Source organism: Bacillus sp. DX3.1, assembly GCF_030292155.1.
In the GTDB taxonomy this organism is placed as follows: domain Bacteria; phylum Bacillota; class Bacilli; order Bacillales; family Bacillaceae_G; genus Bacillus_A.
Map to the genome: position 1 here is coordinate 2,787,452 of NZ_CP128153.1, position 115,343 is coordinate 2,902,794.

The following is a 115,343-nucleotide window of genomic DNA, read 5'->3' on the forward strand; positions in this document are numbered from 1 at the left end:
ACCACGTTTTAATAACACAGGTTTATTCACTTTACCAACCGCTCTTAATAAATCGAAGTTTTGCATATTACGAGCTCCAACTTGAATCACATCAACGTAATCAAGAGCCATTTCTACATCATTTGGATTTAAAATTTCACTGATAATTGCTAAATCGAACTCATCGGCTACTTGGCGTAAAATTTGTAATCCTTCTACACCTAAACCTTGGAAATCATAAGGTGATGTTCTCGGTTTGAAAGCACCGCCGCGCATTAATTTTAAGCCTTGCTTTTTCATCGCCTGAGCTACTTGGCGAACTTGGTCTAGACTTTCAACTGCACAAGGTCCCATGATGAATGTTTGTGTTCCATTTCCTAACAATTCACCTTTTACATCAACAATTGTATTTTCTTGTTTCTTTTTACGAGAAACAAGTAACGCTTTACGGTTATCATCTTCTTGCAGTTCCAAGCTCGCTTGGAAAATTGTTTTGAAGATATGCTGCACAGTTGATGTTTCGAATGGTCCTTCATTATGTTCTGCAATCATATTCAGTACTTCACGCTCACGCACAGGATCAAAACGTTTTGTACCTTGCATTTGCTTCTGTTCCCCAATTTTTTGAACAATTCTGCCTCGTTCGTTCAACAGTTGTAATAACTGTAAATTGATTTCATCCACCTGTTTACGTAATTGTTCTAATTCATGATTTGCCATTTTAAAAATCCTCCTTTTAATGTGTAAAAAATATGATAAGAGAATGAAAATTCCCTATTTTCTGAATTGACGTTTTACAAAAAATCAATATGAGAACGATACCGCTATTAAGTGTACAAAAAATCCCTACTGATGCACTCAGTAGGGACGATATTTATCGCGGTACCACCCTAATTGTAGACGAACTCATCTACCTCTCTTCACTGTTAACGATCATTCGACCGTCTTTCCCTTCATAAAGACCATAGTCTTTACTACGAAAAAGATGCTCCAGGACTGTAATTCACATTTGTCTATGTACTGATTCGCACCAACCATCAGTTCTCTGTTACAGGGAAACAAATACTACTTCTTTTCCTTTCATTGCATACCATATTTAATTTTCGAATTGGACCGCAAATATACAAAAAGTCCCTACTGATTCACTCAGTAGGGACGATATTTATCGCGGTACCACCCTAGTTGTAGACTGATTCGTCTACCTCTCTTCACTGTTAACGATCAATTGACCGTCTTTTTCCTCATAAAGAATTCATCATCTCTAATCCGAAAAAGATGCTCCAGGACTGTAATTCATGTTTATCCCTGTACTGATTCGCACCAACCATCAGCTCTCTGTTACAGTAAAATAAGCACTACTGTGATCCCTTCATCACTTTTAATTTATTCACATGTTTGTGTGATTTAAGTAAGTATGCTTCGTATTATAGAATGCTTCTTTAAAGACTGTCAATACCTTTTTATTTATTTTTCGATTTTTTCCACTCTTGTCCTGTTTTTTATACATGACAAATTCATTAATCAATCTTATAAATTCGTCATAATAATCCCAATACGAATCATTTCATTTTGAATGGCTACTAACAAGTTTTCATCTGCTTTATTCTCTGTTAACAATTGTTTTATCTCTACAATTTCATTTTCAAAAGAGCTTGCATCTTGAAGGTTTTGTAATACCATAAATAAAACTTTCGCATATGCTTCTACATCACGCTTCATATTCTCTCTCTTTGCAAGAATAGCCGAAAATAATTGTTTTGTTTCTTCCTGTTCGTAAAGTTTTGAAGCTTCCGGAAAACAAGTAAGAATCGCTTGCAGTCCTCTTTCTGCAACTTCATCCATACATAATACAAACCGTAAAAACATGACGTACTCTCTACCTGTTATGACGCTCATTTTTGGACGTTCCATTAAAAATCCAGCTAACCAAGCTTCCCAAAATTTTTGCTGTTCTCTCACACTTAATGTGTTCACGTAATAACATAGGTGCTCCATAAATTGGATTTTATCATTTTCTTTTTCCTGAATAAAAAGTGGATATAACCAGTCGGTACGCTGCTCCCAATACAATACACATTTAATAAAAACAAAGCTCAGCCACTTTAAAAACACTTCTTTTGTATGTGGATTTAACAAATACAAATGTTCAACTGCATACTTAATATATCGCTTCATCTCTGTAAATAAAGGTAAATTAATTTGTGTGTACCCAAGCCCTGCCCATGCATATTTCATTTCTTCCGTTTGTTGTTTCAAATCCAAGTAAGGAAGAAGGTGCTTACGACACCACTGCTTTTCAATATGATATAAAAAGGTTACATCCGCTGTTAATCTAGCAAACATTAAATTTGTACTTTGAGATGATGTTCGCATTTGTTCTTCGAATAAAAATAAATATTCATGAATATTCCGATCGTATAAGTGATCATACGCTAATAGTTTTAATAACACCGATGTCATTTTTCCAACTGGGTGCTGGATGGATTCATTATAAAAGTCCTGTTCTGCAATCTTTCTTTTCGCATCGCCTTTCATGACATGTGGAAAGAAAGAAAAAGAAAAACGTTTCACAGCGCGAATACTATCCTCTTGAAACTCTTCTAACCGATTGCTAATTTCATATAAAAAACCGCTAATTAACCAATGATACGATGTATTTCGCACAAATTGTTGCAGAATTGGCATGATTTTTTGTAACTGCTCATTCGTAAGCCTCCGATTATTTCGCCATTCTCGTATACATACAAACCATACTTCCTTACTTACATTACTCTCCGCTACAAGCTGATAGGCAAGCGAAATACTCCATTCCGTATTCAATTTACAGGCCTTTGATAACATTTCTAAAAAATGACGCTGTTCAAACATACCGTCATGAGAAAAGAGAAGGACTTGTTTCACAATTTCTTTCTCTTTCAATTGCAATAATCCATCCGCAGTTACATTGCATGTAATACTTTGCACTGCTGTCTCTTCTTGTTGATTGGCGTACCGATCAGAAGAATAATGAGGGTGAGTTTGTTTCATAACTTTATATGCTTGTTTTGTACAAACACTGTCTGGATCACAATGATATAGCCAATCCATTACATTACACGCATCAACAGCCCTTTTTTGAGTAAGTTGTTCCATAACCACTTTTACAATTTCTTGTTTTGTTATTTCTGAAGCAAGTGCATAATGCATCTTTAAAAACTGGAATACCTCATGCTTGTATGAAATATGAAAAAGCAATTTTTGTTGTAGCAACCATTTTATTTTTTCATTTACCGCTATAAAAGAATTTTTACTCATCGCATAAATAGCAAGTCGTTTTTGTAATATACTATCCACTTCCAACATTTGCGAGATATAATAACTTGCTTTCTGTTCATTCTGTTCACAAAAATATGTTAGACAATCTTTCACAATTCGAATTAAAAATGTAAAATCCTTCGGCTGCAAATCATGCTCTGAAAATTCTACCGTATTGTACAAAGCACCATCTTTCTTATGCAAAGCTCGCTGTCTTAACGCTAACATTTGTAGCTTTTCTAATCCCATTACCATAATAGGATCGGCAAAATAGGATATGTACGGCTTCATTTTTCCATCCCAAATCCGTTGGATATATGAAAAAACGGGGACAGGTAAACGGCTTGTTTCTTCTAATTCAATTGAATCCTGCATATCATTTTCCCATCTTCTCACCCGTTTTAATTTGATCTTCCCATCTAAAATAAACGTCAGTAATAAGACACTAATTTCTTTATGTTCAGGAAAAGAACATTTCTGTAACAAGTATGAAACCTGTTCAATAGAAATGCTATTTTTTTTTGCTGTCTCTAGCAAAAGTAATGTCCATTTTGCGAATAATAAAGGTTCAATCGGCTCTTTCGTTGCGGTCAAATATGTACAAATTGTCCTCCATAACAGAGAAGATATTTTCGATTGATTATTATAAATAAGCTGAAATAATTCTTTTTGATGACTAAAAAGAAATTGCCGTACAAGCCATTCTGCAAGTAATTCATCCTCTTCCTGATATGTAGATGAAGCCAAAAATAAATTTTGAAGTTCCCCTTCTTTTTCGAGCCATTCTACCCATTCATAATCTGCGGCAAATTCAATAAAATAGCGCAGTGTTTCAATTTTTTTAACCGATTGTTTGATATATGATAGTTGTTCTTGTTCAACAGAAGGTGGGACTGTTACAATATCACGAATCCGCATTCGTTTTGTAATATAATTATCTCCCATTAACTCAGCCCACCGTTTGACTGCTTTTACAAGCGATTGATGGTTATTCATTTTGTTCGGATAAACAATAGGTCTTACTCCTAAATGCTCCCAATGATATGTATTTTCCCCTTGTGCAACAAAAGCATAACGTCTCGTGCTTGGTGGTAAACCTGTCGCTAAATATTTCATTACTGGGTCATTATGACTGTATCCGATAAATAAAACGGTATAGTTTGAAAATAAATCAACTAAAAAACGTCTCGCCCAACCTTCTGTTAAGTAAGCCCTTCCAAAGTCACCATCCGTTAATATTAAGTTCTCCTTTTCTTGCTCTACATTGCCATGTATGTATGCCAAACCTTTAAATGCTCTCCCTGTAGGAAGTGCAGGTGCGTAATATATATTAATATCTCGATCCATTTCCCCAATAACAGTTGTAAAATGCTGATCGAAGTTTGTTGTAACGATACGAACATCTATATCATTTGAAAAAAGCCGAGGAATCGCATAGTGTAATGGATTCGGCTTAGAATTTTTCAAATCGACAAGGTCTTGTGCTACTTGGTGTACATCTTTTGTCTTGGCAACTTTTCCAAGATAATAATCATGCGGTTCTGTTATTTCACGTTTTTCCACATATACAGCTTCCGCAATTTCATCAACTAAATCATCAAAATTTGGTAAGTTTGATTTGCCTTTCATAGAAACCCCTGCTCCGACAAATAATACAAGCTTCCCTTGCTCAAGATTATCAAATAGTTCATCTGGAATTTCTACTTCTGAAGTAATCCACATCCGTATCCCTCCTTACCTAAAAATGTTAAACACTCTCATTTTACTATAACATTTTTTGCCTATTTTTTTAATATTTTGACAAGATGTGGAACATGAAAAAATTTTATCCCGTTATTCGCGGGCAGTAATACCCCATCTCAAAATTCAGCGAAAAGCAAAAACTGCCCGTAAAAGCCCCGATTGGTGAGGGCTAATAATCAGTGGGGGATGAAGAAAATCCCCATTGATTACAGTTTCATTTTATTTGAATGACCTCTTAATCATATACAAATTGATATGAAACGTATGAATTTCTTGTTTTTTACCAAAGCTATGTAGAAAAGAGAGGTGTACACGTTGAGAAACATTACAGTGTTACTTATTAAATTCATTTCTTGCATCATTGCTTTTGCTATCGGACTGGATTTATTTTTTGATGCGACGATTGTTGATGTTGTTTCCTTCAGTCTTTTCGTAACAATCGTTTCTTTCATGTTTGTTGATAAAATTATATTAGAGCGCATTGGAAACAATGGTGCCATAATGACCGATTTCTTACTTACGTATTTAAGTGTATGGATTTTCGGAAATATTTTATTAGACAATTATATGCAGATTGCATGGGGCAGTATCCTTTCTGCTAGCATCTTTACGCTTTCTGAAGTATTTGTTCATCGATTCTCTAAAACTCATGAACAAAATAGAAATGAAAGAATTAATATGAATGGCCGATTCGCATATGGAACAGAATTTGCTGAAGAACAAAATATTTTGGATAAAGACAAGAAAAAATAAGAAAAGAAGGACGTCCTCCTGTTACGAATGACGTCCTCCTTTTATTATTTTCTCGATAATTTTAAACCTTTTTTATAATATTCCATCATCATTTCTTTGGGTACCATGCTACCACCAGTAGCCCAAATAATATGTGTAGCATTGCTTAATTCCCCCTCTAAATTACAATTATATAAATAGTTAATTCCTTCTTTATATAATTTAGTTGGACCTATCATACCTGCTAATGCAGAAGGTTCTAAATATATGTCCTCCGTATCAGCTAGTTCCTTTAGTAACTTATACAACTCCTCATCGCTAACCGTATAAGATCCACTTAAGAAAGGTTCCATGATTTTACCAACAAATCCGGAAGGTCTTCCCACAGCAAGACCATCTGCGTCTGTTACATTATCAATACCGCAATCTTGTACAGAAATTTTATCATGAAGTTCCGTCATTAAACCAAGCAACATACATGGAGAGTGAGTAGGTTCTGCAAAGAAAATGTGTACATGATCTTGATATAATAATTTCAAACCAAATGCTACCCCACCTGGACCACCACCTACTCCACATGGAAGATAAACAAATAAAGGATGGTCTTCATCTATTGTTACTTGTAACTCTTCTAATTGTTTTTTCAATCGTGAAGCTACCACTGCATATCCTAAAAATAGATGGTGCGAATTCTCATCATCAATGAAATAGCACATAGGATCCCCTTCTGCTTGCCTTCTTCCTTCCTCTACTGCCTTACTATAATCCGCTTCATATTCAATAACTGTGACATTTTTACTTCGAAGTAACTCTTTTTTCCACTGTTTTGCGTCAGCAGACATATGAACAGTCACATTAAATCCTAACTTTGCACTCATGATGCCAATACTAAGCCCTAAATTCCCCGTTGAACCTACTGCAATTGAATATTGTGAAAAGAAAGTGCGAAACTCCTCACTATCTAAAATCGAATAATCATCTTGTTCAGTTAATAAATGCTGTTTAAGAGCTAAATCTTCTGCATGTTTAAGAACTTCATAAACTCCACCTCTTGCTTTAATAGACCCTGAAATCGGAAGGTGACTATCACATTTTAGCAATAATTCACCTAATATATGTTGTTCGTACTCTTGTTCTAAATGTTGTTTCATAGAAGGAATTGTTACTAAAGGAGATTCAATGATTCCATTCATGTCTTTTGTTTCAGAGAAAACATTCGCGATATATGGAGCAAAACGTTCTAATCTCTCCTCAGCGTCCTTTACATCCTCTTTAGTAAGCGGAGACTTTTTAATTCCTATTTCAAACCCTTCTTTATTAGGATTGATCCAAAACACCTCATCCATCACCATGAGTTTTTTTAGTAAAGGGTGTTTCTCTTTTAATATTTGTATAGCTTTGCTGTCAACCTTATTCATTTATATAGTCCCCCTTCTTCATTCTTACTAATGCATGTTATCATTTTAAAATTTAATTTTATTTATTATAATTAAATTGAGTTTAACACACGAAACACAATTATTAAATATATATTAATTTAATTTAATTAAATTAAACTCTATAATGATTCATTTAAAAGGAGAATAAACATGAACGATATAAATGTCGGCCAAAAAATAGCAGCATATCGAAAAGACCAAGGCTTGAGTAGTCGAGAACTAGCTACATTAGTCAATGTAACCCCTTCAATGTTAAGTCAAATTGAAAAAGGATCAGCAAACCCATCCCTGCAAACTCTTAAATTAATATCTGTAGCATTAAATATTCCTATGTTTAATTTCTTCTTGGAAGATACAAGTGCACAAAGTTTAGTTGTAAGGGCTGACCAACGAAAAAAAATCAACTTTCCTGAAAGTGAAAATTTATCATACGAATTATTATCTCCCGATTTAACTGGATCCCTTGAACTGGCCCTTATGACTTTATCGCCTCAGTCTTCTTCTTCCGAAAAATTAATGGCGCATAAAGGGGAGGAGATATCATTTGTTTTAGAGGGAACTGTTACTCTATATTTGAACCACGAGATATTAACTTTACATAAAGGTGATAGTGTGAAAATCCCTTCTTATATGAAGCATAAATGGGAAAATCCATACAAAAAGAAGGCAGTAGTCATCTTTGCAATAACCCCTCCTACTTTTTAATTCTTTATCAATTGAGTTTATTTTATTTCTAATTTAGTTGGCATATGAAAAGGTATTATGTTAATGCGTAAATTATTATAGATATAAGGGCCACTGTAAATTTTTATACAAAAAATTCTTTTATATGTAGAAATAAGCGATCTTTTCTAGGAGTTTCTCCTAGAAAAGATCGCTTACATTTCGTCAAAACATACTCAGAACTATTTATTACCACTAACTGCTGTAAAATTGAATATTCATCTATCCAAGAATTAATTACTTTCCCCTTCAGTACAGTCTTACATATGTAGCATTTCTAATTTAGCCTTAAATCTTTTAAATCTACTATATCCGCAAACGAACCTAATACTTTATTATGGTGTAGAACAATCTGTTCTGCACCTAATTGTTCGGAATCAAACGTACTATGCGCATCACGAATAAGCGTCGTTTTATAGCCTTCACTAAAAGCTCTACGTACAGTTGTATCTACACAATATTCTGTTTGTAACCCGCAAATAATAAGTTGTTCAATCTCTTCTTTTTGCAGCACTTCACGAAGATTTGTTTCATAAAAAGAATCCGGTGTTTCCTTTTCAACAATGACCTCGTTTGATACTGGAGCGATTTTAGAATGAATGTGCCATCCACTTTCTCCTTTTTCTAATGGATGTCCTTTTGGTCCATTATGTTGCACGTAAATAACTGGTATATTATGAGAACGACATTGATCAATTACATCACTCAACTTTTCTAGCAATTCTTTACCATGATGTACAGGAACCCCTACTGTATACATTCCTTCTTGCACATCTATTACTATAAGCGCTTTTTTCATCATATATAACTCCCTTCCCTTATATAAAAATATACACATTCATCATAGCATAGAACTTCAATATGGTTCTTCATCATTCACCGCTCCAGTTACCTCTTCTATAAGTGTTACTTTATAACCTTTTTCAAAAGCTGTAATGCTTGTAAATAAACAATAGCGCTCTGTGGTGAATTTCCAATACCTAGTTATCGAATACACCAAAAAAAAGAGAATCAATTTGATCCTCTTTTTTTAGCTATGGAGTGACTATTCAGTGATAAAAATAAAGATGTTATAGAGGGTGTGTGCAATGCATTATATAAATTGTATCAATTTTACTTTTATCACCTTTGTTTTCTTGGGATGATTTTATTGTACGGTCATTATCTGGAGCTACAATGGAGATTATGTAAAGTTTTTGTGGAGATTTTTATAATTATTTTACCATTAACAATTTTGCATCTAATAAAGTAAGAATTATGTTTGTATCCTATCTCTTAAATCTGGAGCTGGTATGAAATAAATATAGTTTTCCTATGAAGTCTCTTTATGGTTTCTATGTATTATATCGAATGCTTCTCCACATAAACTACAGATAACACGGTTATAATGCTACAAGAGGTGATACAATGAGGAACTATCATATTCTTGTAGTAGAAGATGACGAAGAAATTCAAGAATTAATTAAACAGTTTTTAATGACACAAAACTATATTGTTGAAATTGCATCAGATGGATTAGAAGGAATGAAACAATTTAATAAGCAATCCTTTGATTTAATTCTTTTGGATGTGATGATGCCAAACCTTAACGGATTTGAAGTTGCCAAAATGATTCGAAATCAGTCAAATATACCAATTATTATGCTAACTGCGTTAGAAGAAGAACAAGATCAAATGAAAGGCTTTGATCTTGGAATCGATGATTATATTACGAAACCTTTTTCTTTCCATGTTCTGATTAGACGAGTCGAAGCTGTCCTTAGAAGGAGTTATGACCAAAGTACAACGAATCACGTGATTTTCAAAGAATTGCATGTAGATTATGATGCATATAAAGTATATGTACATGACATTGAAATTCCGTTGACTACAAAAGAGTTTGAGATTCTACAACTATTACTTCAGAATGAGAAAAAAGTGCTCCCACGAGAAAGTATAGTGGAAAAAGCTTGGGGGTACGAATATTGTGGGGAAACACGAATTATAGATACACATATTAAAAATATACGCAAAAAATTAGGTATCCCCTACATTAAAACCGTAAAGGGCATTGGGTATAAACTCGATGAATAATATATTGGAAATCATGGGCATAAAGCGTATTACTTATAAACTTTTTCTTGTTACATCCGTTATTTTGCTAGCCTTTGCAGTCCTAATTTATTTAACGTTGTACTTCTTTCTCCCTACATTTTATGAACAGTATAAAACAGATCAGATTCAAACAGGAATAGAAGAAATAATTGATAAATCTAAGGATCTTACGTTTCAAAATGCAATACCCCTTTTTGATGAATACACACAAAAAAATAACGCAATGATCTATCTTCAAAATAATGAAGGAACAATTATTTATTCTCCTTCTTTCTCTTTTATTCAAGGAAATACCCAAGCAAAATTATTTGCTAAAACAACACCCTTAGGGAATTCAGATAACCTGCGCAAATCATATGATATTCAATTCCAAGATGTTACCCTAACGCTCGTAGTGTCCGCGACATTTCAACCTATTGATGAAGCCACGCAGGTCTTGGTGCGTTTCATTCCCTATATTAGTATCATTGTAATTGTTATTGGTGTAGGAAGTGCTTATTTATATTCGAGGTTCATTACAAAACCACTCATTTATATTAATGAGGGAGCACAAAAGATGGCAAACTTGGATTTTTCCGAAAAAATTGAGGTTCGTTCTATGGACGAATTAGGAGAACTATCCAATAGCTTGAATGATATGTCAATTAATTTACAACAAACTATGCTTGATTTACAAAAAGCGAATCAGCAATTAAAAAGCGATATCGAAAAAGAAAGAGAATTAGAAACAAAACGCAGGGAATTTTTTGCAATTGTAGCACATGAATTAAAGACTCCTCTCACTGTTATGAAAGGATACTTAGAAGGGATGATATATAATATTGGCCCGTATCAAAATCGCGATCAATACTTAAAGAAAAATCACCAAATTATTGAAAGTATGGAACAACTAGTTCGTGAGATTTTAAGCATGTCAAAATTAGAACAACATACCTTTAAACTGCAATTGGAAGAAGTAAATCTTTCGGAATTAATTAATACAATCACAAAAGATCTCGGATTTTTTGCTTCTCAAAAAGACATTCAAATGATAAAACAAATTGATTCTGACCTCTTTGTTTATACAGATCGTATTCTTTTAGAAAAAGCTTGTAAAAACATTATTCATAATGCGATTATGTATTCACCGCATGGCGAGGAAGTATATATAAAGCTAACTCAGAATTCAAAACAAAACCACATCCAAATGCAAGTCATCAATACAGGTGTAAAAATTAAAGAAGAAGATATACAACATATCTTCGAACCATTTTATCGAATCGAAAAATCACGAAATCGAAATACTGGCGGGAGTGGATTAGGGTTATATATTGTACAGCAAATTTTCGAAGCCCTTTTTATCATGTATTCTATGAAAAATACAGAACAAGGAGTGCAATTTTTAGTTACCATTCCATTATCCATAAAGTAAACAACAAAAGAGTCTCAATCTCATTTCATCCTATAGAAATGAGATTGAGACTTTTATTTGTTTTTCAATAAATTTACATATTCATAAACACTCAAAATTAAACATAAGTGATGTCATGCCTATTCTTGGCATAACTTCATTTATGTTTAACTCTCATCTTTGAATCTAATCCTAAATTGTTCATATACTCAGAAAGGAACAAAAAAGAGAAAGGGAATATTTATAAGGACCAAAGTAAACGATTAAGTAACAACAGTACATAACAAAAAAAGATTCTATATTTTAAAATATAGAATCTTCAAGCATGTATTATTTATAACTTATGCTCATTCATTGGGAACTTCATTACATTTACCTTCTTATTTTTTATTTAACAGTAGTACCGAAACAAGTTTTACGTTTTTAGTATTCATTTTCCTTATAACTCTTTGATTACTAAATTTCTTTTTTCGAGATACACCGCTTTATCTGATTGTTTCGCCACCTCTTGTGAATGAGTGACTACAATGATACATTTATTTTCTGTATGAGCAAGCTCTTTAAATAACTCGATAATTTCCATGGAAGTTTCTTGATCTAGATTCCCAGTTAGTTCATCCGCAATTAATAAATCTACATTACAAGATAATGCACGAGCAATCGCCACACGCTGTTGCTGACCACCACTAAGCTGTAATACCTTTCTTTTTGCTTCTACTTCTGTCAGCCCTACCTTACCTAATAACTCAAGCGCTCTTTCTTTTTTGTTTTTCACATTGACCCCTGTAATCTCCATTGCGGTGACTACATTTTGAAGAGCGGTCATATACGTAATGAGATTATATGATTGAAAGATAATCGAAACATGTTGGTTTCGATAAGTATCCAAGCCTATCTTCCGTATATCTCTTCCTTTGTATAATACATACCCACCTCTTGGGATATCTAATCCACTTGCTAAACTAAGTGCAGTTGTTTTTCCTGATCCCGATGGTCCTAAAATGGTATAAAAATGTCCTTTTTGAAATGAAAAGTTCACATTATCTAATATGGTAATTTTTTTATTATTACTTTGATAATGGTAATTCAGATTTTTGAACTGTAAAATAGTGTCCATATGTATCCCCCTATTCATCTTTTAATAAAATTTCTTTTGGATTCAATCGAAGAATCGATAATGCTGGAAGAATTGTTGATAAGATTGCGATTCCTAAACCTAATCCTCCTAAATTCAGCACATCTTGAGATGTTACGCTTACATCAATATTATCAATAGGATCCACATCTTGATCTTGATCATTATTCATCCCAAACATCGCAATTGATCCTCCTCGATTATTTGCTTCCTGCTGTTGTCGCTCTTCAGAAGAAGTAACTTCTTTCTGTAATAAACTGTCTCCCATTTTTTGAGATACTGTTCCACCTGTAAATATAGAAATGCCAAATGCTAAAACAGCTATACATAATACTTCTACTAAGAGTTGTCCTATTAATTTCCCTTTTTTCTCACCAATCGCCAGTAAGATTCCTAATTCCCTCCGTCGTTCTTTTATGGTCAACATAATGATCAGACCTAAGATAATGGATCCTGTAATTGAGACTAGGTATACAATCCATTTCGAAGTGGATGCTATATTCTCAATAGGACCTACCATTTTTTGATATAATGCATCATGCGCATCTAGTTTAAATAGATCAAAGTCAATACCTGTTTTCTTTCCCTCTGCTTTAAAAGCATCGATATGATCTGGATCCTTTAAGTAGTAAATGGCTTGATCAATTGGTGTGCCCTTCATATCTTCATTTTCTGAAAATCCTTTCAATGATTCGTACGAAACATATACTTTATTAGATAGATGCATCATCGGCGGTGCCGTTTCCTCAATGCTATTCACATCGGATCTTTTGTAAATCCCTATGATTTCCAATTCTATTACCGATATTTCATCTGATGTTTTGATCTTTAACTTATCACCAACTTGTAGATTGTTATGTTCGGCTAACTGTTCTTCAACTAGGGCCACTTTCTTATTTTTATCTTCTGCTGTTATTGGACGTCCCTTACTAACTTTATACGTTCCTTCTTTAAATTCTTTCAATAGATCAGAAGTTCTCACGCCTTCAATGGATGTATTTGGCATTTTCCTTTGACTTCCATCTACGGATCCAATCATCGCGTTTCCCTCTTTATCATTATTAATAGGTGTATAGCCATCTGCTAAACCCATATCATTTTTTATATAGTTGAAATCTTTTACATATGATGATTTAGCTAACTTATCTGCTTCTTCTGTAGAAATTTCTGGTCGTTGTATTCTTTCATTTGGACGTTCTTCCCTCTGTTTTAATGCGTATTGTTGAAATTTATCTCCATCTAATCCTAGGGTCACGTCAACTCCTAATTTTTTTCTAGCGAGATCATTCGCTGTTTTTGATACATTTTGTATTGCGAATCCTGCTAATACTAAATTAGTAACAACTACAAAAACAGTGAATAAGATAAGAGATTTTCCCTTTCTTGCTTGTACACTTAAAAATGCGCGTTTGATAAAATTCATTTTTATAACCTCCTTGATATCTCTAATTTATAGGACTCATCTGGAGTCTATATGGAGATATCGAGGAGTTTATCTAGAGATATAGAGGAGTTTATCTGGAGAGGTTTTATGTTGTAGTGTTTATTCTTACTATAGTTATTTAAAGATAATAGCCTAGTTACGAAAAAGAACCGAATATTGTCCGGTTCAATTCAATCATTATTTTATAAAACATATTTTTGTCATTGTGAAACACATCCTTTATTCATGGATATTCTCAGTGTACACAACAACAGTATTCTTTGAACCAAAACCATTATCATCTTATAACCCCAATATTTTGGATTTTTATATCTGTAGTAATATGTATATCAGATTTAGATAAAACCTTTACCCAATCTTTTTTTGTCGTTTCCCACTCTTTATATTGATATGCTTTGGCATACATACTTAAACCTAACGGGTCTAGTTCATGCTTTTGCATTTTATTAATAATATTCATTAATTGTTTATTCACTTGTTCTTTTATTTGATGTTCTAATTTTATAGTTTCTTGTTGTTGTTTATTAACAGTCATACTAGATTTAGCATGGGTCCTTTCAATAATGGATAAATCCATGCCTATATCTATATCAAAGTGGAATTTCCCACCTTTATAAGCAACATTGATTTTTCTTTTTGCATTTTCTACTAATGCGGTGACAATTTGATGTTGGTGATTTTTAGAACGATTGAGAGTTATATGAAATATCATACGTCCACGATTGTTCTTGTTATTTAAGAGATTATATAAAGGAACATCTTTCCCGGCCATATGTGTTACATATCTTCCTTTATTATTTAAAAATCCAATGCCTTCTACTCGAATTTTATCTTTTTCTCTTTTAATTAAAGGCATAGTTTGGGTCATTCCTTCTTCATTTTGTTGCCTATTTAATTCTTGAATGCTTGTAGAAACAGTTCTGTTATCATGAATAGAGGAATGTATTAACTTTTTTATATGCATAGGAAGAGAATCACTCTCTTTTACTTTTAAATTAAATATTTCTTTTATTGTCCCATTCACTAATAATATTTGTATATTTGAAGAACTATATGGATCCCGTAAAAGCGGATCAAGTTCATTCACCCAATGATTTTTTTGGGCTAAATTTTTACCCACTAACAGCACTTCCGCTTTTGCTGAAGTCAACAAACCAGTAGTTTTTACATCCATTTTTGAAAACCCACTATACATAGAGGGGGCTTCAACTAATTCCTCTGTAGTATTTTTTCCGTTTTTAGTTTTAAAGAGAGCCGTACTCGTGCCCACAATTAGATTTCCTTCAGGTGCTTTATCAACACCGATTAACAAAATTAAAGAAACATTTTCTAATATCACACGCCCATTACATCCAGAAAGAAAGATAAAACATGTTGATATGATTATATATACCTGTTTTTTTATCATTGGTGTTTCCTCCTGATATGCATGTTGGAGATATGTACATATATATACAACAGTATTGGAATTATTATAAAGAAAATAAGGTTTAATTTATCCGTAAATTCATATACATATATAAATTGATTTGAATTTAATCTAAGGAAAAAGAATATAGAAATGATTATTAGAATGAAACTGATTAGGACTTTGTTATAATGAATTTTTTTAGAAATAGCTGTAACGGAATACGTAGCAAAATATAAATAAGGGATAAATGTAGTAGAAAATACTAATAAATAATAAGAAGTGTAAATGATTTCGAATCTTTCTAAAAATGCAAACCGAATACCTTTCAATAAATAAAACACAGGCCAAATAAGGGTATGCATTCCCTCTGGGCTAAAATGTAAAAAGCATAGAATGGTTACATATAGCATCAATAGCATTGTTAATGTATTCGCTATAATAATTCCTGTAACTGCCTTTTCTTTTTTTTGTAAAAAAGGGTACAAAAAATATGCTATTTCCAACCCGGCATAGGGCGTAATCATTTCTTTTACCCCCTGCAAAACCGGAAACCATCCATGTTTTATTACTGGGAGCAGGTGAAGAGGATAATAACCACTTTTTAACGATAACAAAAGAATTGCAGGTAACATCAAGGTACATAAAAACACAAATTCATTATATCTTGCAATTGCTTGTATGCCATCTCTAGCTAAAATATAAAAGGGAATGATCAACAATATAATAATTTGATAAGAGGGCATGGATGGAAAAATCCATACTTTTACCATATCAATTACTTTTAGTAAAGTATTAACCCCTGCAAAAGCTAAATAAAAACTATATAAGAGTATCATAAGTTTACCTAGCCACTTACCAAAACATTGAATCATTAAATCAAAAAAATTCATGTTTGGATTTTTATTCATAGTGAAAATAATAAGAACTCCAACTATATTTGTAACTATCCACCCTAAAACAATAGAAATCCAACCATCTGTACCAGCAGTAGCTACAACAGTATTAGGCAGTACTAATAGACCAGATGCAGTTTGTATGGAATGAATAAATAAAATATATTGTATAAGTGTTAATCTTGCCATTTTAGGATTGTTCATTAGAATCACCTTTGTTAGATTGTAGGTTTTTCTTTTTCTTTTGTTTTGGATTAGATGCCGATGGACGAGTTGTAAGTAATGGAGTTGGAAAATGAACAAATGCGTTTTTTAAATCCTTTAGTCGGAATGGAGATAGAGGGACGCCATATGGTGTACCAAACGATTTTATCGTAACAATATGTGCGATTAATATCATTGTTCCACTCACAATACCTACAATTCCATAAACATAAGCTAACAGCATCATGGGAAAACGAATGAGACGAATACAACTAGATAAGTCATGATTTGGAACAATAAAAGACGCAATGGCAGTAATAGAAACGATTATCACCATAATATTACTCACAATGCCTGCCTGAACAGCCGCTTGACCAATTACAATACCACCCACAATGCCAATGGTTTGTCCGATAGGCTGTGGTAAGCGTACTCCAGCTTCACGCAGCATTTCTAGAGTGATTTCCATAATTAACGCTTCTATCATAGGAGAAAAAGGTACCCTAACTCTCGATTTTGCGATAGATATATATAAATCTAATGGTATAATTTCAAAATGAAAAGAAACGATAGCAATGTATACGGCTGGTAAAAAAATTGCAATAAAGAAACCTAAAAATCGCAGTAAACGTATGAAAGAGGCAATACTCCAATTAACATTATAATCATCAGGTGTTTGAAAGAACCCTATTAAATTCACAGGAATCACCATTGCAATTGGAGATCGATCAATTAAGATTGCAACTTTCCCATCAAGGATATGATTTGCAATTGCATCTGGACGTTCACTTAATAAACTTTGTGGAAATGGTGTAAAAAGACGATCATTAATGTAATGAGAAAGCTCCCCTATACTAAGAACCGTATCTGTTTGAATTTCTTGTATTCTTGTTTCTGCTTCTTGAATAACAGTATCATTAGCTACGTCTCCTAAATAAATTAAATAGACAGGAATAGTTGCACGTTCTCCTACCAGTAATTTTTTAATTTTTAATTCTACAGAAGGGATATAGCGGCGAATCAATCCTATATTTTTGGAGGCATTTTCTATAAAACCATCATGTGATCCTGTAATAGCACCTTCTGAAACTGGTTCTTGTACTGCCCTTTCAGACCACCCTTTTGTATTAATAACAAGTGCACCTAGCTGTCCATCCATAAATAACACACTTTGTCCTTCTAACAGGCTATCTATAACTTCATTCCATGTAAAAACTTCTTTTGTATATGTCGCAATAATATTAGATTGAAATACCTTATCATCCTCATCTAACCTATGTAGTAATGGATAAATAACATTATCTTTTAATGCAATACCGTCTGTCAGTCCTTCGAAATAATATAATGTTATATGTGTTTCAGTTTTTAATTGTAACGGATGTTCAACTAAATCAGCACTTTGGTCAAATATTTGATTTATTATGTGCTTAATATCAGGTAACTGTGTTGTAGAGATAGGACCATATTGTCTTTTTAATTTTTGAGCGTTTTGTTTAGACAATCTCATTATCTTCACCTGATCCTTCATATAATAAATTCCATAAAGTCCTTATAACTATCTGTAGTATTTTAATTTATTTTGTATATTATTCTAAAGATGTTTAATAAACGTGAATGACCTCTCCTTAATATCATAAAATTCAGTTATATTTTCCAGAATTAAAATGACCTAGGGTTTTTAGAACTTCCCCTGATATATCTACTCTTTCAAAAATAATAAAGAAAAACAGTTTTAGATAAGGTCCAAGAATTGTGTGGTACCCCTACAATGAAAAAAAACAACCAATATCGGCTGTTCTTTCCTTTTCTATATATATGATCTTACATATGTATCCTAGCATAACGATTTATCTTCTAGCTTCCAACTAAACCAACGCGCATGTCCATCTGTTTCCCCAACTGTTTCGTTATATTCTTTCCCGTTTATAAAGTAATCAAGATGAAGGTCTCTATCCCACATATTGTTATAGAGATGAAACACATCACGTGAATTGCCAATCTTCTTAACCTGCTCCACTAGTTCATGTTTTATATGTTCAGGTATTTGATTCGCTACATGTGTATGGAATATACAAATTACCGAGTCTTCCGGAATTTGTTCTACAATTTCTGAAAGAAGAGAGACCCCATCCCCTTCTATTAGTTTTACAGATTGCTCTTTTAAACAAGTAGCAGCATGATCAAACATTTCAAGTCTCTCTTTATGTTCAGGCCAAATGAGCGAACGTAACCATAAATAGTCTTCCGTATTAGATACATCATTTATATGTAAATCTAGTCCTATTCTTTCTGCTACAGGTGGACTATGTTGTAATAGAAATGGCTGATTCTCACCTTTTATTTCAGATTTCAAGTGAACACTAGAATTTTCATTTCCATACATTTCTTCTGTTCCATACGAATAACAATATTGATCCCATAACAGCTGTAAACCTGCACTTGTGCCAATTTCAATTAATGATAACGGCTTTTTCACCTGATTATACATATAACAAAAACTAGGATACAAATACGCACAACGTCTTACTTCATTCGTTTGTACCAACTTTGTTTTTAATATTAAAATAATCTCGTCTTTGTGCAATTCACAAAAATCTTTAAAGTGTTTAAAAGAATGTACCATATTTTTTTCAGGATTTGGGACGATACTAGCATAGTATTGTTTTAATACATGGTTATTTCCTTTCAGTAATAAATAGTGAACTGCCCCAAGTAACAAATTCGGAATGGGTTGTCCTGGCTGAGCATGTGAAGCTAGTGCAAGCAATTCACTGTCCTCAGAAATTTGTAATGATAAGTGCTCATATAAATCACTTGATCCTTTGCATTCTTTAACAGAAAAGTTCCTAAATAAGTTGGAAATTTGTTCTAAACTAAGCATTTATATCTCCTCCTAACCGTAAATAGAATCAATATTCAGAATTATTTTACCATGAAAATAATAACTTGTACATTTTTATACTCTTATTTCAATGTGTCAGTCGGTATTGTAAACCCATCTCATATACATATTTCTACTACATTAGGATCTTTTAGAATTGTTTGTGGAGTAGCAGTAAAAATAGCTTGCTTTATTGATGTAGGATTACCTAATGTAGTTTCAATACAAGAAATTTGTTTTCCGAATAATACAGAAAGATCTTTTTCTAATCCATTTTTGTTCGTTGTAATCACAAGTTTTTGCAGTTTTTCTATGTTCCCATCGTTATCTATTGCATCTAAGTTTGTTTGAAGTTCAATTCTAAAACCATACATTGTCGAAATAAACGTTCTTCTTTCTCCCTTACTAACTTTCCACAGCAACTTCTCCGCACGCTCACAAATTCTTTCACACTCTTCCGTTGATACGAGAAAACCAACATGATCAAATTTAATATGTTTTCCATAACCAAAAGTAATATTTATATTTCCTTTTCTAGCTTCAATAATCCGAAATACAATTTGTTTATGACGAAAATCATCCCATGTTAACGGAGGATTAAATGATTGAAATTCTCCGTCATACTTCCCGATTCTTTGAGAAATACGGAACCCACAACTTTTATAAAATCTTTCCTATACCTTCCACTTCAAGGGTCTGTAATATTTTCTCCCTACGTTCTTGAGAAAACATAATATCCACTTCTTCTCTTAACCTTCCATTTCATTCTTTCTTTTTCCTTTATTCAATTTCCCCATTCGTTTTTACTCATGTGTTTTATATTTTGTTTTTTCGTTCCAGTAAGTCCTACTTTACACAAAAAAGGTTCACCCTTATACAAAGGGTGAACCTTTCTCTTTATAGTAGCACGAAACAGCTATTGCATAATCAGTGAAAATTTCTTATAAAACAAAACACCTTCTCATTTATATCACCTGTTTACTTTAACTACATAGCATCACATAATAAAGCAGTGCTGCCGCTTCTTGCCGTTTTATCTGCTGTTTAGATAGGTAATCGGCTGAACCATCTTGGTTATACACAACTTCAGGACCAGTAAAATGATATGCTACAATATTTTTAACAGCCTCAATTGCCCAGTCATCCGTTTCTCCTTTTAAAGTTACTTCTTGTGTCGGAGGTGGCAATTGCACCGTTTTAATATAGCTCCAAGCAAGCCAAGCTGCTTCTTGCCTTGTAATTTCGCGATCTGGTGAAAAGTTTTCACCCTCTTTTTCTCTTAATACACCTAACTCATATAATTTTTGGATATGCGCTGCATACGGATGTCCTTCCACATCTGGGAAAACAGCAGGGTTTTTAGACGGTGGTGTAAAATATAATGTGTTTGATAACCAAGATGCAAATTCTCCACGTGTCATCGTGTCCTCTGGTACAAAGCTCTCGCCTTCCTTCGCTTGTAGAATATCCATGAGTTGCAAGGAATCAATATAAGGTGCATACGCATTATCAGTACCTACATCTTGAAATCGTTTCGGTTCCGATAGTTTCAATGCTGTACTAGAAGAATTCCAATAAATCATTTCTTTTATGGTTCCATCTTTATTCAATTTAAAAGCCATATATTGTCCCGTTTCATCTTGAAACAGTAATGGATCCAATTGTTTGAGTTTCTGTTTACCATTAAACTTATCACTTACTATTAATTTACCTTCACTTGCTTCTACTCTTGTAATAACATTTTTTATTCGCAAGTCACGATAGTATCCCTCAAACTTTTTCAATTCTTCTTTCGAAGGGTTTAAAACTTCTGGTTTCGGTGACGAGTCCGGAAAATAATGATTCATGAACTTTTTAAATAGTTGATCTCGAAACTGAGAAGAATTTGTATTGTATACAACAAAAACTCCTGTCTTTTGTTCAGGTATTAACCACATTAATGAAGAAAAACCTGGTATATCTCCACCTTTTCCAAACACATATTGCCCATTATGATTTTGAGGAGAGAAAAATTCAAAACCATACGCCATATTGGGATATTTGGGATGTACAGCATACCGAGTCTTATGCATTTCTTGAACAGATTCTTTCTTTAAAATCTGTTTATCATTTCGTTTTCCATCATTTAATTGTGCAATCATAAAATTTGCAACATCACTTCCAGTAGAAAACATACTACCTTGTGGCATATCTGTTGGTTTAATTTCATAAAAAGGAATAGCTTCTCCATTTTCCTTATAGCCAGTCGCAAGTTTTTTCTCAATAAAAGGAGTCATTACAAAGCTACTGTTTTGCATCTGTAGTGGGTTGAAAATATTTGCAGCCATATATTTATAGAATGGCATACCAGAAGTGTTTTGTACGATATATCCTTGGAGCATAGAAGCGAAGTTGTCATATGTGAAACTATCCCCTGGCTTGCGTACAACCGCAGGCATATTTTTCTCGACATAATCTTGTAGACGGGTATATTGATTAATATTCTCATGTATATCATCCGGTCTTGGATCAACATAATCAAATCCCGTTGTATGAGTTAACAAGTTCTCCATCGTAACTGGTTCACTAAAATTATTTTTATACGTAAGTCCTCCCAAATAATTCGTAATATCTGTGTGAAGATCAATCTTTCCTTGCTCCACCAGTTGCATAACTGCCGTAGCAGTAAATACTTTTGAAACCGAGGCTAGACGAAAAACTGTATTTGTTGCATCAACCGGTGTTTGCTTTTCTTTATCAGCATATCCATATCCTTTTTGCAATACTACCTTTCCATCTTTTACAACGACAAAAACAGCACCTGGAACATGTTGTTGATCCATTCCTTCCGAAACAATTTGATCAATAAATGTTTCAACTTCTTTCGGATTATTGGGTCCCAGCAAATTTTGATGGGCTGCTTCTACTGATGTCACACCCATACTAAAAAATAAAGAAGAGAAACTTATACATAAAATAATTAGAATCCCAAAATACTTTCTCCTACTCTCTATTCTTTTTTTCAATACAATTCCTCCTTTTATTTCTGAATGAATAGATTTCTTACTTCATTACGCTCCTTTCTTACTTTGTATTTTCTTATTCTAATTACACGAAACATCACCCATATATTACCATTAACTACTATCTATTACAAGGTACCTTTTATTAATTAAAATATACAAAAAAATAAGTCTCCCTTCCTATCTACTGTCCATATTAACAGTAAATGGAAAGGGAACTCTATTCTTTTTACTAAAAATTATATTTCTCAATATTCTCCTTCGTAAACACAACCCGTTCAGGCAATACAATAATGCCGTTGCCATCTGCTTCATAGTCATAACCTTGAATGGAGTTTGGCTCTACCTTCACTTTCCCAATTCCCGGTACTTCGAAGCTATCTCCCACTTTCAATTTCTTTCCTTTGACGACCATTTCATTTGCAACATATGTTGCAAGTGCTCCCTGTTGTTTTACATCCCACAACCCAAATTGCTGCACTGTTCCGCGTTTTACATAATCACGCATGACGTTAGGTGTTGAGAATCCGGTAACAACGACTTTTTTATCCATTTTTAAATTTTCTGCTGCTTGTGCCATAGCTGGAAGTGCCGTTGCATCCGGGCAAATAATAGCATTAATATCTGGGTACGTTTTCAAAATACTTTCTCCTACTGCCAATGATTTTTGTGCATTATTTTCTCCATACTGAGTTGTAAGTATTTCCCAGTTCGGATATTTTTCTTTAATAATCTCTTTTGCTTTTGTTACCCATTGATTTTGATCTGTTACGGTTGGACTAGAATAAAAGAATGCTACCTTTCCTTTATCACCAATTTGTGAGGAAGTCATTTGAATTAATAGATTGGCAAGTTGTTCTGGAGTTCCTTGACTAATATAAAAAGAGCGGTCTTTTGGATTCACATCGGAATCCCATGTTAAAACGGTCATCCCTTTTTTCTTTGCTCGTTGCAATGATTGCGAAAGCCCATCAACAGAAGTTGATGAAACCATGAGTGCATCATAGTTTTGGTTAATAAAGTTGTTAATATATTTTACTTGGCCTGATACACTTGCTTCAGATGGACCATCATACTTCACATTTACACCAAGTTTATCTCCCATTTCTTTTGCTCCTTCACCACCTGATGTAAAGAAGCCAACACCTGTTAATTTAGGAATGAATGCAAACTTTACGTCTTTGGTTTTTTTCTTATCTGATTTTTGGCTAGAACATGCGATAAGTCCAATCATACAAATTATGATCACGATAAAGATACCTAATTTTCTTTTCATGATACTTCCTCCTTTTGCAATCTCCATTTTCTTTTCCTGAAAATATGTTGTAAATTGGAGTGCCTGATCATAACAGAAAGGATTAAAATAATACCGATAACGACATTGGACTGCTCATTTGTTAACCCTGACATTTGCAAACCATACTGCATGATTCCGATAAAGATACTTGCAAGAACTGTACCAAGTATGCTTCCTTTTCCACCAGTAATGAGAGCTCCGCCTAATACTACTGCTGTAATAACTGGTAAAATCGCTTCATTACCTAAATCTGCACGGGCTGAACCAAAATATGCTGTAAGGAATGTCCCCCCTAATCCACCTCCTAACCCAGAGAGTATGTACGCCAAAATTATAACTTTTTTCGTTTGAATACCTGAGTACTTTGCAGCCTTTTCATTCACACCTGTCAGCACGACGTAACGTCCATATTTCGTTCGGTGCAGTAAAATTGAAAACAATACTGTCAAAAGTAAGAGTAACCAGAGTAAATTAGGGATTGTAAGGAAAGTACCGTTTGCAAGCTGTACAAATGAATCTGGTAATCCACTAATTCCCTCATATCCAGTTGCATCAGATCCCCCTGAAATGACAAGAGCAATCCCTGAATATAAAAACATGGTTCCAAGCGTGACAACGAGTGGTTCCACGTCCGTCATTTTAATAATGATTCCGTTTATTAATCCTGCTAAGGCACTTATAAGAAGAGCGATGATTACTGATAAAATCATCGGTGTTCCATTCATCCAAAGTACACCAATAACAATAGAGGTAAGCCCCATAACAGCTCCGACTGATACGTCAATTCCACCGGTTACAATTACAAGTGTCATTGGAATTGCTGCAATTGTAATAAAAATAAAATCATTCATGCTAAATAACAGATTTCCTATATGCAGAAAATCAGCATTTACCAAACTAAACAGAGTAAACTCTAATAATAACAAGAGCAGTAGCACACCTTCCCACCTCAGAATTCCACGTGCATATTTCATGGATTCACCCCTCTCTCTTTTAAGTGTTCTTTCAGCTTCCATTTTTGCAAAGTGCTATCTAATATAATAATAAGTAAGAGCAAAAAGCCTGAAATTGCACTGTTCCAAAACGCAGGTACTTTCAAAAAGACGAGTGAACTACTAATTACTTCTAAAAACACTGCACCTAGAGCCGCTCCAAACACAGAACCTGTTCCACCTTTTAAATGAATTCCACCGAGCACAGCCGCAGCAATTACTTGTAATTCAATCCCCGTTCCCGTTTGATTCGGAACAAATCCAATATTCATCACAAATAGGCATCCGGCAATCGCTGCACTTATCCCTGAAATCATAAACGCACAGATTTTCACGATATCTACCGGAATACCAATAAGACGTGCACCGTCTTCATTATCTCCAACCGCATAGAAATATCTCCCGAATGAAACTCGTGTTAAAAACACATAAGAAATGAATAAGATTCCAAAAACAGTCCAAACAGTGACTGGAATCCCTAACCATGTTAGGGAAGACATTTTTTTATAATAGTTCGGAATATCTTCAATCCATTTCCCGCCTGTGTATATCAACATAAGTCCCCGAATAATTCCTAGCATGCCAAGTGTCATAATAATTGCGGGCACACGACATTTTGTCACTCCAATTCCATTGATGATCCCAATGACAGTACCTAGCAATAACGTAACAATTATCCCAGTAGCTACGTTATTCCCATTCGTTAAAAGCATCCCGCAAACAGCAGCACTTAAGCCCATAATAGATCCAACTGATACATCAATATTTTTGGTGAATAATACAAAAGATTGACCGATTGCCAGAATAACTAAAATAAGGCTAGATTTAATGATAAGGGATAGGGTATCAAATTGAACGAAATCATGATTGATTAAGCCTACGAATACAAAATAAAGTAGTAACAAACAAATAATAGACGTTTCACGCATCCTTATGGCATATGTAACATATTTCATTTATCTATACCCTCCCCAGCGCCGTAGGCAAGACGGGTAATTTGATCTAATGAAATGGCTTCTCCTTCTAACTGAGACAATAGCTCACCGCTTCTCATTACATATACACGGTTCGCTAACTGTATTATTTCTTCTGCATCCGAAGAGATTAAAAGAATTGCAAGACCAGCTCGTTTTAGTTCTTCAATTGCCGCATATACTTCTAATCGTGCCTTTGCATCAATACCACGTGTTGGTTCATCCAGAATAATCACTCTTGGTTCACACGCCAAATATTTTCCTAACACAACCTTTTGTTGGTTTCCTCCTGATAAAGATGCCATTTCTTCATTTGTATCGTTTACTACAATCCGGAATTTTTGTATATACGATTCCGTTAAAGCGCTTTCTTTTTTAGGGTTTAAAAAGAAGGAACTTAAGCGATATAAACAAACCGATGTTATATTTTGTTGTACAGACGCAATCGAAAAAATTCCGTTTCCTGCTCGATCCTCAGGAACATAGACGATTCCGGCATCTAATCGTCTTTTTGTAGACCAATTTGTAATCGGTCTCCCCTCCAATAAAACACCCCCATTTGTTACTGGAATCATGCCATACAGAACCTCTGCTAATTCTGTTCTACCTGATCCAACAACACCAGCAATTCCTACAATATCTCCGGCATTTACTTGAAGTGAAACATTGTGAAAAGCATAGCTAGATAAATCTTTCACCTCTAATACTTGTTTGGATGGTTTCGTATCCGTGTATGATTTCTCTTGATTTTCTACTGGTTTATAACCTTTTGGCAATAGTCCGGCTACTAACATGTCGTACGTATAGCTTGATACATGACCTTGACTAGCAATGATCCCATCACGCAAAATCGCTACTTTGTCAGCAATTGCAAAAATTTCTGGAAACCGATGTGTAATATAAATCATGCCAATGCCTTGTTCCTTTAAGTTTTTCATCACAACAAAGAGACTCTTAATTTCATGAGCTGTTAACGTGGATGTCGGTTCATCTAAAATAAGAATCTCTGCTTCTCTTATAAGTCCTCTCAATATTTCTACTAATTGTTGCTGGGCAATTGATAATGAATATGCACGTGTACGAAGCTTTAAATCCCATCCAAGCTGTTCCATCAAAGCGTGCAGTTTTGCACGAATGTCCTTCTTGTTATATTTCAATCCAATACATATATTTTCTTCAATCGTCATATTTGGGAAGATGAGTGGCTCTTGTGGAATTAAATAGATGCCGTTTCGATGTGCTTCAGCAGTGTTTGAAAAGCTTACCGTTTTTCCTTTCACATTGATTTCACCTTCATCGCATGAGTATAAGCCTGTTAATATTTTCATTAATGTTGATTTTCCAGCACCATTTCCACCTACTAAAGCAAATACTTCCCCCTGTCTAAGCTCTAATGTAATTCCTTTTAATACTGGCTGCTGTGAGAAAATCTTTTTTATATTTTTCACTTCTAACAATGGGACTGACTCCATATATGTTCACCTACCTTTTCAGGTAACAATTTTTGAGAAACTGATTTTTTGTTCTACTTGTTTTGTAGCATTGTATATCCCTTTTTTTATATCTAGAACTTATTTTTCTCAAGGATATTTCCTGACTCATACGGTATAAACAAAAAAACAGACACATATGTTTAAGCAACGTTCAATTGTTGAAGGGAATGAAGAGCATGACACAGCTGAACTTTGAAGAAAATTTGTTAACAAAAGTAGCCTGGTATTACTATAAAGATCATTTAACACAACAAGAAATCGCCTCATTACTTCATATTTCAAGAAATAAAGTTGTTCGTTTACTGGATAAAGCACGTACAGAAGGAATTGTAACCTTCCATATAAAAGGGACTGGTTTACATTGTTTAAGTATTGAACGTGAACTTATAAAAACGTTTCATTTAATGGACTCTTTTATTATTCCTACACCAAAAGAAGATTTCCCTCAGTCATTAGGAAAAGCAGCTGCACAATATTTAGAATCACATCTGCAACAAGGTGATTTACTTGGGATTGGCTGGGGAGAAACAATTTCAAAAATGCTAGAAAACATCAATTTTGATTCATCAATGCAACTTTCAATCGTCACGCTAACGGGTGGTGTAAATCATTATCTCCCTAGAAAACCAAGCTATTTAAATCAAGTACAAGGGCAACTTCATATTATTCCTACACCATTTTTAGCATCTACAGATGATATGGCACATAGTATCCATTCTGAACCATCAGTCAAAGAAATGTTGCACGTTGCTTCCTTGGCAAATACCGCAGTTGTTGGAATTGGAGGCCTGTCCCATGATGCAACTATTTTAAAAGAAGAAAAGATGACGCTTCGTGAAATGACTTATATTCGAAATCAAAATGGCGTTGGTGATATTCTCGGACAGTTTTTCAATGCCCATGGTGATCTGCTTCAACTTCCCCATCATGAGCGTCTAATCGGAACCCCTCTTTCTGTTCTTCGAAATATGAAGCATGTAGTTGGAGTTGCTGGAGGGGTAGAAAAGATTGATGCAATATACGGAGCGTTAAAAGGCGGATATATCCATACACTTATTACTGATGAAGAAACTGCTCTTTCTTTATTAAAAAAGGAAGGTGAAACATAATGTCTGCTCTATTAGCATACGATGCTGGCACTGGAAGCGTTCGAGCTGTTCTTTTTGATTTACAAGGAAATCAGCTTGCTGTTAGTCAGCGAGAGTGGATTCATACAACTGACTCTCGTTATCCTGGCTCTATGAATTTTGATGTAATGCAGAACTGGGAGCTCATTCAGGAATGTACGAAAGACGTACTGAAAAAAAGCAATCTTCCCTCTTCATCTATTAAAGGAATTAGTGCAACAAGTATGCGTGAAGGATTTGTTTTATATGATAAAAGCGGTCAGGAAATTTGGGCATGTGCCAACGTTGATGGCCGCGCTTCCATAGAAGTAAATGAACTAAAAAAAATCCGTTCCCATCTTGAAGAGGATTTGTATAAAAAATCAGGGCAAACCTTTGCTCTAGGCGCTCTCCCTAGATTACTATGGATTGCCAAGCATCAGCCTGATATATATGAAAGAGCTCAATCATTTACAATGTTAAACGACTGGATTCTCTATAAATTGTGCGGCGAATTACAAATCGATCCTTCCAATGGATGTACTTCAGGTGTTTTCCATTTACAAAATAGAAACTGGGATAAAGAGCTCGCCGAACAATGTGGTTTATCTTTATTATTTACTCCGAAAGTAAATGAAGCGGGTACTGTCATTGGAGCTGTTACGAAACAAAGTGCTGAAGTAACTGGTTTACATGTAGGAACACCCGTAGTTTCTGGCGGCGGAGATGCACAAATGGCTTCACTTGGTTCCGGAGTCGTAAAGCCAGGACAAACATTTATTTGCGGCGGCAGCTTTTGGCAACAAGAAATAAACATAACTGCTCCAAAAGTAGATCCAAATGCCCAAATTCGTGTAAACTGCCATGTTGTCCCTACCCTTTGGCAATATGAAACAATCGCCTTCTTTCCTGGTCTCGTTATGAGATGGTTTCGCGATGCCTTTTGCCAAGAGGAAAAACAACTCGCTAGCAACCTAGGTGTAGATGCTTATGAATTACTAGAAGAACAAGCCAAACATGTACCAGTTGGATCCCACGGCATTATCCCTATATTTTCAGATGTTATGAATTATATATCTTGGCGTCATGCTGCTCCCTCTTTTATTAACTTAAGCTTAGACGCAGAGAAATGCGGGAAGAAAGAGTTTTTCCGCGCAATCGAAGAAAATGCCGCTTTTGTTACGCTAGGAAATTTTAAATTAATAGAAGCATTAACGGGACAGTTTCCTACAGAGGTGGTATTTGCTGGCGGTGCTTCAAAAGGAAAACTTTGGTCACAAATAGTTGCCGATGTACTTGGAGTCCCCGTAAAAGTTCCCGTTGTAAAAGAAGCGGCAGCTTTAGGAACTGCAATAGTTGCGGGTGTTGGTGCTGGTATTTATGATTCGATGGAAACTGTTGCCGAGCAATTTGTACAATGGGAAACGACCTATAAGCCAAATGCTACAAACCATAAGCTGTATCAACAATTTTATGAAAATTGGAAAGCTGTCTATCAAAAACAACTCCCATTAGCAGACCAAGGGTTCACATCACATATGTGGATTGCCCCAGGTGCTTTGTAACTTATTACATAAAGGAGTGGGTAGCATCATGCTTAAAATAAATGAAAATGATTTTTCATACCGATTTGGTGACAATGGTCCAAAATATTTAATCAAGGGGCCAAATATTGACGTTGGTGTCGTTGTCATTCAACCGGGTCAAGAATTCCAAAACCATTATCATACAACATGCGAGGAAATTTTTTATGCGTTAGAAGGAGAAATAGATTTCTATATTGATAATGAAAAAGTACCGATGAAACAAGGTGATGTCTTACAAGTTGGCCCTCATGAATCTCATTATCTCATTAACCGTTCCAATCAACCCTTTAAAGCTGTCTTTATAAAGTCACCACATTTACAAGAAAAAGATACTGTACAAATAGAAAATCCTAATTTAAATCATAAGGAGTGATTCGTAATGACTTGGGGATTTAAAAATCGATTAAATACCATTTTACCTGATGGTAAGGCTGTTATGTTAGCAATTGATCATGGTTATTTTTTAGGACCTATTCATGGATTAGAGCAACCATTAGAAACAGTGCAACATTTACTTCCCTATACAGATTCTCTCTTTTTAACACGAGGGGTACTGAATTCTTGTATTCCAGAAGATTGTAAAACACCAATGGTTTTGCGTGTCTCTGGCGGGGCAACTGTGGTTGGTAAAGACCTTGCCAATGAAACAATTGTTACACCCATTAAAGAAGCAGTGAGGCAAAATGTTGTTGGGGTTGGGGTATCCGTCTTTGTCGGATCTGACTATGAAACACAAACTGTATCAAACCTAGCAAATGTTGTTTCTGAAGCACACGATTATGGCTTGCCTGTGCTCGGTATTACTGCGGTTGCGAAAGAACTACAAAAACGAGAAGCTCGGTTCTTAGCACTGGCATCACGCGTTTGCGCTGAAATGGGTGCTGATATTATTAAAACCTATTACTGTGAAGGCTTTGAAAAAATTACAAGCACATGCCCTGCTTCAGTCGTCATTGCAGGCGGCCCAAAATTAGATTCCATTGAAGCTGCATTAACTATTACCTATCAAGCACTGCAAGAAGGAGCAATTGGCGTTGATATGGGACGCAACATTTGGCAATCAGAACATCCGGCTGCGATGATTCAAGCCATTCATGGTATTGTGAAAAATGGATTGAACATTAAAGAAGGATTAGAATTATATAACGACGTTAAAAATGAATAGAAAAAAGGAGCTACTGATTAGCTCCTTTCTTTTCATAATCTATGATTGTTGAAATGCACCTTTTGATGATTTCACGTAATATACACTATGTGTTACGTTAATAATATGATCTGGTTTTGGCTTTCCACGGCTTTGTTTATGTCCCTCTATATGTTCTTCACTAGTTTCCCAGTTTTTCCATGCTTCTTCAGATTCCCAGCGAATCATCACGATCACTTCTTCGTCTCCTCTTCGAACCTTTTTCACGAGAACACTTAAATCGATAAACCCTTCTGATTTTTCAATTATTCCTTTACCAGTAAAGTGATTCACAACAAGATCTGAAGTACCTTCTTTCACAGTAAACGTTTTCGTTTCGATAAACATATATTCCACTCCCTTTGTATGCAAATAGTTTCTATTATTCTTTTATTATAATTGATTATGATAATTATTTTCAATTATAATATTTTATAATTGTGAATTAAGCCGATTTATCTCGAACCGAGATATCCAGAAATTTAAAGTATGGCAATAGTATACCCGCTAAAGAAGCTACACATATGATTGAACCAATCAGTATATATAATGCTCTTACTCCCCATATTTCACTTAATATCCCTCCAACAAGAACACCAAGTGGCATTACTCCTCTTATAAGAAATAAGCGTACGGAAAATATTTTCCCCATCATATCATTTGGTACTGTTTGCTGACATATCGTCGTGTTATGAACATTAAAAAACGCCATACATACGCCAGCTACAACTTCAATGATAACTGCCAAAATGATACTCTGATTCAAACCTAGTGAAATATATGTTAGTCCTCCTATTACTAGAGATCCAAGCATGAGAACACGCCGGCTATGATATTGCACTTTTCCTACTAACATAGAACCGATTACATAACCGAGCGGAAAACCAGCCATAAAGTAACCATACTCGGCATAACTCGCTGAAAGCTCGTCTGTTATATACGGAAGGTTCGTAACCATTGTTACACCTACTCCAAATTGAACAAATGCCAGAAAAACACCAAGCCAAACAATAATTGGTTGTTTAAAGAAATAAGTGAATCCTTCAAAAAATTGTTCCAACCAACTCTTACGAACCATTTTTGGTACTCTTTTTTCTTGTACAAACAACAACAAGCCCCCACTTATAAATAGAAATAAGCAAACTAAAAATAAAGTTAACTTTACCCCTACAAACTCAATCATGACACCGCCTAATATTGGAGCAAGAAACATCATAAGACGAACCATACCATCAATATAGGCGTTTGCTGTCTGTAACTGTTCCTTTAAAACAATAGTTGGTGTGATTGCTTGATTCGCTGGTACATAGAACGGAGTAATAAGCCCTACTATTATTTGCACAGCATAAATGTGCCAAGTCTCTATATTTCCGGTTATCATCATTACTAGCGGTAGTAAAAAAGCAAGTCCGCGTGTCCACTGAGATACGATCATAATCCACTTTCGACTCCATTTATCAATAAAAGGTCCAATGACAAGTTGTAAAATAAGTGATGGAATAAAGTAAAGCAACCACATACTCCCTAGAGCCATTTTTGAACCTGTTAATTGATAAATGATAATCGAATTACAAAAGGTGCCAAATGCCCCGCCTAATTCTGATATTGCACTTCCAATCCACATAAACAATAACGCTCGATTTTTCAAAATACTTTTTCCCATTGCACACCAACTTTTCTTTTATTCTTTTCTCCTTTTCTGTTTCGTTCTGCAAAGGTAAAAGGGAAAATTCTTTCCCCTTACCTTCTGGTGCGCTTTAATCTTTAGGTAATCATCTATTCAAATAAAGTTCTAATTCTTTAGATAGCGACTCAACTGCCGTCTTTTTTAAAACATATTTTGAATCTTGAATATCAACTAACTTAGCCGATCTAAGAATTTTCAAATGATGATGGATCGTTGATTTCCCTATATTCAATTGTTCTGTTATCTCCTGTAATGTACGGTCACTTTCAAATAATAATTTCACAATTCGCAGCCTTGCTTCGTCGCCTAGTGCCTTATGTTTATGAACTAAAAAGTAGCTTGGTTGATATGGATCTTCGGGGTTTATACTTTCATTTGCGATTGGATAGTGAAATACTTTTGTATCTTCAATATCTGCTTCAATATTCCATGGACGATACGTGTATTGGGGGATGAGAAGAACATGATGTACGCTCGGTTCTGGAAGATACGTGACTCCTCCAGTCGCCCACTCTACTAATTCTTCAGAAGTCATTTTCTCTCTCATTTTATTTTTGCTTTCATAGTCCTGTTTTAATATGAGCAAAAGTCTGTCTGCTTTTGGCTCAATAACAGCTGCAAACCAACCTGACATAACAGCAATCAAATGATCTTTGAGTAGCTGTACATCTGCTTTACATATAAATTCAATGTAAGTAGGAAAGAATGGATTGTTACTTGTGATCTCTTTTAATTCCTGTATGGCCAATTCTTCCCCATTGGCTGCAGCCTTTCTTTTTTCTTGATACTTTAATCCTACATATGGAATGCATTTATACTTTAACTCATCTGCTGGTAATGTTTTTATGTAATGAAGAAACTGTGGTAAATCAATAAAGTCTTGTTGATAAAGTAGTTGAAGTAACGCTTTCCACGTATTATGCGTCTCCACAAAATCTAAATGTCCTAACATTTCTTTAGATAAAGATTGTTTTATACTCTTCCACTCATCACGAGACTTTTCTAATGTATCAATGAGCCGATTATGTGTAATGGCTGCAATTCCTAACGCACATTCCCATAATAACGAATACTTCACTTGAACTTCATACGTCTCTCTTTTTCTACTCGTCATATTAAAAACTTCCATTTCATCACTTCCTTTCGTGTTATTATTTTAAATTCTACATGTATCGAATTTAACTTTCAATATTTATAGAATATTTTATATATTTAAATTCCAAAAACAAAACCACTCCTGTTACTCAATACAGGAGTGGTTTTGTTTTATTTATATAATACGGACTTATTTTATAAAACTGTTTGTTTTACTTGTAGCAATGGTTTTCTCCAATCTTCCTCCAACAATGAATGTATAACTGTATCATGTGCGACACCATTTTGAATCATATATTTTCGAAATAATCCTTCTTCTGTAAATCCAGCTTTTTTCAGTAATTTATGCGAGGCTTCATTTTCTGTATAAACAACTGCTGCGATTCTTATAAACTGAAGTGTTTCAAATCCATACGCAAGCATAGCTTGCAAAGCCTCTGTTGCATATCCTTTTTCCCAATATGTATCATCCAACTCATAACCGATTTCCGCTCGTTTATGATTTTGATTAATCAAGTGAAAACCACATGTTCCAATTAATTGATTTGTCCCTTTCAACTCAATTCCCCAGCGAAAAACACTACCTTCTTCATATCTTTTTCTAAAGTGTTGAATCGTATTTTTGACCTGGTCTACATCTTGAAATGAATCCATTCCGAAATAGCGAATTACGGATTCCTTCGCAAAATAATGAAACATTGTTTCTGCATCTAATAATGTTAATTCTCTTAACTGTAACCGCTCTGTTTCTAAAACAGGAAACTTCCCCATCTTTTTCTCTCCCTCTTATTCTAATGAGCTGCAAATTTCAATATAATTACCATCTGGATCCGAAATGTAAGCAATGGTTTGTCCCCACGGTTTTGTTATCGGTTCTACCAATACCGTAACACCTTGCGCTCTTAATGCCTCTATCGTTTCCTCTACATTTTCCACAACAAAGCCAATCTCAAATGTAGATGATTCCAGTACACCTTTTGGAATTGATAATCCTGTTAATTCTTGTACACTTTCCCTACTGTTAATAGCTAATATAGTAGATCCTGTATCAAACTCAATGTAAGTACCATGTTCCCCTTTAATCGTTAGATGTAAAATATTTTTATAAAATTGAAGGCACTCCTCGTACCTTTCTACATATAAAATGATATACTTCATTTTCAAGTTCACGTTTCCCACTCCTTTCATGCATTTGTCTATCTTTCGACAAGTAACAAGAAAAACCTGCCCAAATATAGATTTTTAAGACATACAAACAATGCATTTGGAGTCTCATTCGCCACTATTTTTGCACACAAAAAAAAGATCGATTTCTCGATCTTAACCATATTGGCATAAAACAGGAGATTGGTTAGGACATAACCAGTTCATACATAAATTATAAATGAATATTTCAGAATTTTAAATACATTCAACGGTAATAAATCGGCATCTATGTTGAGAAAATTATTAAAACAACAGTATAAAAATAAACGATTTTATACAGAAACCATTCATTTATGAATAAATTCCTCTCTATGAAGAAATGCTAAAAATGGAGGTGTGTACATATGGAACCAATGCTTTGCCCAAGTTGTAGAACAAATCGTACCCGGTTTAACATTATTGAGCAACAAGTAAAGCCTGTTAAGTTAAATCCACAAACGGGTCAAATTGAGGAAGAATATACAAACGACAATATGAGTGCATTTCATATGGCGTATCAAGGTCCTACATACCGTGTACAGTGTGCAGCATGTGGGCTCGTTGAAAATCCAGAACAATTTATTAAACCTGCTCAAAATCAATCTTTTTAATTCACAAAAAGTTGCTTGTTTTATAAGCAACTTTTTTACTTTCAACGTCTTTTCACTCTGTAAGCGGTCCTTTTGTATCAATATGTTATAATCCTAATATACAGAAATAATTGATTCTAATGTCTAGTCGACTTCACACTATCCAACAATTTCTCCAACAAGATGAAATACTTCTTCTCCAAACACAATGTTCACTACACACATTTCTGCATAGAGGTGCACCAAGGCCTGGTACTTTAGCAGTTACTAATCAAAGAATTTTATTCATTTATACCGGCCTGAACAATACAATTTCAAAACAATATGAAGAGTTTTTATATGAAAACATTACTGACATAAAAGAAAAAAAGACCCTTTTCGAATCTCGCATTGTTTTCTACCATGAACACAATTGGATTCCTCTACAATATATTCATAATAAAGATACGCAAAAGCGTATTTTACAAATGATTCAAGAAAAGGTGGATAATTGAAAAAATATTATATTTTAATTTACAACAAAAGCATACGAATTTTTTCACTGTTTCTTAATACGAGATATCCTTTATTTTCTCAAAACAATTGATCATTGATTTATCCCAAAATATTATTATAGTAATTTTTAATATTAATTTTTAGAAAATTTTGTTAAAATATACAAATACACTCTTCTATATAAGTCCATTTTGATTTTTCGACATATAGCCGCGGCTATGGATAACAACAGGTGACCTGCACTCGTTTTCTCTCTTTGTTTTCACTTGGTATGGGCCAGGAAAAGGTGCTGACCGCTTCTATGCATGGCCGGATGCTCTCTCCCACCTAAATTTATGTCGGTTTTTTAATTTGTATTTATATACTATTGAAAGGATGATACTTATGATAGATAAATTGAAACATAATATAAGTTCTGTTTTTGTCGGAAAAGAAAATGTCATTGATCTGCTTTTAGTTTCCTTGCTGGCAGATGGACATGTGCTACTTGAAGATGTACCTGGAACGGGGAAAACGTTACTTGCTAAAACAATTGCCAAAAGTGTTGGCGGTCAATTTTCTCGTGTCCAATTCACACCAGATGTTCTTCCTAGTGATGTGACTGGTATTGAATATTTCAACCAAAAAACAAGTGAATTTGAATTAAGACTCGGTCCAGTCATGACAAATTTACTACTAGCAGATGAAATAAACCGGGCAATGCCCCGGACACAATCCAGTTTGTTAGAAGCGATGGAAGAACGCCAAGTAACCCTTGAAAAGAAATCTACATTATTGCCAAAACCGTTCTTTGTTATTGCGACACAAAACCCAATTGAATCACAAGGGACTTTCCCACTTCCTGATGCACAGCTGGATCGTTTTTTAATGACAATTTCTATTGGCTATCCTTCTCCAGAAGAGGAACTAAAAATGATGCGACGTTTTCGAAAAAATAAACCTCTAGATGAGCTTTGTTCAGTCATATCTTTAAAGGATATTTTACAAATACAACAAAAGGTAAAAGAAATTTACGTATCAGAGCCGTTGGAGCATTACATCATCCAACTTGCCAATGCAACGCGTAATCATGATTATATTGCGAATGGTATTAGTCCACGTGCAACACTTGTATTAGTACGAGCAATGCAGGCTCTGGCTTTTTTACATAATCGCGATTTTTGTACGCCTGAAGATATACAATTCTTACTCCCTTACGTGTGGAAGCACCGTATTGTTTTGTCGATGGAGGGCGCTTTGCGAACAACAAAACAGGAATTAATTGAAAGTATCCTAGCTGATGTTGACGTTCCCGTGGAGATTGAGCAATCATGAATTATACGCGTATCGTAACCGTTCCATTATTTTTCCAAAATCATATTATTAAATTAACAATCCCAGTAGCCCTATTGCTAGCTTTCTATGTACCTGACTCATTTTTAGTTTTCCCCTTCTTATTTTACTATTTGTTTTCTTATTTTATTTATCGCTATACCTCATACATCGAACAATACTTTCGAATTATAAATAAAAAACAAACAGCACGGTTATTCCCTGAAGAAGACGGGAATTTATCCATTCATTTGCAAAATAAAGCGAAGCTCCCTTTAGTAAATGGCACCTGTTTTTTTCATATTAATCCGGCCTTAGTTCCACATTTGAATACTGGAATTGAACAAATATCAAAAACTTTATTTTCCTTTCGTTTTTCACAACCTGCCAAGTCACAACAAAAATGGGATTTATCATTTACAGCTACAAAACGAGGTGTTTTTCAAATTGAACAGTTTGAATGTATCATAGGAGACCCCTTCCATATCATTCAAGTACATTTGCCCGCTATGCATAAATTAAAAACAGAAATTATCGTTTATCCTACTTTAAAACGTGTAGTAGGTTTACAGGAAATACACCAATTGTCAATGGGCACATATAGAACAAACTTTTCCTATTTTCATGATGAGTCCTCCATTGTTGGTGTGAAACAATATGAAAGAGAATCATTTCGCTCCATTCATTGGAAAGCATCCGCTAAAATGCAAAGTCTACAGGCAAAACAATATGAAGCTATAAAAAATTATAGCTGGACTATTTCCCTTTATCTCGGGGCAGAGCGTGGATTTGGTTGGAAAGAAAATATTGAAGATCTCATTTCTTACACAACGTATTTATGCCAATTCGCAACAGAAAAAAAGATACCTTTTGAATTATTTGTTAGTATATTTGCTGAAGAGGGTCCTTTACATCTCACATTAAATGAAGGACACATGCAGTACGTTAAAGCTTTAGAAGAACTTGCCCGTATTTCAGATGATAGTACGATACTCCCTAGTGAAAGTTTCTTTCACTATTTAAGTAGAAAAAAAGAACGTTCGTCTACAATGTTTTTTGTTGGGATAAAGAAAGCTAATTTGCCAAATATGATGCAGCAAACTTATCTCATCAATGATGAAGGAGTGGTGGAACAACTTGAAAACATGGGTACATTACGTTAATGATTTTATCCTTCTGCTCTTACTTTCTATGCTTACTGAAAAAGGAGAAGTTGTTCACATCTTACTTTTTCTTGTCGCCAGTTTTATTTGCATCATACTCATTAATAAAATAAATCTTAACAAAAGAACTGCCTTGATTGCACTATTCATTCTGCAAGTCATACTTTGTTACACATTATCCATTTTTTCTATCCTTAGTTCCATATTACTTCCTTTTTTCTTTTTTATCGTGCATGTAAGAGAAGATATTACACCATATCATAAAATGTTAGGTGCTTTTTTATGGTTAATTGTCTCTGTTTTTCTTCATGTAGTGCAAATGCCTTCTATATGGGAATTAGGATTATTTACTTTACATGCTCTGCTATCACTTTGGATCACAAGTTTTAATAAAAACCAGAAAATCGTACGTTTTTTATCAATCGCAGCAGTTGGAACTGCTAGCCTCCTGTTTATACCATTGATATCTTATATACGTCTCATCATCTCATATTCTTTACACTGGGTCTCTCTTGGATTCGGCTATTTCATTCAATTTTTATTGTCTGTTACAGATACGAATGATGGAGAAGAAGTGGTAAGCAAAATAGGGATGCAAAGCACAGAACTACCACCACCTGAAAAAGAGTATGACGCTTTTGTTACCCAGACAATTACCGCTTCTCTAATTGGTATATTTGCTATATTTGTTATTTGGAAACTTTATAAAAAAAGAAAATCACTTCAATTAGGTGGCATTTCCTTCTATAATCCTAGCATGATTATTCCTGAAGAAGGAATGGTGCAAAAACAAAAACAAATCACACGCCCACCTAAAAACGCAATTCGAAAAGAGATTTTTAAACTGGAAAAAAAATTAAGACCACCTTTAAACCGGCAGCGCGGGGAAACGATAGAAGCATGGATGGAACGGATTCATACAGAAGAAGAAGTCTCCATTCAATTGGATGTAATTATTGATGCATACAACGCTGCGAGGTATGCAAATCGTGAAGATACTGAACTTCTCCAGCACTTTAAAAGAGAAATTAATGCATTATACAAATATCGAAAACCAGTGAAAAAGAAGAAAGAATAGCTTCATACAATCTTTAGACTAGCCAAAAACCTCGATATCTCCTACTGGAGTCATCGAGGTTTTTTACTTTCTATTAACGAAGTACATGCAAAGAAAGCTGTCCCACAACTTCTTATTACCCTTGCAAGGGTTGTCCATCAAATGCTTTTACATCCAGTGGTGCTGTTAAAAAGTTACTAGCTTTCGCAACGAAGGAAGTAAAGTGCTCACTTGCATTATGACTAGCAACCGCCCCTGCATCTTGCCAAACTTCAACCATAGTAAAGACATTTTCTTTTTCTGTATCCTTATATAAATCGTACGATATATTTCCACTTTCTTCTCTCGAAGCAGTAATTAGGGGCTGAATCTCCTCTAAAAACGCTTGTTGTTTTGCTGCATCAACATGAAATACGGCATGAATAATAATCATGAAACATTCCCCTCTCTTTTCCTTACTTCCACTCTGCAACTTTTTCAACTGGAAGACGAACTGATTTATAACCGCTCTCTGCTGCTTTACCAATTGAAATCAACATAACTGGAACATAGCGATCTTTATCTAATCCAAAAGCTTCTGCAATTTTGTCTTTTTCAAAACCACCGATTGGACATGTATCGTATCCATGAGCACGAGCTGTAAGCATAAGTTGCATTGATACAAGGCCACCATCAATTAATACAGTATCTTTCATAACAGCTGAATCAACCGTTGAGAAGTAAGCAGTTAGTTTTTCCATTTGGCCTTCTTTTACTTCTGCAGGCATATAACCTAGGTCAACTGCTTTGCTGTATATTTCTTCTGCGTTGTCGAAATTATTTAAGTCCCCAAATACGGCGATCATCGCTGCAGATGTTTCAACTTGAAGTTGATTAAAGCGAGCAAGTGGCGCAAGTGTTGCTTTCCCTTCCGCACTATCAATAACAAGAAAGCGCCATGGTTGCATATTAACTGAAGACGGTGCAAGTGTTGCCTCTGTCAGAATTTCTGTCATTTCTTCTTTACTAATTTTCACAGATGTATCGTATTTACGAATCGAACGACGTCCTGTCAGAATTTCTGTAAAGTCATTTGTTTTTGTTACGTTACTCATAGGTGTATTCTCCTTTTGTTATCTCATATTTAAACTTCTTTTACATTTTCTTGAATGCGATTTAACATATTTAAAAGGTTATCACGCTCTTCCTCACTTAAACCTTTTAGTGCTGAAGCTGCGAAACGCTCTTTCTCCTCTTGAAAGGCATGAATTTTATTTCGTCCATCTTTCGTTAGAGAGACTAAAGTAATCCTGTTATCATCTGGATTTTTACGTCTTGTAATCATTCCATTTGCTTCAAGTTGCTTTAAATGCCGCGTAATCGCTGCGTTATCAATATTCACTTCTTTTTGAAGTGCTTTTTGACTAATTTCATCTACTTCATATAACTGAAGTATAAGCTCAAGCCTAGATTGGCTCATACCTGTACAACCTTCAAACTTTGAACTCACTTCTTTATTAAGAAAGTGTAATTTATATAAAATAATTGCTTCCTTTGAGCATGAACTTGTCAATTTACTCCTCCTTTGCAAAGGCATTATATAATTAATTGACATATCAATAATTGATATGTCAATTAATATACCCGATTAGAATTTATAATGCAATCATTTTGTTTTTGTTTATTTTTTGTCCACAATAAAAAATTAAACCTCTTTGCTTTTTTACAAAGAGGTTTAATCCTTCCGCTCAAATTATAAATTTCTCTCTAACAATATTCCCACCTGTTCTGCAACAACACGAGATGGTTCATTTAATTCATTCGTGAAATACGATTCTACAATTCCTATAATAGCTACTCCTAAAAATTGAATAATGACATCTTTATTTAACCCTTGATTTTTTCCTTCGTTTACATTTACTTCATCTTTTAACTCTTCGATGACAAACTCAAGGAACCGACTACGAAAATAAGGTGCTCCTTTACTGCCAGTTAATGCGGGATAAATTGCATATATATATAAACTTTAATGTCAACCAGCATTAGTATTCTCAACCTGTTAATTTTCCAAAATTAAGTATTTCACCACATTACAAATAACGAAAATTTCCCTATAATAGAAATATCCTAAAAACTGGAGAGTGATTGTAATGCGGCAATTTATTATTAAAAGAAATGAGGAAATGAACATGAAAAGCGAAATGAGGATTTTAATACATGAAAACAATAAATATAGGGATTGTAGCGCATGTAGACGCTGGAAAGACGAGTTTGACTGAGCGTATTCTTTATGAAACTAATGTCATTCAGGAAATGGGTCAAGTAGATAAAGGAAGCACACAAACAGATTCGATGGAGTTAGAAAAACAACGCGGAATTACAATTAAAGCATCTGTCGTTTCATTTTTTATAAACGATTTAAAAGTAAATATAATTGATACACCCGGTCATGCGGATTTTATTGCCGAGGTAGAACGATCTTTTGGTGTTCTAGATGGAGCTATTTTAGTAATATCTGCAGTTGAGGGTATTCAGGCGCAAACAAAAATTTTAATAAAAACGCTGCAGAAACTATGTATTCCAACGATTTTATTTGTAAATAAAATCGACCGTAGTGGTGCTGAAACAACGAAAGTCATTCAACAAATACAGGATATGCTTACGAATCAAGTACTTCCACTATATAAAGTAAAAAATGAAGGAACAAAAGATGCGTATATTCTTCAAACTAAAGTAGATGCTGATGTATATGATGAGTATATTGAACTTCTAGCAACACATAATGAATCGTTACTTGAATCCTATGTAAATGGTGAGGTACTAAATAAAGACACTTTAAGAAATGAATTATGGGCTCAAGTTCAGCGTGCAAATGTATATCCAATCTTTTTTGGTTCAGCAATGACTGGAATAGGAATCACAGAGTTACTCGAAAACATTTCAGTAATGATTCCTCAAAATGATTGTAATGATGATAGAAATACGCCTTTATCTGGTATTGTTTTTAAAATTGAAAGAGAATCTACTGGAGAAAAAATTGCATACGTCCGAATATTCTCCGGCTGTTTACACGTAAGAAAATATGTTGATATTAACCGAAAACAAAGTGACTTAAAGACCCTTTCACACAAAGAAAAAATCAAAAAGCTTCATATATTTCATAATGGAAACGCTGTGCAATCCCCTATCGCTGGCATGGGAGAATTTTGTAAAGTATGGGGGCTTAGCGACATTAGGATCGGGGATGTGATAGGTGAATGGTCAGATAAAATGAAAGACATTCACTTTGCAGAGCCTCAAATGGAAGCTGCAATTGAAGCACGACCAAAAGAGAAGAATCATGACCTGTATCAAGCACTGGTGGAACTATCGGAAGAAGATCCCCTGATAAAAGTAGTAAAGGATCATATTCACAACGAAATCTATATTCAACTGTTTGGTGAAGTTCAAAAAGAAGTGATCGAAACAATTCTACAAGAAAACTATAAGTTAGCCGTTTCCTTTTCAGATACAAGAATTATATGTATAGAAAAACCAATTGGAAGCGGAGATGCACTAGAAATAATGGGTGAAAAGGATAACCCTTTCTATGCAACAATTGGTTTTCATATTAAACCTGGTGCACCAAATTCTTGTATCACTTATAACTTAGAAGTCGAGCTTGGCTCATTGCCTTTAGCATTTCATAAAGCGATTGAAGACACAGTATTCCAAACGTTAAAACAAGGCTTATATGGATGGAAAGTCACTGATATCGTCGTAACATTAACGCATACCGGCTATGCAAGTCCAGTAACGACAGCTGGTGATTTTAGAAAACTAACGCCTCTTGTCTTAATGGATGCTTTAAAGCAAGCGGGAACGACCGTATATGAACCAGTAAATGAATTTGAATTAACAGTACCAACAAATTCAATCAGTACTGCAATGTATAAATTATCAGCTATACATGCTACTTTTACAGAACCCGTATTGCAAAACGAGTCCTTTTATTTAACAGGAACATTGCCAATGGCCAAAACGGAGAATTTTAAGCGTGGGCTATATTCTTTCACTGAAGGCGAGGGTGTCTTTATCGCTAAACCTTGCGGATATAGTAAAATCGAATCAAATTTCCCGTCGCGAAAACGAGTAGACTATAATCCACTGAATCGAAAAGATTATTTACTGCATGTGCTTCGCGCTTATTAATTTAACATAAGCTAAAAAGTTGATTGTCAGCAGACAATCGACTTTTTAGTTAGGTATGATGTATGTAACCCTTTTGGGGAAATTTTACATATAGCAACAGTGCGCTTGCATTCATACAGCAAATTGCACGTTATGAACTACTGCTGGCAGAAGCCGCTGCAGAGGAAGCCGTAATTGCTGCTATCATAGCTGCCTGCTGCGCCTGTATGAGAACCTCTATCATTGTTTGTAACCCTGTGTTGGCAGCGTGACTTTCCGCACCTTTCTGGCTTACGAATAGTTGAATAGCAATAAGAATATTTGCATCCGTATGCCAGCGGAATAGCTTATCACCCTGCAATTTCTCAATGAATGCCCGAAGAGAAGAAACCTCTTTCTCTCCACCCTCAAGCAACGCTAGTAGCCCGACAGCCGGATAATGCATCTGTTTCACTTTTACCTTTTCTTGCTTTAGCAGGTTCCATATGTTTGTGCACTGTGCTACTAAAATATCTTCACTAGCATCCTTATTTAGAGAAAGAATATGACTTAAAAATTGAAGATCATTCCCTTTGCGCAAGCCAGCTGCCGCCAGCTTCTGATAGAGACGTTCCACTCGATCCATAAGTGTCTCTACTTTCTCTGGTTGTCCTGCTAGCAAAACAGCGAGCGGATAATCATTTGTACTTGTAAGAAAGAGATGATCCTCTTTCATGCGTTTATATACTTGCATCGACCGTTGAATGCGTGTGTCATGCTGTCCATTGTCTTCTGTTAAAAGCACAGCTGCCGCCAGATAAGTAAATATACTCCGGCTAAAGCCGCCAGCGACCAAACGTTCATATAAGTCTAGAAACTGCTGAAAGGCTTTTTTGTAATGCGTAAAGTGAATATCTAATGTTGCCGCAACCACAAAGCGATGATAAGACTTTAAGTATGAAAATGTCCCTACCTGATCCTTAATATAACTACTAATTTCTAAAAAACGTCCAAGATCAAACGGTTTATCGCTGCCTGCATACATAGCGGCAATCATCATCCCTGTCCGAGAATCACTAGTTTTCCACTTTAGTTCCCCTTTTAACTGTGCATATATACGTGCGTATTGCTCCAGCTTCTGCTGCAATGTAATCATAGTATTCCCCCATTTTTCTTGTACTTCTCTTCTATCATACTATAACTCTATATTCAGGAATAATGCTTTTATACAAGATTTACAAACTTATACTTCTATTGGTTCTTTTACCATAATAATCTTATAAATTACAGGTAACGTCTTAATTCCCATCTTCCTATCTTTTCTTATTCATTCCTAACAATATGTTCAATATGAATAGGCAAATCATTCACTTTATCTTTTAGAAAATCTGGTTTCAAGTTATATTCACTTATTTGCTCTAATGGCACCCATCGAAATACATACCTTCTGCCATCCTCTTCAAGAATGAAAGAATTCTCTCCCTTTGTAGGCAGCTCAAGCAAGTTCACTTCATAATAAAAACTAATTTCATGAAACTGATGCGTATCGTATGTAAAGAAATTTTCAGCCGTCCATAGCAGTCTTTTCACATCAACATCTACTCCTAGTTCTTCTCTAAGCTCTCTTTTCACTGCCGATTCACTGCTTTCTAGCATCTGCACGCGTCCACCCGGTACATACCAGAAATCTTCCCCTTCATTTTGAATCATTAACATTTTATGATTCTGTTTACATATTGCACCGACTCGATAGTTGAAACACATTTTTTTTGATTTGAATGTAAGATCCATTACGACGTCTCCCCTTTATGCGATTTGATATTTAACTGCGAAAATACTTCACTTGCAAATTTTGTTTAAAAGCGATGATGATAGAAAACAATCCATTAAGAGCAAACAAGATAACTACTCCAATCAATAAATAAGCTAAATCTGGAGAAAACACATAAATCGCATGCCATGGAGAATCCGTACTATAAATTAATGCCGGAATTGTAGCAATTGACAGCACTAAGAAAATGATACCGGAAATGTACCATATACTTCTTTTACGAAATTTTTTTGATTTCATCTTTACCAACAGATAAATGAATATGATAAAAAGCAAGCAAATTATCCCCAGTGTAACCAATTGAATAATAGGAATATTTGAAGACGTATCAACTGGTTCATCTCCATTTATTATATTTATAATCCCTTGTTTCAAATATGGAAGCGCCTCTTCTTCTAGAATATGATTTTTATTAGTAAGAATCACTCCACCCCAACCTGTTTTCGGTATAAAAAACATTTCAGCATGTGAATCAGGAGTTGAACCTGAATGCCATATCATTTTCTCCTCAGAATTTGGATTTGTGATTCTTAATCCTAGGCTATAGAAGCGGTTTTCACCGGTTTGAATATGAGGCGATACATAAAGATTCATAGTATTTTCAGTTATAAAATTGTCATTCTCTTGTCGACTAAGGAATTTTATATATTGAACCATGTCTTCTGCACTTGCTGTTATGTACCCATATGGCGCGCCGCCATTATCATATGTTACCGAACTTTTCCGAGGGATTCCAAACCATGACTGATAACCAGCAACATATCCTTTTTTATACGCCGAATCATTGTCAGCTGCTGCACTTTTCATACCTAATGGTAAAAACACTTGCTGTTTCATGTATTCAGAATACGTTTGATTTGTAACTTCTTCAATGAGAGCACCGAGAATTAAGAAATTAGCATTACTATATTGATGTTTTTCTCCAGGTAGAGCGGTAAGTTTAACGTTTGATAGACTTTCCACATTATTCTTTATAGCATTGAAATCTTTAGATCCTTTGTCGGATATTGATAAACCCGAATAAGTACTTATTCCACTTGAATGAGTAAGTAAATGTTTGATTGTTATTTTGGATGCTGCTTTTTTATCTTTAAGTGTAAACCCTGGAATATATTTTTGAACCGGATCCTCTAGGTGAACGGTACCTTCTTCAATTAATTTCATTATGGCTAAGCCTGTTAATGATTTACTTATCGATCCTATAGTAAAGGGAGTTTCAGTGGTTACTTTTTCCTCAGTTTCTCCCGTTACACCCCATGCTTTAGAATAAAATATATCATTGTCATGAACAATGGCAATAGAAGCTCCTGGAATTCGATGTTCTTCTAAAAAGGTTTCTACATAGTTGTCTATAGTGTTCTTAATATCTTGTTCTGCGGAGACTTTCGAGACTGGTAGAAATAAAATAAACGCATTAAATAATAAGCATATAAAAATGACTGTAGATTTTAGTATTTTCATATTAATTTTCACCTGCTTAAATTTATTTTTCGTATATAAAACACTGCCAGCATGGAAACTAGTAAGGAAGTAGAAATGCTAATGATCATTAGCAGGGAATTCCACCATAAATTATCTGATATCTGATAAAAAATATTATAGTCAAATGAATTATTGGTATTTAGTGGGTTAAATGATTCTGTTAAAAACATAGATAGTAGGAGCTGTGAAATGAGGTAGGTAACAATTGAAGTAAAGAATCCAATCACAAATAAAATTCCTGTTCTACTTTTGGATTTTCGTATCTGTTTTATTTCAGAATGAAGATCTATTCCATTAATTTCTAAAAAATCTTTGACAAATGTCGTTGTATCCCCCAATTCATTTATACTATCTTGGCCGTGTTCACGAGATTCTTGAATATGCTCTAAAAGCTGCTGTTTAATATTCTTTCTATCCTTTGAACTTATTTGACATTGCTTTAACTCTTCGAGCACTTCATTTAAAAATTGTTTTTCTTCCATGTTCAATTTAATGTTCATTCCAAATGGTCTCCTTTCAAACCACTTTGCAGTAGAGATTTTATATCCTGTTGTAACTCCAACCACTCATTGATCTTTTTCTGAAGATACATTTCACCTTTTTCATTGATTTCATAATAAACTCTAACCTTACCGTTTTCTGTCATTTCACGATAAGTATGAACCCATTCTTGATTTTTGAGCTTAGTTAAAATGGGGTAAATACTTCCTACTCCTTTCAGTTTTAAATTGTGTTCTTCTAGCTCCTTCATAATTTCATACCCATAACTTTTTCCCCTCGACAAAATTGAAAGCACAAACATTTCTAAATGACCTTTAATTAAACTTGTTCTGTCCATAGGATAAATTTAACAAAAATATATATTTCATTCAAGTATATATTTTGAAAATATATACTTTTCTTTCTTTTCCTCTCACAACATCTAGATACATATAAAAGACATGGCAACCATTTTTACTAATTGCATACAAAATAGAAAAACCATAAATCCTGTAAAACAGAATTTATGGTTAAGTAATTCGTTATTCCGCAAACCTCTTCGCAACTTCTTTTGCTTCAGCAATCGCTTTTTCTTTAATACTTTGGGCCTCATCTGGCATTTGATTCATTCCTTCTACAATGATGGAATGAACATCCGTAATCCCAACGAATCCCATAATTGCGCGAAGATAACGATCACCAAATTCCATTTCTTTTGCTGGTCCATCAGAATATATTCCACCACGTGCTTGTATATGTACTGTCTTTTTACCAGCTAACAAACCGACAGGACCTTCTGCTGTATATTTAAAGGTTTTACCTGCGATACAAATTGTATCAATATAAGCTTTCATTAGTGCTGGAAAACTAAAGTTCCACATCGGCGTTACAAATACATATTTATCCGCTTCTACAAACTGGTCCGTCAATTTGTTAATGGCAGCAACCTTCTCTTGTTCTTCTGATGATAAACTTTCAAATGATGTTCCTTGTTGTAGCTTACCCCACCCACTAAATACATCTGCATCAATATATGGGAGACGTGTTTTGTACAAATCTAGTTCAATAATTTCATCATTTGCATTTTCTTGGCGATACGCTTCTAAAAAAGCTTGTCCTACCGCAAGACTATACGATTGCTCAGCTGTTTTTGGATTCACTGTAATATACAATACTTTTCCCATAATAATCATTCCTTTTCAAATATAAATTTTCTCCCTCCTTATATTGCCTTTGTTGTTTTGTTTTATCATGAAATTTTATATATTTTTCATCTTTTTCAGTGAGCATTCCTTGTTTCTTCAACTAAGACGTTTACAATTAAAGACTTCAGTGCCGCACTGCAAAAACTTGACCCATAAAAAAGCACTCATATGAGTGCTTTTTTAGATAAACATATGTGTACAGGTACAATAAAGTCGTTTAATCTAATTGTACGGTTTCCACCCAGTAACTCCATGCTTTTAAATAATCTTCTAAATCTCCGGGATGATGTCTTATACATGTCTCTATTCTAAGGTATAACAAAATAAGCACTTCTTCATATAAGGGCTTTCCCCTTTTGTTCTCACTAAATGCGAATTGACTTACTGCATTATTTAAAGTTTCTGTCGTTAAATCGTCTGGCGTTGAACAAAATGCATAAATCAAATCATATATTGGATCTCCCAAAACTGGTGTAGGATCAATTACCCCATTTAACTGATTTTCCTTAAAAATAAAATTATGAATACCGCAATCTCCATGTAATAAATAGGGTTCTTTGTCACATGGATTTCTATTAGGACTATGTACCAATTCAAAAACTAAGTCAAAAGCTCCCTTTTCTAAGTAGGAGTTTAAAACTTGATTCGCAGTAAGAACTCTATCCAAAAGAAAAGATCGCCAAGATTCTACTAGATGATCTCTCCATCCCCACTGATCCACTTGGGGAACAATCTTATATTTGTTTATAAGCTGTCGCACAAGTGTTTGTAGTATTTCTTTTTTATTTCCACTAACATAACTTGTAGAACCAGGAATAAATGAATACACGATGTATCTATTTGATGGATCAACATACTGAAGACTAGTTAAAAAATGATTGTCCTTATAAAAATCAAGAAAATAGGCTTCTTCCTCAAGAACTTTCGGTTCATTCAACTTCACAACATAACGTTCTTGGTTAAATTCCTCAAGAAGATATAAACTACTTGTAGTTCCTCCTGTTAACCGCTTATATTCTATAGTGGCTTGAGGAATTATTTTATTAGAAGTTAATTCCTCAAGAATATCTTTAATATCCAATTTTTTCTCCTTCCCACTATTTTTAGCTTAATTTAATTTATATACTGGAAACTCTATTATTACTCAACAACGGAATACGTGTTCATTTTCAAATAAAATAATATATAACGATTAAAAATAACATGTTCCGTTTACTTCTATACACGCTTCGTAAACAACACTCTGCTCCCGCCTTTCCCATCGTAATTTTTATGCACCGACACCCCTTCTATTTCACCATCTCCTACTTCAATTTCAAACCCGATATCACGATGAAATTGAATTGACTTTTTGTTCACTGGAGATGTCACAGCTTTCACAATATGACGATTGTTTGCACGAGCTGCATCGAAAAAATAGGTGTAAAGCGCTGATGCTATCCCTTTTCTTCTATACTTTGGATTCACACCAATAAAATGGACATACGCTTCATCTATATATGTTTGTGAGAAAAAACCGCATAAAAATCCGGCAATCTCACCATCTTGTTCCATAATAAAACTCGTTTCTTGAAAATGAACGAAGAAAAGTTTTGGCAGCATATCTGCCATGTTTCTCCCACCCCACCAATCGTTCAGAACGGAATGAATGGTTACATAATCTTCTGATTGAACTTGTCTCACTCTCATTTTTCTCTTCCTCTCATCTGATTTACTACTCTAATTCATTTATATGACCGATTAGTATGTCATTACAAATATTCTATTTACAATATTTGCTGTTCATCCGTTCATTCCTTTGTTGTTTCTTAAACTTTGACATATTTGTATATTTACTATAAAATAATCCAAATAGTTAGAATATTAAATTAAAAGAGGTGGAATAATGAGTCAACAAAGTTCTATTCAGAAAAAAGCATTAGTTGCTAGTTTAATTGGTAGTTCTATTGAATGGTTTGATTTCTTTTTATATGGAACTGCTGCCGCACTTATATTTAACAAATTATTTTTTGTAAACGAGGATCCTCTTGTCGCTCTTATGCTTTCTTACCTCTCTTTTGGTATCCCCTTCTTTATCCGCCCGCTTGGAGGTATTATTTTCAGTCATATTGGTGACAAAATCGGAAGGAAAAAGACACTTGTATTAACCCTTTCCCTTATGGGCGGTGCAACGGTATGTATCGGTTTGCTTCCTTCTTATGACACAATTGGAATTTTTGCTCCGATTCTTTTAATTATACTAAGAATTATACAAGGACTAGGAATTGGGGGAGAATGGGGTGGTGCTTTACTATTAGCTGTAGAATATGCACCAAAGGAAAGAAAAGGTTTTTTTGGTAGTATTCCTCAAACAGGTGTTACAATTGGAATGTTACTTTGAACCTCTGCCATCTCTTTCATGACAATGATTTCGGGTGATGGTTTTGTTACTTGGGGTTGGCGAATCCCATTTATTTTAAGTGCGATTTTAGTATTCATTTATGGATTCGAAATGGATTAGATGAGACTCCTGATTTTAAGAAAGAAAAAGAGAGCGGAAACATTTCAAAACTACCAATTGCTGATACATTGCGACACCATTGGAAATCTGTACTTATTGCAACAGGAACAAAAGTAGCAGAAACAGGTCCATTTTATATTTTCTCTACGTTTATCGTTTCTTACGGAACAACACAACTGAAATTGCCGAATACATCTGTATTAAATGCGGTGACAATCGCTACACTTATTACCACGATTATGATTCGGATTATGGGAAAGCTCTCAGATAAGATAGGAAGAAAGAAAATGTACATATGGGGTACCGTTGCAATGCTCTTATACGCATTTCCCTATTTCTTATTATTAAACCAAGGTACAACCATGTCGGTCATCATCGCAACTGTAATTGGTTTAGGGATTTTATGGGCACCGGTAACAGCTGTATTAGGTACATTATTTTCTGAGATTTTCTCAACGAATATTCGCTATACTGGCGTTACATTAGGTTATCAATTAGGTGCTGCGCTAGCTGGCGGAACTGCACCATTGATTGCTGCATATTTAATGAACGTGTATAACAATTCATGGATTCCAGTAGCCTTATATATCGTACTTACTTGCTGCATTTCTTTAATTTCCATTGCTGCCGTTTCAACAAAACAAATCGCAGCAAATGCTCAAAATAAAAATATACAGGCTTAGTGATCTGGGGAAAAATAAACGCCCCTTTTCTACTACAAAGGAGGTAAATAAAAATGATTCACATTACAGAAGAAATGGTAAAAAACACCTATAAAATGAAAGATTGTTTGCAAGATGTTGAAAGAGCTTTTCGTTATTATATGAACGATGAAATCACGACACCCGTACGACTGAATGTCCAGCATTCTCAAGAAGAGGCAAACTCTCTTTATATGCCTTCTTATGTAGCTCCCATTGAATTTGCATCTACGAAAATCGTTAGTATCTTCCCGCAAAATACTCAAAAAGGAAAAAAAGCTTTGCAAAGCTTAATCGTCCTAACAGAAACAAATTCTGGTCAACATGTCGCTACAATTGAAGCTTCTTATTTAACAACACTGCGAACGGGAGCGATGAGTGGAATCGCAACTAAACATTTCGCTCGTCAAAATTCTAGTATCTGTGCCATTATTGGCTGCGGTGCTCAAGCGCTTGGACAAATACAAGCTGTCATGGAAGTACGTTCCCTCACTCATATTCTTCTCATCAATCGAACGATGCAAAAAGCATATGAATTTAAAAAACAATTACTCTCCATGTATCCAGAATGGAATGGAACAATTGAAATTATCGAATCAGCCAATGAGGCTGTTTCGATAGCTGATATTATTATTTGTAGTACAACCTCTACTACTCCTGTATTTGACGGGAATAACTTAAAGAACGGTACGCATATTAACGGGATCGGTTCTTATCAACCTCATATGCAAGAGCTCGATGTAACAACATTGCAGCGCAGTAATAAAATTATTGTTGATACATTAGAAGGTGTTCGCCATGAAGCTGGTGACTTTCTCGTTGCTATTGAAAAGAATGAATGGGACTTTTCTAACATCTACAGCGAACTTGGTGATATTATTACGGGACATAAAAATGGGCGTACACATTCTGATGAAATTACTTTATTTAAATCTGTTGGTGTTGCCTTTTTAGATACAGTTGTAGCTAATTCGATTTATCAAAAACACAAGGAAAAGTCACTCGTAAAGTGACACGTTAGTGACTCGACTGTATAAACGAAAATGAATAATAATTCGTCATAAGCACATGTTATCAACGTTTCTATTAAATAAAACATTATATATGAGCGCATTCGAGTGCGCTCTTTTATTTTGGTCACCAAAAGTCACCCTCAAGGAAATCATATACCCCCACACGACACTCTCTCCGTCTTTCTTCCATGAATTTCGCTTCAACTATTCTATAGAAGTAACCGTTAAATGACGATTGAATACGATTGCCCTTCTCCGCAAAGATGGCTTCTTTAAATGAACGTATTGCCTCAGGAATTTCGCTTAGAATTGATTTCTCCAGCTTGCATCGGGTTGTAAGCGACTGCCACTCGTTTGTATGGATCGTAAATCTTAGACGCTGAATTAAAGAACGGTGACACTGCGTTTTTTAATTTCGTTGGTACAACTTCAGGGGTAAATGATTCGTCTAGATCATCTATCCTTATTGTTTTTTGTGCTTTACCTTCGTTAACTTTATCGTTATGGGGTGTTTTTGATCAAACTTTATTTCAAAGCTACACAAAACACGCTTTTTTAATTTGCCTTTTTTATCAAGGTTTATTAAGTTAATTTAATCAAACTTTGTTCCAAGGCTACACTTTTCGCTTACAGCTAAACTAGTGTTTGTGGAAACTTTTTAATCAAACTTTATTTCAAAGCTACATCAATAACAACAATAATAATATAATAAAAAACAATACGAATTTATTGTAAAACGATAAATCATATGATAAAATCATGTTGTCATTAAATAAGCGAGGTGCTTTTTATGAAACAAGTTACGACACTCTTTTTAAAACTAGCTGTTATTTTTATAGGAATCCCAGTTCTTGCATTGTGCATATTTTTGGTGCCTAAGATCGGGAATTTTGCTGGAGAATTGTATCCAGATATTGCTTATATGAAATCTCTCGTTTTAATCGATATGTACGCGGCAGCGATACCTTTTTACTTTGCTCTGTATCAAGCTTTTAAACTTTTAAGCTATATTGATAAGAACCAAGCGTTCTCGGAATTATCGGTAAAGGCTTTAAAGAATATAAAATACTGTGCCATCACGATCAGTACCTTGTACTTGCTAGGTATGCCACTCTACTATCTCATGGCGGAAAGAGTTGACCCTCCAAGTATCATACCAATCGGATTGGTCATTATTTTCGCCTCTATGGTGATCGCCGTTTTTGCTGCTGTTCTCCAAAGACTTTTACAAGAAGCTATTAATATAAAATCAGAAAATGATTTAACGGTCTGAGGTGGAGGATATGGCAATTATTATTAATATTGATGTGATGTTAGCAAAACGAAAAATGAGCGTAACGGAGCTTTCGGAGAGGGTTGGGATTACGATGGCGAATCTTTCCATTCTAAAAAATGGGAAAGCAAAAGCGGTTCGTTTTTCAACATTAGAAGCGATATGTAAGACTTTGGATTGTCAACCAGGTGATATTTTGGAGTACAAAAGCGACGAAGACACTCAATAAAAACAGACAACAACTTTCTTCAACCAATGGGATTAGATAGTGAAATTAAGATGAAGGGATAGCGATTAAACTATCCCTTCTCTGCGTTTATTATTGTTATTTAATTAGAGAATTCCATTGAGGGGTAGCGTCAGGAAAATGCGGATATACAACGCTAAGTAAATTTTCCTGACGATTTCCCCGATTTTAACAGCGTTAAGGAAGTTTTAATGGTCTTAAAGAATCTAGCGAGACCATTTTCTTGAATAAGAGAAGGAATTATTAAAAGTAAATCGAAGCTTTAAATGACGAAGCTGGTTAGCATGATAATGAATAATTAGTGAACTAAGTAATAATAGTATTTTAAGTACAAAATTAGCTTTATTTTTTCAATCTTCTTGTGTAAGAAAACCTATTATTTTACATCAATAGAATCTAATTATAAAGGAGACCAAAGTTATGGAAATTTCTAAGGGAGTAGAGATGCTGGATCTTGAATTTCATGGGAACATTATTCATCCAATCCTTTTATGGGATCAGGAAATGGCTGTTTTAATAGACACTGGCTTCCCGGGACAAATTGAAGATTTACACGTAGCAATGGATAAGATAGGAGTGTCGTTCGATAAACTAAAAGTTGTGATTTTGACGCATCAGGATATAGATCATATAGGCAGCCTTCCTGAAATATTGCATAATTGTGGAAGTAATATTAAAGTTTATGCTCACGAACTAGATAAGCCTTATATCCAGGGGGATTTACCTCTTTTGAAAGACGGGCACATAGAGAATCCACCGAAGGGAAAAGTGGATGATACCTTGATTGACGGTCAAGAACTGCCGTATTGTGGCGGTATTCGTGTCATCCATACTCCAGGGCATACTCCTGGCCATATCAGCTTATATTTGAGGCAAAGTAAAACGCTTGTTGCCGGGGATTCGATGTACAGTGTAAACGGAACATTGGGGGGAATTCATGTTCCAACCACTTTGGATATAAAGGCTGCTCGACAATCTTTGAAGAAATATTTAGACTTAGACATTGAATCCGTGATTTGTTACCATGGAGGATTAAGTAAGGTAAATATTAATGATCAGATCCAAAAATTATAAAGGATACTAATAATGGATTATCATTTATTGAGGCGTTGTTGCTAAACAGATGTGAAGGTTGAAGAATAGCTGTTCCTTCTTAGTACTCAATTTTATCTTTTTAGTTCTTCAACAATACTGACAGTCAATAGAAGGTCGTCATTCTTTAACAATCGGGTGCTTTAATAGAGCAATGAAAAAAGCCTAATTTCTCAGCATTAAATTGAGAAATTAGGCTTTTTAATATTGAAATTTCCTTAACGTTGTATATCCGCATTTTCCTGACTCTACCCCATTGAGAATTGCATTTGTCCCATTAAAAAAATGTTTTAGACTATAGAAAAAAGTATTAGACTATTAAAAAATAGTTGTAGACTGAACGGATATTTTTATTTAACTATAGGAAGTTTTTGATGTATTAATATTTGATTGAATTGAGAAAGGATGTGTTTTTGTGAGAACAAACATTAGAACTTCTGGTGTATTAATACATAATGAACATGTACTTTTACATAAGATGGACGACTTCTGGATTTTACCAGGAGGAGCTGTGGAGTTTAATGGTGTAGATTTCGAAACTACTATGGAAGCCTTAAAAAGAGAATACAAAGAAGAATTAGATGTGGAAATTAATATCATAAAACTATTATGGATAGCTGAAAACTTTTTTGAGTATGAGAATAAAAAGGAACAAGGAATTGAATTTTATTACCTAATTGAAGTCTTAACAGACACATCAATTTACGAACAAAGAAGTTTTGAAGGTTATGAACATGAATCTAATTCAGTATTAAAGTTCAGATGGTTTAAAATCGAAGAAATTGATAGTATCACTATATTGCCAATGTTTCTCAATGAATACTTAAAAAAACTTAAAGAGATGCCAAAAGAAATTGAACATATTATCAGTAAAAAGGTTTAATGCACTCTAAAATATGCATCTTCGATTAAAAGAGCGTTAGGTGAAATCTGGTTCATTATTACTACTTTGGCATATAAATCGAATATTTTTCCTGTCTATTCCTTTTTTATTTAGATATTGAATAAGTTCTCTTATACATTCTCTAGCTCTCATATATAAGTTGTGCATTGATTATGTAGTCTAATACTTTATTTTAATAAAAAATCTTTGTGTAAAATGAAATTTAGTCATCAGTCTACATCCTTATTTTATTAAATTTGAAACATAAGAATAGATAAATACAATTAAACCAATGATGTTTAGTCTAAAACATTATTTTAACTGAACATCCATAAAAGCATACATATTGTTCCCAGGTTTTAAATCCCATGCATCAATTACAGCTTCAATACCATTTTCCATAAGGCGATTTGCTAATGAATTAACTTTTTCTTTATAATCGGGTGATGTCCAAGAATATGAAATAAACACTTTAGGTGGACTTGAACCAAATTCTTTATTTTGTTCCATATGTATTCCCTCTCCTATCTTTTGGTCAATATAATTCTTGTGATAAAAAATCTTTTCTCATTTTATAGTTTGTTCATATGAATATTTTACCATAGCTACTTATGTGGCTTTAAAATAAAGTAACGACGTTTGTAAGAAAGTTGCGATACTTTTCCTCTTTCAATTTAGAAATTCTAAGTGAGTTTTGATCAAACTTTTTTATAAAACTGAAAGTTCATCTGAAAAGAAAAGGATTCATTTTGATTAGACTTTATTCAAAATGAATCCTTTTAAGTTGCTATAAAATACGTGTTTATAAGATGCTTTTACTCAAACTTTATTTAAAAGCTACATTTTTTCTCTCTGTTTCGTATTACTCTTCCTTGTTATTTTTCTATTAGGGATCTCGCCACGTTGTCATCAAGTTAAAAAATCCATTGTTCACCCAAAAGAAAAAAAATGTCTGGATTCTTATGGAAGGATAAAATTTTCGTTTTGGGGATACTTCAAAATCATAGCTTGATGGGCATGGGGTGCTACCCCACATCCATCAAGCTAAAGTGATTTTGTAGCCGTAACACGAAAAAATGCTATTTTTTCGGTAGAATATAGGAAAGGATGATGTTTTGGGTTCTGTTGCAAAGTTTTTTAAATTTAAAGAGTCTGATTGAGAATCGTCATACACGTCCTTTATTTATGAATATTTCCAGTGTACACAACGACCATATTTATTGCACCAGAATCAAAAAAGGAGCAAACAACCGATGGGATTGTTTGCTCCTTTTTTCTTTTGTTAACGTTGTTTTGTCACTAACAAAGCTAATGCTGTAGCCAAAAATCCAGCAGTCAGTTTGCCGACAATAAGCGGTATGACAAAATTCTTCTCCAAACCTGCCACAAATCCTAAGTGACTACCAAATACAAATGCACCACTCACGGCAAACGCGGTATTCACGACTTTTCCGCGGTCATCCATTTCGTGCAAGGTTGCAAACATAGGAATCTGATGGGCAAAGGACGCAATGAATCCACCGAATGTTTGTTGGTTCATGCCCAGCTTTTTTCCCAACAGAGCAAAAGGATTCTTTAGCACTTTTACCAACACAAATACAAACGGAAACGCACCAGCAAGGATAATTGTAATTTTCCCGACTGTCACAAATCCTTCTGTAATCGGTAGCATCCCTGGTATAAGAACAAAACCTGTCAATGTTTCAATAATAACAGTGACAAGTCCAATCATTATAACCATTTCAACACCTTTACCAAACCATGTAAACCCGCGAATCATTATGGATGGAAAACTTACCATACCAATACCGACCATGATAGAAATGAGGATAGATGGCAGCAAGTTTTTCATCATCCATGCAAAATCAAACCCTGCTACGAATCCTCCTGCTAAACAGCCAACCGGAATTGTCATAAGCCCTATTAATATTCCTTTTGCAAAAAAGGGATGGTCTTTCTTTTGAATAATGCCTAAAGCTACCGGAATTGTAAATACGATTGTTGGACCCATCATCGTCCCTAAAAACACCCAAGAAAATAAAGCAGCATCACTCGATTGCGCCATTTCATTCGCAAGTGAGTAGCCGCCCATATCAAGCGCTAAAAACGTCGATGAAAACATTGAAGGATCCGCCCCGAGAAATTGATAAATGGGAGACACAATTGGCGTTAACATCTTGGCAAGAACAGGCGATAAGGAAATCATCCCTACCATTGACAACGCTAAAGCTCCCATGGAACGAAATGCTTCCGTGAATTTTTGCCCAATTCCAAAACGATTCCCAAGCAGATGATCTGCTGCACCAAGCAGCATAAATCCTGTCATCATCATGATAATGATATCATTCATGTTGTATATAACCACCATTCACATGAATGGCCACTGTAACGCATTGTTAGTATGGCCTGTTCAATTTCTATACGATTATAAAATCAGTAATTTCTTTGTTGAATGTGTAATAATTTCATAACCATTCTCTGTCACCACTATATCATCTTCGATACGACAGCCACCCCATTCCGGGATATAAATTCCTGGCTCGACTGTTACAACCATACCAGCTTGCAGCACTTCTGTACTTTTGTCGGAAAGACGGAGTTGTTCATGCACTTCTAGACCCAATCCATGGCCTGTTGAGTGTCCGAAACGATCTCCAAAGCCCTTTTCTGTAATATAATTTCTTGTTAAATCATCAATTTTTTTCGCTTTTTCACCAGCTCGAATCCCTTCTGTCCCGCGTTTTAACGCTTCCAAGACGATATGATAAATATGGCGAAACTCATCCGAACAGCTCCCAACTGCAATGGTTCTCGTGATATCGGAGCAATACCCATTGTACATCGCTCCAAAATCAAGGGTCACCATGTCACCGTGCTCAATCACTTTCTTGGAAGCAATCCCATGCGGCAAGGCCGCTCGTTGTCCGGAAGCAACAATGATATTAAATGCAGAAGAGAAGGCACCCTTCTTTCGCATATAGGCTTCTAGTTCATCTCGGACCTCCCACTCTGTTATACCTGGTTTAATAACATTCAAAATATAATCAAACGCCTGATCGGCAATATGAGCTGCTGTTCTCATTGTTTCTATTTCTGACTGCTCTTTAATTTCTCTTACCTTATCAACTATATTTTCCAATGGAACCAATTCTACATTTACATATTCTTTAAGAGTTGAGAATGCTTTTAACGTCATAGTATTTGCCTCTACAGCCACCTTTTGAATACCGTGCCGATCGATTTCACTTGCCACTTCTTTTTCAAGATTACCGTCATGTATTATGATTTTTGCATTTTTCACTTCATCTTTCGCCTGCTCGATATAGCGGAAATCTGTGATAAAGGTCACGCCCTTTTGCGAAATCAACACTGTGCCTGCAGATCCTGTAAAACCCGTCGTATATCGGCGATTTTCACCCTTCGTGATCAAAATGGCATCAACATTGTTCTTGGTAAGTTGTTTCTGTATTCTTTCAATTCGGTTCATTATCTTTAATCTCCCTTTATAATTCGAATTTTTTTTGGAAACTTCGTTAACACTTCACATCCATTTTCCGTAATTACAAGATCATCTTCAATCCGAACACCGCCAAACCTTGTGATATAGATACCTGGTTCGACTGTGAGTACCATACCTCGTTTCAAAATTCCATTATTGGCATCGTTTATTGACGGAGCTTCATGAACACCGATTCCTAAACCATGGCCGATTCGGTGCGGGAAAAAATCGCCATATCCGGCCGTTTGAATGATGTTTCTTGCGGCTATATCAATATCTCCAATTCGTTCTCCAGGCTGACAAGCTTTCAATCCGGCAAGATTTGCTTGCAAAACTGTGTTGTAGATCGTCTGGAGTTCATTATTGGCATGACCGTAAATGACTGTTCTTGTGATATCGGAGCTGTAACCCTTATATTTCACACCTAAATCAAACAAGGCCGTATCACCTTTTTTCAACTTGTTCGCTCCTGATTTCCCGTGAGGATTACTAGCATTTTGGCCAAACAGGATAATCGGCAAAAATGACATTTCCCGAATACCCTTTTTCTTTAATTCGTATTCAATTCTTCCTAGCACTTCAAGTTCTGTCACGCCTTCTTTTAAAGCCTCGATACCTACTTTCACTCCATAATCGGCAAAAGCGGCCGCTTCTCGTAAAATTGCAATTTCGTTCTCATCTTTTACAAGTCTCATCCCGGTAAGCTTATCATCTAGCGATACAAACTCTATGTTATGCAAAATTCGTTGCAGATTTTCCATGTAAAAATAAGAGATTTCATGTTTCTCTACAGCAAATCGCTTCATCTCGCTCTTACTGTGGATTACCTCACGAACAAGTGCCCACGGATTATCGGAATCTGTATAACTCATGATTTGATTGTTCCAACCTGCTTCCCTCAGCATTTGAACTTCCATACCTGGTGTAATAAAGATCGGCTCGCGATTTGCAAATACAAAAATACCGACAAATCGTTCATGTGGGTCATAATCGAATTGTGATAAATAAAAAATATTATGGCGTGATGTCACCAAGCCTCCTTGAATGTCATGTGCTTGTAATCGTTCTTTCATGTTTATTCCTCCCTGCATCTAAATCAATGCAAGTTTTGTGCCAACTCGAAAGATTAGTGATAAGAAGGAGTCTCAGAAATGGCTGTCTATTATTTCAGACACTTTAAAGCAATAATTGTCTATCTTTTTATACAACTAAAAAGTCACAGCCTAAATCATACTTTTGATTCATCGGTTTTACATAAATTTTTTGTGTGGAGCAACAGCTTTAAATACAAACTCAAATGTTTTTTACGTAACTAAAAAAACAGTGCCGCAACAAATTTCCAGCACTGTTTTTTATCTATCGTTAAAACTTGATACTTAATTTTTTCATCTTATTATATAAAGTAGCTCGAGAAATTTCTAACCTCTTAGCCGCCGCTTGCTTGTTTCCATTCTCAGCTCGGATAGCTTCAATAATTTTATTTTTTTCATACTGATTGAGATCTCCTTGCAAAGATTCATCATGATATAAGAATGGAAAATTGGCTTGCGACATCTTTAGTGGTAATCCTTCTATCGTGATTTTTCCGTCTTCCGACAATAATACTAATCGTTCAATTGTATTCCTCAGCTCCCTAACGTTTCCTGGCCAATCGTATTTTAATAATATGGAAATGACCTGCGGATCTACATAATCAATTATACGATGATATAATAATGAAAACTCATATATAAAGAGATGAAGTAACTCCATAATATCTAATTTCCGTTCCCGCAATGGTGGGATGGTAATAGATAAAATGTTAAGACGATAATATAAGTCTTCCCGAAATGTACCCACATTGACCATTGCTTCCAAATCTTTATTTGTGGCGGCGATGATTCGGCAATGAGAAATCAATTGCTTTGTTCCTCCGACACGATAATATGTTTTATCTTGAAGAAAACGGAGTAATTTCACTTGCATATCCAACGGCAAATCACCAATTTCATCGAGAAAGAGCGTACCCTCATTCGCCAACTCCAGCTTCCCTTTCTTCCCATTGGCATCTGCCCCTGAAAATGCCCCTTTCTCATATCCAAAAAACTCACTTTCAAACAAAGATGGTGAAATGGCGCCACAGTTTACCGCGACAAACGGAGAGGTTGAACCTTGGGAAAGATGGATTGCTTTTGCAAAAATTTCTTTCCCGACTCCTGTTTCTCCAAGCAATAAAATGTTCGCATTCGTTTCAGACATTCTCCTTGATAATGAAACCGTATCCTTTATTAGTTGACTCGAGCCTTTTATTTGCTGAAAAGAGTCGCTTGACGCCTGCAGTCTGGAAACCTCCTGTTGTAGATGATGAATTTTTGAGGAAGCATTCATTAGCTTTTGGTTCAACAACACTTGACTCGTAATGTCCGTTTCCGCTGCCACTGCACCGACAATTCGATCTCTGATGATGACGGGACTACTATTAATCATGACAAATAGGTCCTCTCGAGGATTATGCTGTTTGTAACGAAATAATTGTCCTGTTTCCATTGTTACTTTATTTAACAACATCTCTTTTTGAAAAAACTGAGTCATGTCTTTTCCAAGGATTTCCTCTTTGGGAATGGAAAAAATCCGTTCTGCACCAGAAGTCCAAACAACAGTTTTCCCTCCCGCATCCACAATCGAGACCGAGCCATCTATTGTATCGATCATAGTTTGAAAATAGGCCTGTGAATATTGATAAGATTCAAGCAATGTAGAAAGTAAAGTATCGGAAGCGATGTAGCCCTTTATTTTTCCTTCTCTATCCGTAATAACCACAACACCTGATGTTTGCACTTCTTGAATCACGTCTTGAATAACAGCTTTTTCATTGGAAACGCCCGCTTTTTTCCAATAAAGTTCTTTGATATTCTCGCTTTTATAATGAAGATACTCATTTATCGTTAACATCCAGACTTCACTTTGATGCTGTTTAAATATATATGCTGCTTCATTTTTGTCATCCATATCGGAAAGCAAAGAAAAATTCGTTTGCAACAGGTCTTCTATGCTAGGAAGAAGATGCTTCATAATGATTCCACCACCCAATTGTCTATTTTTCACTATTACTCTATCATTTCGGCGAGTTTGTGTCATGATTAAGGTTCTGGTGCAAAAATAAAAGAGAATAAAGTGCATATATCCCTAACAGAATTGTATTTTATGCTACCAGTCCAAACAATTGATGGATGAATTCTTTCTGATTTTGAACAGATTGGTTCCGTAAATCACTCTGTTCTTTTTTGATCATATGCATGGCTTCTACTCCAGAAAGAATGGATGTAGCTGTGTCAAAAACAGAACCTACCGGTTCATCAGCTATATTACTGGCTCAAGAAATTATCACCTCAAACGGAAGACCCGAATGAAAGTAAACGTCCAAAATGGATATCTATGAATGTCCCTCCCATAGAAGAAAAAATACATACCACCATCCGTATTCATTTTAATGAAGCTACGATTGAAATAGATGCACCTTTTACTCTACAAGTGCTTCTACAAGTGATGCAGACGGTAAAGCAGCTATGATACCAGAAACAGCTATTGAAAGGGTATGGATCGCACAAGGAGCTACAGACTTACGTAAATCCATTGATGGACTGGCAGCCATTGTGAAGGAAGAGTTTGACTTAGATCCCTTTTCTTCTTGTTTATTTGTCTTTTGCAATCGCTCACGCGATAAACTAAAGATTCTCGTGTGGGAACATAATGGATTTTGGTTGCACTATCGCAGATTGGAAAAAGGAAAGTTTGACTGGCCAACTCAACATCCAAATGTCCCACTCACCATATCAAGAAGGCAACTGAGGTGGCTTCTTGATGGATTTACTTTTCATCAAAAACAAGGGCATCAAGCCGTATATGCGAGAACAATCCTGTGAAAAATTCGTATGTTTAGAAGGAATTTGATTCATTTTGTCGAATGGGAATCTACTTATCACGTCAAACGATGGGGAATTGGTTATTATACGGGGCTGAACAATGGTTAGTGATGTTGTATAAAAGGATGCATGAGCATCTACTCGCTCGAACCATCCTGCATGCGGATGAAACAACCTTCCAAGTCTTACGTGAACCTGGTCGTGCCGCAACTACCAGGTCCTATCTGTGGTTATATCGTACAGGACGAGAGGATACGCCTATCGTTCTCTATGATTATCAGCCAACAAGGGCAGGCGAACATCCAAAACGTTTTTTAACAGGATATCAAGGATATCTACAAGTGGATGGGTATAGTGGGTACAATAAAGTACCGAATGTCATCCTTGTCGGATGTTGGGCGCATGTCAGACGTAAATTTGATGAATCCTTAAAGGCTTTACCCGATTCACAGAAGGGTAAAAAGGTGAAGGCGGCCGAAGGTCTGCACTTCTGTAATCAACTATACTCCATTGAGAGAACACTAAAACATGTCGACCCTACAGAACGATATGAACAGCGACTTGAAAAAAGCAGACCCATTCTGGACCTTTTTTCGGCATGGCTTCATGAACAAAAAGACCGAGTCCTACCCAAAAGTGCTCTAGGAAAGGCGATTACTTACTATGTGCCCGATTGCGAATTAACTCGACTACAAATTATAAGTCATTAATCGTTTTTTTATTTCTCATCTATCATTCACTCAATACATTTATCCTGCAATATCAGCCGAAGTGAGAACCCCATCAATATTTCCGTCTACAATGATACAATGCCCCCAAAACATATCTCCATCAAAAAAGAACATCTCAAAATCACCTTCTGGATAAACACTTATGCTGTCTAATTTCATGAAATCAATGAACATTTCTTTTGTAATCTCATCTATCTCTGCCTCATCATTATCCTGTAGCCATTCATTTGCTAACTCTACTAGTTCTCCTGAAGCGTACATTTTAATTTTCCTGTTCCATTCACCCTGCTCCTTGAAAAGTGCATATGCTGTTTCCAACGCAGACTTCATAATATGCTGGTCTTCATTCCAATCAAAATACAAACTACATTCTTCACCACCCCAAGAAATTCTCTTTTCAAAAAGTTTAACTCTTTTATCAAGCGAAAACTCGCCCAACATCTCATCATTATAATAAACCGGCTTCATCGAATCTTGCAATATTATTTCAAACTCATCATCTCTATATGTTGTTTCCAGAACCTTAACAAGCATCATCGAATTTTCTGCCCTACGGACCTGTAATCTTACAACTGTATTCTCTTTTAAAATTTCTCTTGATTGTTCCAATTCTGCATCATCAACCAACCATTCAAGTCGTAGCTCTTCTTTTATAACAGTTTCATTGTTATATAAGTTTTTCCACGCAATCAAATTAATTGACGCATTCCACATAATGTTGTCACCTGCTTTTCCCGCACCAATTCCTGATGCCCCTGTGACAGCTGCTACCTCAATAACATTTTCTGTGAATCTATTCTCAAATCTAATTTTTTCACTCGATTTACTCAATTTAACACACATTCCCTTCATCACGCTCAAGCACAAATCGTATTGAAAGTACTTTGCGAGTTTTCTTGTTTTATTTTAATTGTACACTTAGACACGTATTCGATATATTGTAACTGATCCCTTGTACGTTAAGGAAGCATTTATTTATTTATTTTACTGCCTTTTTATTTGTGAGGTTAATCGGCATGGGGTAAGGCCATTGAATTCATATCCTTCTGAAAACTTTTCAAATATTTTTTTAATATCTTTATCTTTATTTAATGATAGACTAACAAATTCATAGTAATTCATCACATATTCATCTGAATTAACTTTTGAAAAGTTAGTCAAAAACTCATTAACTTCCTTCATAAATCTTCTCCTACTTTTGCTTTTTTAACACTTTTATACGACTTAGGAAATTTATAAAGTGAAATTTTAATCAGTGATGGTTTTCTTCATCCCCACTGATTATCAGATCTCGCCAATCGGGCTTTTACGAACCGTTGATCCGCCATCTAACTTCTTCACTTTCATCGAATTTTGAAGTAGAGGTCTTACTACCCACAAATAGCCGGATAAAAATAACGATTGTTTCATTTCATGCTTCTCTTTTTTCGCAAAAGCAAACTATTTGGTAAGTACTCTATAACAAAAAATCATATTGTATTCATTTTTTTGATTAGAGACCTTATAGCTTCTGAAGTAAAACGTATCTCTCCATTTTTATTTACAATTACTTTTTCTTGCATACGTTGTTCTAACCAATCATCTATAAACGCAGGTGCATATCCGCCACAACTGAAGATATACTCTCCCTGTTCGCCCGCACACGCTATAATTTGAGAATAGTCTTCAAAATAGTTGCTTAGAAACTTTTTTAAACTGGCGACTATATAACCAAAATTGCAAATCGTATAGCAACATTGACTTTTCATCAGCATGAAGGGAAAATGTCCTTTTTCTTCAATTATTTTAGTAGAAATCTCTCTAATTTTACTTTCAATTTCCGATACCTCGTCTATATCCTTAGAGATTTTCAATACAATCAGTGAAAACTTGGCATTCTTCACCATATCTAAATATTCTCCTTGATTTGTTCACTATTATCATAGACTTCCTCATTTACAAGCCCTCTAATAAAGCTTTCAAAACCTTTTGCTAACCATGTAATTTTATAGTCAGATTCTTGATCTATATGTACAACACAAGGTTCTCCTTTTGGGCCGGGCTTGAAGTCGAATCGGCATATAAACCATTTTTAGAAATTCAAAACAGCTACCATTTGTCTCTTGAACAAACGTATATAAAATTCTGATGGTCGTAAATTATCTCCATCATATTCAATTTTAACATTTACTTTAACTTGTTTCCCTACTTTTAAGCCCATTGTTACATTTCAAAAAGCACACAATCCATTTGCCACAGGTAGCTACATCCACGAATCCTGGCACACCACGTAGCCACCGTTCTTTTGTATCGAATTTTCTTTGTGTCATTCAATCTTTTCCCGTTGCTACAAGGGCATTGCATGTAACTCCTCACCGCAACACAAGCCACTTTCTTTGCGTAAAAAAAGAGCTGATGCTTCTTTCTTGAAACATTAGCCCTTATCACTGTTATAATGCACATTATATTACAATTATACATTCATTCTTATTTACACTTTTGTTGCATTTATTATAGATAATTCATATTTATATACAATTTACAGTTCAAATTTTTGTAGTAATAGTATATTCATGTTATCTTATTTCACTAATAATTTTTGTAATGCCATTACCTATTATTTTCCCAATTTCGTTAGCATACGATGAATCGGGTAACTTTTGCTCATCAATCTTTTTTCTAAATCTCCCCATCGCTATCAAGCTAAAGAAATTAATTACCTCCAAAACAAAAAAATACGCTATTCTTTCTGTAGAATCATAGAAATGGAGAGCGCTTTTTATAGCTATTTCAGATCTGTATCAAATAGACAAATGAATGTAAAGACTATTTTTCCCTTCTGTTTCGAGCCATACAAAAAGACACCCAAGAGCTATCAAAGGCGCTACATCGCCTGTTCAACCTCTTACGGCGAAACATAGGGAAGAATCTATTTTATAGTGATGTATATCAATATACTCTTGGACAATCAGTTCTCGTTGGTTGATAGAAACAATGTTCTTTGTATTGTCCTGCTAATGCCTGATTCCACCAAACAGACGGACAATTTCCTACGGGATTGAAAAACCAAAGGGAATTGGTTGCTGGATGTCCCCTCCAATATTCTAGGCATTTTCTTGCCAGCTCTTTGTCGATTTCTCTTGCACGTTGATAAAAATATCCCTTTGTTACGGCTTCGAATGAATAACTTCCGCCTTGTTGTTGGTACACCATTTGTTGAATGTTTGCGATTCCTTTAAAGTCTAAACAATCACACATCACTCTGTTCACACCCACATTGCCAACATCTAGCATCCCTTGTTGCCCTTCTCCTTCTGCTTCTGCTCTCATTAGACGAGCTAACAAGTCTACATCACTTTCTGTGTACGCAATTCTCATTTCTATCCCTCCATTTTCTTTACAACTATATGAGGTCCCGCCACACATCCATCAACTTAAGGATTTATACTATTCTCAAAATTAAAAGCGCGTTACTATTCTCTTATGTTAATAAGAAAGGGTGACGTGCTTTTTATGAATATGAATCAAACACAAGAGTTGTCTTTATTTGCCGAAGAGTTATATCACTTTACTTACTGTTGACAGACACGCTATACATTCCTCTTGCATAAGCATAAAGATTGATTCTCCAAAACACTCTTTTTGGGGTAACATATATTGGTAATGACTAAAGGGAAAATAAGAATGAAAAATATAACAATCACCCCTATGTAAATATTGGCCAAGATATATACACTTCTACAAAACTGTGACAGATTATAGATCAAGCTTTTCGAATTCCTATATTTTATGTTAATTTTTTTTAGATATTCTAATGTAAACTTTCATATATTTGTTTACATTCACATCCCCTAAAACATTGACTTTATCTCAATTCCCTTGATATCCTCAAAATTAGCAAGAAAAGTATACATTCAAAACACTATAAATAAAGAGGTCTAGAAACCCATGAACAAAAAAAGCTAGGTTCATGCTAGGCTTTTTATATAAGTGGGATTATCGAAAGTTACTTTACTAAAACACCCGTTAGCCAACCATGAAGCCATTCTTCACCACAGAAAATGAAAGAAAATATCGTTCTTACATGGTAGTAAAAATGAGTACCAATATTCTCCTTTAACATAGCCTAAATAAAAAAGAGAAGAAAACAACGTTCCCTCTCCATAGCTTTATTTATTAGTGTCAGTAATTTAATTTATTCTAATAAAATGTAGTTTACTACTCCTTAATATAAAAATACTTTGTTTTTTACAAATAATACTCAAACATTTTTGCAACCTTTTCTTTCATTTTTTCTTTTATAGATAATTGATTGACGTCAGAGGATGTTACTCGCTTTGAATTTTGTAAGTCTGCATTAATGACTGGCTTTATTTTCGAAATATAGACAGGGTCATGGATATAACAGTTCATTTCTTCATTTAAATGAAACGAGCGCGAATCAAAATTCACGGTCCCAACCATCAATACTTTTTCATCAATCAAAAATACTTTACCGTGTAACACTCCCTTTTTATAACCATATACTTCTATTCCCTGCTTTAATGCTTTTCGGATATATGGATACGCTGCTTCTTTAACTAACAGTGCATCCGAATGAGGTGAGAACAGAATTTTGACACGAACTCCCCTCTTTCTTGCATCTACTAATGCGTTCCAAATAGTTCTGTCTTTTGGTATAAAATAAGGTGTTAATATAATGATGGACTCTTTTGCTTGTTGAAACAGCATTGCATAATCTTGCCCAAGTTTTTCTCCGCTATAATATGCAGTAAATCGATGCGAGGTTGCTCCCTTTTCCTTTATCGCACTGTGTATCGGAATCGGTTTCTCTGAGTTTTTCTTCCAGTCTAACACAAATTGGTGTTCTAGATCTTGAACTCCTTCTCCTCGTATTTGAAGGTGATAATCTCTCCAGTAACCAAGTTTTGCTTTTTCTCCTAAATACTTCTTGCCAATGTTAAATCCGCCAATGTACCCAATCTTTCCATCAATAACTGAAATACGACGATGATTCCGATGATCCAAAGAAGAAGAAAGATAAGGGAAAGCAGGCTTATTGTAATACGTAAAATGCACTCCTTTTTTAACTAATAATTCTCTTTCCTTTTTCTTTAGTAAAATTCCACCTAGCCTGTCCACTGCATAGTATACTTCTACACCTTCCTGACTTTTTTGCCTCAATAACTCTAGAAACTGATGACTTACTTTATCATCAGCAATAGAGAAAAAGTTAATATGCACGTAATGTTTTGCTTTCTTTATATCTGAGAATAATTGATTGTTTAACTGTTTCCCGTCTGTATACATAGTAATATCACTTTGACGAATAGGATATTGGCTAGGCTGCTGGTCAAATCTCCCACTTTTTTCAGCTGCTGTTCTGTCAATTTCATCCCAAACAAACAAAACAAAACATACGCCGATAAATACAAAGAGAATTACCAGGAAAATTTTACCTATTTTTTTCAACATATTTAATCTCCTTTATATATTATCGTTTTCTTTCTGTTAGTTTTTGTTATCGGGACAAAACTATTCCATATCCATCCATGAAGCTAATCTTTACCATAGAATATGTAAATAATTAACACTTCTAGCGCAGCAGACCCCAATCCCCTTCTTTGAAAGCTTTTATCGATAAAAAAATGAAAAAGCCAAAAGTCTTCTTTACTATCAGCTGTATAGTGCAAATTGAAGAAACCCACCATTTTATGCTGATTGTAGACTCCATAAGGTTCAACTACCCTATCGTCTGGCCTGATATATGCCTTAGCAAGAGCAATAGCAACAGGAGGTGTAACTGCAGCAACAAAATCTTGCTGCTCAATATTTACAGAAAGTCCAAGAGCCTCTCGCCAGTTTTCAGAAGTTATTTTTTCAAACTTACTTGAGACATGAGTGATAACCTCCAATTTTTACATTTGATTTTTTATGATTGAGTAGCATTTAAATCTTATAAAAATGATGTAGGTTTACATAGATCTCGTTAGTGGAAGTTAATTTCTATACTAAATCATATTCCATTATCAGCCAAGGAAACCACCATGATGCATCCGTTTCTTCTACAATCGTATTAGCATATTCTGATAATTTCATCGCTGTATCCAATGTACTAATAAAACTCTTTCTGATTTTGGACAGATTAGTTTTGTAAATTAATCTGTCCCTTTTTAATCATATGCATGACTTCAACACCACTCAATATAGAAGTTGCTGTTTTATACGACTTAAATCCCAACATAGAACGCACGCGTTATTTTATCGGGGTGAGTGTTGTGTAACTGCACCGCTCCTCCAATAAAAACTTTCTCAACATACAACCTATAGACTTCGCTTATAACTCTTGTTAACATATAATAACGCTGCGAACGCCCCTTGTTAAATCATTGAATTAAAGATTTGTTCCTCCACTATTCTCATCTCCCCTCAAAATAAAAAGAGAGATATTTGTCCCTCTTTTTATTTTCTGGTTATATCACATCGTTCCTTTCATCACTAAACCTAAAATGGCCATTACAACTGCACCAATAATAATTCGCAAAATCCAGGTTGTGTTCATACTAATTTTCTCTAATTGCTTATTAATTGTAGTAATATCTTTTTCATTTATAATAGTGCGCGTTTCCAAACTTCGTATATCACGTATCACCTCTTTTTGCTCTAATTTTAAGTTATCTATTTTTTGTTTTAATCCTTTCAGCTCCTCCATTCTTTCACTCCCTTATTTTAAATAAAAAACATCTATATATATTATTCTAGGGGTGGACAAAGTGTTCTTCTACATGCATAAAAAGAGCCTGATTAGAAGCTCTTTACTTATAATCTGATTTAAAGATTGTGATACCTTCTCGTGCTATTATTTGAAGCTTCTTCATCATTCTTTTTACTATCTGCTTGAATGGCTTGTTGTTCTGCCATTACCTTGTAGTAATCTTCTAGTACTTTTCCTCCGTCCTGATTATTGATAAAGAAGGCTTTGAATCCTGGTAAGTCCTCGCTTCATTCTTGGGCTGTTGAACAAGCACTCTTACTTCGCAAACAAAAATGACCCATTTCCTATAGAAAGAGGTCATTTTCACGTTGTTGAAAAAAGATTATGTTAAGAAAATGCCGAATTTTTTTGGCATTTTCTTGATTTCTATTTGTTTTATAGAATGGTTTCTTCTATAATTTGATGTGTTAGGTGTAAACCAACTTGCTTAAGCGAGCGTAGTTTGGTCCACTTTTTTAAGTTTTGTATGATGGCGGTCATCAAAACTTGTACTTTAACCTTTTGAACTCCACGGTATCGTGCATAGCGCAAACCGTGGAGTTCTTTACTATGTGCGAAACTCAGTTCAACCGTAGACGGACGAACGGAACGGAGAATTTTTCCTCTTATTGATAAGCGCTGTTCTCTTAACTGATCGTAAATTTCTTGATGGATAGAAATTCGCAACACACGATCTTGGTTTTCTTTTTTCGCAAATGGACAGGATTGACAACTTCCTTTAGGTGGTCTGAATTCATGATAACCTTGACGATTCGTTGTTTTATAATAAAACGGTACACCGCAAGGACAGGCGTAGAGATCCTCGTTTACTTGTTTAAATTGATAACGACGGCACTTTGGATGATCCTTCGTTGTAAATCGACGATAAGACATGTAGACGAAGAAGCCACGTTGAAACAACCTTCGCGCGAGGGAAGCGTTGTAGTAGCCTGAATCAAGGGCGATTTCTTTCGCATACTTCCCCAATAATTGATTTAACCGTTCAACTTGTCCGATCAATTTACGATGCCCAGGCACATTCGCGGCGGTGACATCTGTGGCGATGATAAAGTTATGAAGCGAATCCACGATACGGTGCTCAAAATAGGCAAAGCGTCCGCGTTGATCGTGTTTGACGGACAAGCGAGCGTCAGAATCTACAGGGCTAATGTTTGTCTGTTTTTCTTCTATTTTTGAGCCTTTCGCTTGTAAAGGTTTCTTCCCATGACGCACACGGTGATCGTTAATCATCACTAAATCCTCATCTTTTTCTTCTATTACTTTTTCTTCCGCCAAGATTTCGCGTACACGCTTATTCGCATTCGCTTTTAATTCTGTTTCATCCGCCACCCATGTTTCGTTTGCGATAAACCCTTCTTGTTGAATCACACGAAGGCAATGCTGAAAAAGCTCCTCCCAAAACGTCGCATTTCGTAGACGTTGCGAGAGAAACTTAGAGATTGTTGAGTGATCTGGAATCTTCTCATTCGAGGAAATCCCTAAAAACCAACGATACGTCGCATTCTGTTTTACTTGATTACATGTAAAACGAACCGAGCGAAAGCCTTCCAAATACTGAATTAATAAGATTTTCACTAACATAATCGGATCTTTCGTTGGTCGACCGATACGATGTGGATAGAACACTTCCAATCGCCTTGTCACAAAATCCCAATCCATCACTTGATCCATCTTTACTAAATGATGCGAAGCATCATACATCATTTCATAGTACTTTCGATTTTCTTCAATTTCTTTCATGGAATATGTAACGTACATAAAAAATCTCCTCGCTTCATTTCATTCACGAGGAGATTTTATCGAAATTTTCAGGTTTTGTCTATTGACTAGATTGTTTTTCAACAGTATGAAAATGACCCATTTCCTATAGAAAGAGGTCATTTTTTATTAACTCACTTTTTTCAAATTGAAAGCTGGCTTTTTTACCGCTCCCTTTTTCACAACATATAAACCGATAAATATAACAAGTCCACCGAGCAATTGCATCATATTGATTCTTTCCCCGATTGTTACCGCTGCGAAAATCACAGCAAACAATGGCACAAGATACATGTACACCATCACTTTTGTTGAACCAATTTTACTAATGCCAACGTACCACATTGCCAGTCCAAAGATTGTTGCAAATACGACGGAATAACCTAGTGAACCCCAGCTTAGTGTATCTGTCGGCCATGTTAATGAGCTCACATTGAATAAACAATATACAACGAGCGGCACGATTCCAATTAATGTAGACCAAGAGGTTACCCGCATCGCCGAATATTTTGTAATAAGTGGCTGTGCCAGAATGGGATACCAACCCCATGCAATTGCGGCAACCAATCCAATGATATTCCCAAGCCATGCATACTCATATGTAGATTGATTCGTATGTCCTGTTAACAATACGAGTGCTGCACCGCCAAAGGAAAGTAACGAGCCAATTTGAATTTTTATCGAAAAACGTTCTTGTTTGTGTAGTACCGCTAAAATCCCTGTAAAAATAGGTGACATAGCAATTAATAACGAAGCATTTGTTGCAGAAGTATATTTTACAGAAAGCATAAATAATGTTTGATAGAGTGTCGTTCCAACTATTCCAACGGCTAGTAGTCTTAGCCAGTCTTTTCTTTCAATTCGTAATGAACGCTCCATAAAAAAAGTAATAAGTAATAATACCGGAGATGCGATTAAAAAGCGTAAACTATTAAATTGAATGGATGACATATATGCCACTCCATATTTTCCGATCGTATAATTCGCGCCCCATACTAAAGCAACCGATATAAGGAGCCACTCCATTTGCCATTGTTTCATCCAAATCTCCCCTTCCACTATTTAGCATAATAAAATTGGCTGGATACAACACCGTCCAATTGGCTGTTTTTTCACCCAGCCAATTTGCTATAATGATAATAATAAAGAAATAAGGAGACGTCAGCGATGGAATGGCAGTTAGATACAGATAGTAAAATTCCGATCTATCAACAAGTGATCGATTATATCGAAAGACGTATTATGTTTGGGGAGCTTCCGCCGGGCAGTTTTCTCCCATCAGAACGAAAGTTAGCAGTGCAACTGAATGTAAACCGAAGTACCGTTACCACCGCTTATAATGAACTACGTGCAATGGGCATTGTGGAAAGTACAACAGGAAAAGGTACACGTGTTAGCACACATATGTGGGGGGTATCTCCAACCTTCACACCAAACTGGAGAGGTTTTGTAGAGGGTGGTACTTTTTTACCAAACTTACCACTCCTTCGTCATATTCGTGAACAAGTGCAGCAAAATGAAAATATAATAGATTTTGCTAATGGCGAACTAGGTTGTGATTTATTTCCGCATGAGCAATTACAAAACATTTTACATGAACAACCTTTAACACAATCACTTAGTTACGATCATCCACAAGGCTATCTCCCCCTGCGGCAAATAGTAGCAAAGTATATGAAAGAACATTTACAAATTGATGCGACAGAACAATCCATTATGATTACTTCCGGCGCTCAGCAAGCTCTTCATCTCATCGTTCAATGTTTATTAAATCCAGGTGATGCAGTAGCCTTCGAAAGCCCATCACATTGTTATTCGTTACCTCTTTTTCAATCAGCAGGTATTCGTATTTTCCCATTACCGGTTGATGAACATGGCATTCATCCAGACGATGTACATGAGCTATACCGAAAACACCGTATTAAAATGATTTTTTTAAATCCAAATTTCCAAAATCCAACGGGGACGATGCTTCATCCAGATAGAAGAAAAAAACTTTTATCCCTATGTGCGGACTTACGTATTCCAATAGTTGAAGATGATCCGTCCAGTTTATTAACATTAGAAAATAAACAGCCTTGTCCAACTTTAAAATCGATTGATGAAAACGGAACGGTCATTTACGTACACTCTTTATCAAAAATGATTGCACCAGGATTACGAATTGGTTGGCTTGTCGCCCCGCAATCTGTCGTAGAACGATTATCAGATGCAAGGCACCAAATGGAACTAGGATTAAGTATATTTCCACAATGGCTCATGCAGCAATTTTTTAAAACCGTTTCGTTTGATACGCATTTAGATCGATTACGTCAGCAATTAGTGCAAAAAAGAAATGTATTAGCAGACGCCTTGCACAATACTCTTCAGGAGGAGGTTTCATTTTCCATGCCGACTGGTGGGATTTATGTATGGGGGAAATTCAAACAACCTATCAATGAAAAACAACTCGTTACGCAAAGTCTAAAACAACAAATCGCTTTCATGCCTGGCAGTATTTTTGGTGCAAAAGACGGATATATTCGGTTATCATACGGTAAAGTGAATACAAATCAAATTGAAGAAGGTATCTTTCGTCTTCACGCTGCGATCAAACATTGTCAAACATAAAAACGCCAATGATTCCTTTCATCGGCGTTTTTACAATTCTATTTAAGCCCCCGATACTTCGCTGTTGTTAGCTCTTGTATATATGGCTCTATGTCAGGCATTTCTATTTCTCTAGCTAATCGAATTGCTAGCTCTATATCATAAGGAACACGGACAAGCTGCATAGAAAAACTAGCTGCTTCTTTTTGATTATATGCTCCTTCAAAAATTAAATACGAAGCTTGTGTAATTTCAAGGGGATTTCCTACACTACCTGCATTACATAATGTTTTCCCTCTGAAGTTCTGGACATAAGCTTGATGTATGTCGCCGTAACAAACAACATCAGGCTGCCTTTCACCTTCGATATTTTCCGTAAGACTACTATTCTCAAATAAACTTTCACGCTGCTCTATTGGAGCACCTGGCTGAACTCTCTCATATAAACTTCGCGGCGAAGCATGAAACATTCTAATTAATTTCCCGCTCATTATAAATTCAACAGAGAAAGGGAGCTCTTTTAAATAATTTTGTTGCTGGTGAGTTAATTGGTCTTGATGCCATTGTATCGTGAGTGATTCACTACGTTTCGTAATAAAATCATCCCAGTTTCCCATTACAACATGTTCACACTTTTCACGAATTAGCTCTACCGATTTACTAGAATGCGGCCCTTTTCCAACTAAATCTCCTAAACAAATAATTTGCTCTATCCCTCTTAATTGAATGTCTTCAAAAACTGCTTCCAAAGCCGGAATATTTCCATGAATATCTGAAATAACCGCAATTTTATCCAAAGTACTACACCCTCTTTTTCTATTTTTCACAATTAAATATGTATACGATATTCATCTATTGATTTATACCAGCCTGGTATGTATGATGTAAATCCATCATGGTCATCAAAAATTCGATTCAATCGCTCTTTCATCCTATCTAATAAATCTGGTGTCACTTTATGTGACCATACGATATCAGATGGAAAAGTCATCGCTGCATACAATGTATATAGTTTCCAAAAATGTAGTGATGGTTCTCCATCAAAGTAACCGTGTACTTGTCCAATTGCAAAAGGCGCACTGATTTTTGTTGTAAATAAAGCGACCTTATAAAAATCATGAATAGGATCTCCGAATCCAAATCGATCAAAATCTATAACCGCTTGAAATTCTTTATTATGAAACATCATATTCGCTGGATGAAAATCATCATGCAGAAACACAATTGGGCGGTCTTTTAATAAATATTTATGATCTTCCACAAATGTAAGAACAGGATCCAAATCAATGTAATCGACTTCGTATTCCATTAATTGAGTTAGATACCTTTCATACTTCGCCCATCGATACGTTTCCCACGATTCTTTTACATCATTTTTTTCTAATGTGTGAATACGTTTTAATACTTCTCCTGCTGCTTTTCCGGCTTTATATTGCTCTTCAATCGTCAGTTTCCCAAGCGCAACTTCACCATCTTCTCCATTAACCCATCCATATACTTGCACACATTTATTGAATTCCGCTAGATTTAGAAAATGGAATGGTATCGGAACTGGAATACCACTCCATTCAAAATGACGTATATATTCAAATTCTTCCTGCTTATGTTTATTCGTGGAAAAATCACATACTTTTATAAAATACACATCGCCATTTTCCAACTCAATTTTATACTTTTCATCGAATGAAAAACCTTTTGGAATAAAACTACTTTTTATAACATTAGGCCAATCCAATTGTTTTTGTAGTTCTTTTACAATCTCATCCATTTTCATCATTATACTAATATATATACATACTACCAAAAATTTGATAAGCGTTTTTCCGTTCATGCTCCCCTTTAAATTCAATCGCAAAAGGAAGTTCTCCACATTGTTTCAAACTCTCTTGCACTAGTCCCTCTCCTTTTGGTTCACAAAATTGCACCTTCATATTTTCAAGCGATATACTTTGACAAAGTGCATTCCATTCTTTATGAATTTCAACAGGATTCACTTGCACCTGTAAAATGTCTTTCCACTTCGCAGTTGTTTCACGAACATTGTTCACAGCGTAATATACCGTTTGAATTTCCTTTACTTGGTTATCATGTGGGGTAATTACACCCACTTGTTGTAAGTCTATTCTCCTACTTTCATCTGACTCCTCCCATTGTATAAAGAAAGGAAATCTTGGACCGTTTTCTTCCTGATTCACAAACAACATTTTCCACTCTATAAGATGTCCATCTTTTCTTATACGTTTCCCTTCAATTGGACCAGTTATGTGTAAACCCTTTTCTACAAATGTGGCCGCAAGTTCTTCAATTCGATCTGTACGAACTGCAATTTGTAACATCCCTTCTCCATCCATCAATTTATCTATAGCTTGAAGAACAAGTGGATTATCTGCTTGCTTCGCCTTATTTTCATTTTGAACAGCTAAAAACTCAATATAAGCTAAATCAAAATAACTTAAACTATTCCAAGTCCCCCAATTCGTATGCTCTCCACCTTCCAACACATGAAATCCGAGTGATTTCATTCGTTTTACCGCTTCTATGGGCGTTCCTTGAATCACATGAACAAGATGATCAAATACTAACATCCTATATCCCCCCTTCTCTACACTCTTCCATTATATAACTGTTCTTTTATTTCAATCAATTCAAAATAATTATAAAACCTAGTTGATTTATGAGATTAATATGCATTATAATGATAAGAAATTAATATATAGCTGATTGGAAAAACCAAAGGCTCTTTTCTCACACGAGAAAAGAGCCTTTTTCATTTACGATTACAGGAGGATTTTACATGCAAAAATTAATTGTCTTTGCTATTATTGGATTTTTCGCTCAATTGATTGATGGAGCACTTGGAATGGCGTACGGAGTAACGTCTTCCTCTTTATTATTAATGTTTGGAATTGCACCAGCTATCGCTTCAGCATCTGTTCACTTGGCTGAAGTTGTGACAACCGCAGCATCTGGTATATCCCATATTCGCTTTGGAAATGTCGACAAATATACCGTTTCTAGACTTACATTACCAGGGGCAATCGGTGCCTTTGTCGGTGCTTGTTTTTTAAGTAACTTGCCTGGAAATTTAATTAAACCCTATATCTCACTCTTTTTATTTACATTAGGTGTTTATATCTTATTAAGATTTATTATTCAAAAACAAGTACTTCAAACAAATACTAAACGTATACCTGGCAAACAACTGATTCCATTAGGACTATTCGCAGGCTTTGTTGATTCAACAGGTGGTGGTGGCTGGGGGCCGATTACGACACCCGTACTTCTTGCACGCGGCAACGAAGCACGTAAAGTCATCGGTTCCGTTGACACAAGTGAATTTCCTGTATCATTAGCAGCAACCATTGGATTTTTCATTTCACTTGGCTGGGAACAAATCAGCTGGGTTTGGGTATTTTCACTTATGCTCGGTGGCATTGTTGCAGCTCCAATTGCTGCATGGTTAGTACGAATTGTACCATCTCATTTACTTGGTGTACTTGTTGGTGGGCTTATTATTTTCACAAACATTCGCACATTACTAACATCGTTTAAAGTGGATCCAACCATTATTGCGCTCTCTTATATTGCCGTAGGTCTCGTCGTTGTGATTGCTCTTATCTTTTCTGTTCGAAGTCATTCTCAACTTACAAAACAAAATGTTGTATATCAGAATCAAAAACAAGTTTCGCCTTAAACTTACAAGATAAAAAACCGACATAAACCCCTTCTTTTTAGGTGGGAGAGAGCATCCGGCCATGCATAGAAGCGATCAGATCCTTTTTCTGCCCAGACATAGTGAAAACAAAGAGAGAAAACGAGTGCATGTCACCTTTTGTTATCCATAGCCGCAGCTATATGTCGAAAAATCAAAATGGATTTATTTAGAAACATATACGAAATTAAGGTAAGCAGACATATGGTTTGCTTACTTTTTATTTTCATTTACATATTTTTAATATTTCATAGAAATTATACTTCAAATTCACCAATTTCCTTCCCTACATTGTTAACATATCGTTCCTATAGAAGACATCATGTAAAATAATGTCGAATTTAATTTTCTGAATTTTCTCTTAATTCAGAAGGGTTTTTCATGTTTTTTTGCGAAATATTTGTATAACAGGGTTTTTCTTCGATTCTTTTTTAAAATTTTTTACATAATACTAGGTTCGGGTGGAGTTTTGAAAACGTTTCCTATACAATAACCGATCTTTTTTGATTTTTTCCTACAAAATACCTTGCAATATTTTCAGAAAGTCATTACAATTGCCATATATCAAAAATCATAGCAATAAACAAATCCTCATCAATCCGATGAGGTAGAGGTTGCGGCTTTTAATAGTAGAACGGCTGAGACACAGAGAATGTCAATGAACCCGTTTGAAAGGAAAAGCTGCCGAAGTTTGTACTTCTTCTCTGGAAGTATTGGGCTGGGGCTGTCTCCAAACAGGAACAGAACTGTCACGTTTACAAATTACCGTGTAAACGTGGGGTGCTATCTTAACGGAAGGGTATGATGGGGTGGTTATTTGTGAAACGTTCCGCCAAACTACTTTGGTGGTTTTTTGTATTTATCTCCCCCGCTCCTTCCTATCTTACAAGAAAAGGAGTGTTGAACATGAATAGCGCTACAAAACAATCTACCTCTACAAATCAATCCGCCAAAGGACAAGGTGAACTACGGCGTGGATTGAAATCTCGCCATCTTACAATGATTTCTCTCGGCGGTACAATTGGTACCGGACTATTTCTTGCCAGCGGTGGTGTCATTCACACTGCAGGACCTGGTGGTGCTCTCATAGCATACGCCGCAATTGGAATTATGGTTTACTTTTTAATGACAAGCTTAGCTGAATTAGCTGCTTACATGCCTGTTGCAGGCTCATTTAGCACATATGCAACAAAATTTGTCGATCCATCACTTGGATTTGCACTTGGATGGAACTATTGGTACAACTGGGCCATTACAATTGCCGCTGAACTTGCAGCTGTAACATTAATTATGAAGTTTTGGTTTCCAAATACTCCTTCTTTACTTTGGAGTGGCATTTGTTTAGTCATTATGTTTCTTTTAAATTATTTATCTGTAAAAGGCTTTGGAGAAGCAGAATACTGGTTTGCACTCATTAAAGTGGCAACTGTTATTATCTTTTTAATTGTTGGATTTATGATGATCTTTGGCATTATGGGCGGTGAACCTGTCGGTTTTGAAAACTTCACAATTGCTGATGCACCATTTAACGGTGGTTTCATGGCAATCGTAGGTGTATTTATGGCAGCTGGATTTTCATTCCAAGGAACTGAATTATTAGGTGTCGCAGCCGGTGAAACAGAAGATCCAGAACGTAGTATTCCAAAAGCAATTCGCTCGATCTTTTGGCGTATTCTTTTATTCTATATCTTCGCAATTCTTGTAATCGGTCTATTAATCCCATATACAAATGAAAGTCTTGCAGCAAGTGATGTAACGGTAAGTCCATTCACACTTGTATTTGAAAAAGCAGGTGTTGCATTTGCCGCATCGGTTATGAACGCTGTTATTTTAACTGCTGTTCTCTCTGCTGGTAACTCTGGCATGTATGCTTCCGCTCGTATGCTTTGGAATTTAGCTCGTGAAGGTAAAGCACCGAAATTTTTAGGAAAATTAAACAGCCGCGGTGTACCTGTTAACGCATTAATTGCGACGGCTTTAGTTGGTTGCGTTGCTTTCTTAGCTTCTTTATTCGGTGACGGTGTTGTATATATTTGGCTACTAAACGCTTCTGGAATGTCAGGCTTTATCGCATGGATCGGAATTGCAATCAGTCATTATCGTTTCCGAAAAGCATATATCGCACAAGGGAAAGATTTAAAAGATTTACCTTACAAAGCTAAATGGTTCCCATTTGGTCCTATCTTCGCCTTTGTACTTTGCTCCATTGTTATCCTAGGACAAAACTACGGAGCGTTTACAGGAGAATCCATTGATTGGAACGGTGTACTTGTTTCTTATATTGGTTTACCACTCTTCCTAGTCGTTTGGTTAGGTTACAAATTTAAAAATAAAACAAAAGTGATTCCGCTTGATAAATGTGAACTAAAAGAATAAAATCCTATCAATTTTTCATTATAAACTCATAAAGAATAAAGGTAAGGGACCCTATTAGCTATGTTTAATAGAGTCCCTTACCTTTTTATTTCTTGTATCTATTAGCTAACCATTTTGAGTTATGTATTCCCATTAGCTCGATAATGATGAAGTCTCCTCCATTTAAAGAAAAAGTCCAAAACTTAGACACGGAATTTCAAGAGTTTGAAGGAATTTATTCTTTCTACATAACAAAAGATATATTTTTGAATATGTAAAAAAACTAGTATGAAACTAGCTTCTTTTGTCATTCACTATGTACCAGGCTAAGTTTTTATGAAGCATTTACATCTAGAACAACTGCCATTTCTTTCCCAAACCGGTCCCCTTTGTCTACAAACCCTAAACTTGCGTACAAAGCATGTGCTCCCTGATTTTCTGGATGATAGCCCACAACAATTCTCTTGCAATTCGGTAATTTAGACATGTTTTCAATTATCAACTGCGTTGCAATTTTTCCTATTCCTTGCTTTTGGTAATCTTTATCAACCATTATTCTATAAATCCAGTAACCATCTAATTCTTCTTCAAGTGTATTAAACATTAAAAACCCAACTGCTTTTCCTCCCAAATGTATAGCAAAAGGCTTCAATGATGGCTCAAATTTAGACTGTGCAATTGATACTGCATTAGATCCTATGTGCTTGATCTATTCTTCAGAAACCTGTAAGTTACAACACTCATACCAGTTTTCTGCATTTAGTTCTACAAGTTCAATTTTGATGTTAGTCATGGACTTCCCCTTCTTTTCTGCTTTATTGGATATTACGCTCTCCATCTTTTTTCGTCTTTTTTCTTTCTTTTCCTGCATAGTTTCTCACTTCTAAACAAAAAATAACGTTGGAGGTATACAAAATGCAACAAAAAATTAAACAGGATCGCTTCAAATCAAGTCTTGGTTCTTCACAAGTCGAAAGTCAAGGAACTACTACACAAGAAGCAGGTTCCATTAAAGTACCTTCATCAAATAAGAAACAAAAACGCAGTTAATCATATTTTTTTAACGCAATTTATACAAATGGTCCATGTATTAGAATTATGTTTGATATATGGACCATTTGTATGAGTGTTATTAGAAAAAGAGCTCCTTTTATTTAAAAGGAGCTCTTTTCACGTTGTTGAAAAAGATTATGTTAAGAAAATGCCGAATTTTTTGGCATTTTCTTGATTTCTATTTGTTTTATAGAATGGTTTCTTCTATAATTTGATGTGTTAGGTGTAAACCAACTTGCTTAAGCGAGCGTAGTTTGGTCCACTTTTTTAAGTTTTGTATGATGGCGGTCATCAAAACTTGTACTTTAACCTTTTGAACTCCACGGTATCGTGCATAGCGCAAACCGTGGAGTTCTTTACTATGTGCGAAACTCAGTTCAACCGTAGACGGACGAACGGAACGGAGAATTTTTCCTCTTATTGATAAGCGCTGTTCTCTTAACTGATCGTAAATTTCTTGATGGATAGAAATTCGCAACACACGATCTTGGTTTTCTTTTTCGCAAATGGACAGGATTGACAACTTCCTTTAGGTGGTCTGAATTCACGATAACCTTGACGATTCGTTGTTTTATAATAAAACGGTACACCGCAAGGACAGGCGTAGAGATCCTCGTTTACTTGTTTAAATTGATAACGACGGCACTTTGGATGATCCTTCGTTGTAAATCGACGATAAGACATGTAGACGAAGAAGCCACGTTGAAACAACCTTCGCGCGAGGGAAGCGTTGTAGTAGCCTGAATCAAGGGCGATTTCTTTCGCATACTTCCCCAATAATTGATTTAACCGTTCAACTTGTCCGATCAATTTACGATGCCCAGGCACATTCGCGGCGGTGACATCTGTGGCGATGATAAAGTTATGAAGCGAATCCACGATACGGTGCTCAAAATAGGCAAAGCGTCCGCGTTGATCGTGTTTGACGGACAAGCGAGCGTCAGAATCTACAGGGCTAATGTTTGTCTGTTTTTCTTCTATTTTTGAGCCTTTCGCTTGTAAAGGTTTCTTCCCATGACGCACACGGTGATCGTTAATCATCACTAAATCCTCATCTTTTTCTTCTATTACTTTTTCTTCCGCCAAGATTTCGCGTACACGCTTATTCGCATTCGCTTTTAATTCTGTTTCATCCGCCACCCATGTTTCGTTTGCGATAAACCCTTCTTGTTGAATCACACGAAGGCAATGCTGAAAAAGCTCCTCCCAAAACGTCGCATTTCGTAGACGTTGCGAGAGAAACTTAGAGATTGTTGAGTGATCTGGAATCTTCTCATTCGAGGAAATCCCTAAAAACCAACGATACGTCGCATTCTGTTTTACTTGATTACATGTAAAACGAACCGAGCGAAAGCCTTCCAAATACTGAATTAATAAGATTTTCACTAACATAATCGGATCTTTCGTTGGTCGACCGATACGATGTGGATAGAACACTTCCAATCGCCTTGTCACAAAATCCCAATCCATCACTTGATCCATCTTTACTAAATGATGCGAAGCATCATACATCATTTCATAGTACTTTCGATTTTCTTCAATTTCTTTCATGGAATATGTAACGTACATAAAAAATCTCCTCGCTTCATTTCATTCACGAGGAGATTTTATCGAAATTTTCAGGTTTTGTCTATTGACTAGATTGTTTTTCAACAGTATGAAAAGAGCTCCTTTTATTTAAAAGGAGCTCTTTTTCTATATTTGTTCAGGGTATAACCAATTTGGTAATAGCACACATGATGAAGCATGTTAGGAACTTCAAGATAAATTATACTAGATTTCCATACATATTTTCATGCAATTTTGCATGAGGACATAAAGAAATATGGTATATACAATGGTTGACTGAGTAGAGATGTATAAAAAGATGTATAGAAGATAGAAAGAGCCCTGGAGATCAGGACTCTTCGTGTATTTTTGCTGATAGATTAGTATGTTTTAAAAATCTTTTTCCAGTTAATCTAAAAAGAATATAGTTCATACTCAAATATGTCATGCCAAACAGTATATTGAACTACCCCCACCTACCTCTACACGAGCTTGAGGTGGGGGATTCTACTGTTTCTGCCTAACAAAAACACTTCCTCTCGTTCAACAAAGAGGATACAACGATATAGAAATTCGGTAGTGTCCTTAGGCAAGACGACCTCTTTCTGTCTTCCGAGGAGAACAGAAAAGGTACAGCTACTTTTTCTTATATCGAGGCGAAGAACACCCTGTCATTCATCCAGTTCCTAGACCTGTTATCTGCTCTGGTGACAAGTGTAAGAGACTGGGACAAGGCGTCTTTTTCATTATGCAAACAGTTTTGCTAGTTTTTTCTTTTCACTTTCAAATAAGTCTAATCGTTCGATTTGTAATGCCTCTTTCGGCTGATTCACATGATATAACTGATAGAAATGATGCGTACGAATATCAAATCGATTGTTTAATTGATGCCAATGGGTCCAGTGGTGCGCTTCTTTCTTTAGAATATAAGGTTGAAGCACTTGAGGCACTTTTTCTTTATACCCTAATCCACGACGCCCAATCGTAAAGGCCGCAGATTGATGAATAGAGATGCCAAGTTTCCGCATATATTTCATCTTCCCTGAGATAGAAGTATATGCTGGATTGACTTGAAAGACAGCCACGCCCATTTTATCCGCACGACCCAGAATTGCGTCTGTCATCTTCTTATAAGCGAACATACTCTTCATTCGATTCGCTCGCTTACTTCCGTACCGATCCCCTGCCCTAGATTGCGTGGTATCTAACTTTTCTATTACAATCGGCTTGTTATACCGCTCTGCTAAGTCAACTAATCGAATGACTTCCGCTTCAATTATCTTTGTGATTTGTCCGGTAGATTTACCTATCATGGAAAAACGGAGGGAACCACTTCCTTTGTAATTCCCATCCTTCGTTACATGCGCCCAAGCAAAATGTTTTAGATTACAATCTACACCAATCACTCCATCCGCTTTACTGTAATTCGTGTGAGGTTTTTCCGGTACATCGACTAAGCATTTCACAATATAATACTCACCATAGTCTTCAACAGACCACGCAATCGGTTTGCCGTGTTTTTCTTATTCTTACACTGTAATTGGTTTGTGATTACTTCCTCAATGATTTCTTGTCCATACGGGAATGTGACAGCTGGAAACATAACCGGTTTTCCTGTACTTGTCGTCATCCATAATTCCTGCTTCTCAATAACATACTGAAACACAAAATTTCCGTGTTTGGCATCTTTACGGCCAGATAAAATGAGTTGTTTATTTCGGGCGCGGAAAAATAATGTTTTCCATTTGTCATGGTTATGTATAAACTCATCGATTGTAAATTGAGACCGAAACAGTTTTTTACTCCCAAACACCGCGCTAGGAATATGCGTTTGGTACGATTCAAGCTTCTGCTTTAAACGGTATTGTCGATGAGTCAAACGACCGATTTTTGCTTGAATCCTTTTGATTTGAACATCTAAGTACTGGTGCTCAAACAGATATTCATTCAGCCAAATGAATGTGTCCTCTTTACGAGACAAGGAGATAATATTATTGTTCTTCGAAAAGCGGGAGTTTTTGGGAAACGTAATCTTTCCTTTCACACAACTTTGTTTGATTTTACGAAGCTTTGTCAGTTTTGTACGTTCTTGCTTCAACTTCTTTTTGATTTTCTTGAGCTTCTCTTGTGTTTGTTTCTCATATATCTTCCGTAACTCCATTAAACCTGTAAACAATGCCTTTGCTTCTTGTACCGCACTGTTTGCATAGTAATCATTCAATTGATATTTCCGCTTGAGAACAAGATGAAGACTATCTGTATGCATCTTACGGCTCCAACGTTTTTCCCGAACAATCGTTTGAAATGCAAAACGTTTCGCCCGATTAAATGTTTCCATTGTCTTTGTCAATGTATCTACCATTTCATACGGTACATCCCTTTTATAGATCCGTTTCGAAAAATACGCTTTCTTCACCTGTTCTCACCTCATTTTGTTTGATAAGACAATTATACAACAAGACGGAACGTATGTTCTACAAAAAGATGGTTTTCCTTAAAAAAAGAAAAAAACCGATTCATCCCCCACCTTTACTTCGTTTAGAGGAGGGGGTCTTCTCGGTTGAAATGATAAAATGTTCGTGTTGGTGGTACTTCAAAAGCTTAGCGTGATGGCGATGTAGCGGTACTTCTATGAAAGTTAATATACAAACAACATCAATACGCTTGTAACGATTCCGACCCAAATACAGAGAATGAAGCAATAGCCCATGATGTCTTTAATCTTTAGTCCTAGCACCCCTAACAGAGGCAATGCCCAAAACGGCTGAATCAGATTTGTCCATGCGTCCCCCCAGCCTACCGCCATGGCGATAGTGGCCGGATCTACGCCTAGCTTCATACCTGCCGGGACTTGCAGCGGTCCTTGTAAAGCCCATTGTCCCCCACCAGATGGTGCCAATAAATTCACCAATCCCGCTGACCAATATGTAAATATATCAAATGTATCCTTTGATGCGATGGATGTCATCCATTCAATGATAGAGCTTCCTAATCCTGAACTTCCCAAAACGGCGATAATTCCTGCGTAAAACGGAAACTGCAAAATAATCGGAGAAATGGATTGTGCAGATTCTTTGAATCCTTGTGCAAAGTTGCCGAGAGAACCATGCAGCAGCAAACCGAGTGACAAGAAGAATAAATTAATGATATTTAAATCCAAGCTGTGATTGTTCATGAATTCATATACACAATACAACGTACCGATTGCACCTAATAATATTCCCAGAACCGGCGTCCATTCCAATTTTTCCGCGGCGCTTAAATCTTTTTGAGGAGGTTTTACAAAAGAAGTTGTATCTGTTTCAGCAGCTTTATAGCCGATAATCCCGCTTTTTGGAGCCATAAGTACGATAATAATCGGCATCGTGATGAACAGAGTGAAAAAAATAATTAAAGTAGAGAAACTAAAGATTGTTTGCGAGGTAGGGATAATCCCAATCATCTCTGCAAGAAAATGACCCTTTGTAGCAATTGTCAAGCCAATAGAGCTGGAAAGCCCGGCACTGTATAAGGCTGTCGGAGCATAGGCAGCTGCTACAAGCAAAGGAAAATGTGCATCCGGATTCTTTTTCGCCACTTCCTTCGCCAGGATTGCCCCTACAACCACCGCCAATCCCCAATTGATGTAGTACGCGATTGCACTGATCAAAAATGTCATCGCATAAGCCTTTTGAGGTGTATCGGCTAATTTGGCGATGGACTGCAAACCTCTATTGATGAATGGGACGGAAGCTAACGTCATCCCTGTAACCATCAGCAATACCATTTGCATCGTAAAAGTCAAATAAGTCCAAAACCCATCCCCCCAAGATTTTACGATTGCGTATGGCTCAGATGGATTCATAAAAAAGGCCGCGATGAAAGTAAATAGAGTGAGCAGCACAGCAATAACGAATGCATCCGGGACATACTTCTGCGACCATCTCGAAAATACATTTGCACATCTTGTAAGCAATGATTCTCTCTTTCCTGGATCTGCACCTGTGTTTTTCTCCAATTGGGAATGATTCATCAACATTCTCCTTTCCAAATTGTAATAAGATTAATATAAATACCATTCCACAAAAGAAAATAAATTCCTTTTGTAATCCAGGTTTATCGCCATCAATCTAACAAAATTAAGTGCCCTAAAACAAAAAATGCACTATTTTTTGTAGATTTATAGAAAAGGATAGCTTTTTTTCGTTTTTGGAGTATGATTTTGTCTTACCTTGATAGATCTGGGTACGGCAACGATTCACATATTAACCTCACCTAACTTCTTTTCTTTGCTTCTTGCAGAACTTTTGGACGGGGGATTACTGCCCGCAAATAGCGAAATAAAGTATTACGTCTTCCTTCGTTCTAGCTTTTAGAATTATCACCTAATCCTTTTAGTATCGTTAATTCAAGTTGATTGACTTTCTTATTGTTCACTTTTTTGCCATAATAGAACGTAAGTATAGAAAAGGTAGGGATTCGATGAATATTCGCGTAACTGATGAAGCAAAAACAGTATTACATAAAATAGACTCTGATAATAAAAGCATCATACGAATTAGAGGCACAATGACGAATTCTTGTAGTATATTTGTTGATGTTGATTTAATCGTTGACGAATACAATGCTCATGATGTTGTATTTGATGACGAACGACTCATTATACAAATGGATGAGTTTACAAAAGACTATATTGGGGATACACTAAAACTCGACTATAAAACGACAGGATTTAGTATTATGACTCCTAGTGAAACACTTGTCTATGGATTATCGATTAAAAAATAAAAAATGCCCTTGTTTCTTCATAGAAACGAGGGCATTTTTTTACAAATAATTTTGCATATCACAACTATTAGCTAAATATATCGATTATCATTTGAATTCATTTTAATTTTTAAAAGGTATTATACATCCTAATCATGAATGTAAGTTATAGGCTACAAAAAACACGGCCATCAGGAGTGATTAACTGTGAAGATACTAGAACACGAAACATAAAAACTTTACCTATCAATAAGAGGTCCTCCATTAAAATTGTTTTACTTTATCCCTATTACAACAACTTTAATGGAGGGTTTACCTATGAAGAAAGATAAACTATTTTTAACGTTATTAGAAAGTGCAAATGAAAGCTTTACTGGCTGGGATTTTTCCTTTATTACAGAAACTGGTCGAATGAAAAGTCAATTGCTATCATGGTCTTATGGTAGTATGGCAATCCACCTCATACAAAAGGCTAGTTCCATGCTTGATATGGGAACAGGTGGTGGAGAATTCTTATCTATGTTAAGACCGTTCCCTCAATCAGTCTATGCTACTGAAGGATACCTACCTAATGTGCCAACCGCTAAAAAGAAACTTGAACCTTTAGGTGTACAGGTTGTAGAATTTGCAAACGATCACAACCTTCCTTTTAGCAACGGACAATTTGATTTAATCTTGAACCAACACGAATCATACTCACCAGAAGAAGTAAGAAGAATACTTTCTGATAAAGGCATTTTCCTTACACAGCAAGTAGGTGGATTAGACTGCTCTGAAATCAATGAAAATTTAGGCGTTCTACTAAACCCTGAATTTAGTAATTGGAATTTAGAAGCAGCGCTAAAAGATATACAAAACAATGGTTTTGAGGTTTTACATTACAAAGAAGAATTTCCAGTTCAAAGATTTTATGATATAGGTGCTTTAGTATATTATTTAAAAGCTATTCCTTGGCAAGTACTCGATTTTGATACCGAAACATATGTAAATGAACTATACAACATTCATCAAATCATGCTACAAAAAGGCTATTTTGATGTGAAACAACATCGATTTTTTATTAAGGCAAAAGCAATATAATTTTTAAAAGTGTCCTAAAAAGAAATATAGCAAACCTTTTAGGACACTGCAGTACCTTCTATGAAAATGTCAAATGACTTATAAAGTGAAACTTTAATCAGTGGGGGAATTCTTCATCCCCCACCTAACTCCTTAACTTCCTGCCGAATTTTGAGGTGGGAGTATTACTGCCCGCGAATAGTGGAATAAAAAAACCGAGATAATTTGCTTTTATCTCGGTTCTCTATTTCACCTTTTAAAAATCGGTCACAAACTCGCTAATTTTCTGCTGAAATACATAATCAAAATTATATTCTTGCCCTGTTAGTTCTTGATTCACAAGAATTGTTGTCGCCCCTATTTCTCTCTTTGCAATTTGCGGAAACGAAGCAACTGGCTGTACTTTTAACGAGGTTCCCATCACGAGTAATACATCTGTTTCATATAATCGTTCAATCGCTTTTTGAAATTGTGGCAATGTATCTCCATATAGAACAACATCAGGATTTAAAATAAAATTACATGTTTCACAACGTGGCAACTCATGATCAATCATGTATTGTAAATCGTATTTTGCACGACACTTCGGACAATGAGCCGTTTGAAGCGTACCATGTAAATCAATCACATGTTTGCTGCCACCTAATTGGTGAAGCCCATCAATATTTTGGGTTAACACCGCAATATCTTTTCCTTGTTCTTCTAATTGTGCTAGAAACCGATGACCACGATTTGGTTTGTATTGATGAAATGTATTGATTTGAAATATTGCTTTATAATGCTTCCAAAATTCTTTCGGTTTTCGGTTATAATAGCCTCTTGATAAATACATTTCTACATTCGCATCTGCATATAATCCATTTGCTGAGCGAAAATCTGGAATCCCGCTTTCTGTACTAGCACCAGCACCAGTTAACACTGTAATTTTATTTGCCTTTTCAATAACGGAACGAACTTCCTCATATTGCTGCACAACTCTCACCTCTATGTATATTTCTTCCTTTATTATAACAGGCAGGTTGTATTTTTGCTTAATGCGTTGCTCCGCCGCTCTCTACAATGTCTATTTCCACTTCTAATACGGTTTGCACTAATAATTCAATTCCTTTTGTAATGGTAGAAAGTGACATACTCGGCTGACCCGGATGGTCACTCGCTTGTTCTGGTAAAAACGGGATATGTACAAAACCACCACGCGCTCTATGTTGTTGCTTTTCCAGCAGATGCATTAACCCATAGAATAGATGATTACAAACAAATGTACCCGCTGTTTGTGAAACAGATGCTGGAATTCCTTCTTCCCGAAGTTTTTTTACGATAGCCTTCATGGGAAGTGTAGACCAATAAGCGACTGGTCCTTCTTGTACAACAGGCATATCAATTGGTTGATTCCCTTCATTATCAGCGATTCTTGCATCGTCTACATTAATCGCAACTCGCTCCACTGTAATATCAGGACGTCCACCTGCTTGACCGATACAAATAACAAATTCTGGATCTACTTCCTCTATATATGTTTCTAATACGTGTAATGAGTGCTGAAAAACGGTCGGAACTTGTTTACTTACAATCTGATATTCCCCAATTACCTGTTGGTGGAGTAATTGTGCAACTTCCCAAGCAGGATTAATATCCTCTCCTCCAAATGGTTCAAACCCAGTCAGTAATATGGTTTTCATTTCTCTCACTCCTTATTAGAATCGATACACTAATCCATACATAATAAACATATTGATAATAAAGATTGTAATTGCAACTGGTACTTGTGCTTTAATAACAGCGTTTTTATCCTTTAATTCTAGTAACATTGCTGGCACAATATTAAAGTTTGCAGCCATCGGTGTTATCAACGTACCACAGTAACCAGCAAACATACCAAGTGCTGCCATAATCGCCGGATTACCACCATGCATTTGTACAATGAGCGGCAATCCAATTCCTCCGGTAATAACAGCAAAGGCTGCAAAAGCATTGCCCATTACAACCGTGAAAAGCATCATCCCTAAGCAATATGCCATCACAGCAACAAATGGATATTCTGTTGGCAGCACTTGACCGACTAAATCAGAAACAACTTGACCTACACCAGACTTTGCAAATATACCACCAAGTGCAGCAAGCATTTGTGGTAAAATAACCGCCCAGCCAACAGCCTGCAATAATCGACTGCCTTCTTGTACTGGTGCTGTTATTTTTGCCTTTGTTATCCCCATTGCTGCTACGAAAGCAAGCAATGCTCCAAGCGCTAAAGCAATTAATGTAACTTTTTCAGGATCAACAAGAAATACATTTCCAAACTGTAACTTCCCTAATGTCAACGTACCAATAATCGTGAAAATAGGAATTAAAATGGCAGGTATGAAAATTTTATTTTTCAGTTTTTCTGCATGTTTCACACGCTCTTGAGTAGGTGCTTCTTGTTCATTTGATTTCGTTACCTTATTTAATGATGCTAAAACAACCATCGCTAATACAATACAACCGATATAAAACGATGGAATGATATTTCCAAATAAAAATGTAATGGAGAATAATGCCCAAAACAAACTAGAGCCGAAGCGATTTGGATGTTGGCGATCTAAAGCAACACGAATAGAAACAAAAGCAACAATAATACCCAGTAAATAATAAATTGTATCAAGTGTAATGAGATTCACCTTACATCGCCCCCTTATTTTGTTTCGGTTCTTTTGCCATAACAGTTGCAATATGTTTATCTATTTGCCTAAACCGAATCCAGCTCACAACAAAAGCTGAAATTGCAGTCGGAATGCCCCAAAGCGCCATATCCCACACATCAACATGCATCCCAACAGAATCAAAGAATCCTTTCATTAATAGGATGGCTCCTGTTGCAATAAAAATATCTTCTCCGAAAAACCATGCTGTATTTTCTGCAGCTGCTGCATTCGCTTTAATTTTCTCTTTCAATTTTTCAGGAAGCTCTCCGTAACGACCATGAGCTGCGCCTTCTGCCATTGGTGCGACAAGTGGCCTTACAGTCTGAGCATGTCCACCTATATTCAACCCAACTGCTGCGGACGCTTCACGAATTGTAAAGTATGACATTAACACGCGACCAGTCGTCGCTCCTTTTGATTTTGTAATCAACGCTTCTGCACGTTCCTTCAACCCGTAACGCTCTAAAATCCCAATAACCGGAAGCGTTAATAAAATTGGCATGGACATATAGCGATTTTCTATAAAAAACTTTCCAAACATACTGATCACTTCATAAAAAGACATACCGGAAACCATGCCAGTTACAATTCCTGCAACCATAACGACTAATAACGTATTTAGTCGAAATAAAAACCCAACAGCCACGAGTAAAATCCCTATTAATTTCACCATCTATGTAACTCCCCCTATTCTATTTCGGTGCACAAACGGAAATGTTTTTCAATCGGAATATTCTGTAAATTTTCTCTGCAAATTGAACTGCATGTGCTCCATCTCCATGTATACAAATCGTTTGTGCTGCTATTGGCACAGTACTTCCATCAACTGCTTGTACATGTTCTTCTTGTACCATTTGAAGTACCTGCGCAATTGCGTTATCTTCACTTGTCACGAGGGCATTTTCTTCTGTACGGCTTGTCAATGTCCCATTAGGCTGATACGTACGATCAGCAAAAGCTTCTTGTATCACCCTAAGGTCATATTGTTTACCAGCTTGTACGAATTCACTATTTGCCAGTCCATATAGAAACAAGTCAGGGTTAACTTTATACACTGCTTTTGCAATTACATCTGCAATATTCGGATCTACAGCGGCCATATTATAAAGTGCCCCATGCGGCTTTACATGATGCATACTTCCTCCAGCTGCACGTACAAATCCATCTAATGCTCCGATTTGATAGATCATATAATCATATACTTCCTCTGGTGAAACACGCATCATTCTTCTTCCAAATCCCATTAAATCTTGTAAACCTGGATGCGCCCCAATGGCCACTCCATGCTGCAAGGCTTTCTCAACTGTTTGGCGCATCACAGACGGATCACCAGCATGAAATCCACAGGCAATATTGACAGATGACACAAATGGAAGAATTTCATCATCATTTCCAATTTGATATGCCCCAAAACTTTCTCCTAAATCACAATTTAAATCAACTGTAACCATCCTTATCCGTCCTCCTTATTTACACTTGTAAGGCAATGAATCTTTTTAATAAATGCATATTTTGTTCTTGTTTTATGTAGAGCTGCTGTGCTTCCTCAATAGAAATCTTAGAAAAAGATACATAGTCACCTGGTTTTAATTGTGCAAGCAGCGGTATATCTGTTGAAACTACATTACCAATACGAGGATATCCTCCTGTTGTTTGTCGATCAGCCATTAAAATAATTGGCTGTCCACCAGATGGCACTTGAATTGTTCCAAATGTAACAGCACTTGATAATAGTTCGACCTCTTCTGTTCGTAAAAGTTCTTCTCCTTCTATACGATATCCCATACGATCTGCATAATTGGATACTTTATATTCCTTCGTAAAAAATGCATGCAGACTCTCTTCTGTAAATTGATTAGATTCAAATCCAGGGACCACTCGAATGATTGGGCGATAACTGTACTTTGGTAAGTAACGAGAACATACACCCCAGCATGTTACCTCTTTATTTTTGTTCTGTAATTGCTTCATTACAAGATTTGCAAATTCTGAGGCTGTACTAATTTGGAACTGATCACCTTTTTTCAATGCCCGGCCTTTTATTCCACCTAAGGCACCACGTACATATGTGCTTTTACTCCCCATTACACAAGGAACCTCAATACCTCCTGCAAATGTTACATATGCTCTACATCCAGATTGTGCCTTTCCGAAACAAAGCATACTCCCTTCCTCAGCTAAAATGGGACGCCATAACGGAATTCGTTTTCCATTTAAAAGAGGTTCTATATTTGCACCTCCAACAGCAAGTAACGTTGGTTTTTTTATAAGAATCTTCGGTCCCGTTATCGTAATTTCTAAACCTGCTTCATTTTCTTCATTTCCGACTAGCATATTAATTATTCTTAATGCAACTTGATCCATGGTGCCGCCTACAGGTACACCGTATTGTTGATAGTGATATCTTCCTAAATCTTGAACGGTTGTATACATTCCTGCATGTAAAACCTCGGCGTTCATGTAGCAAGCCCCTCCCAATCTTGAAACTCGTCTTCTGTTATTGATACAAATCGTAAATACATTCCACTCTTTACATAAGTAGGATTTTCTTCTTCTGGACGAAACAAAGAAATCGGTGTTCGCCCAATAATATTCCATCCACCTGGCGTTTCAAGTGGATATATACCTGTCTGATTTCCACCAATTCCAACTGAGCCAGCTGCTATTTGTAAACGTGGTATTTGTTTTCGAGGAATTGCAAGTTCCTCTGGCATTCCGCCTAAATATGGAAATCCTGGAGTAAATCCTAGCATATAAACAAAATACGTCGCTCCGCTATGAATACGAATGACTTCCTCTATACTTAAATGATGATACGCTGCGACATCTTCTAAATCAGGACCATATTTCCCCCCATAACAAACAGGAATTACAATACTATCATACGGTTTCATATTTCTAGACTGCTCATCTTGTAAGAGCACTTCAATATACTGACATACATAATCATATGGTACGTTCCTATCATTTTTCTTCCATAGCGTATACAAGTCATAATAAACAGTCACAGATGTATACGATGGAACACACTCAACCATTCCAGGAAATGGATTCTGATTTAACGCATGACATAAACCTTGTACATTTTCATATATGTTCATATCAATCTCATTTCCAAATGTAACAACAACTGCCTGATCTCCTAATGCTGCAAATTTCATCATATCCCTTCTTTCTCTTCCCTCCAGCCAAGCTCCATTGAAATACATTTTGCCGTCTCCGTTAATTTTTCAATAAATTGTGGAATTGTTGCTTCGTTATACTCTATTTCTAATCCTGAAATACTAATTCCAGCAATCACTTTTCCATTGTTTGCAAAAACAGGTGCTGCAACTGCCGCTGTATGATTTTCAAGTTCAGAATAACTCATTGTATACCCATCACTTTTTGCTTTTTGTAACATGTTTCGTAACTGATTTTTATCAAGTATAGTTCCCTTTGCAAATTGTATAAGTTGGACCTCTTCTATATATTTTTCTTGTTCTTCTTTAGAAAAATAAGTAAGCAAAATACGTGGACACGCCCCGGCATATAAAGGCGCACGTCGTCCAATAGCTGTATAAACGCGAACGGGCTGAGCTCCATCCACTTTTTCGATATAAATCGCTTCACTTCCATCTTGAATAATTAAATTTACAGCTTGTCCAATATCAGCTCTTAATGTTTCCATATACGGTTTTGCAATATTTCGTAACGATAACCTGTCAGAAACAAGTTGGCCAAATCGTAAAAATACTAAACCAAGTTTATATGTACCATTTATTGTCTTTTGTAAAAAGCCCATTTCTTCAAGCGAGCCAATGAGTCGATATACAGAAGTTTTCGGCATACCTGTAAGTTTCACCATTTCCATCAGAGTTAAAGCCTGATGTTCATAAAACAACTCTAAAATATCCATTATTTTTACTGCCGTCTTATTTAAACTCATGTCGCCTCCCGTTGTTCCGAAAAACGGAACTAAAATTCCGTTTTTTGAAACAAATGTATAATTTAAAATTATAAAATATTCTTTCTATTTTAACAATATATTTTTTCAAAATTATAAAGTGAAACTTTGATCAGTGAGGGAGTCTTTCTCCCCCACCTAACTTCTTTGCTTCTTACAGAACTTTAAGATGGGAGTATTACTGCCCGTGAATATCGGGATAAACTGATTTGTTGAATCTACTTTTTCATTTCTACTAATTCGTACATATTACGAATTCAATTAAAAAACACTAAAAAATAGGTATAGATCAACTTTCGATCTATACCTATTTTTTAGTAGTCTTATATTTTAGTAAAACATTTTCTATATAACTTATTACAGCGCTCTTGCTTGTTGCAATGGCCAAAATACAACTTCACCTTTTCCAACGATTTGTTCTTTTGAAACAAATCCAAACATACGGCTATCTTTTGAAACTTTACGATTATCTCCCAGTACAAATACATACCCTTCCGGTACTTTCTGCTTACCAGTTATTTGTTCGATTGAAAAATCAGGTGTCAAATTCCCCTCGGATAATTGTTCTTTAAATTCTTGCAGATAGGGTTCTTCAATCGACTTTCCGTTTACATACAGAACGTCATTCTTATACTCTATGTTATCTCCTGGTAAACCGATTACTCGTTTTACTAAATCATAGCCTTCTTTTCCATGAAACACGATAATATCAAAGCGATTTACACCTTGTAAATTGTAGCCTATCTTGTTCACGATCACTCTTTCTTCATTCTCTAAAGTAGGCATCATGGATTCTCCTTGTACAAGGGAAGGAGTGAATAAAATACCCCGAAAAACAAAAGCAATTCCTGCCGTGATTACTATCGTTTTAATCCATGAACGTACTTCCTCTTTCTTGCTTTTTTTCATCTTCTGCCACCTCCTCTACAATCATTATCATCGTGTTAATTTTGCTAGTTCCTGTACACGCTTTTGGTCAATTTCAGCAAAACAAGATTTTCCTTCTCGAACAGCTGTACCAACGTGAGCTTCTGTAATTCCCGTTTCATGAAGCAATTGTCGTACATTCTCTTTCGTCACACCACTACCAACGATGAGTTGTATTTCTCCTTGACTCTCTCTTTGCATATCATGTAGTACAGTAATGTTCTCCTCTATATTCCCCTGGCCACCAGATGTTAAAATATGGGTCACCTTTCCAAACTTTCGTAATACTTTTACCGCTTCTACTACATTATCCACTTCATCTATCGCACGATGAAATGTTACATTCATTCCATCCACTACAGATAATAAATCTGCTAATTTTTCTTCATCAATTTGACTATGTTCATTTAAAACACCTAAAACAACGCCTGCTGCACCATGTTTCTTTGCAATTTGTATATCCTCTTTCATCATTTCAATTTCTTCTGCCGTATATACAAATGACTTGGCATGTGGGCGTATCATAACATGAACAGGGATTGTTACTGCATCCACTGCTTTTTTTATAAATGCATAGCTTGGCGTTAATCCGCCTTCCGTATATGCTGAAATGAGTTCAATTCGATTTCCGCCACTTTGTCCAATTCGTTTCACATCTTCTAAACATGTTGCAATAACTTCTAGCATGAAACTACCTCTTTTCGTACTTTTTCCTCATTATACAGTAAGCTGAAATAAGAGGCCTAGTTTTCTCATGAAAAACACAAAAAAGACGCTTTAAAAGAAAGATTTTAAAGCGTCTTTTTCAAATGAATTATTTTATCTCGCAGCAACGGGCAGTAATACCCCCGCCTCAAAATTCTGCAAGAAGCAAAGAAACTGAGTGGGAGAGAAACTGCTCGTAAAAGCCCGATTCGTTCAACTATATAAATCCATTTTGATTTTTCGACATATAGCCGCGGCTATGGATAACAAAAGGTGACCTGCACTCGTTTTCTCTCTTTGTTTTCACTTCGCATGGGGCAGGAAAAGGATCTGACCGCTTCTATGCATGGCCAGATGCTCTTTCCCATCTAAAAAGAAGGGTTTTATCTCGGTTTTTTAATTTGTATTTATATAATAGGCAATAAGAACTAGTTTACTAAGATTTTATCTTTTATCAATACGTGCAGCAATCTTATTTCCAATAAATTGGACAGATTGAACAAGAATGACAAGCATTAATACTGTAACAACCATAACATCGGTTTGGAAACGGTAATAGCCGAAACGAATAGCCAAATCACCAACACCACCGCCTCCTACAACGCCAGCCATAGCCGAATAAGAAATAAAACTCACCGTTAAAACTGTTAAACTTAAAACAAGACCTGATCGAGCTTCAACAAGTAGAACTTTCCATACAATCTGAAATGGCGTTGCTCCCATTGCCTCAGCAGCTTCAATTACTCCTTTTGGAACTTCACGTAATGCTTGTTCTACCAGCCTTGCAAAATATGGAATCGCGGCTACTGACAATGGAATCGTTGCAGCAATTGGACCAATTGTAGTTCCTAATAGCGTACGTGTAAGCGGTACAAGTGCCACCAATAAAATAATAAATGGAAATGAACGAATAATATTTACAATCCCATTTAATATACGGTGTACAATATTTTGTTCCAAAATCTGCCCTTTACTTGTGAAATATAGAATTACACCTAATGGAACACCAAAGATAATCGCGGCTCCAACAGAAAGTCCTACCATTAAAAATGTTTGCAAAATTGATGTCCAAATTTCGGGAAGTAGTGGGATGACATTATTGAACATATGCGATTCCCCTCTCTTGTTCCACACCTAATAGAAGTTTCGCAATTTCTGATTTTGGTTTGATTTGATGATCGTTTAAGTTAAATGATTCCACAACTTCTCCATCTTCCATAACTGCAACCTTATTACAAATTTGTTTAATCACATTCATTTCATGCGTTACGATTACAATCGTAACCCCTAATTCTTTATTGATTTTTTGAAGGAATTGTAAAATAGAAATCGTTGTTTTAGGATCAAGCGCTGATGTTGGTTCATCACAAAGTAATACTTTCGGATCATTTGCTAATGCACGAGCAATCGCAACACGCTGCTTTTGACCTCCACTGAGCTGTGAGGGAAATTGCTGTGCCTTATCACTTAATCCCACGATTTCCAAACATTCTCGTACTCGTTTTGCTCTCTCTTCTTTTGGAACTGATTTCAACTCTAACGGAAGAGCAATATTATCCGATACAGTTTTATTGTGCAAAAGATGAAAGTGTTGAAAAATCATTCCGATTGACTGCCTTGCTGTTCGTAAATCTTTCTTCGATAACTGTGTTAAATCTTCACCATTTACAATCACTGCACCTGAATCCGGCTTTTCCAATAAATTCATTGTACGTAATAAAGTTGACTTCCCTGCGCCACTTAATCCAGCTATTCCATAAATATCATGTTCTTCCACTTGAAGAGATACAGATTTCACACCGTGAAAAAGCCCTTCTTTCGTTTGGAAAGTTTTTATTACATCACGTAACGTAATCATCTTTTTCACTCCTTTTTACATTATTTAAAAGCACGATCAGCTATAAGTGAGAGCGTTACATCGTCCATCGGTGGATTGTGTAATCCAGCACGAACATTTAAATAGTAGCGATGCAACGGATTTTTTTCTGATAAACTTCTTGCTCCAACAATCCGCATAGCCTTATCTACAACAGATATCGCGGTATTCGTCGCGATATATTTTGCTGCCGCTAATTCCGCCTGTAATGATTGCTTATCTTCTACCTCATCATATTTCGATGCAACTTGATATAAGAACGTACGAGCTTGCATCAACTCTAATTCTAGCTCCCCAGCTAGCTTTCTTACATTTGGTAGTGAGCTAATCAGATGATTTAAACTATTTGGTTGATATGTTTTTGCAAATTCAATTGCATAATTTCTTGCAGCTTGTGCAATCCCTAAATAACAAGCTGGTATATGAAGCAACCATCCTGTTCCTTTTGGTTTTGTACGTGGAACCATCGTGTCAGTAAAGTATCGTTCAGGAATCTCAACATTTTGCAACACAAGGTCGTGACTCGCAGTTCCCCTCATCGCCACACTATCCCATGTTTCTTCAATTGAAACACCTTTTTCATGACGGGGAATAATAAATTCTCCTACCTCTTCTCGTCCTTCGATACTAGCAGAGACGATAAAATAATCGAGTACAGGAGCCATCGTTGTAAAACTTTTTCTTCCACTTACAACCCATTTGTCACCTTTTCGTACCGCTAACGTTTCAGGTTTGCCACCACGTGTCGGACTCCCTGTCTTCGGTTCTGTCGCAGCACGGTTAAAAAGAGCTCCTTTTTTTACTTCTTCACAAAACCAGGAAAACATATCAGGGTCCCAAGAGCGATTTTCAGCAAGTTCTTTCACAATTCCAAGATGCCATCCAATCGATAGGGCTGTCGCTCCATCTCCCTCAGCGATTTTCTCTTGAAACAAGACAAAATCATACAATGAGATTGCTTGCCCTCCAAAATCTTTCGGAAGTGTTAATGTTGTATATCCTATATCTTTTAAATTTTTTATATTTTCAAACGGAAAAGATCCCAATTCGCTTAATTGATGTTCCCTTTCCGCAAATTTTGGGATGAGTTCTTTTATCTTCTCTATTATGAGAAGTTGTTCTTCCGTTTCTACAAATGAGAGTGTCATATCACTATCTCCTTTATTTTAAGTAATCCGGTAAGACAAAGCCTTCAAATTGTTCCTCTGTTTGAATCATCTTTTTAAATTCAGGTGAATGATATGCATCGATTAAATCTTTTACAAAAGTTTTATCTTTGTCTTCATTACGAACCGTAACGATGATTCGATGTTGTGCAGGTGTTTTTTCTAATTCAAGTGATTCTTTTAATTTATGTCCAGATGAAATGACAAGATTTCCGTTAATAATGCCATAGTCTAAATCTTTCATCGCTCTTGGAATTTGAGGTGATTCAAGTGGTACTAGTTTAAAATCTTTCTTTTTATACGTCACATCTTTTTCAGAAATCGTTAAAATATTTACATTTCCCTTCAATTTCACCCAACCAATGCCTTCCAAAATACGAAGTGCACGTTCTAAATTAACTGGATCATTTGGTACCCCAATTTTCATACCATCTTTTAAGTCATCTAGCGATTTATGCTTTTCAGAATATACACCTTGTGGCGCGGAAGGAACTTGAAGTACACTCGTGATTTTCGCATCATTTTCTTTTGCATAAGATTCCATAAAAGCGGTGCTTTGAAAAATATTTGCATCAATATCTTTATTCGTTAATGCAGGATTTGTTTCGTTTGGTGAATTAAATTCTACAATTTTTATTTTATACCCCTTTTTCTCTAAATAAGGCTGCACTGCCTTTTTCACTTGATCACTATAAGGACCTGGAGTAAAACCTAAACGAATCTCCTTTTGATCCGTCGCAGATGATTGTGTGCAACCAGTGATGACAAATAAACTGCATACAATACTTACAAGTGTAAAAAATAAACGCTTCATCTTTTCTCCTCCTAAATAAAAACACCCTCTCATATAAGAGGTTATAAGTATCTTTCCCCTCTTATCTACTGCGGAATTAGCACCTTCTATTTACATTTAGGGTTGCTGAAGCTTCGTTGGGCCGTTCCCTCCACTTCTCTCGATAAGATTATATATTGGATTATGTTTCCTATTGTTACACTATTCCGATGAAATTACAATGCTTTTAACAAAAAAAAGATTCCTATTAATTTAGGAATCTTTTTTTACTTAATTATCTCTTTCAGAGAACGTATTGGCAACGATGTAACATAACCAATATAAGAACACAATTCTTTAAAGAAAAACGGAATTTCCGTATCTAATGTTTTATATGCTGACGTCGGAGTCGGAGATGCATAAGCATCCATACCAATATGCTTGGCAATTCTCATCGCACGTTTCATATGAAGAGGATCACTCACAATTGTATACGTATGTAATCCATTATCAATTCCAACCTGCTGAGCATTCTTCAAGTTATCTTCTGTAAAACGCGACTGCGTTTCAATTAAAATATCTTCATCCTTCACGTTATGCTTTAATGCATACGCTTTAGCAGTGCGGGCTTCTTCTTGCTCTGCTTCAAACTTCGTACCACCTGTAAAAATAATTTTTTTAATACTTCCGCTATTGTATAAAGAAATAGCGTGATTAATTCTTTCTCGAAATACAGGAGATGGTTTCCCGTTCCAAGAAGCTGCTCCGAGTACGATGGCAGCATCTGTATCCACCTCATCTGTTTTAAATCGAGAACTCCAAATATCATAAGCTGCATAACTTATAAATAGAATCATAGAGCAAATCATAAGCAAGAATACTTGTATGACTCTTCTTTTTTTACTTTTCTTATTTGGTTTCATTTATAATAGCCTCCGTGCATCATCCATACTTCTAAAAAAACAATATATTTTAAATCATTATATTTGAGTTTATTTGAAAGAAGGTATTTTCCTAATCATTCATATTTTAAAGGGTTTTCATTCCAATAGAGGATTGTCAATTCATTTTTGTTTGTGGTTCATATATTATTATTGCAAACTAAATTTCCATACAAGTCCATTGTAACGAATTTTTTCACAGAAGGGAATGATGAAACAAAAGTATATAAAAGAAGTAATCGTTTTGTAAGAAAAAAGAAGCGCTACCTTCCAAATATATGGAAGTACACTTCTTTTTCGCACTCTTATCTTACAATCCAATATTTCATATGATGTTCTTCAAGAACACACGTAAATCCTGCTTTTTCTAGCACTCTACTGGAAGCAACATTACTTATTAAACAATCCGCTTTAATTGTTTGTACTTCTTCATTTTGCTGCAACCACTCCACGAACGCTTTCGCCATTTCAGTGGCATAACCGTTTCCTTGATAATCTGGAACAATACTATATCCAATCTCTACCGTCCCTGCTGAATCAGGTTCACCTTTACATCCCATATCACCAATAACAGTATGATCCTCTTTATGGATAATTAAGCCACTCCATTTGCTTTGTTCAGGATCTTTTCTTAGCCCTTCTGCTATCCACGGCAAAATTTCTTTATAATCAGACATTGGCCATTCCCTAGATACTTTATATGGAATAACTTTTTCTAGTTCTTCTCTTCCTTTTATAGTAGCCTCTACAAGTTCTAACCTAAATGTAATCATTAGTAATCTCTCAGTTTCAATATTAGGCATATAGTCCTCCTATTTATATACATTTAACTTTCGTATAGATATATATTCCTTAATTTGAATTGTACATCATCATAGTTTTTATCTACTCGACTTACCTAATGCCATTATTGAATTTTTGCATAGATACAAGTGTCAGTAAGCCTTTTTCCGTCAGCAGAAAAGTCTTCATTTCGTAGAATACCCTCCAATTCATAACCTAATTTCTCAGGGATAGTGCGACTTTTAGTATTGGTTGATTCACATCGTATTTCTAATCTTCTTGCTTTTAAATCTACCATTGCAAAATGAGTTAATTCATGTATTGCTTCAGTCATATAACCGTTTCCGCTAAATCTAGTATCAATCCAGTAACCTACCTCAAATTGTGGTTTCGCCCAATCAATATTGTGAAGACTACAAGTACCGATGAACTCTTCTGACCCTTTAAGAAAAATAAGAAATCTTAAACTATCCCTATTTAAGAATTGTATATGAGCTGACCTTAAATTAATTTCTGTGTCGGTAACAGTTGGTATGATTTGCGCAAAAGGCAGCCAAGGTTGTAACTCATTAATGGATGCTTGAATTGCAGCATTAACCTTTTCTCCATCGCCAGGCTTTGGCATACGCAATAATAAGCTTTCGGTATCTAAATTAGAAGGAATTTCAATTAACAGAGGATTCATAATATATAACGCTCCTTTTTTCACTAATCCCAATTACAAAAACAAAAAAACTTTCGTCCTCAAGATATATATCTTGAGGACGAAAGTTTTTTTCCGTGGTACCACCCCAGTTTATTGATGCGTCACCACATCAACCTCTTCAGGTATGTAAGTTATACCCTATTTCTATAACGGGAAATCCCGCCGTATTATCCCTTAGTTCGAAAACTTAGTTAGATACGGAGCTCCAAGTCTTTATTCATTAAGAAGATTAATGCTCCTTTACAGCATACCGGAGCTCTCTGGAAATAATCTCACCTTAATTACTCTTCTCTTCATAGCTTATAATCTTAATTGAAATTATTGATATAATAGTACGAATTATAGTAATTGTCAATTTATTATGTTTTCAACTAGGGATACCGCTACATTACTATCAACCTGGGGTACGGCAACATCGCCATCAAGTTAACGAGAAATAAATACAGGTATATTTATAAAATTGCTTGTTACTCCCTGAAAAAATAAAAAATCGAAAAAAACTGCATGATAAATAACCCTTACGGGCTAGATTTTTTAAAATATATCATTTCTTACTTGGATAGATGTTGTTCGTATGCAATACCTAAAATATCAAACACCGTTTTCTTTCGATATCGATGCGATTTCCGTCCATTTTTATCAAGTAAATGGAACAAGCGAAGAAAACTTTTTGTTAACTGGATCGATTGAAGTTGTATATGGCGATATAATGTTCGAAAGTAATCGTGAATCATATACATGGCTTTCCATTCACTTAACTCTTTTTGTTTCTTGACCAGTAATAATTGCCTCATTTGAAACATCACAGTAGAGGATAATAAGAGCGCAATTAACTTTCCATAGATATGACACTCTAACCGTTCCTTTTTTACATTTGTATTGTGATGAATATGAAAAATAGATTTCCATGTTTTAAAAATGATTTCGATTTGCCAACGAAGGAGTAGAATTCATGAATGGCTTCTTTTGAGACATATTCCGATGGAATATTGGTAACGTACACATTGATTCCTTGCAGTTTTTTGGTTCGATCGCTAAAAGTCATATTCTTCTTTTTCTCTTTGTATGCACGATCTTTTCTACGTTGTGCTTCTTGCTCAGGGGTTAGTCTGTAAATCACGGCTCGTGCTGGAAGTCCATAACTCCGACCGATATAAACAACAGGAATTTCATAACATTCACCCGGCTGTAACTGATTCATGATGGCTTCTAAGTCAATCATTGTGTATTGATATTTTTTCTTAATGGATCCGTTTTTAAAGGTAAGAACATGCTCATTTTTTTGAAATATTTTGGTGTTCATTTTTAATCGAGATAAATAGTACGCCTCTTTTTGTTGGATTGCATCTAAATCAATTAAACTAAAATACCCTAAATCTCGTATGCATAAATCTTGTAAATCAACAGTATGTTGAATCTCTTTCCCATAATTCACATCATTTTGTTTACCTGGCCCCACTTCAACATGTAAAAATTGCCCACTCAGCAAATCGTATTCTAACTGTATTTTTACGCCAGAAGCCTTTCCACTTCCTCCTGAACCAGGATAAGCCGTCGCAAGTTGATCCGAGACTTGAAACGTGGTGGCATCTAAAATCCGAATACGACGAAAATATGCTGAAAAAGAGGAATAGAGAGATGTCATGGATAACAATTGTTTTTGTAATAACTGTGAGAATAAAGAGCGTAAAAATTCCACTGCTTGTGCATTCAACCTTAGATTTAGTCCTTCTGGACTCATCAGGACGCCGGTTTCTGATTCCAAATTTCCACATAGTCTAGCCAGAGAATAACTCGCAATGTCTTGTCCCATCCCAATACATAAGGCAGATAAATCTTGTGCCCTGAATTTACTGTTACGTTGAACAAACTGAGTTTGTTTGGCAAGCTCTGTTAATGCTTGTGGTGAAAAGACGCGTTGTAATTCCTCTGAAAGCAGTCGAAACACTTGAGAACTAGATAGTTTTTTCATAAATATCCCTCCGCTTTTTCTTAAATTTTATACAATAGAAAGAAAAAGGAAAGAGGGAAGCAGACATGTATCCACTAGGTTCTAAAGAACGTCCTATCATCGTAAAGGTTTCGTCTAAAGCAAGAGCAGAGAAAGTGGCTGCGATTTGTGAGGCATACAATTTTTACTACATAGTTGGACTAGAATTCAACGAAGATGTGACGGATTTAAAAAAGCAATCAAAGATTGCTCAAGGCCAGCAAATATTTATGAGAGTTGTTCATGTAACAGTGGGAAGAGGTACAAGTTTTGTTGTATGAACAAAGAAATTGAGCTGGATATATAAAACAAGATACCCTCATTTTTTTCGATTTGGGGGTATCTCGTTTTTCTTAACTTGATGGCGATGGGGTACGGCAACATCGCCATCAAGTTAACGAAAATAAATACAGGTATATTTATAAAATTGCTTGTTACTCCCTGAAAAAATAAAAAATCGAAAAAAACTGCATGATAAATAACCCTTACGGGCTAGATTTTTTAAAATATATCATTTCTTACTTGGATAGATGTTGTTCGTATGCAATACCTAAAATATCAAACACCGTTTTCTTTCGATATCGATGCGATTTCCGTCCATTTTTATCAAGTAAATGGAACAAGCGAAGAAAACTTTTTGTTAACTGGATCGATTGAAGTTGTATATGGCGATATAATGTTCGAAAGTAATCGTGAATCATATACATGGCTTTCCATTCACTTAACTCTTTTTGTTTCTTGACCAGTAATAATTGCCTCATTTGAAACATCACAGTAGAGGATAATAAGAGCGCAATTAACTTTCCATAGATATGACACTCTAACCGTTCCTTTTTACATTTGTATTGTGATGAATATGAAAAATAGATTTCCATGTTTTAAAAATGATTTCGATTTGCCAACGAAGGGAGTAGAATTCATGAATGGCTTCTTTTGAGACATATTCCGATGGAATATTGGTAACGTACACATTGATTCCTTGCAGTTTTTTGGTTCGATCGCTAAAAGTCATATTCTTCTTTTTCTCTTTGTATGCACGATCTTTTCTACGTTGTGCTTCTTGCTCAGGGGTTAGTCTGTAAATCACGGCTCGTGCTGGAAGTCCATAACTCCGACCGATATAAACAACAGGAATTTCATAACATTCACCCGGCTGTAACTGATTCATGATGGCTTCTAAGTCAATCATTGTGTATTGATATTTTTCTTAATGGATCCGTTTTTAAAGGTAAGAACATGCTCATTTTTTTGAAATATTTTGGTGTTCATTTTTAATCGAGATAAATAGTACGCCCCTTTTTGTTGGATTGCATCTAAATCAATTAAACTAAAATACCCTAAATCTCGTATGCATAAATCTTGTAAATCAACAGTATGTTGAATCTCTTTCCCATAATTCACATCATTTTGTTTACCTGGCCCCACTTCAACATGTAAAAATTGCCCACTCAGCAAATCGTATTCTAACTGTATTTTTACGCCAGAAGCCTTTCCACTTCCTCCTGAACCAGGATAAGCCGTCGCAAGTTGATCCGAGACTTGAAACGTGGTGGCATCTAAAATCCGAATACGACGAAAATATGCTGAAAAAGAGGAATAGAGAGATGTCATGGATAACAATTGTTTTTGTAATAACTGTGAGAATAAAGAGCGTAAAAATTCCACTGCTTGTGCATTCAACCTTAGATTTAGTCCTTCTGGACTCATCAGGACGCCGGTTTCTGATTCCAAATTTCCACATAGTCTAGCCAGAGAATAACTCGCAATGTCTTGTCCCATCCCAATACATAAGGCAGATAAATCTTGTGCCCTGAATTTACTGTTACGTTGAACAAACTGAGTTTGTTTGGCAAGCTCTGTTAATGCTTGTGGTGAAAAGACGCGTTGTAATTCCTCTGAAAGCAGTCGAAACACTTGAGAACTAGATAGTTTTTTCATAAATATCCCTCCGCTTTTTCTTAAATTTTATACAATAGAAAGAAAAAGGAAAGAGGGAAGCAGACATGTATCCACTAGGTTCTAAAGAACGTCCTATCATCGTAAAGGTTTCGTCTAAAGCAAGAGCAGAGAAAGTGGCTGCGATTTGTGAGGCATACAATTTTTACTACATAGTTGGACTAGAATTCAACGAAGATGTGACGGATTTAAAAAAGCAATCAAAGATTGCTCAAGGCCAGCAAATATTTATGAGAGTTGTTCATGTAACAGTGGGAAGAGGTACAAGTTTTGTTGTATGAACAAAGAAATTGAGCTGGATATATAAAACAAGATACCCTCATTTTTTCGATTTGGGGGTATCTCGTTTTTCTTAACTTGATGGCGATGGGGTACGGCAACGACTCCTTCTTTTTGGAGCCACTTGTTAATTAATGATAATGTCTTAGACTATAAAAAAATAGTTGTAAACTAAAAAGCTGTTTTCTATAGAGGAAAACAGCTTTTACATAATTCATAAATTAACTATTTTGTTTTGCCTCAATAGAGTAAACGCCTTGTCGAGTACCAAATCTTTGATATGTTTGAGTCAATTTCATTTGTAACCTTTCTAAAAGGTTACGAGAAGGGGTATTAGCCATTTGTGTTACTGCGATGACTCTTGGTAGTTTCAAATCATTAAAAGCATAATTTCCTCCAATTCTGCCTTGTTTAAAACATCATCAATTATTACAATTTGATAAGCACTGTTCTTCCCTTTTGCAGGAACAATCATCTTCATACCGTGTACGTTTTTGCTGTCGCTATATTGGCCGAACATAACTTTGTTGTATATTATCTTTTGGAACGCTTAGCTTGATAGCGATAGGGATAACCCCCACTGATCAAAATTTCACTTTATTGATTTCGCTGCGCTTCCCGAAACTCTTCTTTAATTTTATTCAATGTCCCTTCCTCTGTAATCAAACGATATGCTGTACAAGCTAATGCTTTTGCCGCCGTAAACAAAGCTTGATCTCCAAGTTCTGAACGAGCCGCTTCTCGAAACTCGTCTGTATGTGCGATTAAATCATCAGGTCCAATTTTGATATACGGATGAATAGTCGGAACAACTTGGCTCACGTTTCCAGCATCCGTTGAACCGATTCCGATTCGTTCCTTACGATTTACATCTTCACCAAATTGCTCTAATTCTTCTGCAACAATTTCATTAAACGTTTTTGTTACTAATAATTCATCAATTTCATTTTGAAATTGATTGATTTTTACCGTTGTACCTGTAGCTAATGCTGCTCCTTTTGCAATGTTACGTACTTTTTCTGTAACCTCGGCACATCTACCGCGCGTCGCTGCCCGAATAAAGAAGCGTGCCGCTGCGTAATCTGGAATGATATTTGGTGCTTTTCCACCCTCAGTAATGACACCATGAATTTTCACATCAGCTGGTAGTTGCTGACGAAGTGCATTAATTCCGTTATATAACTGAATGATTGCATCTAACGCATTAATTCCTTCTTCCGGAGCAGCAGCGGCATGTGCTGTTTTTCCGTAAAAATAAAAGTCTAGTGGGTCTACTGCTAGTGATGGACTTGTCGTAGCTGTTTTTCCGTTCGGATGAATCATCAGTGCTGCATCAATATTATGAAATAAACCAGCCTTTACATAACTTGCTTTTGCACTCCCGTTCGGGCCACCTTCTTCTGCCGGTGTTCCAAAAACAACGATTTCTCCTCCAATTTCTTCAATCGTTTTTGATAAGGCAATCGCAGCAGCAACGCTAATTGTGCCAATTAAATTATGACCACAAGCATGACCTAATCCAGGCAGTGCATCATATTCTGCTAAAAAGGCAATTGCCGGTCCTTGTTTGCCAGAGCTTTTCCGAGCAATAAATCCCGTTTCATGTCCAGCGATATTGTGCTGCAATTGAAATCCTGCACTTCCTAATAGCAAACTTAACGTTCTTGATGCAAAAAACTCTTGATTGCCGAGTTCTGGATTCTCATGAATATCATGACTTGTTTTCAAATACGTTTCTTTGTTTCTTTCGATACTTTCTACAATTGCATTACGGTGTGACACTACTTGCGTTGTTCCCATTTTTCTATTCCCCCTTCAATTTACACATAAAAAAGCCTCTTTCTAAAGGATAGAAAGAGGCTTTTGAGTACATATCAAAAAATCGCCATCTCTCTTATCTCTCAAGTCTTGCACTTGCTGGAATTGGCACAGTATTCATATTGAATCCGCTGCCGAGGTTTCATAGGGCCAGTCCCTCCACCTCTCGTGATAAGAAATTGTATATATTTTCATAAAATTTTATTAAATTATTTTCATTCTAGTTTTATTCCAACTAAAAGTCAAGGAATTTGTATCCTATCTCTTTATCCCGCTCTTCGCGGGCAGTATTAAAGTTTCACTTTATCGCACATCTAAAAATCCCTTTAAAACACCGATTGTTTCAGGCGCTTGTAATCTTGCAGTGATATAAGGAAATTCAGGAGTTCCCTCAAACATTACGTTTGATGTTAACGGGGCACCTGCCCACAATACTTCATCATCGATCAAAACAAAAGGCATGGCTTTATTCTTCCGACATACTTGTGCATTTTTTAAAGGGATTGTTCCTTCACTATAAATTGTTACTTGTGCTGTTGTACGTGCTAGCGCCTGCCAAATTCTTTTATCTATTTGTCTTGTACTCGGAAGCGATACAATAATTTTCTGTTTTGCCGAAAGAATATCTTTTAATAATGCCTTCGGTTCTTCTATCGTCATTTGTACAAACCAGCGCAAGCGTTTCGTCAACTTTCTTTCTAACAACGGACGTGATGTTGTTCGATCATATACATTCCCTTGTCTTTGTAAATGTGCTGTTAATTGTGACAATGCTTGCTTTCGAGAAAGGTTTTTCCTCATGTATTGGCAGTCAGAAAGCTGAATAAATTTCCCCCTTGCCCTTGTTACCGCAACATTTACAAGGCGATGGTTTTTATGATCAAAGAATAATACACCAGGGCGCTCGCTTGGATAACTATCCACCGTATCAAACAGCATCATATCACGTTCAGATCCTTGGAACTTATGAACAGTTGCCGCTAAAACAGGCGCATGTTGTAACTTTGTTTTTTGCAGCAGTTCTCTTATACAAGTTGATAAAAAACGTGCTTGGGCACGATATGGAGTTACAACACCAATAGATGGCATCCCGTCCAGCAAACCTATTAAAACAAGCTGCATCGCCATGAGTCCGGAAAGAATATTAAAACGTGAACCTGATGAAGCATCTTTTAAAGAATAGGCACCCATTAAGCTTGTATCAAACAGAGCTGTTGCTTCATTCGCAAAAGGCTGCAACTCTGCAAGCTCTTTTCGAACGGAAACAGATGGATGATCAAATACTCTATTATTGTATATAAATGAATTTGTAAAACTTGATATTTCCGGATGCATGCGGCGCTGTTCTTGCAGCATAAATAAGTTTGGATGCTTCTGACGATGATTCACTGAATCAACAATACCCGCATGATAAAACATATCTTCTTTTAACCACTTTGTAACAAGTTCATGATTTGCTAAAGCAATCGGTGGCAATTGTAAAAAATCACCACATACAACGATTCGTTTTCCGAGTGAAGCTGCTAACGCAATTTGTGGCACATAGGCCATACTCACTTCATCTACAATGATTAAATCAAAATTTCTTTCATAAATAAGCGAATCAATCGCACATTTTGATAACGTTGCTCCAATTACTTTCGCATTCTCAATGTATTCTCTTTCTACTTCCTTGATTTTCGCCTTTTGCTTACGAAGGTCTCCTTCTATTTCCTGCATACGTTTCTTTTCAGAAGCCGTCGCTTTATAAGAAAGAATCTTTTGGCGAAGTTCTTGACGTAATTCTTCTAAATACAGTCTCTCTTCTCCCCATGATTCATTTGTTGTTTCAACTAATCTAGAAGCTAGCAACGTTTCATGGTTACGAATGTGCTCATGTTGACTAAAACCATAACGGACAATCTCTCCAGGTGTCCATTTTTCTTTTTTTTCAATTTGCTTTGTCACTTCACTCATTAATACATCTACCGCTGCATTACTATGTGCTAACACAAGCACTGATTTTCCTTTTTGATAATGCGCAGAAATGATGCGTGATAAATTATAGGACTTCCCTGTTCCAGGCGGTCCCCAAACATATGTCGTCGCATTATAAAAAGAGCGATACGCAAGTTCGTTTTTTGGATTCTTCATTTTTTCAATATGCTTTGGCGTACTGTTTCCATCCAAAAGACGTTTTACCCGCTGACGCTTTTGTTTATCTTTTCTTACTTCTTTCAAACGCTCTTGCAATTGTTCTAATAACTGCCATGGCTCACTATATAAAATAGCTTCTCTTATTTCGCCTTGTATATAATCATTTAATTTCAATTCGATTTCTAATCCATGTACAGATAGCACTTCTCCTGTTGCTTCCTCACCATCAAATTCAATACGAATTGGTGTACCGTCTGGTAAGCTCACTTCAGAAATAAGCTGAAATACATAAACCGTACTCTCATAATCTGTATATAAAAAACGACCATTTATAATGGATAGCTTACTGCCACCTATCGTTTTCCAATGTGTAATTTCATATGTTAACGCTTGATGCCACTCTTTCATCGTTTCTGTTAATGAAGGAGTTTGTAAAGTTGTAGTCATACTGATGTCTCCTTCCGTCTCTCCAAACATACTTTCTCACTATATCATAGAACGACATCGGGTTTATAAGATTTATATCTTGCTTATTTTCTTAATATTCAATATTATGATACATATGAAATTTACGGAAAGAAGGAATGGAAATGCCAGTAAGAAGAATAGAACACGTTGGACTAATGGTTGCTAACTTAGAAACTTCCATTTCATTTTATGAAGAAGTGGTTGGCCTAACACTTATAAAACGCATGGGACATCCTGATCCAAATCTAAAACTTGCCTTTTTAGGTGCAGAAGAATCCCAAGAAACAATCATTGAATTAATTGAAGGTTATAATCCTTCTCTTCCAACAGAAGGAAAAGTACATCATATTTGCTTCAAGGTGGATTCATTAGAAAATGAAATAGAAAGACTGAAGAAGTTACATGTAACATTTCTAACAGAGGAAATCGAAACATTACCTGATGGAGCACGTTATATTTTCTTCTCTGGTCCTGACGGAGAATGGGTGGAGTTTTTTGAGACAGAACGATGAAGTTAATCTTTAGTTTGTAGGTGACTCGTCTTAAAAAGAAAATATACAGGTTGAAAAGATTGGAAACGAGTAAAAAAGATTGCTGATTAAGAAAAACCTCAAACTTTTTCTATAACATTCCACGCGAAATCATCACAAAAATTTCCAATCAACTACAAAGCAGGATGGAGAAAATTATGAACAAAATTCAAGGAAATGAAATATTTTTAAGACTACTCTGTACAGAAGACGCGAAATCTGTATTTGATTCAACAGAAATAGAAGAAATCCGTTTTATGACAGGGACTACGAAACGTTTTACACTTAAAGAAGTTGAAGCACATATTAAAAAATGCATTGCTGATACAACACGTGTAGATTTCGCTATTTGTCTAAGTAAAACAAATGAAGTCATTGGAGATTTAGCTATTTTAGAAATAGATAAGGAGAATCAAAAAGCGTTTTATCGTATTTCTATGCACAATTTAAATACAGTAGGGAAAGGATATGGCTCAGAAGCTACTCAACTAACACTAAGTTATGCATTCGATGTATTACAACTTAACCGCCTTCAGTTAGAAGTGTATAGTCATAATCCTCGAGGAATTCGCGCATATGAAAAGGCAGGATTTATACAAGAAGGCAGACTGAGAGAAGTACTATTCATTAACAATCAATTTTCTGATGAAGTCATTATGAGCGTTTTAAAAAGAGATTATGAAAAACAAAAAAAATCATAAACATAATATTGTCCACTCTTTTCATAATCTAACTCATAAGGGAGCTTATTTGAAAGCTACATTACCGTATTAAATCCAACAAGAACTATACTATAGTTTTAGACACTTTGTTATTTTAAAAAATAAGCATCGGGGCACCCCCAATGCTTATTTTTATTTTTCTAATCTTCCTTCTCGCTTTCGCAATTATATGATCCTAATAGTATGAATGAATCTTAAACGAAGAGAGATGTATTGGCGTATAACGCCGGGGCACCACCTGAATGTACAAATAAAATGTTATCATCCTGCTTAAAGGTACCTTTTCGGATTAGATCGATAAGCCCAGCTGCTGCTTTACCAGTATATACAGGATCAAGTAAAATCCCTTCTGTTTTTGCTAAAAGTTGAACAGCTTCCACCATTTCAGGCGTAGGTAAGGCATAACCTGGTCCAACGTACTCATCGAAACATGTAACAGCCTCACGAGGAATAAAGTTTGGAATCCCAACATGTGCTGAAGTTTCTTTCACAAGCTGAAACACTTTCTCCTCCTGTTCTGCTTTTCCTCGGCTTACATTGATCCCAATTACCGGAATACCGCTTTGGTTCCCATAAAACCCAGTCACTAAACCAGAATGCATTCCCCCGCTACCACTTACACAAACAACAGCATCGAAATTGATTCCTTCATTAAACGACTGCGCTAAGATTTCCTGAGCGCATGCAACATATCCCATTGCACCAGTAGCATTAGATCCTCCAACTGGAATTATGTAAGGTTGGTTCCCTTTCTCTGTTACCTCTTTCGCTACTTTCTGCATTTCATCCATAAGATCCGTTCCATTAGGTACAACTTTAATG

105 protein-coding genes, 8 pseudogenes, 3 riboswitches and 3 other annotated features (2 of these 119 running past the window's edge) are annotated in these 115,343 nt (G+C 35.6%); of the genes and pseudogenes, 33 read left to right on the forward strand and 80 right to left on the reverse strand.

The genetic code is table 11. The features are described from left to right. Positions 1-699, reverse strand: the 5' portion of a protein-coding gene (locus tag QRE67_RS13725; RefSeq protein WP_286120715.1) for a bifunctional 3-deoxy-7-phosphoheptulonate synthase/chorismate mutase. The gene continues 378 nt to the left of window position 1, outside the view; the window shows 699 of its 1,077 coding nt (coding positions 1-699); it begins with the start codon at positions 697-699; the stop codon falls past the left edge of the window. A 140-nt stretch (positions 700-839) separates the two neighbouring features. Next, positions 840-1,072: a binding site (T-box leader), on the reverse strand. A 55-nt stretch (positions 1,073-1,127) separates the two neighbouring features. Further along, positions 1,128-1,361: a binding site (T-box leader), on the reverse strand. 145 nt (positions 1,362-1,506) lie between these two features. After that, the gene (locus QRE67_RS13730) at positions 1,507-4,995 is read right to left on the reverse strand and encodes a DUF4020 domain-containing protein (RefSeq protein WP_286120716.1); all 3,489 of its coding nucleotides are present in this window, start codon (positions 4,993-4,995) and stop codon (positions 1,507-1,509) included. A 336-nt stretch (positions 4,996-5,331) separates the two neighbouring features. On the opposite strand from QRE67_RS13730, the gene QRE67_RS13735 reads away from it, so the two are divergent. Further along, positions 5,332-5,769, forward strand: coding sequence for a YndM family protein (locus QRE67_RS13735; RefSeq protein WP_286120717.1), 438 nt, complete (start codon positions 5,332-5,334; stop codon positions 5,767-5,769). A gap of 44 nt (positions 5,770-5,813) precedes the next feature. Here QRE67_RS13735 and dsdA read toward each other — a convergent pair whose 3' ends face one another. Further along, on the reverse strand, positions 5,814-7,166 hold the full coding sequence (gene dsdA, locus QRE67_RS13740) for a D-serine ammonia-lyase (protein ID WP_286120718.1): 1,353 nt from the start codon (positions 7,164-7,166) through the stop codon (positions 5,814-5,816). A 171-nt stretch (positions 7,167-7,337) separates the two neighbouring features. Between dsdA and QRE67_RS13745 the strand changes: the two genes are divergently transcribed. Continuing rightward, a complete protein-coding gene (locus QRE67_RS13745; RefSeq protein WP_286120719.1) occupies positions 7,338-7,892 on the forward strand; it encodes a helix-turn-helix domain-containing protein in 555 nt (184 codons plus the stop codon). Between the two features lie 295 nt (positions 7,893-8,187). Here QRE67_RS13745 and QRE67_RS13750 read toward each other — a convergent pair whose 3' ends face one another. Further along, the gene (locus tag QRE67_RS13750; protein WP_286125284.1) at positions 8,188-8,709 is read right to left on the reverse strand and encodes a cysteine hydrolase family protein; all 522 of its coding nucleotides are present in this window, start codon (positions 8,707-8,709) and stop codon (positions 8,188-8,190) included. Between the two features lie 608 nt (positions 8,710-9,317). On the opposite strand from QRE67_RS13750, the gene QRE67_RS13760 reads away from it, so the two are divergent. Together QRE67_RS13760 and QRE67_RS13765 are read left to right on the forward strand one after the other, a co-directional pair. Beyond that, positions 9,318-9,983: a response regulator transcription factor gene (locus QRE67_RS13760; RefSeq protein ID WP_286120720.1), complete on the forward strand. Its 666-nt coding sequence runs from the start codon at positions 9,318-9,320 to the stop codon at positions 9,981-9,983. After that, complete coding sequence (locus tag QRE67_RS13765) at positions 9,976-11,415, forward strand: sensor histidine kinase (RefSeq protein ID WP_286120721.1); 1,440 nt, start codon at positions 9,976-9,978, stop codon at positions 11,413-11,415. Before QRE67_RS13760 ends, QRE67_RS13765 begins: the two co-directional genes overlap by 8 nt. Positions 11,416-11,833: 418 nt before the next feature. Here QRE67_RS13765 and QRE67_RS13770 read toward each other — a convergent pair whose 3' ends face one another. From QRE67_RS13770 to QRE67_RS13825, 12 genes are all read right to left on the reverse strand, one after another. Further along, positions 11,834-12,511 (reverse strand): ABC transporter ATP-binding protein, encoded by a 678-nt coding sequence (locus QRE67_RS13770; RefSeq protein WP_286120722.1) that lies wholly within the window; start codon positions 12,509-12,511, stop codon positions 11,834-11,836. Between the two features lie 10 nt (positions 12,512-12,521). Beyond that, the gene (locus QRE67_RS13775) at positions 12,522-13,952 is read right to left on the reverse strand and encodes an ABC transporter permease (RefSeq protein WP_286120723.1); all 1,431 of its coding nucleotides are present in this window, start codon (positions 13,950-13,952) and stop codon (positions 12,522-12,524) included. A 298-nt stretch (positions 13,953-14,250) separates the two neighbouring features. Beyond that, positions 14,251-15,381 (reverse strand): Ger(x)C family spore germination protein, encoded by a 1,131-nt coding sequence (locus tag QRE67_RS13780; RefSeq protein ID WP_286120724.1) that lies wholly within the window; start codon positions 15,379-15,381, stop codon positions 14,251-14,253. Further along, the gene (locus QRE67_RS13785; RefSeq protein WP_286120725.1) at positions 15,378-16,481 is read right to left on the reverse strand and encodes a GerAB/ArcD/ProY family transporter; all 1,104 of its coding nucleotides are present in this window, start codon (positions 16,479-16,481) and stop codon (positions 15,378-15,380) included. Before QRE67_RS13785 ends, QRE67_RS13780 begins: the two co-directional genes overlap by 4 nt. Then, positions 16,468-17,988, reverse strand: coding sequence for a spore germination protein (locus QRE67_RS13790; protein ID WP_286120726.1), 1,521 nt, complete (start codon positions 17,986-17,988; stop codon positions 16,468-16,470). The genes QRE67_RS13785 and QRE67_RS13790 overlap by 14 nt, the downstream gene beginning before the upstream one ends. 327 nt (positions 17,989-18,315) lie before the next feature. Further along, positions 18,316-19,362: a DUF2332 domain-containing protein gene (locus QRE67_RS13795; protein ID WP_286120727.1), complete on the reverse strand. Its 1,047-nt coding sequence runs from the start codon at positions 19,360-19,362 to the stop codon at positions 18,316-18,318. Between the two features lie 119 nt (positions 19,363-19,481). Next, positions 19,482-19,784: a hypothetical protein gene (locus tag QRE67_RS13800; RefSeq protein ID WP_286120728.1), complete on the reverse strand. Its 303-nt coding sequence runs from the start codon at positions 19,782-19,784 to the stop codon at positions 19,482-19,484. Between the two features lie 561 nt (positions 19,785-20,345). Next, positions 20,346-22,367, reverse strand: a complete 2,022-nt coding sequence (locus tag QRE67_RS13805) for a serine hydrolase domain-containing protein (protein ID WP_483298680.1) — start codon at positions 22,365-22,367, stop codon at positions 20,346-20,348. A gap of 229 nt (positions 22,368-22,596) precedes the next feature. After that, positions 22,597-23,640 carry an autoinducer 2 ABC transporter substrate-binding protein LsrB gene (gene lsrB, locus QRE67_RS13810; protein WP_286120729.1) on the reverse strand — a complete coding sequence of 348 codons (1,044 nt, stop codon included), beginning with the start codon at positions 23,638-23,640 and terminating at the stop codon, positions 22,597-22,599. Continuing rightward, the gene (locus QRE67_RS13815) at positions 23,637-24,635 is read right to left on the reverse strand and encodes an ABC transporter permease (RefSeq protein WP_286120730.1); all 999 of its coding nucleotides are present in this window, start codon (positions 24,633-24,635) and stop codon (positions 23,637-23,639) included. Before QRE67_RS13815 ends, lsrB begins: the two co-directional genes overlap by 4 nt. Further along, complete coding sequence (locus QRE67_RS13820) at positions 24,632-25,609, reverse strand: ABC transporter permease subunit (RefSeq protein WP_286120731.1); 978 nt, start codon at positions 25,607-25,609, stop codon at positions 24,632-24,634. The genes QRE67_RS13815 and QRE67_RS13820 overlap by 4 nt, the downstream gene beginning before the upstream one ends. Beyond that, a complete protein-coding gene (locus QRE67_RS13825; protein ID WP_286120732.1) occupies positions 25,606-27,099 on the reverse strand; it encodes a sugar ABC transporter ATP-binding protein in 1,494 nt (497 codons plus the stop codon). Before QRE67_RS13825 ends, QRE67_RS13820 begins: the two co-directional genes overlap by 4 nt. Positions 27,100-27,278: 179 nt before the next feature. On the opposite strand from QRE67_RS13825, the gene QRE67_RS13830 reads away from it, so the two are divergent. Genes QRE67_RS13830 through lsrF form a run of 4 tightly spaced genes read left to right on the forward strand, consistent with a single transcriptional unit; the run spans position 27,279 to position 30,977 of the window. Next, positions 27,279-28,229, forward strand: coding sequence for a sugar-binding transcriptional regulator (locus QRE67_RS13830; RefSeq protein ID WP_286120733.1), 951 nt, complete (start codon positions 27,279-27,281; stop codon positions 28,227-28,229). Continuing rightward, the gene (gene lsrK, locus QRE67_RS13835; RefSeq protein ID WP_286120735.1) at positions 28,229-29,791 is read left to right on the forward strand and encodes an autoinducer-2 kinase; all 1,563 of its coding nucleotides are present in this window, start codon (positions 28,229-28,231) and stop codon (positions 29,789-29,791) included. The genes QRE67_RS13830 and lsrK overlap by 1 nt, the downstream gene beginning before the upstream one ends. Positions 29,792-29,819: 28 nt before the next feature. Then, entirely contained in the window at positions 29,820-30,185 is a 366-nt protein-coding gene (locus QRE67_RS13840; RefSeq protein WP_286120736.1) for a cupin domain-containing protein, read from the forward strand. A 6-nt stretch (positions 30,186-30,191) separates the two neighbouring features. After that, positions 30,192-30,977: a 3-hydroxy-5-phosphonooxypentane-2,4-dione thiolase gene (gene lsrF / locus QRE67_RS13845; protein ID WP_286120738.1), complete on the forward strand. Its 786-nt coding sequence runs from the start codon at positions 30,192-30,194 to the stop codon at positions 30,975-30,977. A gap of 39 nt (positions 30,978-31,016) precedes the next feature. Here the strand turns inward: lsrF and QRE67_RS13850 are convergent, their stop codons facing one another. From QRE67_RS13850 to QRE67_RS13870, 5 genes are all read right to left on the reverse strand, one after another. Continuing rightward, complete coding sequence (locus QRE67_RS13850; protein ID WP_286120740.1) at positions 31,017-31,343, reverse strand: antibiotic biosynthesis monooxygenase family protein; 327 nt, start codon at positions 31,341-31,343, stop codon at positions 31,017-31,019. A 97-nt stretch (positions 31,344-31,440) separates the two neighbouring features. Beyond that, positions 31,441-32,658: an MFS transporter gene (locus QRE67_RS13855; protein WP_286120741.1), complete on the reverse strand. Its 1,218-nt coding sequence runs from the start codon at positions 32,656-32,658 to the stop codon at positions 31,441-31,443. 109 nt (positions 32,659-32,767) lie between these two features. Further along, positions 32,768-33,811 (reverse strand): ArsR/SmtB family transcription factor, encoded by a 1,044-nt coding sequence (locus tag QRE67_RS13860; RefSeq protein ID WP_286120742.1) that lies wholly within the window; start codon positions 33,809-33,811, stop codon positions 32,768-32,770. Between the two features lie 161 nt (positions 33,812-33,972). Continuing rightward, a complete protein-coding gene (locus QRE67_RS13865) occupies positions 33,973-34,548 on the reverse strand; it encodes a GNAT family N-acetyltransferase (protein ID WP_286120743.1) in 576 nt (191 codons plus the stop codon). A 15-nt stretch (positions 34,549-34,563) separates the two neighbouring features. Then, positions 34,564-34,947, reverse strand: coding sequence for a VOC family protein (locus QRE67_RS13870; RefSeq protein WP_286120744.1), 384 nt, complete (start codon positions 34,945-34,947; stop codon positions 34,564-34,566). 380 nt (positions 34,948-35,327) lie between these two features. Between QRE67_RS13870 and QRE67_RS13875 the strand changes: the two genes are divergently transcribed. The 5 genes from QRE67_RS13875 (at position 35,328) to QRE67_RS13890 (ending at position 39,599) form a co-directional block, all read left to right on the forward strand. Next, the gene (locus QRE67_RS13875; protein ID WP_286120745.1) at positions 35,328-35,573 is read left to right on the forward strand and encodes a DNA alkylation repair protein; all 246 of its coding nucleotides are present in this window, start codon (positions 35,328-35,330) and stop codon (positions 35,571-35,573) included. A 119-nt stretch (positions 35,574-35,692) separates the two neighbouring features. After that, the gene (locus QRE67_RS28675; RefSeq protein WP_353507039.1) at positions 35,693-36,046 is read left to right on the forward strand and encodes a PH domain-containing protein; all 354 of its coding nucleotides are present in this window, start codon (positions 35,693-35,695) and stop codon (positions 36,044-36,046) included. A gap of 376 nt (positions 36,047-36,422) precedes the next feature. Continuing rightward, positions 36,423-37,361 carry an AAA family ATPase gene (locus QRE67_RS13880; protein ID WP_286120746.1) on the forward strand — a complete coding sequence of 313 codons (939 nt, stop codon included), beginning with the start codon at positions 36,423-36,425 and terminating at the stop codon, positions 37,359-37,361. Beyond that, positions 37,358-38,521, forward strand: coding sequence for a DUF58 domain-containing protein (locus tag QRE67_RS13885; RefSeq protein WP_286120747.1), 1,164 nt, complete (start codon positions 37,358-37,360; stop codon positions 38,519-38,521). The genes QRE67_RS13880 and QRE67_RS13885 overlap by 4 nt, the downstream gene beginning before the upstream one ends. Then, positions 38,496-39,599 carry a DUF4018 domain-containing protein gene (locus QRE67_RS13890; RefSeq protein ID WP_286120748.1) on the forward strand — a complete coding sequence of 368 codons (1,104 nt, stop codon included), beginning with the start codon at positions 38,496-38,498 and terminating at the stop codon, positions 39,597-39,599. Before QRE67_RS13885 ends, QRE67_RS13890 begins: the two co-directional genes overlap by 26 nt. A gap of 115 nt (positions 39,600-39,714) precedes the next feature. Here QRE67_RS13890 and QRE67_RS13895 read toward each other — a convergent pair whose 3' ends face one another. The 4 genes from QRE67_RS13895 to QRE67_RS28680 form a co-directional block, all read right to left on the reverse strand. Then, positions 39,715-40,011, reverse strand: a complete 297-nt coding sequence (locus tag QRE67_RS13895; protein ID WP_286120749.1) for a putative quinol monooxygenase — start codon at positions 40,009-40,011, stop codon at positions 39,715-39,717. Positions 40,012-40,033: 22 nt separating this feature from the next. Continuing rightward, positions 40,034-40,672: a nitroreductase family protein gene (locus QRE67_RS13900; RefSeq protein ID WP_286120750.1), complete on the reverse strand. Its 639-nt coding sequence runs from the start codon at positions 40,670-40,672 to the stop codon at positions 40,034-40,036. Between the two features lie 29 nt (positions 40,673-40,701). Then, positions 40,702-41,130, reverse strand: coding sequence for a MarR family winged helix-turn-helix transcriptional regulator (locus QRE67_RS13905; RefSeq protein WP_286120751.1), 429 nt, complete (start codon positions 41,128-41,130; stop codon positions 40,702-40,704). A 180-nt stretch (positions 41,131-41,310) separates the two neighbouring features. Then, complete coding sequence (locus QRE67_RS28680) at positions 41,311-41,574, reverse strand: TetR-like C-terminal domain-containing protein (RefSeq protein ID WP_353507082.1); 264 nt, start codon at positions 41,572-41,574, stop codon at positions 41,311-41,313. 200 nt (positions 41,575-41,774) lie between these two features. Between QRE67_RS28680 and tet the strand changes: the two genes are divergently transcribed. Further along, the gene (gene tet, locus QRE67_RS13910) at positions 41,775-43,748 is read left to right on the forward strand and encodes a tetracycline resistance ribosomal protection protein (RefSeq protein ID WP_286120752.1); all 1,974 of its coding nucleotides are present in this window, start codon (positions 41,775-41,777) and stop codon (positions 43,746-43,748) included. A gap of 130 nt (positions 43,749-43,878) precedes the next feature. Here the strand turns inward: tet and QRE67_RS13915 are convergent, their stop codons facing one another. The 8 genes from QRE67_RS13915 to QRE67_RS13950 form a co-directional block, all read right to left on the reverse strand. Beyond that, positions 43,879-44,862, reverse strand: a complete 984-nt coding sequence (locus tag QRE67_RS13915; protein WP_286120754.1) for a DUF4003 domain-containing protein — start codon at positions 44,860-44,862, stop codon at positions 43,879-43,881. 167 nt (positions 44,863-45,029) lie between these two features. Further along, positions 45,030-45,497, reverse strand: a complete 468-nt coding sequence (locus QRE67_RS13920; protein ID WP_286120756.1) for an NUDIX hydrolase — start codon at positions 45,495-45,497, stop codon at positions 45,030-45,032. 31 nt (positions 45,498-45,528) lie between these two features. Next, on the reverse strand, positions 45,529-46,998 hold the full coding sequence (locus tag QRE67_RS13925) for a serine hydrolase domain-containing protein (protein WP_286120758.1): 1,470 nt from the start codon (positions 46,996-46,998) through the stop codon (positions 45,529-45,531). Positions 46,999-47,006: 8 nt separating this feature from the next. After that, the gene (locus QRE67_RS13930; RefSeq protein ID WP_286120760.1) at positions 47,007-47,519 is read right to left on the reverse strand and encodes a hypothetical protein; all 513 of its coding nucleotides are present in this window, start codon (positions 47,517-47,519) and stop codon (positions 47,007-47,009) included. After that, positions 47,516-47,857 carry a PadR family transcriptional regulator gene (locus QRE67_RS13935; RefSeq protein WP_286120761.1) on the reverse strand — a complete coding sequence of 114 codons (342 nt, stop codon included), beginning with the start codon at positions 47,855-47,857 and terminating at the stop codon, positions 47,516-47,518. Before QRE67_RS13935 ends, QRE67_RS13930 begins: the two co-directional genes overlap by 4 nt. A gap of 184 nt (positions 47,858-48,041) precedes the next feature. Further along, complete coding sequence (locus tag QRE67_RS13940) at positions 48,042-48,683, reverse strand: FMN-dependent NADH-azoreductase (protein ID WP_286120762.1); 642 nt, start codon at positions 48,681-48,683, stop codon at positions 48,042-48,044. 238 nt (positions 48,684-48,921) lie between these two features. After that, positions 48,922-49,785: an aminoglycoside phosphotransferase family protein gene (locus QRE67_RS13945; RefSeq protein ID WP_286120763.1), complete on the reverse strand. Its 864-nt coding sequence runs from the start codon at positions 49,783-49,785 to the stop codon at positions 48,922-48,924. A gap of 137 nt (positions 49,786-49,922) precedes the next feature. Continuing rightward, on the reverse strand, positions 49,923-50,393 hold the full coding sequence (locus QRE67_RS13950; RefSeq protein WP_286120764.1) for a GNAT family N-acetyltransferase: 471 nt from the start codon (positions 50,391-50,393) through the stop codon (positions 49,923-49,925). Positions 50,394-50,589: 196 nt separating this feature from the next. Here QRE67_RS13950 and QRE67_RS13955 point away from each other — a divergent pair. The 6 genes and pseudogenes from QRE67_RS13955 (at position 50,590) to QRE67_RS13980 (ending at position 56,413) form a co-directional block, all read left to right on the forward strand. Then, positions 50,590-51,887, forward strand: a pseudogene (locus tag QRE67_RS13955) (MFS transporter). A 53-nt stretch (positions 51,888-51,940) separates the two neighbouring features. Continuing rightward, a complete protein-coding gene (locus QRE67_RS13960; RefSeq protein ID WP_286120765.1) occupies positions 51,941-52,918 on the forward strand; it encodes an ornithine cyclodeaminase family protein in 978 nt (325 codons plus the stop codon). 790 nt (positions 52,919-53,708) lie between these two features. Continuing rightward, on the forward strand, positions 53,709-54,191 hold the full coding sequence (locus tag QRE67_RS13965) for a DUF2975 domain-containing protein (RefSeq protein WP_286120766.1): 483 nt from the start codon (positions 53,709-53,711) through the stop codon (positions 54,189-54,191). A gap of 10 nt (positions 54,192-54,201) precedes the next feature. Further along, positions 54,202-54,420: a helix-turn-helix domain-containing protein gene (locus QRE67_RS13970; RefSeq protein WP_004434885.1), complete on the forward strand. Its 219-nt coding sequence runs from the start codon at positions 54,202-54,204 to the stop codon at positions 54,418-54,420. A 438-nt stretch (positions 54,421-54,858) separates the two neighbouring features. Beyond that, positions 54,859-55,512 (forward strand): MBL fold metallo-hydrolase, encoded by a 654-nt coding sequence (locus tag QRE67_RS13975; RefSeq protein ID WP_286120767.1) that lies wholly within the window; start codon positions 54,859-54,861, stop codon positions 55,510-55,512. 433 nt (positions 55,513-55,945) lie between these two features. Then, a complete protein-coding gene (locus QRE67_RS13980) occupies positions 55,946-56,413 on the forward strand; it encodes an NUDIX hydrolase (RefSeq protein ID WP_286120768.1) in 468 nt (155 codons plus the stop codon). A gap of 312 nt (positions 56,414-56,725) precedes the next feature. Here QRE67_RS13980 and QRE67_RS13985 read toward each other — a convergent pair whose 3' ends face one another. The 6 genes and pseudogenes from QRE67_RS13985 to QRE67_RS14010 all read right to left on the reverse strand — a co-directional run. Continuing rightward, positions 56,726-56,923 (reverse strand): toll/interleukin-1 receptor domain-containing protein, encoded by a 198-nt coding sequence (locus tag QRE67_RS13985; RefSeq protein WP_286120769.1) that lies wholly within the window; start codon positions 56,921-56,923, stop codon positions 56,726-56,728. A 772-nt stretch (positions 56,924-57,695) separates the two neighbouring features. Continuing rightward, on the reverse strand, positions 57,696-58,763 hold the full coding sequence (gene eutH, locus QRE67_RS13990) for an ethanolamine utilization protein EutH (RefSeq protein WP_286120770.1): 1,068 nt from the start codon (positions 58,761-58,763) through the stop codon (positions 57,696-57,698). A gap of 75 nt (positions 58,764-58,838) precedes the next feature. Next, a complete protein-coding gene (locus tag QRE67_RS13995) occupies positions 58,839-59,903 on the reverse strand; it encodes a M24 family metallopeptidase (RefSeq protein ID WP_286125286.1) in 1,065 nt (354 codons plus the stop codon). A gap of 2 nt (positions 59,904-59,905) precedes the next feature. Further along, the gene (locus QRE67_RS14000; protein ID WP_286120771.1) at positions 59,906-60,985 is read right to left on the reverse strand and encodes a M24 family metallopeptidase; all 1,080 of its coding nucleotides are present in this window, start codon (positions 60,983-60,985) and stop codon (positions 59,906-59,908) included. Positions 60,986-61,274: 289 nt separating this feature from the next. Beyond that, complete coding sequence (locus QRE67_RS14005) at positions 61,275-62,963, reverse strand: sigma-54 interaction domain-containing protein (RefSeq protein WP_286120772.1); 1,689 nt, start codon at positions 62,961-62,963, stop codon at positions 61,275-61,277. Positions 62,964-63,093: 130 nt separating this feature from the next. After that, positions 63,094-63,228, reverse strand: a pseudogene (locus QRE67_RS14010) (IS6 family transposase); the annotation flags it as partial. Between QRE67_RS14010 and tnpA the strand changes: the two are divergent. The 3 genes and pseudogenes from tnpA to tnpC form a co-directional block, all read left to right on the forward strand. Continuing rightward, the gene (gene tnpA, locus QRE67_RS28895) at positions 63,219-63,461 is read left to right on the forward strand and encodes an IS66 family insertion sequence element accessory protein TnpA (protein WP_483298705.1); all 243 of its coding nucleotides are present in this window, start codon (positions 63,219-63,221) and stop codon (positions 63,459-63,461) included. The pseudogene QRE67_RS14010 and the gene tnpA sit on opposite strands and share 10 nt — an antisense overlap. Beyond that, complete coding sequence (gene tnpB / locus QRE67_RS14015) at positions 63,458-63,814, forward strand: IS66 family insertion sequence element accessory protein TnpB (RefSeq protein WP_286120773.1); 357 nt, start codon at positions 63,458-63,460, stop codon at positions 63,812-63,814. The genes tnpA and tnpB overlap by 4 nt, the downstream gene beginning before the upstream one ends. A 38-nt stretch (positions 63,815-63,852) precedes the next feature. Further along, a pseudogene (gene tnpC / locus QRE67_RS14020) lies at positions 63,853-64,476 on the forward strand (IS66 family transposase); the annotation flags it as partial. 87 nt (positions 64,477-64,563) lie between these two features. Here tnpC and QRE67_RS14025 read toward each other — a convergent pair. From QRE67_RS14025 to QRE67_RS14070, 10 genes and pseudogenes are all read right to left on the reverse strand, one after another. Continuing rightward, on the reverse strand, positions 64,564-65,397 hold the full coding sequence (locus QRE67_RS14025) for a DUF2262 domain-containing protein (RefSeq protein ID WP_286125287.1): 834 nt from the start codon (positions 65,395-65,397) through the stop codon (positions 64,564-64,566). 132 nt (positions 65,398-65,529) lie between these two features. Beyond that, positions 65,530-65,727, reverse strand: coding sequence for a hypothetical protein (locus QRE67_RS14030; protein WP_286120774.1), 198 nt, complete (start codon positions 65,725-65,727; stop codon positions 65,530-65,532). 287 nt (positions 65,728-66,014) lie between these two features. Next, positions 66,015-66,431: a hypothetical protein gene (locus QRE67_RS14035; protein WP_286120775.1), complete on the reverse strand. Its 417-nt coding sequence runs from the start codon at positions 66,429-66,431 to the stop codon at positions 66,015-66,017. 1,042 nt (positions 66,432-67,473) lie between these two features. Beyond that, positions 67,474-67,902 carry a cell wall hydrolase gene (locus tag QRE67_RS14040; protein ID WP_286120776.1) on the reverse strand — a complete coding sequence of 143 codons (429 nt, stop codon included), beginning with the start codon at positions 67,900-67,902 and terminating at the stop codon, positions 67,474-67,476. An 870-nt stretch (positions 67,903-68,772) separates the two neighbouring features. Continuing rightward, the gene (locus tag QRE67_RS14045; RefSeq protein WP_286120777.1) at positions 68,773-69,999 is read right to left on the reverse strand and encodes a phospholipase D-like domain-containing protein; all 1,227 of its coding nucleotides are present in this window, start codon (positions 69,997-69,999) and stop codon (positions 68,773-68,775) included. Positions 70,000-70,082: 83 nt separating this feature from the next. After that, positions 70,083-70,439 (reverse strand): GNAT family N-acetyltransferase, encoded by a 357-nt coding sequence (locus QRE67_RS14050; protein ID WP_286120778.1) that lies wholly within the window; start codon positions 70,437-70,439, stop codon positions 70,083-70,085. 230 nt (positions 70,440-70,669) lie between these two features. Next, positions 70,670-70,780 (reverse strand): annotated as a pseudogene (locus QRE67_RS14055) (IS6 family transposase); the annotation flags it as partial. A 222-nt stretch (positions 70,781-71,002) separates the two neighbouring features. Beyond that, the gene (locus tag QRE67_RS14060; protein WP_286120779.1) at positions 71,003-71,236 is read right to left on the reverse strand and encodes a hypothetical protein; all 234 of its coding nucleotides are present in this window, start codon (positions 71,234-71,236) and stop codon (positions 71,003-71,005) included. A 438-nt stretch (positions 71,237-71,674) separates the two neighbouring features. Continuing rightward, positions 71,675-73,057 carry an IS1182 family transposase gene (locus QRE67_RS14065; protein WP_286120780.1) on the reverse strand — a complete coding sequence of 461 codons (1,383 nt, stop codon included), beginning with the start codon at positions 73,055-73,057 and terminating at the stop codon, positions 71,675-71,677. 129 nt (positions 73,058-73,186) lie between these two features. After that, positions 73,187-74,098 carry a DMT family transporter gene (locus QRE67_RS14070; RefSeq protein ID WP_286120782.1) on the reverse strand — a complete coding sequence of 304 codons (912 nt, stop codon included), beginning with the start codon at positions 74,096-74,098 and terminating at the stop codon, positions 73,187-73,189. Positions 74,099-74,224: 126 nt separating this feature from the next. Between QRE67_RS14070 and pdxR the strand changes: the two genes are divergently transcribed. Continuing rightward, a complete protein-coding gene (pdxR, locus tag QRE67_RS14075; protein WP_286120783.1) occupies positions 74,225-75,667 on the forward strand; it encodes a MocR-like pyridoxine biosynthesis transcription factor PdxR in 1,443 nt (480 codons plus the stop codon). A gap of 38 nt (positions 75,668-75,705) precedes the next feature. Here pdxR and QRE67_RS14080 read toward each other — a convergent pair whose 3' ends face one another. From QRE67_RS14080 to QRE67_RS14090, 3 genes are read right to left on the reverse strand one after another with little or no spacing between them, the layout of a single operon-like run. Beyond that, the gene (locus QRE67_RS14080; protein WP_286120784.1) at positions 75,706-76,443 is read right to left on the reverse strand and encodes a metallophosphoesterase family protein; all 738 of its coding nucleotides are present in this window, start codon (positions 76,441-76,443) and stop codon (positions 75,706-75,708) included. 32 nt (positions 76,444-76,475) lie between these two features. Continuing rightward, complete coding sequence (locus QRE67_RS14085) at positions 76,476-77,414, reverse strand: aminoglycoside phosphotransferase family protein (protein WP_286125288.1); 939 nt, start codon at positions 77,412-77,414, stop codon at positions 76,476-76,478. Positions 77,415-77,427: 13 nt separating this feature from the next. Then, positions 77,428-78,231 (reverse strand): VOC family protein, encoded by an 804-nt coding sequence (locus QRE67_RS14090; RefSeq protein WP_286120785.1) that lies wholly within the window; start codon positions 78,229-78,231, stop codon positions 77,428-77,430. A 100-nt stretch (positions 78,232-78,331) separates the two neighbouring features. Between QRE67_RS14090 and QRE67_RS14095 the strand changes: the two are divergent. Together QRE67_RS14095 and QRE67_RS14100 are read left to right on the forward strand one after the other, a co-directional pair. Next, a pseudogene (locus QRE67_RS14095) lies at positions 78,332-79,340 on the forward strand (sulfite exporter TauE/SafE family protein). 618 nt (positions 79,341-79,958) lie between these two features. Continuing rightward, positions 79,959-80,152: riboswitch (Lysine riboswitch) on the forward strand. Positions 80,153-80,264: 112 nt separating this feature from the next. Further along, positions 80,265-81,734, forward strand: a complete 1,470-nt coding sequence (locus tag QRE67_RS14100) for an amino acid permease (RefSeq protein ID WP_286120786.1) — start codon at positions 80,265-80,267, stop codon at positions 81,732-81,734. A gap of 313 nt (positions 81,735-82,047) precedes the next feature. Here QRE67_RS14100 and QRE67_RS14105 read toward each other — a convergent pair. Next, positions 82,048-82,506 (reverse strand): annotated as a pseudogene (locus QRE67_RS14105) (GNAT family N-acetyltransferase). A 122-nt stretch (positions 82,507-82,628) separates the two neighbouring features. Between QRE67_RS14105 and QRE67_RS14110 the strand changes: the two are divergent. After that, positions 82,629-82,763, forward strand: coding sequence for a YuzL family protein (locus QRE67_RS14110; RefSeq protein ID WP_286120787.1), 135 nt, complete (start codon positions 82,629-82,631; stop codon positions 82,761-82,763). Between the two features lie 190 nt (positions 82,764-82,953). Here the strand turns inward: QRE67_RS14110 and QRE67_RS14115 are convergent, their stop codons facing one another. From QRE67_RS14115 to QRE67_RS14135, 5 genes are all read right to left on the reverse strand, one after another. Then, complete coding sequence (locus QRE67_RS14115; protein WP_286120788.1) at positions 82,954-83,244, reverse strand: transposase; 291 nt, start codon at positions 83,242-83,244, stop codon at positions 82,954-82,956. After that, the gene (locus QRE67_RS14120) at positions 83,205-84,335 is read right to left on the reverse strand and encodes a transposase (RefSeq protein ID WP_286120789.1); all 1,131 of its coding nucleotides are present in this window, start codon (positions 84,333-84,335) and stop codon (positions 83,205-83,207) included. Before QRE67_RS14120 ends, QRE67_RS14115 begins: the two co-directional genes overlap by 40 nt. Positions 84,336-85,060: 725 nt before the next feature. Beyond that, entirely contained in the window at positions 85,061-85,780 is a 720-nt protein-coding gene (locus QRE67_RS28900; RefSeq protein WP_286120790.1) for an IS200/IS605 family accessory protein TnpB-related protein, read from the reverse strand. Then, entirely contained in the window at positions 85,777-86,730 is a 954-nt protein-coding gene (locus tag QRE67_RS28905; protein ID WP_286120791.1) for a hypothetical protein, read from the reverse strand. The genes QRE67_RS28900 and QRE67_RS28905 overlap by 4 nt, the downstream gene beginning before the upstream one ends. Positions 86,731-86,952: 222 nt before the next feature. After that, positions 86,953-88,326 carry a short-chain fatty acid transporter gene (locus tag QRE67_RS14135; protein ID WP_286120792.1) on the reverse strand — a complete coding sequence of 458 codons (1,374 nt, stop codon included), beginning with the start codon at positions 88,324-88,326 and terminating at the stop codon, positions 86,953-86,955. 449 nt (positions 88,327-88,775) lie between these two features. Between QRE67_RS14135 and QRE67_RS14140 the strand changes: the two genes are divergently transcribed. Both QRE67_RS14140 and QRE67_RS14145 read left to right on the forward strand, forming a co-directional pair. After that, complete coding sequence (locus QRE67_RS14140) at positions 88,776-89,081, forward strand: iron-sulfur cluster biosynthesis family protein (RefSeq protein WP_286120794.1); 306 nt, start codon at positions 88,776-88,778, stop codon at positions 89,079-89,081. Positions 89,082-89,378: 297 nt separating this feature from the next. Beyond that, positions 89,379-90,140 (forward strand): methyltransferase domain-containing protein, encoded by a 762-nt coding sequence (locus QRE67_RS14145; protein ID WP_286120795.1) that lies wholly within the window; start codon positions 89,379-89,381, stop codon positions 90,138-90,140. Positions 90,141-90,375: 235 nt separating this feature from the next. Here the strand turns inward: QRE67_RS14145 and QRE67_RS14150 are convergent, their stop codons facing one another. The 18 genes and pseudogenes from QRE67_RS14150 to QRE67_RS14235 all read right to left on the reverse strand — a co-directional run bounded on the left by QRE67_RS14150 (position 90,376) and on the right by QRE67_RS14235 (position 106,594). Further along, positions 90,376-91,101, reverse strand: a complete 726-nt coding sequence (locus tag QRE67_RS14150) for an NAD-dependent protein deacylase (RefSeq protein ID WP_286120796.1) — start codon at positions 91,099-91,101, stop codon at positions 90,376-90,378. A gap of 49 nt (positions 91,102-91,150) precedes the next feature. After that, positions 91,151-91,798: a pyroglutamyl-peptidase I gene (gene pcp, locus QRE67_RS14155; RefSeq protein WP_286120797.1), complete on the reverse strand. Its 648-nt coding sequence runs from the start codon at positions 91,796-91,798 to the stop codon at positions 91,151-91,153. A 15-nt stretch (positions 91,799-91,813) separates the two neighbouring features. Further along, on the reverse strand, positions 91,814-92,776 hold the full coding sequence (locus QRE67_RS14160; protein WP_286120798.1) for a DUF979 domain-containing protein: 963 nt from the start codon (positions 92,774-92,776) through the stop codon (positions 91,814-91,816). 1 nt (position 92,777) lies between these two features. Next, entirely contained in the window at positions 92,778-93,473 is a 696-nt protein-coding gene (locus QRE67_RS14165) for a DUF969 domain-containing protein (protein ID WP_286120799.1), read from the reverse strand. A gap of 19 nt (positions 93,474-93,492) precedes the next feature. Continuing rightward, entirely contained in the window at positions 93,493-94,251 is a 759-nt protein-coding gene (pxpA, locus tag QRE67_RS14170) for a 5-oxoprolinase subunit PxpA (protein WP_286120800.1), read from the reverse strand. A 19-nt stretch (positions 94,252-94,270) separates the two neighbouring features. Beyond that, positions 94,271-95,260: a 5-oxoprolinase subunit C family protein gene (locus tag QRE67_RS14175; protein ID WP_286120801.1), complete on the reverse strand. Its 990-nt coding sequence runs from the start codon at positions 95,258-95,260 to the stop codon at positions 94,271-94,273. Continuing rightward, positions 95,257-95,961, reverse strand: coding sequence for a 5-oxoprolinase subunit PxpB (gene pxpB / locus QRE67_RS14180; RefSeq protein ID WP_286125289.1), 705 nt, complete (start codon positions 95,959-95,961; stop codon positions 95,257-95,259). Before pxpB ends, QRE67_RS14175 begins: the two co-directional genes overlap by 4 nt. Further along, positions 95,961-96,728 (reverse strand): IclR family transcriptional regulator, encoded by a 768-nt coding sequence (locus QRE67_RS14185; RefSeq protein WP_286120802.1) that lies wholly within the window; start codon positions 96,726-96,728, stop codon positions 95,961-95,963. Before QRE67_RS14185 ends, pxpB begins: the two co-directional genes overlap by 1 nt. 375 nt (positions 96,729-97,103) lie before the next feature. Next, a complete protein-coding gene (gene lepB / locus QRE67_RS14190) occupies positions 97,104-97,655 on the reverse strand; it encodes a signal peptidase I (RefSeq protein WP_286120804.1) in 552 nt (183 codons plus the stop codon). 27 nt (positions 97,656-97,682) lie between these two features. After that, positions 97,683-98,360 (reverse strand): copper homeostasis protein CutC, encoded by a 678-nt coding sequence (locus QRE67_RS14195; RefSeq protein WP_286120805.1) that lies wholly within the window; start codon positions 98,358-98,360, stop codon positions 97,683-97,685. Between the two features lie 462 nt (positions 98,361-98,822). Continuing rightward, entirely contained in the window at positions 98,823-99,485 is a 663-nt protein-coding gene (locus tag QRE67_RS14200; RefSeq protein ID WP_286120806.1) for a methionine ABC transporter permease, read from the reverse strand. Further along, a complete protein-coding gene (locus QRE67_RS14205) occupies positions 99,475-100,236 on the reverse strand; it encodes a methionine ABC transporter ATP-binding protein (protein WP_286120807.1) in 762 nt (253 codons plus the stop codon). Before QRE67_RS14205 ends, QRE67_RS14200 begins: the two co-directional genes overlap by 11 nt. A gap of 20 nt (positions 100,237-100,256) precedes the next feature. Then, positions 100,257-101,402, reverse strand: coding sequence for an acyl-CoA dehydrogenase family protein (locus QRE67_RS14210; protein WP_286120809.1), 1,146 nt, complete (start codon positions 101,400-101,402; stop codon positions 100,257-100,259). A 13-nt stretch (positions 101,403-101,415) separates the two neighbouring features. Next, on the reverse strand, positions 101,416-102,234 hold the full coding sequence (locus tag QRE67_RS14215) for a MetQ/NlpA family ABC transporter substrate-binding protein (protein WP_286120810.1): 819 nt from the start codon (positions 102,232-102,234) through the stop codon (positions 101,416-101,418). A gap of 58 nt (positions 102,235-102,292) precedes the next feature. Beyond that, positions 102,293-102,383, reverse strand: a riboswitch (SAM riboswitch). A 96-nt stretch (positions 102,384-102,479) separates the two neighbouring features. Further along, entirely contained in the window at positions 102,480-103,115 is a 636-nt protein-coding gene (locus QRE67_RS14220; RefSeq protein WP_286120811.1) for a YdcF family protein, read from the reverse strand. A 323-nt stretch (positions 103,116-103,438) separates the two neighbouring features. Next, entirely contained in the window at positions 103,439-103,936 is a 498-nt protein-coding gene (locus QRE67_RS14225; protein WP_286120812.1) for a GNAT family N-acetyltransferase, read from the reverse strand. A gap of 104 nt (positions 103,937-104,040) precedes the next feature. Beyond that, entirely contained in the window at positions 104,041-104,601 is a 561-nt protein-coding gene (locus QRE67_RS14230) for a GNAT family N-acetyltransferase (RefSeq protein ID WP_286120813.1), read from the reverse strand. A 72-nt stretch (positions 104,602-104,673) separates the two neighbouring features. After that, positions 104,674-104,928: a binding site (T-box leader), on the reverse strand. A 245-nt stretch (positions 104,929-105,173) separates the two neighbouring features. Continuing rightward, positions 105,174-106,594 (reverse strand): annotated as a pseudogene (locus tag QRE67_RS14235) (IS4 family transposase). 65 nt (positions 106,595-106,659) lie between these two features. On the opposite strand from QRE67_RS14235, the gene QRE67_RS14240 reads away from it, so the two are divergent. Continuing rightward, positions 106,660-106,893: a hypothetical protein gene (locus tag QRE67_RS14240; protein WP_286120814.1), complete on the forward strand. Its 234-nt coding sequence runs from the start codon at positions 106,660-106,662 to the stop codon at positions 106,891-106,893. Between the two features lie 237 nt (positions 106,894-107,130). Here the strand turns inward: QRE67_RS14240 and QRE67_RS14245 are convergent. Continuing rightward, a pseudogene (locus tag QRE67_RS14245) lies at positions 107,131-108,550 on the reverse strand (IS4 family transposase). 65 nt (positions 108,551-108,615) lie between these two features. Here QRE67_RS14245 and QRE67_RS14250 point away from each other — a divergent pair. Further along, positions 108,616-108,849 (forward strand): hypothetical protein, encoded by a 234-nt coding sequence (locus tag QRE67_RS14250; RefSeq protein WP_286120814.1) that lies wholly within the window; start codon positions 108,616-108,618, stop codon positions 108,847-108,849. Positions 108,850-109,444: 595 nt separating this feature from the next. Here the strand turns inward: QRE67_RS14250 and QRE67_RS14255 are convergent. Both QRE67_RS14255 and QRE67_RS14260 read right to left on the reverse strand, forming a co-directional pair. Then, on the reverse strand, positions 109,445-110,647 hold the full coding sequence (locus QRE67_RS14255; RefSeq protein ID WP_286120816.1) for a M20 family metallopeptidase: 1,203 nt from the start codon (positions 110,645-110,647) through the stop codon (positions 109,445-109,447). Positions 110,648-110,738: 91 nt separating this feature from the next. After that, positions 110,739-110,843: riboswitch (SAM riboswitch) on the reverse strand. A 125-nt stretch (positions 110,844-110,968) separates the two neighbouring features. Beyond that, positions 110,969-113,278 carry an AAA domain-containing protein gene (locus QRE67_RS14260; protein ID WP_286120818.1) on the reverse strand — a complete coding sequence of 770 codons (2,310 nt, stop codon included), beginning with the start codon at positions 113,276-113,278 and terminating at the stop codon, positions 110,969-110,971. A 113-nt stretch (positions 113,279-113,391) separates the two neighbouring features. On the opposite strand from QRE67_RS14260, the gene QRE67_RS14265 reads away from it, so the two are divergent. Then, positions 113,392-113,781 (forward strand): VOC family protein, encoded by a 390-nt coding sequence (locus QRE67_RS14265; RefSeq protein ID WP_286120819.1) that lies wholly within the window; start codon positions 113,392-113,394, stop codon positions 113,779-113,781. 176 nt (positions 113,782-113,957) lie between these two features. After that, positions 113,958-114,500, forward strand: coding sequence for a GNAT family N-acetyltransferase (locus tag QRE67_RS14270; protein ID WP_286120820.1), 543 nt, complete (start codon positions 113,958-113,960; stop codon positions 114,498-114,500). A gap of 215 nt (positions 114,501-114,715) precedes the next feature. Here the strand turns inward: QRE67_RS14270 and cuyA are convergent, their stop codons facing one another. Then, positions 114,716-115,343, reverse strand: the 3' portion of a protein-coding gene (gene cuyA, locus QRE67_RS14275) for a D-cysteate sulfo-lyase (protein WP_286120821.1). It continues 368 nt past the right edge of the window; only the last 628 of its 996 coding nucleotides appear in the window; the start codon falls outside the window, past its right edge; it ends in the stop codon at positions 114,716-114,718.

Bases quoted from the DNA above. Each gene is read 5' to 3' on its own strand.
- QRE67_RS14030 (WP_286120774.1), bottom strand. From the start codon at position 65,727: ATGAAGGAAGTTAATGAGTTTTTGACTAACTTTTCAAAAGTTAATTCA.
- QRE67_RS13750 (WP_286125284.1), bottom strand. From the start codon at position 8,709: ATGAAAAAAGCGCTTATAGTAATAGATGTGCAAGAAGGAATGTATACA.
- QRE67_RS14215 (WP_286120810.1), bottom strand. From the start codon at position 102,234: ATGAAGCGTTTATTTTTTACACTTGTAAGTATTGTATGCAGTTTATTT.
- QRE67_RS13850 (WP_286120740.1), bottom strand. From the start codon at position 31,343: ATGTTTATCGAAACGAAAACGTTTACTGTGAAAGAAGGTACTTCAGAT.
- QRE67_RS14065 (WP_286120780.1), bottom strand. From the start codon at position 73,057: ATGTACGTTACATATTCCATGAAAGAAATTGAAGAAAATCGAAAGTAC.
- eutH (WP_286120770.1), bottom strand. From the start codon at position 58,763: ATGAATGATATCATTATCATGATGATGACAGGATTTATGCTGCTTGGT.
- pcp (WP_286120797.1), bottom strand. From the start codon at position 91,798: ATGAAAACCATATTACTGACTGGGTTTGAACCATTTGGAGGAGAGGAT.
- QRE67_RS14260 (WP_286120818.1), bottom strand. From the start codon at position 113,278: ATGTTTGGAGAGACGGAAGGAGACATCAGTATGACTACAACTTTACAA.
- QRE67_RS14135 (WP_286120792.1), bottom strand. From the start codon at position 88,326: ATGAATCATTCCCAATTGGAGAAAAACACAGGTGCAGATCCAGGAAAG.
- QRE67_RS13785 (WP_286120725.1), bottom strand. From the start codon at position 16,481: ATGAACAATCCTAAAATGGCAAGATTAACACTTATACAATATATTTTA.
- QRE67_RS14205 (WP_286120807.1), bottom strand. From the start codon at position 100,236: ATGATTACGTTACGTGATGTAATAAAAACTTTCCAAACGAAAGAAGGG.
- QRE67_RS14025 (WP_286125287.1), bottom strand. From the start codon at position 65,397: ATGAAGGGAATGTGTGTTAAATTGAGTAAATCGAGTGAAAAAATTAGA.
- QRE67_RS14175 (WP_286120801.1), bottom strand. From the start codon at position 95,260: ATGAACGCCGAGGTTTTACATGCAGGAATGTATACAACCGTTCAAGAT.
- QRE67_RS14200 (WP_286120806.1), bottom strand. From the start codon at position 99,485: ATGTTCAATAATGTCATCCCACTACTTCCCGAAATTTGGACATCAATT.
- QRE67_RS13745 (WP_286120719.1), top strand. From the start codon at position 7,338: ATGAACGATATAAATGTCGGCCAAAAAATAGCAGCATATCGAAAAGAC.
- QRE67_RS13935 (WP_286120761.1), bottom strand. From the start codon at position 47,857: ATGGACAGAACAAGTTTAATTAAAGGTCATTTAGAAATGTTTGTGCTT.
- QRE67_RS14165 (WP_286120799.1), bottom strand. From the start codon at position 93,473: ATGGTGAAATTAATAGGGATTTTACTCGTGGCTGTTGGGTTTTTATTT.
- QRE67_RS13770 (WP_286120722.1), bottom strand. From the start codon at position 12,511: ATGGACACTATTTTACAGTTCAAAAATCTGAATTACCATTATCAAAGT.
- QRE67_RS13825 (WP_286120732.1), bottom strand. From the start codon at position 27,099: ATGGAGTCAGTCCCATTGTTAGAAGTGAAAAATATAAAAAAGATTTTC.
- QRE67_RS13820 (WP_286120731.1), bottom strand. From the start codon at position 25,609: ATGAAATATGTTACATATGCCATAAGGATGCGTGAAACGTCTATTATT.
- QRE67_RS13985 (WP_286120769.1), bottom strand. From the start codon at position 56,923: ATGGAACAAAATAAAGAATTTGGTTCAAGTCCACCTAAAGTGTTTATT.
- pxpA (WP_286120800.1), bottom strand. From the start codon at position 94,251: ATGGTTACAGTTGATTTAAATTGTGATTTAGGAGAAAGTTTTGGGGCA.
- QRE67_RS14100 (WP_286120786.1), top strand. From the start codon at position 80,265: ATGAATAGCGCTACAAAACAATCTACCTCTACAAATCAATCCGCCAAA.
- QRE67_RS14110 (WP_286120787.1), top strand. From the start codon at position 82,629: ATGCAACAAAAAATTAAACAGGATCGCTTCAAATCAAGTCTTGGTTCT.
- QRE67_RS13865 (WP_286120743.1), bottom strand. From the start codon at position 34,548: ATGGGGAAGTTTCCTGTTTTAGAAACAGAGCGGTTACAGTTAAGAGAA.
- QRE67_RS13795 (WP_286120727.1), bottom strand. From the start codon at position 19,362: ATGCTTAGTTTAGAACAAATTTCCAACTTATTTAGGAACTTTTCTGTT.
- QRE67_RS13950 (WP_286120764.1), bottom strand. From the start codon at position 50,393: ATGAGAGTGAGACAAGTTCAATCAGAAGATTATGTAACCATTCATTCC.
- QRE67_RS13790 (WP_286120726.1), bottom strand. From the start codon at position 17,988: ATGAGATTGTCTAAACAAAACGCTCAAAAATTAAAAAGACAATATGGT.
- QRE67_RS14230 (WP_286120813.1), bottom strand. From the start codon at position 104,601: ATGAATCCTCTGTTAATTGAAATTCCTTCTAATTTAGATACCGAAAGC.
- QRE67_RS13730 (WP_286120716.1), bottom strand. From the start codon at position 4,995: ATGTGGATTACTTCAGAAGTAGAAATTCCAGATGAACTATTTGATAAT.
- QRE67_RS14120 (WP_286120789.1), bottom strand. From the start codon at position 84,335: ATGTACGTTACATATTCCATGAAAGAAATTGAAGAAAATCGAAAGTAC.
- QRE67_RS13875 (WP_286120745.1), top strand. From the start codon at position 35,328: ATGGAACCAATGCTTTGCCCAAGTTGTAGAACAAATCGTACCCGGTTT.
- pxpB (WP_286125289.1), bottom strand. From the start codon at position 95,961: ATGAAATTTGCAGCATTAGGAGATCAGGCAGTTGTTGTTACATTTGGA.
- QRE67_RS14210 (WP_286120809.1), bottom strand. From the start codon at position 101,402: ATGACACTCTCATTTGTAGAAACGGAAGAACAACTTCTCATAATAGAG.
- QRE67_RS13895 (WP_286120749.1), bottom strand. From the start codon at position 40,011: ATGATTATTATTCATGCCGTATTTCATGTTGATGCAGCAAAACAACAA.
- QRE67_RS14265 (WP_286120819.1), top strand. From the start codon at position 113,392: ATGCCAGTAAGAAGAATAGAACACGTTGGACTAATGGTTGCTAACTTA.
- lepB (WP_286120804.1), bottom strand. From the start codon at position 97,655: ATGAAAAAAAGCAAGAAAGAGGAAGTACGTTCATGGATTAAAACGATA.
- QRE67_RS14045 (WP_286120777.1), bottom strand. From the start codon at position 69,999: ATGTTGAAAAAAATAGGTAAAATTTTCCTGGTAATTCTCTTTGTATTT.
- QRE67_RS28675 (WP_353507039.1), top strand. From the start codon at position 35,693: ATGTCTAGTCGACTTCACACTATCCAACAATTTCTCCAACAAGATGAA.
- QRE67_RS14000 (WP_286120771.1), bottom strand. From the start codon at position 60,985: ATGAAAGAACGATTACAAGCACATGACATTCAAGGAGGCTTGGTGACA.
- QRE67_RS14035 (WP_286120775.1), bottom strand. From the start codon at position 66,431: ATGGTGAAGAATGCCAAGTTTTCACTGATTGTATTGAAAATCTCTAAG.
- tet (WP_286120752.1), top strand. From the start codon at position 41,775: ATGAAAACAATAAATATAGGGATTGTAGCGCATGTAGACGCTGGAAAG.
- lsrB (WP_286120729.1), bottom strand. From the start codon at position 23,640: ATGAAAAGAAAATTAGGTATCTTTATCGTGATCATAATTTGTATGATT.
- QRE67_RS14250 (WP_286120814.1), top strand. From the start codon at position 108,616: ATGTATCCACTAGGTTCTAAAGAACGTCCTATCATCGTAAAGGTTTCG.
- QRE67_RS14270 (WP_286120820.1), top strand. From the start codon at position 113,958: ATGAACAAAATTCAAGGAAATGAAATATTTTTAAGACTACTCTGTACA.
- QRE67_RS14225 (WP_286120812.1), bottom strand. From the start codon at position 103,936: ATGCCTAATATTGAAACTGAGAGATTACTAATGATTACATTTAGGTTA.
- QRE67_RS14070 (WP_286120782.1), bottom strand. From the start codon at position 74,098: ATGAAACAATGGCAAATGGAGTGGCTCCTTATATCGGTTGCTTTAGTA.
- QRE67_RS13925 (WP_286120758.1), bottom strand. From the start codon at position 46,998: ATGAAAATACTAAAATCTACAGTCATTTTTATATGCTTATTATTTAAT.
- QRE67_RS13780 (WP_286120724.1), bottom strand. From the start codon at position 15,381: ATGATAAAAAAACAGGTATATATAATCATATCAACATGTTTTATCTTT.
- QRE67_RS14060 (WP_286120779.1), bottom strand. From the start codon at position 71,236: ATGGAGGAGCTGAAAGGATTAAAACAAAAAATAGATAACTTAAAATTA.
- QRE67_RS13760 (WP_286120720.1), top strand. From the start codon at position 9,318: ATGAGGAACTATCATATTCTTGTAGTAGAAGATGACGAAGAAATTCAA.
- QRE67_RS14090 (WP_286120785.1), bottom strand. From the start codon at position 78,231: ATGTTAGTATTTGATCATCTTGTTCATGTGATTCAAGGAACGCCCATA.
- QRE67_RS14255 (WP_286120816.1), bottom strand. From the start codon at position 110,647: ATGGGAACAACGCAAGTAGTGTCACACCGTAATGCAATTGTAGAAAGT.
- QRE67_RS14085 (WP_286125288.1), bottom strand. From the start codon at position 77,414: ATGGATGAGATTGTAAAAGAACTACAAAAACAATTGGATTGGCCTAAT.
- QRE67_RS14140 (WP_286120794.1), top strand. From the start codon at position 88,776: ATGAATATTCGCGTAACTGATGAAGCAAAAACAGTATTACATAAAATA.
- QRE67_RS14240 (WP_286120814.1), top strand. From the start codon at position 106,660: ATGTATCCACTAGGTTCTAAAGAACGTCCTATCATCGTAAAGGTTTCG.
- QRE67_RS13880 (WP_286120746.1), top strand. From the start codon at position 36,423: ATGATACTTATGATAGATAAATTGAAACATAATATAAGTTCTGTTTTT.
- QRE67_RS13775 (WP_286120723.1), bottom strand. From the start codon at position 13,952: ATGAATTTTATCAAACGCGCATTTTTAAGTGTACAAGCAAGAAAGGGA.
- QRE67_RS14145 (WP_286120795.1), top strand. From the start codon at position 89,379: ATGAAGAAAGATAAACTATTTTTAACGTTATTAGAAAGTGCAAATGAA.
- QRE67_RS13860 (WP_286120742.1), bottom strand. From the start codon at position 33,811: ATGGAAGTTTTTAATATGACGAGTAGAAAAAGAGAGACGTATGAAGTT.
- QRE67_RS14185 (WP_286120802.1), bottom strand. From the start codon at position 96,728: ATGAGTTTAAATAAGACGGCAGTAAAAATAATGGATATTTTAGAGTTG.
- QRE67_RS13920 (WP_286120756.1), bottom strand. From the start codon at position 45,497: ATGGATCTTACATTCAAATCAAAAAAAATGTGTTTCAACTATCGAGTC.
- QRE67_RS14005 (WP_286120772.1), bottom strand. From the start codon at position 62,963: ATGAAGCATCTTCTTCCTAGCATAGAAGACCTGTTGCAAACGAATTTT.
- QRE67_RS14195 (WP_286120805.1), bottom strand. From the start codon at position 98,360: ATGCTAGAAGTTATTGCAACATGTTTAGAAGATGTGAAACGAATTGGA.
- QRE67_RS13815 (WP_286120730.1), bottom strand. From the start codon at position 24,635: ATGAAATATGCACGTGGAATTCTGAGGTGGGAAGGTGTGCTACTGCTC.
- QRE67_RS13960 (WP_286120765.1), top strand. From the start codon at position 51,941: ATGATTCACATTACAGAAGAAATGGTAAAAAACACCTATAAAATGAAA.
- QRE67_RS13940 (WP_286120762.1), bottom strand. From the start codon at position 48,683: ATGGGAAAAGTATTGTATATTACAGTGAATCCAAAAACAGCTGAGCAA.
- QRE67_RS13970 (WP_004434885.1), top strand. From the start codon at position 54,202: ATGGCAATTATTATTAATATTGATGTGATGTTAGCAAAACGAAAAATG.
- QRE67_RS13900 (WP_286120750.1), bottom strand. From the start codon at position 40,672: ATGAGTAACGTAACAAAAACAAATGACTTTACAGAAATTCTGACAGGA.
- tnpB (WP_286120773.1), top strand. From the start codon at position 63,458: ATGATACCAGAAACAGCTATTGAAAGGGTATGGATCGCACAAGGAGCT.
- QRE67_RS13915 (WP_286120754.1), bottom strand. From the start codon at position 44,862: ATGATTACATTGCAGCAGAAGCTGGAGCAATACGCACGTATATATGCA.
- QRE67_RS13965 (WP_286120766.1), top strand. From the start codon at position 53,709: ATGAAACAAGTTACGACACTCTTTTTAAAACTAGCTGTTATTTTTATA.
- QRE67_RS13930 (WP_286120760.1), bottom strand. From the start codon at position 47,519: ATGAACATTAAATTGAACATGGAAGAAAAACAATTTTTAAATGAAGTG.
- QRE67_RS13885 (WP_286120747.1), top strand. From the start codon at position 37,358: ATGAATTATACGCGTATCGTAACCGTTCCATTATTTTTCCAAAATCAT.
- QRE67_RS13840 (WP_286120736.1), top strand. From the start codon at position 29,820: ATGCTTAAAATAAATGAAAATGATTTTTCATACCGATTTGGTGACAAT.
- QRE67_RS13765 (WP_286120721.1), top strand. From the start codon at position 9,976: ATGAATAATATATTGGAAATCATGGGCATAAAGCGTATTACTTATAAA.
- QRE67_RS14220 (WP_286120811.1), bottom strand. From the start codon at position 103,115: ATGAAACCAAATAAGAAAAGTAAAAAAAGAAGAGTCATACAAGTATTC.
- lsrK (WP_286120735.1), top strand. From the start codon at position 28,229: ATGTCTGCTCTATTAGCATACGATGCTGGCACTGGAAGCGTTCGAGCT.
- pdxR (WP_286120783.1), top strand. From the start codon at position 74,225: ATGGAATGGCAGTTAGATACAGATAGTAAAATTCCGATCTATCAACAA.
- dsdA (WP_286120718.1), bottom strand. From the start codon at position 7,166: ATGAATAAGGTTGACAGCAAAGCTATACAAATATTAAAAGAGAAACAC.
- QRE67_RS14040 (WP_286120776.1), bottom strand. From the start codon at position 67,902: ATGAGAATTGCGTACACAGAAAGTGATGTAGACTTGTTAGCTCGTCTA.
- lsrF (WP_286120738.1), top strand. From the start codon at position 30,192: ATGACTTGGGGATTTAAAAATCGATTAAATACCATTTTACCTGATGGT.
- QRE67_RS13975 (WP_286120767.1), top strand. From the start codon at position 54,859: ATGGAAATTTCTAAGGGAGTAGAGATGCTGGATCTTGAATTTCATGGG.
- QRE67_RS13855 (WP_286120741.1), bottom strand. From the start codon at position 32,658: ATGGGAAAAAGTATTTTGAAAAATCGAGCGTTATTGTTTATGTGGATT.